Source organism: Paenibacillus sp. FSL R5-0923 (assembly GCF_038009145.1).
Classification (GTDB): domain Bacteria; phylum Bacillota; class Bacilli; order Paenibacillales; family Paenibacillaceae; genus Paenibacillus_AQ.
Map to the genome: position 1 here is coordinate 1 of NZ_JBBPAT010000002.1, position 115,343 is coordinate 115,343.

Consider the following 115,343-nt stretch of genomic DNA (forward strand, 5'->3'; position numbering starts at 1 on the left):
CGAATCAGTCGCATTGCTTCTGAGAACTGATACAGATGTTTAGATTCATGAATATATAAAGATTTATTTGCTAATACAGTCTATTCAGAATTGGTATAACAGAAGTGTTTTTGATAAGTTGCCGTAAAATTGCCGTAAAATTACATGCAAAGAAAAGATGACAAGGCATAAAGCAAAAGAAAAAGACGATGGAGGAAACATTATTCCAGCGTCTTTTTGTCTGTTTGTTTAGCATCTATAGTGAACAGATTCTCAAACTTATTGGCAGCGGCTTGATCGGCGGAACGCAGGGCATGTCCGTATATGTTCATAGTGGTTGTGATGCTGCCATGCCCAAGTCGTTCAGAAATGATTTTTGCATGGACACCTTGATTAATGAGCTGTGTTGCCGATGCATGACGAAGGTCATGAAAACGGGTATACCGGAAACTATTCTTTTTTACGAATTGCCGAAACCATAGGTAAGGGCGTTCGTGGTGAAAGGCTCTACCGTCCTCATGGGAGAATAGAAAAAAGTATTCATTGCCTTGCCAGGCGTCACCAATCATATTCCGCTCCTTAACCCTATAAGTGTAATAATCTCGCAATTCCTCCAGCACTGAGGGGGGAAGTGCAATCTTTCGTTTGGAGTTTTTGGTCTTAGGTTCCTTCACTATGACTTCACTTTTCAAAGATATAGAAACGCTTTGCTGTACGTCAATAACGCCTGTCTTCCAAACAATGTGCTTCCACTCCAACCCGAGTAATTCGCCACGCCGCATCCCTGTGGTTAAAGCCAGTGTTATCATCATCCGCCAGTGGTGCGGTTCCTTTTTTAGGGCTTGTAACATGGCTCTTAACTCTGCTTCATCGTAAGGAATGATTTCCTTATGCACTACTTTGGGCTTCTTCACTTCCGCCGCTGGATTGTCTTTGATGACTTTCCACTCTACTGCGCGGGAGAAGATGTTTTTTAAAACTCTGTGATTCATTTGGATTGTTCCCGACGATAAAACGCCTGCCTTATTGTCTTTTCGGCTTCCTTTTTTCCCTAAAGATTCGAGAAAATCAACAATGTGCAAAGGGTTTATTTGATCCAGTTGCAAATTTCCAAATGCTGGCAAGATGCGAGTATTTAGATTCACCATATACGTATAGATGGTTTTCCGTTCAAGATGCGTGTCCGCATATTTCTCTTTCCATAACCCTACAAATTGGCTAAACGTTAGCTTTGCGGGGGCTATGTAACTCCCCGCCTCGACTTCTTCTTTGAATTTAAGCCACTCTTGATCCAAAAACATTTCTAAACGCTTGGGTGCTCTTAAAATGCGCTCATCTTCTACCGTAACCGTTTTTGTGCGTCGGGTGTATTTTCCTTTTACACCGCGTCCAAGGCTGATAGTAAGTTCCCATGAGTTATTACCTCGTTGACGATAGTTTGCCATGGTGTTGACGCTCCTTTTTTAACTATTTATTTATGAAAGAACTTAATTTCTATGTAAAAATTAGAAACGGGTTTGACGATTACCCCATTTTATTTTCTATGCATGGTTCACTACCCGAAGAAATAACTCTATAAGCTGCACTATTCTCGCGTCGTTTAGAGCAATTCACCAGCAAACCATTTTTCGAGCGTTGGACGATAAAATAATATCCTACTTCTTGCTTTTGTATGTGGCAGTTGTCCAGAAGCACACATGTTGTAAATTGTCGAAGTAGATAAGCCAGTCATTTCTGCTGCCTCTTTTATCGTTAAAGTAACTTTATTAATTCGGATCGTTGCCATCTTGATTACCTCCCTGTTTTGTCTTGAATAGTTAAATACAATCTGTGAGTTGAGCTATGATCTAATCTGCTGGCTGATCTTTTTGAATAACTCCTGCCATTTCGGTCTTTTCGTTTCTATTATGATAGAACAGAAGAACGGTACAAGCAGGAGAATAGTGAAGCAAAGTGGCTATCAAGGGTAGCTGAAATCAAATCAATCAAAGAAAGCGATACTGTTAATGATTTGGTGTGGATGTTCTATGATTTCTACAGTGATTTTTGGATCAATCGTGTCCAATGCAGAAGCAGGTTTAATTTGGATGAGAAGCCGAAGTATTTGGACTATTTGGACTATATCTATTACCTAGATTGCCAATTGGAAAATGTAAAGGCGTACACGCTTCTCCTTCGTATTTTCAGTGAGCTTGACGAAGAAGAATATCAATTATCCGTTCAAATGGTAATATCACTGGAACAGAAAATTGAAAACTGCCGAGATTACCTTCATCGTAACGAGCTAGAGGATAGATTCGACCCGAAAAACGATGCCTTGCATGGCAAGACGATAAAGAAACTTCACAAACATATCAATATTCTTTTTAAACCGGGATATTTCGTTGATCCTCTGAAAGAGAAGCTATATCCGAATATTGGTCAGATATATGATCGCTTGCAGCTTAGTAGAATTTACAATAGCTTCGAAACGCTGCGCGAGAAACAGCAGAATATCATCATTAAGGCGAAGAGGGCTTTTGAAATTCAAGGCAAAACTACCTTGAATACATTAACTGACTATCCTGTGTATTTCGTCAATTGAACAAAAGGGTAACAATCCTTATCCAGAGTCCTATTATTAGGACTCTATTTCTTTCCATGTCTTCTGAACTAGATAGAGTTATGGTAAGATAACATTATTGTTAGAAATAGATAATATTTGTAATGGGGAATTTACCTATATGCTGCGATACGAAAAAGTTGACCATGGTATCCAAGTGAACTACATGCTTCATATTAATCACAACTATCGCTTATATATCGATATCATTGATGGAGAAGCTCGCTATGGTGTCTGGAGTGAAATAGGAGAAATGAACATTCCAATTTTATCTTGCTGGGGATGGAAAGTTTAAATGGGGTAGAGTGGCATTTGATATTCCAAAATTTGTAGAGAGGTCTGCATTAACTAGAATGAATAAGTTATATGCTTATTACTTAAGCGACCTACAAAAGTCTGATAAAAAATATCAGCCCAATAAGCAGTATATATATATTAGATTACATGTTGGATCGTTCAGAGCTTGTATGACGTAAAAAAGCCCTATCTCTTTAGGGCTTTTTTACGATAAGAGCAGGAAAGACAACTTTCGATAAGAAATAATGTAATCAGAATAGGTGTTTCCTAACAGAGGTTGCAGCACTTTATTACAAACAGGGAAATAGACAACGGAGGCATACACGAATGGCAAAAGAAAACTTAGTTACCAGCATGGAAGACAAATTATGGGCAGCTGCCGATAAGCTCAGAGGCAGTATTGCTGCTTCCAAATATAAAGATGTTGTACTCGGCATCATTTTTCTTAAATACATCTCCGACCGCTTTGACCAGCGCTACAACGAGCTGGTTGCGGAAGGTGACGGATTTGAAGATGACCGCGATGAATATGAACGCTTCAACGTATTTTTTGTACCTGAAAAAGCACGTTGGAAATTTATTATAGAGAATGCAACGAAGCCGAATATCGGTCAAGTCATAGATGAAGCTTTTATCGCGATTGAGAAAGAGAATAAAATACTGGCAGGTGTATTGCCGAAAATATATTCCGGTGCAGATATCGACCAACGTAGAGTTGGCGAAGTTGTGATGGTATTCGAAAACTCCAATACGCTTCTAATTGAAGAAGACGCACTGGGTCGCGTATATGAGTATTTTCTTGGGAAATTTGCTTTTATGCTCGGTCAAGGCGGCGGTGAATACTATACGCCGAGCAGTATTGTTAAATTGCTTGTCGAGATGATTGAACCATTCGAAGGTACGATCTACGACCCGTGCTGCGGTTCCGGAGGTATGTTCGTTCAAGCGCAAAAATTCGTAAAAGCACATGGTGGTAATGCATTTAACTTATCTGTATACGGTCAAGAATTGAATGCTGAGACTCGCAGACTTGCAACGATGAACCTTGCTATTCGCAGTATTGAGGCAAACCTGGGCAGCACTCACGATGATACATTCCATGGCGATCAATTCAAAGATGAGAAATTTGATTATATTCTTGCCAATCCTCCGTTTAACATCAGTGATTGGGGACAAGACAGCCTATTGACGGATGCGCGCTGGAAATGGGGCGTTCCGGCAAAAAATAATGCCAACTATGCCTGGTTATCTCATATCCTTACGAAGCTGAAACCGTCCAAAGGCGTTGCTGGAATCGTTTTGGCAAACGGTTCATTATCTTCCCAAACATCGGGTGAAGGGAATATCCGTGCGCAGTTTATTGAAGAAGATTTGGTAGATTGTATCGTTGCTTTACCTGATAAGCTGTTTTTCACTACGGGTATTCCAGTATGTTTGTGGTTTTTACGTCGCGGTAAGAAACGTAAAGGTGAAGTTCTCTTTATCGATGCGCGTGATAAAGGTACAATGATTAGCCGTAAGCTACGCGAGTTGGAGGATATGGATGTTTCGTTGATTGCGGAAACCTATCACAAGTGGCTCAAGAATGACGGCTATGAGGACGAAATCGGCTTCTGTAAGTCGGCTAGCCTTGAGGAAATACAAAAGCACGATAATATACTTACTCCTGGGCGATATGTGGGTGTGAAAGAGATCGAAGATACCGAACCGTTCGAGGAAAAGATGGAGAAGCTTGTAGCCGAACTTGCAGATTTGATGTCGGAGTCTTCAGTATTGGATGAGAAGATTAAGAAGAGTCTGGGGGCAATTGGGTATGAGTTTTAATATGGTAAGTATAGAACACCGACCATTAACGAGTTTATTGAAATTTATAGTGGATAATCGCGGGAAAACTGTACCGACATCTGATGAAGGCATTCCTTTAATTGCAACAAACTGCATCAAAGATAATGAACTTTATCCTGTGTTTGAGAGAGTACGTTATATATCTCAGGACACATATGATAATTGGTTTAGAGCACACCCCATACCAGGTGACATTATATTCGTAAATAAAGGAACTCCAGGAAGAGTATGCCTTGTTCCAGATCCCATAGACTTTTGCATAGCGCAAGATATGATGGCATTACGTGTTGATGAAGATGTTATTGATAACAGATACTTGTTTGCTGTTCTAAGAAGTCCTCTATTCCAAAATCAGATTAATAATTATCATGTAGGCACAATGATCCCACATTTTAAAAAGGGAGATTTAGATAAGTTATTGATTCCTATTCCTTCAATGCGTATACAAGAGATTATTGGGGATTATTACTTTACACTATCTCATAAAATTGAAACCAACAACCGTATGAACAAAGTGCTAGACCAAATGGCACAAGTAATATTTAAGCAATGGTTTGTTGATTTTGAGTATCCGAATGAAAACGGTGACCCTTATAAGTTAAGTGGGGGAGAGATGGAATGGTGCGAGGAAATGGGGAGAGAAATTCCAAAGGGATGGTTGATAGATACAATTGGAAATTCTACTAGCCTTGTAACAAGGGGGATTGCTCCTAAATATGCTGAGAACTCAGAAAAACGTGTTATAAATCAAAAATGTATTAGAGATGGTTCTATAAATCTAGAGCTCTCAAGACCGCACATTAGTAAGGTAAGTGAAGATAAACAGATCCAATTTGGTGATATTCTTGTTAATTCTACTGGTACTGGTACTTTAGGTAGGGTAGCTCAGGTGTATGAAGATCTAGAAGATTATACAGTTGATTCACATGTAACCATTATCCGTCCCAACCTGGAGAATGGCTTAGGGTATATGGGGTGCTTGATAAAAAATATGCAGCCTTTATTTGAAAATGCCGCGACAGGTAGTACGGGGCAAACAGAATTAGGGCGTGAAATAATCAAGAAAATGAAAATATTGCTTCCTGAATCGCATATAAACGAAAAGTTTTCCGGGATATATCATTCTATTTGTGAGAAAATGATTCGCTCTCAGAAGGAGAATATTGCTCTATCGAACCTTCGTGATACCCTCCTTCCAAAGCTCATTTCTGGGGAATTGGACGTGTCTGAAATCCAACTATAGATTGGAGGCGAAACCATGTTTACCGAAGATAGCTTAGAATCAGTCGTCCTTGAACTGCTACAGGACGAGCTTAACTATAAGGTTCAAAACGGCTATGACCTTGTTCGTGACTATCATACGGTTGTTCTAGAAGAGGAATTGCGTGAGGCGCTTTTTGTAATCAATCCAACATTGTCATCAGAAGTCATAGAAGCTGCGGTTCGTAAGCTTCTATATATTGACGATGCCAGCCTAGTATCAGCCAATCAACAGTTTCACCGTTATCTTATTGAAGGTGTTCGGATTGAAGTATATGGGGATGATGTCCCTGCACGTATCGTAAAGGTGATTGATTTCGACCATCCGAACAACAACAGTTTCATAGCGATTAATCAGTTCACTGTCATTCATAAGGCTGAGAAACGACCTGATGTTGTTTTGATCGTTAATGGCTTGCCTCTAGTCGTTATTGAATTGAAATCAGCGGTTCGAGAGGATGCAACAATTCAGGATGGCTATCTTCAAATCAAGACGTATCAAGATATGATTAAGCCGCTCTTCCACTATAACGCCTTTAACATTATAAGTGATGGTGTGAATGCACGATACGGCTCCATTACTGCTGATTATGATCGTTATATGCAATGGAAACAGGTAGATAGCCACTCTCCCATTGTGGATGAAGCGCACATCGCTCAAATTGGGACTTTGATGAAGGGGCTTTTGCATAAAGAACGTTTACTTGACGTTATACGTAACTTCAGCTTCTTTGCTGGAGGCAAAGCTAAAATTATATCTGGCTATCATCAATACTTTGGTATGAACAAAGCAATTAATAGTGTGGTTCGTGCGGTTGACGGGGATAAGCGTGGGGGTGTAGTTTGGCATACGCAGGGGTCAGGGAAATCATTCTCAATGGTGTTTCTATCTGCTGGTCTGATTACTCGCTTGAACAACCCAACCATCGTTGTAGTAACAGACCGCAACGATTTGGATGAACAAATACATGGGACATTTAGCAGCGCGGCAGAGTATCTCCGTCAAGCCCCTGTTCGCGCAGAGTCGCGTGAGAATTTAATCGAATTGCTGGAGAATCGCTCTAGTGGAGGTATCTTTTTTACCACAATTCAGAAATTCACCGAGGAAACAGGCTTGCTCTCGAATCGCCACGATATTATTGTTATTGCGGATGAGGCGCACCGTTCCCAATATGGTATAGACCCTGATATCAAAATTGATAAAAAGACGCTTGAAGCCGAGCTTGTTTATGGATACGCGAAATATTTACGAGATGCACTTCCGAACGCGACCTTTATTGGATTTACAGGTACCCCAGTAGACTCTAATGATAAATCGACCATAGGTGTATTTGGTGAACTTATTGATGTATATGATATGACGCAAGCAAAGCTAGATGGTGCGACTGTAGATTTGCATTATGAGAATCGTCTAGCGAAAGTGCATTTGGATGAAGGTATTCTCGACCAGATTGACAAAGAGGTTGCGAGTATTGAAGCGCAAGGTCTTACTCCCGAAAAGATTGAGAAACTGAAAAAAGACCTTGTCACGATGGAAGCGGTCATTGGTGATGAAGATCGGTTGAATTTAGTCGTAGACGATATTCTCGCCCATTATGCTATCCGTAAGGATATGCTAAAAGGTAAAGCGATGATTGTTGCTTATTCTCGCAAAATCGCCTACCGCATGTATCAACTCATTAAAGAAAAGTCTCCTGAAATTGGATCCCAGATCGGTCTCGTGTTGAGTGATAGCAACAAGGACACGAATCAGGAAATGAGAGATATTATCGGTAATAAACAACATCGCCAGACGCTAGCCAATCAGTTCAAAGATGATAATAGTGAGTTGAAAATTGCCATTGTCGTAGACATGTGGCTAACCGGATTTGATGTTCCAAGCCTAGACACCATGTACATAGATAAAATTATGAAAGAACATAATTTGATGCAAGCTATCGCAAGGGTTAATCGCGTTTATAAGGATAAACAAGCGGGACTGATTGTTGATTACATCGGGCTTAGCAAGTATTTGAAGGAAGCGCTTAACACTTATACAAGTCGTGATAAAAACGGTATTACAGAGATTGAAAAAGCTAAGGAAATCCTCATGACGGAAGTAGAAATTCTAGAGGGGATGTTCCATAGATTTGATTTCAGTATATATATGAACGCAACTCCAAAAGAACGATTCGAATTAATTCAAGACGGCGTAGAGCATGTGCTTAAGGAACGAGCGAAAGAAGTATTTCTCAAGCATGTAGCTAGGCTCCAAAGTGCCTATAATATTTGTGCTACTGCTTTAGATTTCACCGTTCGGGTGCAAGTCAGCTTTTTCACGGCGGTAAAATCATTTATCGTTAAGGTCGAACGTGATGGAATGCCGGATGTAGAGGCTTTCAAGCGGAAGATTACAGCGATGATTGAGCAAGCCATTATTAAAGATGGCGATGAGGTTGTTTCTATCTCGGCGAAGAAAGAGAAGAGTCTTCTGTCTGTCGAGAATCTGGAAAAAATCATGGCAATGAAGCGAAGAAATGTCGCAGCAATAATCTTAAAGAAGCTGATCGACGATAAAATAAAATGGTTCGAACAGACTAATATAGTTAGGTCTGGATTTTTTTCTGAGAAGCTTAAGAACATTGTGGAGCGGTACAATCAGGCTGAAGACATTGACGTGTTAATTACTCAGATGATTGATATCGCCAAAGAAATTGAGTCCGCAATCAACGATGGTATCGATATGCGGTTGTCGCCTGAAGAACAAGCTTTCTATGACGCTCTAGCAAGACCTGAATTGGTTAAGGAACATTATCAATCTGATGTGCTTCGGGAGATGGCGAAGAATCTTATTCAACTGATTACTGAGAATAAGACACCAGATTGGTACAAAAGAAATGATGCTAAAGCTAACATGCGCTCACTTATCAAACGCTTGCTTAAAAAATACAAGTACCCACCTGATGAAATTCCAGAAGCGACAGAGCTTGTAATTAAACAGGCGGAGTTGCAGATGAAGTATAATTTGTATGAAACAAGCTCGAATAAATATACTCATTCCATAGCTGCTGAAAGTAAGGGCACATATTAAATATAAAGGAACCAGTAAGCAGGGAATCTATTGATTCATCCGGCATACTGGTTCTTTGTCATACTGCCTTTGCTTCATTGTCGAGAATTTCTATGTATTCATAGATCTTCTTCACTAGTAGAGAATCAAATTCATACAATTCTTCCTCTTCGTGTGTTCCTTTATTTAGGTAGTTCCATGCAGTATTATTTGTTGTTTCAAGTCCGGTTAAGTAGTCATATGTTTCTATGATACGATCAAATTTCAAGATACCTTCCTTCTTTTTTAGGTCTTTCATTAATTTAGAGAGACCTTGTGCAGCTGACATAGTATCTGGCATACCTTTTGGATGACGGATTTGTACCGAAATCAAAGTGTTATATGATTTTCCTAGTCGTTTCCATAATGAGCTATTAATATTTTCCAATGCACTCCTACAATAACGTAAACAATCCCGTTTCTGTGATCTATCTAAGAAAGTTTTTGCATTGGTGAGATAATGGGAGGTAGAAACGGTATCTGTCCGGATAACTCTATTCTCTGGAGTGAGAAAAGTAACTCTACTAATTAATTTATTATGTTGCTTTTTCGCAACTTGATTTTCCAGGTCCTTAATGAATTCTTCAGCGTGCGAAGTGAGAATTATTTGTTTGTTGTTTAATAGCGGGCTATTAAATAGTAACTCTCTTATTCCTCCCCGATGGTCATCATCGATAGCATTGACAACATCATCAAAAATAATAATATTGATGTTGTCTCTTACGATTTTAGATAACAGTAAAGATAACCCAAGGCACCTTACATGCCCCTCACTTAATACGTGCAAAGCATCAACAGCTTTAGTTGGATTATCCTTGAAATAAGCATTAATTCTATCATCTGGTTTTACTGGTAATTCTATTTTTTCAAGTAATTCGAAATCTGCGTCGTGTTTATTAATTTCATTATAAAAGTCTCGTGTGAGATCATTCATATTGGATATCAACTTAACTGGTAACTCCGAGTTGTACGTCTTCAATTTTGCTAAAGTTGATTTATATGCAATAACAAACTGCTTATTTATCGCGATTTGTTTTTTTTCAGCTTCAACCTCACGTATTAACTCTTTATTTAATATATCAAAATTTGTAAGCCTCTCTTCAGCATCCCTTATTAAACTTTGATAGGTACTTTCTTTTGTTTTGATAGACTTTAACTTATCTGAAATTATTTGTAAGTTATTTTTTTCTTCTTGAAGAATAGTTTTCCTATGGATAGAATCCTCAAATTCTAAATTCTTGAATTGAAGCAATTTCTCAATTGCTTCGAGTGATTCCTTATTACGTTTGACCTCGTTTACGAGTTCTTCGACATTTACTAATTTATCATTTATATTGTAATGTTTTAGTTCTTTTGATAATAAATCTTGGGTAAAACTAAATTGTGCGGATAAACTAAGCTCTTTTGCGTATTTGATTTTAAGTTGTATATCAGCTAAAAGCTTTATGGTTTTGGAAATGATATCTTCAGAAATTAATTTTATTTTGTCCTCCATTTGTGATAACTTACTTAGTTCGGATAACTTTTCTACTGCATGGTCAAATGGATTTAATAGAGTAGTAGTAATAGGAGTATGGCAAGCAGGACATTTGTTTTCTGATATCTTTCTCAGTTCATTTACGGATGTGAAAAGTTGTTTAAAGCTAATTTGGTCTTTAGATTTATCTAAACTTTCTTTTAACTGCTTATATTCATTTAAAGATAAAAGTAATTTATCATTATCTCCAGTCATATTTATTAAGCTGTTACTTTCGTAACGGATAGAACTCATGTTTTGTATTTCATTATCAACATCGAATAGTCTGCCTTTTTTAGTTTCATCTCCATGAATATAGATATCCAATTCATGAAAAGTCATTTTTAATTTACTTTCTGTTATAAGACGTTCTTTTTCGCTGGAGAGTTTGGAGAGTTCATTCATATTTTTCTCGACATTTGTTCTATCTAATTCTGTTTCTCTTGTTTTTTGAGCTAATTCTTTGTGCTTTACGCCATCTTGTTCATTGATATTAATATAATTTTCTATGTTTTCTGTAAAGCCAGAAACGTACGAATTGAAGTCCTCTAATCCTAATAATACTGATAACAATTGCGTTTGGTTTGAAGGAGTGTTTGCTGATATCCTAGCAAACCCATCAATCCTGTTTTTTTCAATAAAACAAAAGTGATAAGAGTTGGGGGATGCTGTCACTAATAATTCCTTATCATTGTTATCAATTACAGTTAGTTTAGGAGTCTGACCTTTACCTGTAATAGAATTAATAATATATTTATTTGAATCGTACCGTTTTGATTCGGCTTCACTTAAATATCCTAGTAAAGAGTATTCGAGTGCTTCGCAAAAGCTTGTCTTACCTGTTCCGTTAGATCCAAAAATTAGTGTATAAGGTTTTGGAAATTCATGTGAAAAGACTTGAGAGAATCCTCTGAAATTTTCAATTTCAATTTTTTTTAGTTGCTTTATTGGAAATGAGGTAGTTTCACTATTGGAATTTACAATATTCAATTGATCTGAAACATTCAACCATTCTCGTATAAGTAAATCTTTTAGTAGTTTTGCACGCCTATTACCACCAGAAGTACCTACTTCTGCAATTTCATTAAATTTCTCGAAAACTAGGTTAATAAATTTAATCTCATCGGAAGAATACAGACTGGATTTATTACTAAGCACAAAGTTTTGAAAATCATTCTTTAATTTTGTATATTTACTCAAACAAGATCACACCTCGCTTCAAGAAATTTGTATTATTTTGTAACCTCCTCATTATACAAATAATAGGTAGAAACATCCATCACTTATCAAAGGACCATTTAAAGATAAAATTTTCCTCATCTAAATATGGTAACTTTACGGTAACAAAGCGGTAACAAAATACCGATAATGAGCCAGATTTAGTAGTAACCAGAAATAACACAAAACGTCAAAAATCGATACAATACAAGGCTTCTAAGACTTTTCAATAATCAGAAATAACTAACGGCGAACACTGGCAGTGTAGAAGTCAGAACATAAAAGCGGTGATTGATATTCGCATTATGCTACCGTTCGCCGCTCCGACTCGTTCATATCAAATTAGGTATGTTGCCGTAAATCTGCCGCAAAAATTCGTAATAAAGTATGATGATTTAAGAGAATACCGATTATAGAGAAGCTAAAAAGATGGATTTTACGCGGTTGTAGGCTATTATCACAGAAGGTATAATAACAGGGAAGGTTCCCGCATACGGTGCATGTGGAGTCGGTGGCGGTGCTGGTGAGGGACGTACCAGTGATTCAACCCCCTTTACTTACTTGAGTTTTCCAGTGTCTAGGAAATCTGAAGGAACGCTTGTCAAGTAGACACTAAATAATTGGGCAATTTTAATTCCACTAACGGAGAACGATAAAAGAGCAGCGAGTTAGACGAGCGTAGCCCGTAGGCTCCACCATAAAAAACCGCCCTGTTCGCAATGTTGCTTACAGGGCGGTTTGCTATGTCATAGAGGGCAGCTTGAAAGTTAGCAGTCAACCTGCACTTTACAAACTATCTTGCACGTTTTTAAGGCTAACTTATTAATAGAGCAGTTACACAAACATAAGATTACTCTGCTACAACTTGTTTGCCTGCAATCCGGCCGAATGTGAAGATATCAGCGATGGCATTACCGCCAAGACGGTTTGCACCATGAATGACCCCTGTTACTTCACCTGCAGCGAACAGCCCAGGGATGACTTCGCCTTTTTCATTCAATACGCGAGTCTTCTCGTCGATCACCAAGCCGCCCATTGTATGGTGAACGGAGGGTACAGCTTTTTCGATGTAGTAAGGGCCTTTTTCAAGAGATTTCAATCCACCGCGATGTTTGAAATCAAGGTCTTTACCTGTTTTCGCATAATCATTTACTTTATTAATCGTTTCTTTCAAAGTGTTCACGTCAATTTTAAAGAAATCAGCCGCCTCTTCAATCGTATCGGCTTTAAAGAGCAAGCCTTGTTTAACGAGTTGATCGTATTCGTCTTGATGAACTTCGATCGTTTTACCAATATCCTCAATGCCTTGATTCCATAATTGATACGTATATCCACCCGTTTGGGCAAGAATTGCTTTAGAAATAACGTCACGACGTTCTAATTCCTCAACGAAGCGCTTGCCTTCTTGGTTAATCAGGATCGCACCATCGAAGCGGGAGTCTGCAACCAGGGAAATAACACCTGTCTCAGGATTACAGATTGGATACGTTTGAATACTCTCCATATTTGTCAGTTTGGCGCCAATCGTTTCTGCCATAACGATACCGTCACCTGTAGTTCCTGGTGTATCGGTAGACATATATTTTTCATCCATTTTAGGGTTATACTTTTTACGCATCTCTACATTGGATCCAAAACCACCGGTAGCGATGATGACGCCTTTGTTCGCATGGAATGTGATCTTGTCGCCAGTACCCGAAGTCGCAGTTACACCTGTTACTTTGCCGCTTTCGTCCTTCAGCAAGGTTTCGGCTTTCATATTCGTTTTGATCGTGATTTGATCAGCGTCTGTTTTGGCTTTTAACTTAGTAATCAATTCAACACCTGTATGACCTACAGGAATCAACGCACGTTTTCTGGAATGGCCTCCAAATTGGAACAGATGATCAGGTAAGAACTCTACCTTGATCTCATCGCGCAGCCATTCGGCAGATGATAGAGCATTGTCGGCAAGAATACGAACCATCTTTGGATCCCCGAGGTTGTCTCCGCCTTTCATCGTATCATTATAGAATAATTCAGTCGTGTCATCTGTGATGCCTAGAGCACGTTCAACCCAGTTGTCAGGCGCATTCATCTCACCACCGGAGATCAATGTGTTGCCGCCAACAGCTGGCATTTTCTCGAGCAGAACTACACTTGCTCCAGCGCTCTTCGCTTCGATAGCCGCACTAAAGCCAGCACCCCCGGCACCGATGACGACAACATCATAGGTTTGCTCGGCTTCTTCTTTGTCTTTGCTTCCACTGACTGCAGCGCCAGCGACAAGGGTAAGTCCAGACTTCGTAATTGCATCTTGAATGGCTTCGAGATATCCTTTGCTTGTAACCGTAGATCCGCTAACGGCATCAACTTTTGCACTGTTAGTTGCCATGACATCTTGCTTGAGCTGCGTATAAACAGGTTCTGCAAGTACTTCATTTTCCTTATGCTCTGTTACTTTAATGTCAGTGATCTTGTTATCTAATAAGGAAACTTGTACTTTAATATCGCCATGTTTACCTTGCCCAACTCCTTCAAAGACTTGAACTCCGTTTGCATCTGCAGCGGGTGCTGCATCTTTACCGCCGCAGGCAGCAAGCGTGAACATAAGACTGAGGACTAGTAGAATAGATAACAGCTTTTTCGTGTGAGTTCGCATAATATCTCCTTCATTCTGTTGTGAATTGGTTACATACATTAGGGAGAGGAAGATTTGCTAGGCAAATCCTTTATCTCTAGCCTAGACATGAATGTTATTTCATGTGAAAATATGCACAATACCTATTATAGATTTAGTACAGCATTATGTATTTGCACAGATTAGCGTTTTTTTGTCTTTTTCGGGCATGTAAGAAACGGATATTGTGAAGGGCTATGATTACAATGAAAACAATTCACTTAAAAATTACGTTAATCGCAGGAAGCTGCTTCTTGCTGCTGTTCATTGCATTGCTTGTAACAATATATTTGGAGATGAACCATACGGTTGTCCCTTTGAATAAGAACTTAACGCAGCAAGTGGTTAATGCACGCAGCGACCAGATCGATTATTGGTTTAATCAGCGCATCGGTGAGATAGACATGCTTGCTTCTCTAGCTTCGGACCATCAGTGGACACGAGATGAATTGCTGCATGAGATTGATAAGTTCGAGGCGAAGAAGCAAGTAGAGTACGAATCCATACGCGTGGTGGATATTCACGGAAATTCCTGGTCAGCAAGGGACAAGCCTTTTTCGATACTAAACCGACCCTACTATCAAAAACTGCTGCTAAATTCAGATTCCAATTATGTGGTGAGCAATCCGATCGTATCAAAAGCGAATGCAGCTGAAATCGTCGTCATTCTCTATCGCGTGAATCCATCGGTGAATGATGAGGTAGCTTATATTGCCGCAGCCGTCTCCGTCAAGAAGATGAAGGAGATTGCTCAAGATGTAATGCTATATGACCAGTCAGGCCAGCTTATCATCGATTGCAGAGAGCTGGGTGAAGGAGATGGAGCGGAGGATGCAGCAGATAAGAAGAACATGAGTGTATTTGAGGCTCCAATTCAAAATGTGGAAGGCTGGAAGCTAGTACTCGAAGTACCGAATTCAAGTCTATCGCTAGCGGTGATCAAAACCCAGCGGACTGCATTGCTGGTAGGCGTTCTTATCGGTAGTGCGTTTATTGTCTTTCTGATGCTGCTTGCTTCTTCCATTATTCGTCCAATTCAGTCGCTTCGCCAGGTAATGGAAAATGTGCAGAACGGCAACCAAACCATACGAGCAGATGTTACGCGCTCGGATGAGATCGGCGATCTTGGGCGAAGCTTCAATGACATGCTTGTTCAATTATACGCTGTGGAGCAGGACCGAAAGGAGATGGAACTCAGACTGATTCATGAGCAGATCAAGCCGCACTTTTTATATAACACATTGGATACGATCCAGTGGATGGCAATGGAACATGGAGCAGACAATGTGGTGGAGATGGTGGAAGCGCTTAGCGCGTATTTCCGATTAGGGCTTGGCACAGGCAGTCCCTACATTCTGCTTGATCAAGAGTTGTACCATGTCGAGAGTTATCTTCATATTCAAGGCGTGCGATATGAGGAGATTCTGGACTACGAGCTTCGATATGATGAAAAGCTTGCTCAGTGCCAAGTCGTTCGCTTCATGCTGCAGCCGTTGGTGGAAAATGCGATTTATCACGGGATTAAGCCACTTGGGGATCAAAAATGCAAAATTTCGATTACAGCATATAAACAGGTCGATTATTTGGTCATTAAGGTTGAAAATAATGGGGTTATGATTCCTGAAGAGAAGCTTGAACAGATGAATCAAGCCCTTCTTGATGATAAATATGATCGTTCTGCCACAGGCTTTGGGCTATACAGTGTAAACCATCGCATTCGACTAGCTTACGGGGTGCCATATGGCCTTGCAGTGAAGAGCGAAGATGGAATTACCGTTATGGTCATTCGAATACCTTTGGACGGGGAGTGGAATGAAGATGTGGAAGATTGTCATCGTCGATGATGAAACGATCATTCGCAAAGGCTTACGACAATACATTGAGGAGAGTTCGTATCTTTTTGAAGTTGCAGGAGAAGCAAAAAGTGCAAACGAAGCATTGAATATGGTGGAGGAAGCCCCACCACATGTATGTCTTGTGGACATCAACATGCCGAATATGAATGGGCTCGATCTGATAAATATATTGCGCGAACGCTGTCCGTCGGTTCTGGTTGTCATCATCAGCGGCTACGATAACTTTGAATATGCGCGTCAAGCCGTGCAACTACAAGCATTCGATTATGTATTGAAACCTGTGCCGAAGAGTGATCTGAACAAGCTGCTTCATCGGATCGATGAGCATCTTCAGGCAAAATATCCTTTGCATTCACATGAAAGCAGGGTGGATAAGGAGCTGGGGCTTCCCGGGTATACAGGGGATGGAACAGTGCTTATCCAAAAAGTGACCGAGTATATTGACAGTCATTATCAGGATCCGGAGCTGTCTATTACTCGAGTAGCAGCGCTATTTCATATCAACCAAACCTATCTTAGCAAGCGTATGAAGCAAGAAATCGGTGCTTCATTCCTTGACTATGTCACCGAGCTTCGGATATCGAAGGCGAAGGAGATTCTGGATGACGTAATGCCGAATATCAAAATCGGGGATCTGGCCGTGAAGGTAGGGTATAAGAGCCAGTACTATTTTAGTCGTGTGTTCAAAAATAGAGTCGGTTCAAGCCCCTTAGAGTACAAAAAGCATCCGTTCGGTTATGGATAGGGCATCAAGTTAGTAGAACGCCGCAGCAATTAGGCGCCACCATATATAAACACGACGCAGCCTCGAGGGGGTTGCGTTTTTTATTTGGCGGATTGCTTAGAGGACATTGATAGAAAATAGGTAGGACCTAAGGAGGTAAGCGCTATCTTTATACCTATAAAGACGCGACGTGAAGGCCTTCATGTCAACAAGTGTATACCCAATGTCATTAATTATCTATTTGAAAGAAAGGCCACTTTTCATAATGTTACTATAAGGACATTGACATATGTTATAAGCTTCTATGACGTGTCGGAATCTCGGAAGGGAGGAAAGAGCATCGAGGTAAGCTGAAATGGAAGCGCATACCATTTAGGAGATTGATGTTTCTTGACTCAAGAATCAGAAGGGAGTTCGTACGATATGAAGAGGAGTAGACAATGGGTAGCTCTCGTCATGGTTGCGATCATGATCGTAACCATGATGCCGATCGCGCAAGCGGAAGAGGCGCTGCCGCCTACACAGACAGAGGAACAGACACCAGCGAACCCGCCGGGCGAAGCCTATCCGGTCGAGGTGACGATTCCATCAGACCTACCGGGAGCGGGTACGGAGGGTGTTATTGCGTCAGTGTATGGGGCGGTATATCACAATCTTGCAGCGGGCTTATCTTATGAGTGGTCGCAAGAGCCGGAAGCTTCCTATCCGGATGAAGGCAACAAACTTACGGATGGTATATATGGGGCAAGCAATAGATCCGACGTAGCATGGGTTGGACATCATTTGGGTAAGACACGCGAAGTTGTGTTTGATTTGGGGGCGAAGAAATCACTCACGGGTATTAAAGCCAATTTCCTCGAAGATTGGCCAACGAACAATGTACTCGTGCCACTCACGGTATCGATGTACGTCTCCGATGACAAGGTGAACTGGGGACTGCTCAAAGACAATGCCACGCAGAAGCTGTGGAATGACGGCAAATACACGGAGACCTATGTGTGGGATGGCAGCAAGGACGGTATTAAAGCGATCGGCCCAGATGCGAAAATCGCGTATGCTCGGTACGTGAAAGTAACATTCACAATGCATACGCGTGCAATGACCTTCGTGGATGAGATTGAAATCCTCGGTGAAGACGGCAAAGTTGCCGGAGCCGTAACTGTTCCAACGCATACGCCGAAATTCTTGGCGGCAGGCGAAGCGACAGCGGGTATAGAGCATCTTGGACTTTTGTATAACGGGCAATATGCGAATGACTTAGGCATCTGGACGAAAGAACGGATCATTCCGAACATTAGTTATGTCGATAAGGACGGCAAGATTAAGGATCGACTCTTCGACGGCGTCCTGTATCTTGGCATTAACTCTCCAAATCCAGGTCGTGATTTCGGCGGGCGGGCTTATCTGGAAGATTGGCAATGGTATCTGGATAAGACCTTTGCGGTAGGCGGTGATATGGATGCGTTAAACGCAGCGGCTAAGGAAGTATCCGATGCGCTGAACGAGTCTGGCGTGAAGGAAAAGGTTGTCCTCATGATTCCGGATCCAGGTGAATCGATCACTAATTTCGGAGCTATTGAACAAGGTGGAGAATCGCTGAACTTTAATGATTCCGTTGGCAAAGAGAAAGCCCTTGCGAACCGTGAAAAAGCAGTTCAATGGTGGCTGCAGCAAGTCAAATCGAGATGGGAAGCAAAAGGTTATGCTAACCTCGAGCTTGTAGGTATGTACTGGTTCGAAGAGCAAATCAGCACAAGCCAATCCGGACCGGATCTGATCCGTTCGGTGAGCAGCACCCTGCATGACATGCAAATTAGCGGCAAGGACCTGAAGTTCTTCTGGATTCCGCACTTCTTCGCTTATAAAGCGTTCATGTGGAAGGATGTCGGCTTCGATGCGGTGACGATCCAACCGAACTACTTCTTCGAGCCGACGGATATCGAGCGCTTGGAGGATTCTGCGAATCTGGCGAAGCAGTATGGCATGTCCAATGAACTCGAGTTCGATGATCGGATGCTGACGGACGGCGTGTTCCGCGAGCGGTATATCGATTACTTGAACAGCGGTGCGAAGACAGGACTCATGAAGGATGGCTTCAAATCGTATTACCAAGGCAACAATGCAGTCTATAACACCGCGGTAAGTAATGATCCAGCGACACGCGTTCTTTACGACTGGCTGTATCAATTTGTTAAAGGAACGTATCAGGTCAACGAGGCTCCGCCTTCCGAGGTAGACGTACAGATGAACGGCAAGCCGTTCCAGAGCGGGATGAAGCTGCCCGATTCAGAATCCGTATCCTTTACATGGAAGCTTAGAACGGATGATGGTCTGACGAAAGTGACGGCGACGTATGACGGCAAGCCTTATACAGCGGGTACCGTTATTCCGCTTGCAGGCAAGCTTGGCAAGCATGAGCTTAACATTACCGTTACGGCGGGGCATATGGTGACAAAGTCATATGTTATCGAAGCAACGACAAATGCATCTGGTATGAAAGCGTTAGTCGATCGCTTCGAACAAGCGAAGCAATTTACCAATTCTGCAACGGTGCGTTCTTTGAACAACTATTTGGAAATGATGAAGCGCTATGAAGGGAAAGATACAGCGCAAGTCACCAAGTATCTCCAAGGCTTTAACGCAAAGCTGGATGAATTCAAGAAGGCAGGTACGATAAAAGATGAGGCGTACAATACGCTGAAGGAAAGCGTCTATTACCTGATAGGCAATTTGGCGCAGAATAAAACGGTAGAAGCTTCATCGACCGAAGGCAATAATGCGAATTATGCACCCGCTAAAGCCGTCGATGGATTCCCTGCTTCAAGATGGGCGAGCGAATACGTGGACAATACTTGGTTCCTGGTCGATCTCGATGAAGTGAAGGAAATGGATACGGTTCGAATCGATTGGGAATATGCTCGCGCTGATAAATACAAACTTCTTGTGTCGAACGATAAGCAGAACTGGATCAATGTCATGCCAAATGACGGAATTATTACCGCGCATGATGGCAAAGAAACGATTCAGTTCAACCCGGTCAAGGCAAGATACATGAAGTTACAAGGCATAAAAAGAGCAACCGATTACGGATATTCCATCTACGAGTTTGGTGTCTATAACCTCTCGGGCGCTGTAGACGTGAAGGGCATTGAGGGCATACAAGTAAAGGTTGACGAGGAAACGAAAAAAGTAACGATTGATGGATTGCTGATGAATGGCGTCCTTACAAATGTGAAGTTGAAGGTGCTTGATCCGAAAGGCAAGGTTCAAATCGAAGATGAGACGAAGAGTACAGTCGCGGGAAGCTTCCAATTCACATTCAAACTTACGGGTAATTTAAAGGGAACCAATGAGGCGTATCTATCGACTGGCTATATGAGCGAGCCTGTAAAAGTGACCTTTGAATACTCAAAAGAAAACCCGGGTAAAGGTCACGATAAGTAATGGAGAAATAATCCATCCAAGCAGCAATAGGACCCGCGCTGAAACTTCCTGTACCGGTTATCGAATTATCTGTCCGAGTAAGACTAATAACCGAAGTGAAAACGTTTGAGGCGTAACATAACAAGCCGATTAGGTACCAGACCACGGGGTCTATACCTAATCGGCTTGTTTCTATGTAGACGTGACAAATAGAGGATTAGATTATATCAAGATATTATTCAGGTTTTAGTGGGATTGTATTATGTATTGTATAATAGAACGACTGCCTCAACAGGTATTTATAACATAAAACATAGGAGGATACATGTCCTGGAGCAAATTGAAGCAACAACTGGAGAGTTTTCTCTGTCCTGCGTTATACGGCAGGGTTGAATATCGCGCAAGTAGTTACCGTTATTTACCTGATAAATCAGGGAATTGTTATATTTCGGTAGATAAAAAGAACGTACTTAATATGAATGATAGAACTAGCTCAATTAGATGGTATCAGACGGAGCAGGAGATTAAGAATGATTCAGATCTTCAAATTCCTATCAACCATGAAGAAATTGAAGCGGTTAGAAAAGATAGCAAGGGGATCATCCCGGAGGATCGTTTAATAGTCATTGCAAGAAGCAGAAAAATATCAGAGGTTGCAAAGGAGCTTTTGTCAGCACAGGCATCATTAAGTAAATCGAATTTTATTGTTATAGCTACTAAGTATTTATCTATTTCCATTGAGGAGAGCTTAGAAAGCGACGATATCTTATTGAATATTCTAGCTTTAGTGGACAGACGAGTTGGGAAAAAGCGAATTTTAAACATGAGCGAGAAGATGAAGTTAAAGCATCCAAGTGTGCAATATTTTTATGAACTAAGGCGTAGTATATTATAAAAATAAATAACTTCATTGAATATTCAAGAAACACTCTCTACAAAAATCCCTAATTCTACGTGACTTCTTCCCACCATAACAATAGCCATGATAATGAGAGGGATGTTTGCATATGGTGCATATGGAATCGGAGAGTGTCGCTCTACTGGTAAGGAAGGATACAGTGTTATAAAATCCTTATATTTATTGGACTTTACGGACAAGTATGAGGAAAAATCTTTGTTTAAGAGATGGCATCATTGCCGTCTCTTTTTTGTTTCTTTTGTCACTTTTTTAGCATTGCTCTGACTCTGGTTCCCTCTACGGCATCCTACGATCACAAGCATGAAAGACTGCACGAAAATTAACGTTGATGCTTATGTTTAACCCCTCTCTGCTCTGCTAGGTGACGGGAATCATAGACGTACTTACGTGATGTTGCTACGATGTTTCATGGAAATTAAGTGAAAGTGATCACAAGAAATTACAGAAGGAGTTATTTATCGTGAAAAGAATCGTAACACTAAGCACCCGCAAACTGATGGATACCGCAAAACACGGCGGATGCGGCGCATGCCAGACATCTTGCCAGTCCGCTTGCAAAACTTCCTGCGGCGTTGCAAACCAGAAGTGTGAAAATGCAATGAACAGATAGGATTCGGAATTTTACCGCCCATTGCTCTGCTGATGGGCGGCTATTTTTAAGAAATGGATACTATCCCTAAAGGATGGCAAAGCCGTTTCTACTTGTGTGCAAAAGGAGCTTGATTAGTAAGTATGATTCATCAATATAAACTAAACGGATACAATATCGTGCTCGATACCTACAGTGGCTCGGTGCATGTTGTTGATGACCTAGCATATGAAATTATAGCGGATTATGAGAAAACTTCTGCCGAAAAAATCGTGACAACGCTGTTGGATAAATATAAAGATGATTCCAGCATTTCCGAGAGCGACATTCGAGAAACCATCGCGGATATCGAGGCGCTTAAAAATGATGGTCAGCTTTTTACAAAAGATGAGTATGAGAACCTCTCGCTCGATTTAAAAAAACGAAAAACTTATGTTAAGGCACTCTGCCTCAATGTTGCGCATACCTGTAATTTGTCATGCGACTATTGCTTCGCTAGCCAAGGGAAATACAACGGAGATCGGGCAATCATGAGCTATGAGGTTGGACAAAAAGCTATCGATTACCTGCTTGAAAATTCGGGTCATCATCGAAACCTGGACATCGACTTTTTCGGCGGGGAACCGCTTTTGGCCTGGAAAGTTGTTAAACAGATCGTAGCTTATGCAAGAAGCAAGGAACAAGAATACAAAAAAAAGTTCCGGTTCACCTTTACGACGAACGGAATGCTGCTGAACGATGAGGTCACTGAGTTTTTAAATCAGGAAATGTACAATGTCGTATTAAGCCTGGATGGAAGAAAAGAGGTTCATGACCGACTTCGCCAAACGGTTAACGGAAAAGGCAGCTACGATCATATTGTTCCGAAGTTCAAGGAATTCGTTCGTAAGCGCGGGGACCAAGAGTACTATGTTCGAGGAACTTACACTCGTAACAATGTCGATTTCACCAACGATATATTTCATATCGCAGACCTTGGTTTTGACAAGATCTCGATGGAACCAGTCATCTGTGATCCAAAGGAACCTTATGCACTTACCGAGGAGGACCTGCCGGAGATCTACAACCAGTACGAAATTCTCGCCAAGGAAATGATTGGACGTGATGAGCAGGGCAAGGGGTTTACCTTTTATCACTACATGCTTGACCTCTCGGAAGGACCTTGCATCCAGAAGAGAATTACTGGCTGTGGTTCAGGAACCGAATATCTTGCTGTCACCCCTTGGGGAGAGCTTTTTCCTTGTCACCAGTTCGTCGGGGATGAAGAATACAGCATGGGAAACCTCTGGGATGGCATCACAAAACCTGAGCTGCAATGTCAATTCCAAGAGAGCAACTGCTACTCGAAGCCGGAATGCAAGGACTGCTGGGCTAAACTCTACTGCAGCGGTGGTTGTCCTGCCAATGCACTGCACGCGACGGGTTCCCTCGTCGGAACCTATGACTTCAGCTGTGACGTCTTCCGCAAAAGAGTCGAATGTTCCATGATGGTAAAGGTTGATGAATCTATTAGAGCGATGGAAGGGCAATCTAGCTAGTTAACGTAACGGATGAAAAAACTCTAACCGAGAAATAGACACTTTTAAATAAAGTGCCTTTCTCGGTTTTTTTTGTATTAACTAGAACTATGATCATAGATCGTTTTTTCCATCGGCAATCAGGATGAGGAATTCAAAACGTGACGGCCTAATCTGTTTAATAGACAGAGAGGGCTTTTTTAATGTGCGAATCTATGATTTTTTCTTTGAACACAAATATATATGACTAAAGTCATATTAAATTCGTGATTTAGCGTATTTTTTTGTCGAAAAATAAACTATTTTCTAAGAAATGTCGATATAATAGGATAGAAATCTGCTTTTCTGTATTAACTGCAATTACGGAAGCGTTAACAATTATATGAATAGTCATTCGACAAGGAGGAAAGCAATGTTAAAAAAGTTAGGCAAGATTGGATTGGCTTTTATATTAGTCATTGGACTGCTACCGATGATTTCACTCCGGGCATACGCTGCCATCCCCTCATTCACCAAAACGGTGGACTTTCCCATTCAGACTCCAGTTACAAACGCCTCGGGTAAGAATGTTTCTGATGTTGATGTTCTTCCTGACGGAAGTACCGCAGTAGTGTTGAACACATTCGCTTATCAAGGAAATTCCTATGTTTATTCTTATTTTTTAAAGATTTTTGACCGCACGGGAGCACTTAGATCAGATGTTGATCTGAGTAGTCTAATGGATACCTATTACAAAATGATTGATGTGAATATGCTTGCGCTAAGTGATGGAAGGATTCTGATTACTTACCATAAAAGCGACAGCGGCGATAACAATTTGCAATTGGGAACCGTTAGGGAGAGTACTCCCAATGCCTATTTCATGGTGCTAAACCAGTCAGGACAAAAGGTGGTCGGTCAGACACAGATTAATACATACTCTGCCGCCAGTACCCCGGCACTCACGCGCTTTGTCTCTATAACGGAATTGTCTGACGGCAATATAGCTTTTTCCTGGCAACGGAACGACAATATTAGCACGGCTACGCGTGTGTTCACTGTTGAGGGTAACCCAGTTTCGGGAGAAATACTTCTGGTTTCCCATAATGCGAGCATGTCTAATGTATCCGCTGGAGACGGTGTATATATGGTTGCTTACAATTCAGGAGTAGGACCCCAGACGGATACTGTTTATCTGAAAATATTCAGTAATAGTGGGACTCTGTTAAATACGATTAATAAAGGAATAAGAACGGATGAAAAACAGCTGTTTCTATCCACGTTGAACAACGGGAATTTCATGTTCAGCCAATATAACTATAGAAACGACTCATCAACGGTTTCTTTATATGATAAGAACGGTACGAGTAAGGGTGATTTTACAGTAAGTGGCTCTCTAGGCGAATCTTCGGCTGCTATTTATAGGGATGGTGCAAATCCGGGCTTTGTAACCGTAAGTACGGACCCCACTTCTACCAATGCCATCAATGATGCGTACAACAACTTTAAAGAATGGTCGGGAACGCAGTATGCTTACCTGAATTATTATGACAATGACGGTAACTTAGTCTTTACATCGGATCAGCCGGTGGATTCCGCTCCGGTGGCTATGCAGGGTTTCAATGAAGCCACTTGGATGTACGCTGTGGAATATTATCCAAGCTTCAAATTGTATCCCACCTTTGGTGACAAGCTTGTCTTGGTGACAACCGATAATACGGATGCTGATCATTATAGAATAACCGCTAAAATATTTGAGACGGGAGCTCCGGCACCAGCGGCTATCATTGACTATGCGGCTGAGCAACTGACCGGACTGACGCCAAACAGCGCCTACTCGGTTAACAACGGTACAGCGGTAACGGTGACAGCGGATGGTAAGCTGGCTATAGACAGCAGCTGGTTGGGAACGTCAGTGAGCATCGTGAAGAAAGGCGATGGTTCGACGACAACGGATAGCCCAGCACAAACGCTGATTATTCCATCCCGTCCAGGCGCGCCGACTGGTGTAACGGCGACGAATGAAACGGCGATAAGTGCTAACGATGGTACATTGACTAACGTAACAACTGCGATGGAGTACAAGAAGGGTGTGGCGGGTACTTGGACGAATATTTCAGGTGCAACCGTAACGAGACTTGATCCGGACATCTACTATGTCCGGACAAAAGCGACGGTGACGGCGTTTGCGTCAGAAGCGAAGAGCGTGACGGTGGCTACGTTTGTGGCAACACCGGAAGCGACACCGGCAGCTATCATTGATTATACGGCAGAGCAGTTAACCGGTCTGGTGCCAAACGGCTCGTATACGGTGAACGGTACGGCAGTAACAGCGACAACAGATGGTAAGCTGGCCATTAACAGTGGTTGGTTGGATACGTCGCTGAGCATCGTGAAAAAAGGCAATGCCTCGACGACATTGGATAGCGCGGCGCAGACGCTAAGCATTCCGCCACGTGCAGAGGCGCCGGCTGGTGTGATAGCGACGGATGAAACGGAGATCAGTGCTAACAATGGTACATTGACGAACGTGACAACCGAGATGGAATTCAAGAAAGGTACAGCAGGTGTATGGACGAGTGTAGCAGGTGTAACCGTAACGGGACTTGTTCCGGACACGTATTATGTGCGGACGAAAGCGACGACGACGGCATTTGCTTCAGAAGCAAAGAGTGTTACGGTGGCTACGTTTGTGCCAACGCCGGAAGCGGCACCGGTAGCCACCATTGATTATGCGGCTGAACAGTTAACAGGTTTGACGGGAAGTGGCTCGTACACGGTAAACGGCGCTTTGGTAACAGCGTCAGTTGATGGCAAGCTAGCTATTGATAGCATTTGGTTGGGGACGTCATTGAGCATCGTGAAGAAGGGCAATAGTTCTACGACAACGGATAGCACAGCGCAGACGCTAAGCATTCCGATCCGTCCAGGGGCGCCGATAGGTGTGACGGCGACAGACGAAACGGCGATAAATGCTAACAATGGTACATTGACGAACGTGACAACGGAGATGGAATACAAGAAGGGTGCGGCAGGTGCATGGAAAGATGCGACGGGTGTAACCGTAACGGGACTGACTCCAGACATGTACCATGTGCGGACGAAAGCGACGGCGACGGAATTTGCGTCAGCTTCAGTGCAAGTGGCGGTGGTTGCTTTTGTAGCAACACCGGAAGTGGCGCCGACAGCTGTTATTGATTATTCGGCCGAACAAATGACAGGTCTCACGCCAAACAGCTCGTACACAGTAAACGGAGCTTTGGTAACAGCGACAGCAGATGGCAAATTAGCTATTGGTAACAGTTGGTTGGGAACGTCGCTGAGTATTGTGAAGAAAGGCAATGGCTCGACGACAACGGATAGTGCGGCGGAGACGTTAAGCATTCCGTCCCGTTCAGGGGTGCCGACTGGTGTAACGGCGACGGATGAAACAGCGATAAATGCCAACGATGGCAAATTGACGAACGTAACAACCGTGATGGAATACAAGAAGGGCACAGCAGGGGCATGGACGGATGTGTCAGGCACAACCGTGACAGGACTTATTCCGGACACATATTATGTGCGGACGAAAGCGACTTTGACAGCATTTGCCTCAGAAGCGAAGATCGTGACGGTGGCTACGTTCGTGCCAACGCTGGAAGCAACACCGACAGCCATCATTGACTATGCGGCAGAGCAGTTGACAGGCTTGACGCCAAGTGTCTTGTACACGGTAAATGGTTCAGCGGTTACGGCGACAGCAGATGGTAAGCTGGACATTAATAGTAGTTGGATAGGAACATCGCTAAGCATCGTGAAGAAAGGCAACAGCTCGACGACAACGGATAGTGCGGCGCAGACGCTAAGCATTCCGTCCCGTTCAGTGGCGCCGACTGGTGTAACAGCAACGGGTGAAACGGGATTGAACACAAACGATGGTACATTAACGAATGTTACTACTGAGATGGAATACAAAAAAGGTACAGCAGGTGCATGGACAGATGTACCTGGTACAAGCGTGACGGGGCTTACTCCAGAAACGTATTATGTGCGGACGAAAGCAACAGCGACGGCATTTACGTCGGCTTCGGTGCAAGTGACGGTATCGGCATTCACGAAAATGCCAGAAGCGACGCCAGCGGCCGTCATCGACTATGCTACTGAACAGTTGGCAGGCCTGACGCCAAGTGGCTCATACATGGTAAACGATACAGCGATTACGGTGCCAGTAGATGGCAAGCTGGAAATTGATAGCAGCTGGTTGGGAACGTCACTGAGCATCCTTAAGAAAGGTGACGGTTCAACAACTACGGATAGTGCGGTACAGACGTTAAGCATTCCATCTCGTGCAGCGGCTCCGGTAGGTGTGACTGTCACGGATGTGACGTACAATGGGGCTAATAATGGCACCATTCAGAATCTGACAGTCCAAATGGAATACAAAATAGGCAGCACTGGTCTTTGGACAGAAGCTACAGACACAATGATTACTGACCTTGCGCCGGACACGTATTATGTTCGGGAAAAGGCAACGGCAACAGCATTCGCTTCTATTGCTGCTCAGGTTATCGTTCATGACTCGAATGCGGTCATCCCGTCCGCGCCTGAAGTCACGGCTGATGATCTGAACAATACGATTGTTGGTCTGGACACAAGTATGGAATTTTCTGTGGACGACGGACCTTACGTACGGTACGACGGAACCAACTTGCCGGATTTGAGTGGTGAGCACATCGTTAAGGTACGTGTGGTAGCTAGCGGGTCCGTTCCGGCAGGACCGGCTACCACGCTGACCTTTACAATTAATATGCTTAACCCTGCGGGTGGCCTGAAGGTGAGCGCCATCGATCCAAGTGGCTCTGCAAATAACGGCTATACACAAATCACCGTTATACCTGCGCTGGCTGAAGGACATAAGCTCTTTTATAAGAACTTTGGCGCTGGTAGCATCGTCGTACCCAATGTGGGAGATGTCCTGACTGGATACACACTTGTAGGCAGTGAGGGATTGGTGCCTGCGGCCAATGGGGATACGATTGGGATTGCAGAGGTAGATGCTGACGGCAAAGTGGTGAAATACGGTAGGGCAACAGCAGCTGTGGCAGCTGATACCGTAACACCTGGTACTGATCCGGTCAGCCCAGGATCCGGAAGCAACTCGAATAGCGGAACAACCCCCGGTAACGCGAACACAGTCGTTACTAATGTGATCGTACTCGTTAACGGTAAAGAAGAGAACGCGGGCAAAGCAACAACAACGGCCTTAGGAAACGTGGCAACAACTATTATCGTCATCGACCCAGCTAAACTCCAAGCGAAGCTGGACGCGGAAGGTAATGGGGCGGTGGTGACCGTTCCTGTGACGCTGGATTCCAACATCATCGTCGCTGAGCTAAACGGTCAAATAATTAAGAACATGGAGAACGCATCGGCTACTCTAGTGTTTCAGACAAGCAAAGGTACTTATACTTTGCCAGCCGACGAAATCAACATCAGTGCGTTAGCTGAGAAACTTGGAAATGGCTTGAAGCTGGGAGATATCAAACTGAAGATTACAATCAGTGAGACCTCGCCATCCATGAACCAGGTAGTGGCAGGGGCTGCAAGTAAAGGTGGCTTTACAATCGTTGCACCGTCACTAGATTTCACTGTTACCGCTACTTACGGTACATCGACAGTTGAAGTGAGTCAGTTCAATGCTTACGTAGAGCGGATAGTGCCACTTCCAGGTGGTATTGATCCGAACCGGATTACGACTGGCGTCGTTGTGGAGCCAGATGGCACAGTGCGCCATGTGCCGACCAGATTCGTTCTGAAGGACGGCAAATACTACGCAGTTATTAAGAGTGTGACGAATAGTTCGTATTCGGTGATCTGGCATCCGCTGATGTTTGCGGATGTGGAGAATCATTGGGCGAAGGACGCAGTGAACGATATGGGATCTCGTCTGGTGATTAATGGAGTGAACAAAACGACCTTTAACCCGAATGCAGATATCACCCGGGCAGAGTTCGCGGCGATTATTGTACGCGGTTTGGGACTAAAGCTTGGGGAAGGGAAGACAGCATTTGCGGATGTACCAGCGAATAGCTGGTATGCAGGAGCAGTTGAAACGGCATCCGAGTACGGTCTGATCACCGGCTTTGAGGACGGGACATTCCAGCCGAATGCTCCAATCACTCGCGAGCAGGCCATGAACATTATCGCTAAAGCGATGAAGTTAACTGGCCTTGCGGACCAGACTGGCACAGTGGATGCGACAATCGTACTGGCTGCATTTACAGATGCAGGCAACATAGGTGTTTGGGCTAAGGACAGTCTGGCGCTTGCGGCCAAAGCTGGCTTGATTAGTGGCCGTGGTGACAATAAGCTGGAGGCAAAGGCTAATGTCACCCGCGCGGAAGTGGCAGTTCTGATTCAGCGGTTGCTGCAGAAGTCGGGGCTTATTGATTAAATTGTGAAGGGTAATGAAAAGCGGATTCAGCATAGGGCTGAATTCCGCTTTTTTTTCTTGATAGGGCTTCGTAAAGATCTGTTTGGAGAAGGATTGGTCAAGGCACGTTTGATTATTTGTGTAATTTCGGATTCTTCTGTCAACATAAGGAGGGATTACAAGGGGGGGGAAGCCCACAGCTTGTCCGATTAATTCATCATATGCAGGAGTTTGTCTTTATAGATGAACCCTATCAATTGATTCGTGCTGATTTGATAGAAATAGTAATTGGACAAATTCAAGCACTTAATACGGAATTAGTATCTGTGAAAATGCAGCTACAATACATAGAGAAGTATAAACATAATGCGGCTTTTGTCTGCTTGCTGGAGCAGGATCAATCCAATCTGATTAAATACCTTGCACCTATTGTATATATGGATGATATAGACGAGCATGCCAAACGCTTTGATAATTTAATATATAGTCTAATGCTTGCACAGGTTGAGGAATCTCCTCAAATGATGAGGGCTCATCGTATAAAGTTTGTTCACACTGTCTACCCCACTCATGTAGAATGCATAGTATTGATGGAAAGAAAGTCGCAACCCCAAAAACTCGTGAAAAAAACGGGGGAATCATCAAATTCAAGTGTGTCTTTATTTATGCGAACAATGGTGATTGCAGGTTGTGGCTGTTTTTAACAGGGGGTTATTCATATTGAACAAAGAGGTTAGCCAAATGGCTAAACCCCTTTTTAAGTTGCTTTTGTAAGTTGTAACTGATTTCTATTCAGTCGTCTTTGTGAACGTTTAAACAGTTAATTCATCTTGTGAATCAAAGCTCCTCTTTAGAGTTCTTCATTGGCTTTGAAGCATGGAGATGTTAGAAGGATCCTACCATGAAAAAACCAAACAAAATTACTGCTGATTTCTAAAAAGAGAAAATATAGGTATTTAGTGCTAATAAAATGGATACGAAATACCGATGTAATATTATGGGTGGTGACAATATGAGAATTGCGCATAACATCTCTGCATTAAATACATTAAATAAATTAAATAAAAATAACAAATCCATAGGAACTTCATTAGAAAAGTTGTCTTCAGGATTATTTATTAATAAAGCGGCAGATGATGCAGCGGGATTGGCAATATCGGAAAAAATGAGAGCGCAGATTCGTGGATTAGCTCAAGCTGGAAGAAATATTCAAGATGGTATTTCACTAATTCAAACCGCTGAAGGGGCATTAGGGATAATACAAGACCCTAATCTTTTAAGGTTAAGAGAACTTGCTGTACAGGCTTCTAATGGTACTTTAACTGATTCAGATAGAAGTCATATTCAAAAAGAAGTTCAACAAATTAAGCAAGGGATAAATGAAATTGCAAATAACACAAATTTTAACGGAATTAACTTATTGAATGCCAGTTCGAGCAATTCAGGAACCTATACAATATATACAGGTGAGAATATTTCTTCATTAACTAGTTCAACTTTAATTGGAAATAGTGACAATATTCATAATGCTGCAGGGGTTGAAATTATTGCCGGGGTGAATGATGAGCTGACGGTGAAAGTTGATGGGAATTCTTATTCTGTTACTATTGCCTCAGGGATGTATAACGGCTCTTCAACTGCTATATACAATGATATTAATTCCAAACTTGCAGCATTAGGGGCACCTGTAAAACTTACTGATGTGTATAGTAAGTGGGATGATACTCATATGAGAACATTACTTACGAGCACAATACCAGGCAATCATATGATCGAAATCGAGGGAACTGCATTTAATGAGATATTTGCTCAAGAAGATAACTTTTTGGGGAATTATCAAGTGTGGGGAAGAGAGGCGGATTTTTCAATAGGTTATACCGTGGTTTCAGGTGTAAACGATACGCTTGATTTTAAAGAAAATGGAGTATCCAAAACGATTGTGCTAACTGAGGGGGCCTATAGCAGAGATGAGTTTATTATTGAATTAAATAAACAACTCACGAATGTCGGAGCCCAAGTTACGGCGTCTTTTACTGGTCCAATTGGCGTAAACACGAGCGCAGGGCCGGGTAATACTCATTACATGCTCTCATTGAAGCATAATTCAAGCAATTCTAAGAATGCCATACAGTTGGTATCCGGCAATGCATTGAATCCATTATTTATACGTTTGGCTAATCCTGGTGATGTTTGGACTCCAAGTACAAAGAGTTACCTCTTAACCAATATTGATATTTCAAACGGAATATCAATAGAAAATAGTCAAGATTGGGAATTTACCGTTGATGGTTCAATCAAAAAACAAGTTACATTAGGCGCAGGTTCATATACTACTTCCGATTTCATTAATATCCTTAATAATCAATTTGACAAAATTAGTGCTGGTATAATTGCTAAAAATGATAACGGCATACTTAAGTTTGAGCGAGAAATGAATGGTAGTAGTTATACGGTATCTGATCTAACAATCATTGATGCTGCTAAAAATAGTAATACATTACATTTAGAAGTAGGTCCGAATGCAGGTAATATCTTTATAGTTAATTTATCAGACGCGAGGACAACTGCCCTAGGCATTAATGGGATTGACTTTTCAACAATACAGGGTGCAGAATCAGCAATATCCAAAATTGATAAAGCAATAAAAATAGTTTCAGCAGAGCGGTCTAAGTTCGGTGCTTATCAAAATGCATTAGAACACATACATAATAATGTTTCGAATTACGGAGTTAATTTAACGGCAGCGGAATCAAGGATAAGAGATGTGGATATGGCGAAAGAAATGATGAGAATGACTAAGAATAATATCATTGCTCAAGCATCTCAAGTGTTATTGGCTCAAGCCAATCAAAAACCACAAGATGTCTTAGAATTATTAAATATATAAGTTTAGTTCCTTCTTGCTTAAGAATCAACCAAGGCTAAGATGTATGGGCTATTATAACAATTAAGCGAATACTGCCACATCAGGACTGTCCAATAAGTGTGGAAAGTGTGGCGTTTCTTGTGCGAAAGTTGTAGCCCCACAATAAACTCGTGACTAAAATCGAATGAAGACGTGATAGACATCGGAGAAAAGCATGAGTGAAGAAGTGAAAATCTTATCCATCAAGCCTTTCCCCTGTCTTTCTATCAGGATATTATTCAGATTATTATAAAGTCGTGATATAAAAAAGGAAATAATTGGGGAAATTACGGTTTTTTAACAGGAGTTTATTAATACGAACAACGGAAATAACGAATGAGAAGTTATATGGGATTGGGGGATTGCCTTCTCTTCATTGAAAGGTATTATTTGATGTCTACCTAGCAATAGAAATCATCTGTAAGCGACTGAAGCATACAAAGTAAGAATCAGAAGTTGCTTCAGTTCTCCATCTTTTTGGACGTTATACGTACGTACTTACGCTTGATCGCCAAATCTTTTTTCAGCAGTAGAGTTCACCATCAACATCACTTCACTAACCCTCCCCCAACAGCTCCCCAACAGAAACATCCAGAGCTTTCGCAATGGCAACCACCTCATAATCCTGCACGAGTCTATATTGACCCTCCAAGCGCGATAAACTGGTTGGACTGATGTCTAAGCCGAAGGTTTGCAACCTGGCAAGGAAATCCTTTTGCTTCATTCGCTTAGCTTTTCGAATAGCTACAACTCGGGTTCCAATGATATTTTTGTCACCTGGGGGCTCTTTGCGATGCCTCATTTTGGTCTCACCTCACAATTTAACCAAATTGTATGCGAGGTAAGTGTTGTTTTAATGCGGATATCGAATTAAAATGAAATAAACCGATAAACGCATTAAAATTTCCATACATCGTCTACAGATATAGCTTTTCCGGAAGGTGGGGGTGCAATGCAACATCTGATGTGCAAATATGAGGAGGAAAAGCGTAAGCTGAATGAACTCGGACAGCAATCACTAGAGCAGGGAATTCCGTTAAGCAGCAATGAAGAGGTTCAGGCCCAGAGTCGTAAGGTTGACGAACTGATTAATCGGATGTACCAAGAAAAAAACGGACATGCAGCGTCGTTTCGTTTGAGTTTCTATCTTGGAGGGGATATGTTGAGCTTTCCTGCATGGTTTTTACAGACGATTCAAGGTCGATTGGATGAGGTGACCGCACAGATTGAACATCAATCCGAGCCTAGGCATGTTTTTGAAGAAGAGCGCAAAGCTTTTCAAGCGTTGTTTGACTCCATGGACATTGCACGTATGCCAGAGTTTGAGTACTGGGAGGATAGGCTTCAATCGAAGCAAGCCGTTCTTTATGAACGTCTATATCTACAAGGACTGAAGGATGGCATGCAGCTTGCAAATGCCTTTACTGCCCCTTCAGTTCCCTCAGACTAAGACATGTCCTGTGGCTGCCGGAAAAGCATATAAGGATCGGAACTAAAGGGGATAAACGCATACTTTATTTTCGGACTGTCCTTGCGACAGTCTTTTTGTGTATATATGTTTGGAATTTTTGTTTTTTTAGATGCTGTTCATCCAAAAAGAGGGCAGACCTCCATTCATGGTTTGAATAAAGGGATAACTTCCCATATTGTCGAATAACCATACATATTGTAAATCTATATCAGGCGAGGTTTTGCTATGTTTAAAGCGCTATTGTCTCTCTTTAAAATATCCGACACTAAGCCACCACAGGCAGTGCGTAAGGCACAAACTCCTAAGTCGAAACCGAAGGTTGCTTCCACACGAATTGGAGAGTTAGGTGAGCATAAAATCAATATTCAACTCGACCAGTTACCTAAGGAGTGTAAATCGTTAAGCGATCTATTACTCCCTAATCCCAAGTCTCGAACAGGGTATACCCAGATTGATCATATCGTTATTTCCCCGTATTGCTTATTTGTCATTGAGACGAAAAACTATAATGGAGAAATTAAAGGTGGGCGAACGGATCAACAATGGTCAGTGAGCAATCGTTACAAGATGTATAATCCGCTGAAGCAAAACTATGGACATATTAAGGCCATCGAGAGCCTGATACAAGGTATAGCTGCAGTGAAATTTATCTCTATGGTTTCATTCACGATGAGATGTCGGTTCATTATTGATCCGGAGCTTCGGAAAATCCACTCGGACGAACTGGTTGTCTATGATGTGGAACTAAGTGAGTTTATCTCTAGGAAGCTGATCAGTTTAAAAACAGTAACTCCTGAACCTTCTATCTCTCCGGCGCAAATACAAACGATTTATGAGCATTTGCTTCAGGCCAATATAACCGATGCGGAGATTCGCAAGCTTCACGTACAGAGAATAAAGCAAAAAAACTAGAAGTACCTATGAGTTACCTATCATTGTACTAAGGGAGTTAACATAAATGATCAAACAACTACGAAGCTGGTGGAAGGATACAGAGATCCCTAACCTAATCGGTCGGAAAAAGGTGGACTTTTCCATGTTTCGTGATGGCACTCATATTCCAGTTGAGTTTCATCCGGATTTTTTAGAAGCTAACCAAGGTCAACAGCCTAGTTTAGGTGAAGGGCGAAAAGTTAAGCTGGTGCATGAAGATCAGAACTATGAAGCCACATTATTTAAAATTGATCAAGTATCTGCTGGTCGGGAAGCCCTTCAACTCCGCTATAACGGAAATCAAACGTTGAAGAATTTGTTAATTGAAACCTTCTCGCATTCATATTCCTACATTATGCAAGAGAGAACGAACCAACAAGCAGATGATGCGAAGAGACCTCAGGTTGTCGTTCCTGAAGATCAAGCTGAATACATAGATTTCTTTGCCACAGGAGTTCCTTTCGAATACCGTTTAGAGTTTATAACGTTTAAGTCGAAGCCTAATGTATGGTGGGTGAATCAGGGAACGACTATTCAAGCGGAGAAGGAAGAGGGGATTCTGTGGGCGCCCCTACTGAATTCGCAAGGCCGAAAGCTATATCATTGGGAGATGATGAGGGAAGTTAAACAAGGAGATATCATCCTCCATTATTCAAATAAAGCTATTCGTTATGTAAGCCAGGTAACTGATGCTGCGGTGGAAGCACCCAAGCCAGGCTCTATGGCCAATACGAACTGGCAAGAGGATGGTCGTTTGGTTCGAACAGAGTATGTGGAACTCATTCCGCCCATTATGCTACAACAGTTTAATCAGCAAATTATGCAAGTAAACTTAACCCAAGGTCCGCTTCATTCTGGAGGCGGAGTTAATCAAGGATATTTGTTTCGCTTTTCAAGACAAGGACTTCAAGTGCTTCAATCGTTAACTGCTGAGGTCATTTGGCCTAATTTTACCATTCTAGATCAAGATGAGGCTGCCTCCAATACGGAGAACGCACATGAGGTGATCCCTATTTTACCACCGACAGATTCTACGATTATAACATTACTCCACCAAATCCAATCCCACATCCGCCGCAAAGGTTTCTTCTTCCCTGAGCACCTTATCGAGAATTTTTACCTCTCCCTAAAGACAAAGCCTTTTGTCATACTAGCGGGGATATCGGGTACAGGGAAGACTCGGTTGGTGAAGCTGTTTGCAGAGGCTTTTGGTGCAACGGGGAATAACGGCCAGTTTACCTTGATCCCAGTGCGGCCGGATTGGAGTGATCCTGCGGATCTGCTGGGATACAAGGATCTTTCGGGCAGGTTCAAACCGGGTCCGCTCACGGAAGTATTAGTAGAGGCGCGGAAGCCGGAGAATGGACATAAGCCATATTTTATCTGTATGGATGAGATGAATTTGGCGCGGGTAGAGCATTATTTCAGTGATCTGTTAAGTGTGCTGGAAACACAGGACTGGCAGGAGGGGAAGATACAGACACAGGATCTCATATCTTCTACCCTGCTGGATACACCTGAGGATCAAGTGAAGTTTGGCAGCCTGGGTATCCCGGAGAATGTGTTCTTAATCGGGACTGTGAACATGGACGAAACGACACATCCTTTTAGCAAAAAGGTACTGGATCGAGCCAATAAACTAGAATTCAATTATATTAATCTGCAGCAGTATCCGGATTTCAATGTGCAGGTAGAGACCAGTGATAGCTCTGACGTTGCCGAACTGAATCATCTTTTTCTGCGTTCCGATTATTTGCAGCTAGTGGATGCCTATGATACAAACAAAGAGCTTGTTGTACGGACGACAGAGAGATTGGTTAAGATCAATGCTTTGCTTGAGGATATCCACGCTCATGTAGGTTTTCGGGTACGGGATGCGATTTGCTTCTATATGATCTATAACGAACGGTACAAGCTGATGAGTGAGGAAGAAGCGTTTGACTGGCAACTGCTGCAAAAGATACTACCACGTATTCAAGGAAGTCATTCTTCGGTTCGCCGGGTATTATTGAAATTGATGAAAGAGGCTCTTGGTACCGGATCTGGTGTGACGGTAAATATTGAAGATCTTATGGACAATGATGCTTCTCCACTCTACCTGAAATGGGCTGCTGGCCAAACTCCACCTACGGCTAAACATCCACAAAGTGCGCGTAAATTGGCTTTTATGCTTAGGAGGTTAGAGGAAGATGGATTTACCTCTTACTGGCTCTCTTAATCAGACGGTAGAATTGCTCCGTGTAGAAACGGAGCTTTTTACGCTTTTTCTTCAAGGACGGCCTTATCATCCTACGGTGGAGACCTTGCAGCTTCATCGTTCTTCTGGTCAGGAATGGGTGAGTGCGCAGCTAGGGCTTGTTTGCTCCGAACGGCTTGGTAATGTTCAGATTAAAGTCTTTTCTCCTGAAGCCCAAGGGATGGTGGACTGGCAGCCGGGGGAGTCAGTTTTTCCTTGTTTTTATGAGACACAGTCGTATGAGCTGGTGATTCAGAAGAAGACCGCTGCTAACCTATCTTTTTATCATGAAAATGTGCTGCTTCGGCAGGCGATTAAGCCCCTAGGTGAGTCTATTCTTGCGGGTGTGCTGAACTTTGGGAATGAGGTAGGTTTGACGGAGTGGGAGATCCGTAGTTCAGGACAGGCTTTGCTGCGGGTAGAGATGGAGATCTTTCCCTCTAAAATGGATTACAAGCTGGATTACCAGAATATTTTAAATGAAGTGAATGAGCAGATTTATAATTTGGCCTTTGATTTTTTGCGTAAAACCTACCAATTAACAGGCCTGCGGGAAACGCAGCATCAGAGCTTGACGGAGTTTTTCACTATACTTCAGCATGTATTTAGACAGCTTCTGGATGCCGTTGAGCGGATTAACAAGAATCCTAATTATGCTCTGCTCCAGGATCGCCGACTAGTGGACGCCAATCGGGTCAAAAAGGCAGGAAGAGAGAACATCCGCGAGCTCGCGAAGCATCCCGAACGATTAAGAGAAGACATGGACCATGGATTCCTGACCATCGGCAGCCGAAATTACACAGCTACACATTTAATCGAGACACGAAGACGCCTCGCCTATGATACTAATGAGAATCGGTTCATCCGCTGGATGCTGGAACGTATTCATGGAAAGTTGAAAGAGCTCAAGAGTCGCTGGAAGATTAAAAACCGAACCCCAGATCCATTACTAATAAAAAGGATAGACACCATGCTCACTCAACTAGAGCGGGTGCTCAAGATGGATTTTTTGCGTGAGGTTGGAGTACTGAGGCAGATGTCCGTTACACTGGTGCTGCAGATGGCCCCTGGATACCGCGAAGTCTATCGCTGTTATCTCATGCTGCTCAAAGGCTTGTCGATCCAAGGCGATCTGCTGCGCCTGTCTATGAAGGATGTCGCGCAGCTCTATGAATACTGGTGTTTCCTCAAGTTGAATCAGCTTCTGGGGCAGAAGTATAAGCTGGTGAAGCAGGATATTATTAAGGTGAATCGAAATGGTATTTTTGTTACGCTTGACCGCTCGCAGAGCGCTAAGATGGTGTACGAGAATCCAGTTAACGGAGAGCAGTTCATCCTGTATTATAATGCGATTCCTAGCTCGGATAGGACCCCGACGCTCAGTCAGCGTCCGGATAATGTACTGACACTGAAGAAGAAGGATGCTGGCAAAATCAAAGAGTATAAGTATGTCTTCGATGCAAAGTACCGGTTAAATCCTGCTTATGAGGGGACTTCCTATCATCAGAAATATGGACAACCTGGACCGGAAGAGGATGACATCAACACGATGCACCGCTATCGGGACGCCATAGTGTATCAGGAGAAAGATTCGGGGGAATACGAACGAAGCATGTTCGGTGCCTATGTGTTATTTCCCTACCCGGATGAGGAGCGGTATAAGACCCACCAATTCTACAAAAGCATCGAGCTATTGAATATTGGCGCTTTGCCATTCCTACCGAATTCTACAAGCTTGGTGGAGCAATTCTTAGATGAGATTATTCAGGATAGTCCGGAAAAAGCTTACGAGCGTTCCACCCGTCCACGCGGTACGAAAGAATACTATGCCAACCAACTCGCGGGTAAAAATGTTCTTGTCGGCTCTGTTCGTGGCCCCAAACAAGTGGAGGTGGCCAGGAAGCATTCTTTTTACCATGTACCTGTGGAGAACCTTGCAAGCCAGAAGATAATAACCCAAATCGAATATGTAGCGATGTGCCAATCCAGAAGGAAATTCATCGATCCTGCAAAGACAGGGATTCATTGGGTGGGTAAAGTGGTAGATTGGGAAGTGGTGAAACGGAAGGAAATAAAGGAGATCGTCCCTGAGCCTCATAAGGAAGAGAAAGATTATGTTAGATTTACAGTCGAGGAATGGATACCTTTAAAGCCTCACATTGCTTTAGGGGGACAGGGAATAAATACGGTCCTTTACACAAGCAAATATGTCCTAGACCGAGCGCTGGAAATCGCGGAGCTTCGCTTAGAAACGGAGGAAGATCTTCGTGAATGGCGTGAGAAACGCCGAAAGGGCAGAGTGAAGGTGAAGGTCGATCATGAGCAGTTTGTGGATTTAGGAAAGGTTGTGGAAGTTCGGAATATTTAAAGTTAGTGAAAATGAAGTAAGGTTATTGTCCTGCCGTTTATCAAGCATCCCGCTGGATAATGGCAGGATTTTTAAATTGGGCAAATACAAAACATCCTGTTAATAGACGGTACTTGGAATGAACATGTTATGATAACAGTTATATAGAAAGAGATCACATGGAAAAGCTTATAGATGCACTGGATGTACAAGTGTTTTGTATAGATTCTAAAAGTCTTGAAGTACATAATTTGAAATTATTGAATTGTAGCGCTGAGCTTCTTCCCTTCTCTCCCTCACATATATCCACCCCGCAACTCAAGTATCGCCGCTTTTACGGATTGTGATCTTTCACCCTTTTCCCACCATCCCACAATTATCAAAACATTTGTTAATGGTTTGGGCTTTTCTACGTATTAACTTATGTAAGTTTCTTCACAACAAATTGCGCAATTTGTTTAGCTTTTCGATGAAGGTGAGGTGGAAGGAGGGTGAAGATGGAAGTTATCCAGGGTACTGCGGACCGTTACAAGAATATCGAAAGATCACGTGGTGCCATGATGTCAAAAGAGGAATTTACCCGGATGTACGATACGTACTACAAACGTGTTTACAAATATATTAGTTATCGTATTAATAACCATCACGTGTCAGAGGACATTTGCAGTCAGGTATTTGAGACGGTGATGTGCAAGTATTACAGCTTTTCAGAAGAAAAATCGAATTTTGAGGTTTGGCTGTTTGCCATTGTAAGGAACGCTGTGACGGATTACTTCCGGGGGCAGAAGAAAAGAAGCTACACCTCACTAGATTCTTTGCTGGAGCTCATATTTCCCAAGCCGTCTCCGGAGGAACTGGCGATTCGTGAGGATAATAATCAAGCACTGTTCAAGGCGCTCTCCAAGCTACGTGAGAAGGAACGTAATATCATTGCAATGAAATATGGGGCTGGACTGAAAAATTCCGAAGTCGCACAGATCATGGGCGTCAGTGAGTCCAATATTGGTGTCGTATTGCATAGAAGTCTGAAGAAACTGCATATTTCCTTAAAAGCAGGAGGATTCAACCATGAATAAGAAAAATGATGATCTCACAAAATTCAGCAAAACTATAGAACTGCTTGAGAATGTTGAACAGGATAACACTGCCGCCAAAGAAAGAATTTATAACCGTTTAGTATACAAGTTGGACCATGGAGCTCTTGAACTCAAATCAGAGAAAAAGGACGGGATAACGATGAAAAAAAGTAGCTGGAGAAATGTAATAGTGATTGGTAGTGCAGTAATTTGTCTAGGTGGCGCATTCTCTGCAACCTCCTATGCACAGGATATGTTCCAATCGATCATGGCAAAGTTTGAAGTAGGAAATCTCGAAATCACGCAATACGATAAGGAAATCCCTTCAGCTGCACAGTCAATGACTCCATCTGAAGAGGGGAAAGGCGGGGAGAATGTTGCCATTGAATTGCCGGTTGCGGCCAAGTTGACCCTGGATGAAGCACGTGCGGAGCTTGGAATGAACTTCCCGGCACCAACCTGGATGGCAGACTATGAGTTTGTGAATGTTGTTCTTCAGGGGACCAGCATGGTTGAAGTGCAGTATAACTCCGGGGATAAAGCTGTTAATTTCCTAATCTCCAAGGGCGGCGACAATGGGATCAGCACTACAGAAGAAGTGAAGACAGAAGTAATTAACGGGACTAAAGTTTATTTTGCAAATGGAATTGTGATTTGGGAAAAAGATGGCTTTACCATTGAACTTTACGCTCAAGAAGACTTTGACAAAGCTACACTTGGGAAGATCATCGACAGTTTCAGCATCGGTGCTCCTGTGCAGTCCTTAGGGACTGAAGAAGTGAAAGAGAATTTACAGAAGAATGAAGGAGTAGTTGCAGCTCCAGCTTCCGTTCCGGTTGTAGATTCAAAATAAGATGGTCTACTTAGGGTAGAAATGCCCATAGATACACACAAAGAAGACGCGAGGGGATTTCCCTGAGCGTCTTTTTTATATCGTTTTCGTTTTCAGCTTTTCTAAAAGAACCTTCCACCAGTGAATAGATTGCTCTAGTTGAGAAACGTAGTAGCTTTCCATGAAATCTACGACTTCACGAGTGGAGCTAACTATATCTATTTGATGGTAAATTTGATTTAAATGATCTTTTTTTATCAGTGACTGTTCAATTTTCTTCTCGATAATCGGGATCACTTTGTCAGTCTCTACAAAACGAAGATTCACAAGAGCGACAATCATATCTGAAATCGATTCTGCATTTTCTATTACCTGATAAATTTTGAGCGGGAGTTGCTTGCGCCCTTCATCAGTAATAGAAAACACCTGTTTGTCTGGGCGATGTTCTTCTTTGATAATCTCTACCTGTTCAACTAAGCCCTGTTTCGAAAGAGATTCAAAGTGATAATATAGCTTGCTTTCAGATAGATTGAGCAATTTATCAAAAGGAATAGGGGTGGATAGTTCTTTTTTTAATTTATAAGGATAATTATTTTCATCCATTAACTTACTTAAGATATAAATTTGAATTGACATCACAGAACCCACTCCTAATTGTTGGCTAAACTCTATCTTACCAAACCTAGGCGGTTATTTCAGCTGTATTTTTAATTTCAACGGGCAGTATAGTTTCTTTAGTCAGAGGTACAGGTTTATGAACAAACCGGACGATTACAATGTTAATCATCATAGCCCCGGCAAATACGCCTGCTAATCCCCATAAGAAGGGTGCTGGACTGATGGAACCAAACATTTGTGCCAAATAAGCTTGTACAGAATAATACATCGGTGTGATGCGGCCGAACCAATCGTATGGTGTATACATCATATCACGAGGCATGGTAGCACCATTGGCGATGGTTTGCATGAGCAGGATTGGAATATTTAAGACCATACCGCCTTCGCCAACTAGGAAGACCATAATCGCACATACGTTAAATGCAGCCATATACATTAGAATTTGCTGAGCAGCAACTGGTAACAGTAAGGATAGGTCTACATCTGCAATAGAGAATGCAATGGCTAAAGCAACGACTGTTGATAATATAGCGATTAATAAAGCTGTTAATTGAACGAACATAAACAGTTTTGTCTTGCTTGCTTTCCCGCGGTTCGCTTTAAAAGAAGCAACTAATTGCATGGAGGCAATCATTGCCCCAACATAACCAGCCATAGTTAAGAACATAGGTAGCATGTTGTTATGCATGCCGTCTGGAACATCATTGATGACAACATAATTCCCGACATAACTATTTTCAATTTGTGTAGCCATTGCGGTAGCTTGTTCTTCTGGTACGTTAAAGTTCATTAACACACCTTTTGCGGTTTGCTCTGAGAAGTTCGCGCTTAATTGTTTGTTAATCTCTCCTACAACGGAAGACATGGCTGAAGATACCATGGTGGCAGAGGCTTCGTTGACTGTGAAATCAATACTTGCGGATACCTTACCGCTTTGAACGTTGGCGGAAAATTCTTCTGGAATATGGACAACTAGAGCTAACTTATTATGCTCTAATTCATCCATCGCCTTTTTATTCGATACATCGGTTTTTATCGTTTTGAATGGTAAGCTCTCCGAGAACTGACTTGAAATCTGAGCCCCATATTTACCTGCATCATCGTTGACAATAGCAATTTTTAAATCATCCATGTTCCCTGGAAGTGCTGTATACCCTGGTAAGAAAATACCTAGCATAGCAATGGCATAGAACACACCCATAAAAATAGAACCAATGGCCCCTTTGGACTTCAAAAACTGTGAAAACTTCAACTGTATACCTTCTTTCTTCTCAATAACACTTTTATTTTAGTACTCTAATTAAAGTACTTTTAACTGAGTGGTGTTTATAGTACGATAATTCATTATAAATGTCAAATTTAAGATACAATGGATAAGTAGTGAATGAATCATCATTCGGGTTGTTACATTGATATATAGTGGATGTGTTAATGTATTGATTAAAAGTGAATAACTGAAGGGACTTCGGACATGAACAAGGTTATTGTAATTGGTGCAGGGATATTAGGGGCTTCAGCAGCTTATCAGTTAAGCAAGTTAGGTGCTGAAGTCATCATTATAGATCGTAAAGATGTTGGACAAGCAACAGATGCAGCAGCAGGGATTATTTGTCCATGGTTGTCTCAACGCAGAAACAAAGCATGGTATCGTCTTGCTAAGGCGGGAGCAAGCTTTTATCCGGCACTTATTCAAGAGTTGGAAGAGGCTGGAGAAACCGAGACTGGATACGCAAAAGTTGGAGCGATATGTATTCATGAGGATTTGAAAAAGTTACTCGCGATGAAAGAAAGAGCGGAGCTTCGTAGAGAGGACGCCCCTGAAATTGGTGAGCTTACGATGCTGACGGATCTTGAAGCACAAGAGAAGTTTCCATTATTATCGGAAGGTTATCATGCGCTTCATGTATGGGGTGCAGCAAGAGTGGACGGACGTGAATTACGTGATGCTTTGCTAAGGGCGGCACAGCGTAACGGTGCGCAAATGATTGAGGGAGATGCTATTCTTGAGCATGATGATCATGAAATTAAAGGGGTTAGCGTAGGAGAACAGACATTCACAGCAGATGAAGTGATTGTGTGTGCAGGGGCCTGGTCTAACGCTTTGCTTCATCCGCTCGGGATCATGCTCCAGGTGCGTTATCAGAAGGCTCAAATTATGCACTTGAAGCTTGCTCAACAAGCGAGTACAGAGCAATGGCCTGTGGTAATGCCGCCTACAGATCAATATATACTCGCATTTGCGGATCAAAATATCGTGGTAGGTGCTACTCACGAAAATGATGTCGTAGGTTATGATACTGCTGTAACCGCAGGTGGAATGCAAGAAATTTTAAATAAAGGTCTTCAAATGGCTTCCGGTCTTGCAGATTGTAGCCTAAATGAAATAAGAGTAGGGTTCCGTCCATTTACAGCAGATTTTCTGCCCGTGTTGGGCAGGGTTCAAGGATGGAATAAACTAATTGTTGCTAATGGACTAGGGTCATCCGGATTAACGATGGGACCCTTTCTTGGTGAGCAGTTAGCCAAGCTAGCCATGGATCAACAGGTAGATATTCCGCTTGAAGACTATGCATTAGAGCATGCGATTAATTGATTAGAAGCAACACGTAAAAAACCTTCTATATAAGTTGAACTAAAAGTATTCTGAAAAGGAAAAGTGATGGAGGGGAAGTTTGGAACTGTAGGAACGTAGTGACCGCCTTTGTCACCGGATTTCAACCATGAAACATGGTAATAATCAAGAAATCTGGTGACAACAGCGGCCGGAAGTCCAAACATTCACCGCAGTCACGCACTTACCTTAATAGAAAAATTTTAAGTTCAACTAATATAGCGAAGGTTTTTTTTATCCTTTATACTGAAAAGACCAATTTATCTTCCTAGGAGTTGTCTAACGAATCATGATAAAGAAAGAAGTCGCGCATATACGCAAGCAATTTAAGCTGGATCACGATTTAATGAATATTTACGATATTCTCAACGTGTATATTATGAAGGAAAGTAACGAGATCTATCATTGGGAGCGCCTGCCGTTTGGAATGGTGGATAGAGAGAAGCAGGAGCTGTATATGGGCAATTTCAAAAAGCTCTTGACCGGCGAACTGGATCAGAAATTGTTCGAGTTGAAGTTTCAGGCGGAAGCGGAGGAACCAGCGCAGGTGATGCTTCACCAAGCTTTGGTGACAGGGGATCCAGATGAATGGCAGGACCTGATGCTGCTGTTGGTGGACAGAATGATGGCGGATACTCATTATGAACGCGATACGGTGATTACTTTCGTTCGCGGACAGTATTACCGCCCGACCAAAGATAGAAACGATGAAGCCGAGGAAAGTGAGAAAAATGAAATGTTCGCGCATCCGTTTATTCTATGCAGCGTGAATTCCACGGAGAAACAACGGAAAGCTCTCTTATTTGATTATGTGGAAAGGGAATTCAAGTACAACGTCATTGTAGATCCGATTGTTAAGTTAAGTACACCGGAGCAGGGCTTCTTTTACCCGAGCGTGACGGATAATTATTCCGATGTGAACCGCATTCTGTATTGTACGGGAAAATCCAACTTTCCAGATCCGCATTTCATCGAGCAGGTCTTGAACGCCGAAAGATCCGTGACGGCACTGGAAGAGAGAGCTATTTTCGAAGACATCGTGAAGGAAGTGGCGGGCGAACAACTTGACGCGACCACCATTGCTCAGCTGTACGAGGAAATCCACCAGGTCATTGAAACCAACCAAGATGAAGAAGAACCTCCTAAGCTCGACTATAGAGATGTAGAACGTGTGCTGAAGGTAAGTGGCGTTGAAGACGTGACGATGGAAAAAGTGGAACGTGCGTTTGAAACCATCGTAGACGACAAGCACTATGAAATGAAGGCAAGTAGTGTGATGCCGAAATTCACTACAAAATCGATAAAGATCGAAACAAAGGTAGCTACGATTTCGGTCAGTCCGCAGGATTTGAAATATGTGAAGCAAGTGAATTATCAAGGTAGACGTTGTATCTTGATTGAGGTTGACGAAGATGCCGTGATCGAAGGATTTACACTCACTACAGAAACGCTTTAGATTTTTTAATAGCGGGCTATCCTTAAAGTCTTTTATCAAGACTTGGGATAGCCCTTTTTGTATCAAATATGGTACTTAAAGATATAGTTGATATATTCTTTTGCACTAGTATTAATTTCTTCATCGCTGGCTTGAAATGAAGCTCCAAAAACAGCAAAGTACGGTAATGCTTCTGCACCTACATGTTTGGCACTGGCTTTAAAGGGTGCAATTACTTCGTCTACGGTAAAAGAAACAGAGCCCTCAGGTTGATAATTTTCTTTTTTATCGCCTATGGATATAGCAAGCCCTAACTTTTTCCCGTTAAGCTTGTCACCGTTTGATCCATAAGCCCATCCGTAAGCGAACACATCGTCAAACCATTTTTTTAATAGAGGCGGATAACTATACCAATACAAAGGGAATTGAAAGATCACATAGTCATAGGCTTCCATTAGATTTTGCTCTCTAGGAACATCAATATTCCAGTCAGGATACTCTTTATAAATCTCATGAATGGTAATATCATTTGGATATTGTAGTAGCTCTTCTTTCCAGCGTTGATTGACCCTCGAATTCTCAAGGTTGGGATGTGCCACAATCACCAGTGTTTTCATAATGAATCTCCATTCCAGGCCTATATTAAGCGTATTTCTTCAAAATGCTGTGCCTTATTTTTATGAATATCATCATTATCTTGCAGGTTTTAAAAAAAGAAAATACACACAATAAAGTAAGATGGTTACTTTGAAGTACGTACTAGACTCACGAAAAAATATATGCAAAAATGAAGTTTTGGGTAAGTTTAATTAGATCCGTATGAACGAGGTGTTATTCTATGAAACAATATAATCTAGGAATAGAGGCAACACTAGAAATCATCGGCGGAAAGTGGAAAGCTTTGATCATTTGCTTATTGATGTCCGGTGCCAAAAGAACAAGTGAATTACAGCGTAATATACAGGGTATTTCACAAAAGGTTCTGATCCAGCAGCTTCGTGAACTTGAGAGAGATGGACTTGTCAAAAGATTCGTTTACCAGCAGATGCCGCCAAAAGTCGAATATAGCCTCACGGAATATGGCGTTACAGCCAATAAGATCGTTGACGTTATGTGTTCTTGGGGAAAAGAAAATATTAGAATCAGACAAGAACAAGGAGAAGAGGTCGTCTTGTTGGAGGAGTTCCAAGAGTTGTAGCCTTTGAATAGGTTTGCGCGTCATTTGAATCAAACTGATTTTACAGAATTGTTATCAAACTATTAAAAAAAAGTAGGGTTGTTCAAATCCCATGGTATAGCCAATGAAAGCGTTTCTATTAATTTTGCGACCGCTATCCCCGAAAGAAATTGGCATTATTTAGTGCTTGAAGTTCCTCTGATTTGGATATTTTATTTAGTTATTGTTTTATTTCAATAGGATAATGTTACCTTACCGTCACTCTGTCCTATGTTTCTAGGAATATAATGAGATTGTATTCGACACCAACCTTTATAAACCATCGGAGGAAACACAATGAAAATTAAGAAAACATTATCCGTTGCATTATGTGTAGCAGCAGTCGCATCTTTCTCATCTCAAGCAATGGCCAATCCTGTGACAACGCCAACCAGTTCAACCGTAGCATCATCCACTAATCAAGTTGGACAAAAATTTACACTAGCTGGTGTTAAAACGAACGCCAATACAGTATTGATAGCAACGAGCACGGTTGATCTTGATTTGGATGGCGTGAAGGACACTTTATATCTCATTGGCGACAAAAATGAATCTCCTGACTTCGACAACATTAATCTCATCGTTGTAAACGGCAAAACAAACAAAGTGTTAAACGCAGGGATTAAAGACTTTGGTGGTTTGAACGCGAAAATCAGCTATGTGAGTGATTTCAATAATGACCATGCACTTGATGTGATGATTACCGCTTACTCAGGTGGTAACAAAGGGTCTACCAATGCTAGAATCGTAACCTTCAAGAACGAAACACCTTCCATTATTCTGGGCGGGGACTTGAAGATCAAAGGTGAGCGGGCATTGTTCAAAACATTAGAAGCGGTTGACGTAGAGAATGATGGTGTAAGTGACCTACTTGGAATCAGAACCCTCTATGGTGATACTAATGCCGAGGTAAAAGGCTATGAAAAAGTATGGTTTGCGTACAAAAACGGCGAATTCCAAGTTAGCAAAACAGAAACTACTAAAGAAGACCCATTTAAACAACCTGCACTTGGTGAACTGACTGTTGGCCAACCTTTCGCATTGCAAGGTGTTAACACAACAGATAAGACTGTTCTTATCAGAAAACAAGTTAACGATGTTAATAAAGACGGTGTCCAAGATAAAATCTATCTGATCGGTGACAAAGCAGATGAGCTTGGTTATGTAAGCAACATCAACCTGGTTGTTGTAGATGGCAAAACAAATACATTAAAAGATGCAAAAATCAGCGGTTTCGATGGCTTTAAACCAGAAATTCAATGGATTGGTGATTTCAACGGGGACAAAGCAAATGATGTAATGTTTACAGCATTCTCTGGTGGTAACAATGGTACGACAGATGCCTACATATTGTCTTTCACAGGTGATAAGGTACAACCACTTTTGAGTGTAAAACCTGTTGTGGATGGTAAACCAGCATTTTTCAACACTTTAGAGCAAGTAGATCTTAATAAAGATGGTGTATATGATCTGGTGGGGACTAGAAAAATTCGCGGTGACGCTGAAGCTATAGTTCTAGGTGAGGAAAAAACAACATTCACATTCAAAGACGGTGCCTTCAAGGTTGTAGGTACAGAAACCATTAAGTCCGATAGCAAGCCAGCGACTACTCCAACAACTACAACAAGTGATTACACCGTTGGCAAACGTTTTGAGCTTAAGGGAATTACAACAACAGCAAAAACAATCCTGCTTGCGAAACAACAAGTGGATGTAACTGGTAATGGTGTTGCGGATAATGTTTTACTGATTGGTAACAAGGATGCCGCTAATGGTGGATTGGTTACAGATATCAACATCGTCGTTCTAGAAGGAAAAACTAAAAAAGTGATTAACAGTAATATCAAAAACTTCTCGGGTTACCAACCAAAGATCAACTTCGTTGGCGATTTTAACGGAGATAAATCTAAAGATGTGATGATTACTGTATACTCTGGCGGTAACAACGGCAGCACTAATGCTTACGTAGTATCCTTCAAAGATAGTGGTGTGAAAGTTCTTCTTAATGAGTACGTGAAAGTGAATGGCAAACGCTCGCTCTACAACTCAATGAAAGTCACTGATGTAGATAAAAACGGAGTCTATGAGATTGTAGCAAAAAGAACGATTCATGGTGAAGCTACTTCCGTAATTAAAGGCGAAGAAACCGCTGTTCTTGCTTACAAAAATGGAGCATTTCAAGTTAAATCGACGACTGTAAAGAAATTTAAATAATCTTATAACAGATACTTCATTGAGGGAGTCTCCCGATAGTCATAAAAAGTGGCTACCGGAGGACTCCCTTTTGATTTTTTTTGAGTAAGATTGACTATGCTCTTGGTGAGAACACCTAAAACTAAACTCTCCCTTGCTCAATAAGTCTTGCGGATCCATTATTAAATTACAAAATGACCCGTTATTCTAAAGGAGAGAAAACAATCTTATGGAACTGAAAAAAATAAATGAATCTATTTATTACTTAGAAAATGTTAGGGAAACAGACAGACCTATTTTGGGATATGTTGTAGGTGAGAACTTTTCAATTATGATTGATTGTGGGAATTCAAAATCGCATTTTGATGCCTTTATAAAGGGTTTGGATGATCACAATCTACCACGTCCCAAATATGCTTTGATTACGCACTGGCATTGGGATCATACCTTTGGTATACATGCTTTTGAGGGGGAAACCGTAGTATCATCAGCAACGAATGAGGTACTAAAGCGATTGAAAGCGTGGAAATGGGATGAAGAGTCCGTTATAAAACGTCTAGAGACAAAAGAAGAAATAGAATTCGCCTATAACTGTATGAAAAAAGAATATGATACGTTCGATAAGATTTCGGTCAGCACAGGATCGATTATTTTCAAGGATTCTTTAACATTGGATTTAGGGGGCATCACTTGCCAAATTCTCAAGGTAGGAGGGCCACATGAAGCAGACTCTTGTGTTGTATATGTTAAAGAAACGGAGGTTTTATTTGCAGGTGATGCACATAGTGGAGATTATTATCATGGAGAAGGTAAGATTGATCCCATAAAAATGAAGGAATATGTTGAGTTTTTAAAAAATCTTTCATTCACTACGTATATCCCAGGGCACGATGCCCCTATGAGCAAGGAGCAAATCATTCATGTGTTAAGTAGATTTTGTGAAGTGAGGTAAACAGGGACTCCCTTTCCCTATACCCACCCCGTAAACTCCAATATAGATGCTTTTGCAGATTGGGCTTCGGAATGTACGGCTTTACGCCATTGTTTGGGAGATTCGCCCATAAGCTTAGAGAAGCATCGATTGAAGCTGGAAATGGATTGAAAGCCGACTCGTTCAGAGATGGAGAGGATGGAAGCATCCGTGCTTTTTAACTGCTTGCAGGCCTCTTCAATGCGGGTGCTGTTTAGGAAATCTAGAGGTGCGGTCCCCATGATCTCATGGAATTTTCTGCGAAAATGAGTGGTGCTTAGATGGCACAGATCAGCTAGGTCATTGATGGTAATAGGTATCATATAGTTTTTGGTGATGTATTCCAGAACTGGAGAGATGACAAAATCACCTTTCAGGTTATGGTCTGTTTCTTGCTCTACTAAGGGTTTATTCCGGGAATGAATTCTAAGCAGTTCTATATAAAGGGATAACAATAAGCCGTAGGCACTTTCCTGATAGAAATTATTTTTTTGCTTCAATTCCTCTACGACCGATGTCGCAAGTGTATAAACCTTGGGATGTTCCTCCTTGTTCAAAATACAATTCATTCCCTTGATCGCCCATAAATTTGGCTCGAAGTCACTATAAGCGCTTTTGAATGAATGCTGAAAGAGCTCCTCAGGTGAAAAAAAGATATAAGACCAAAGACTAGCTTCATTTGGCGAACTATACGTGGTATGAGGCAGATACCTAGGGATGAAGGTCACATCTCCGGCTTTAAAGGGTACGGATTCACCTTTGATCTCCATGATGCCGCTATCCGAATGACAAATGCCAATCTCTAAATGGTTATGGAAATGGAGATGTTCACTTTTGATATCGGAAATCTTCCAACGTTCACCGCTTAGCAGTAAAATAGGAAAGTTTATCGGCAAGCTGTAGTGGCGGTATTCAATGACGGGCTTCTTTTTTCTGGGCATATTCTCAATACTCCCATTCTTATTACGTAGGTTGAGTAGATTATAGGTTAACGTTATATCAAATTCAACTATATAAAGAGAACTTGATATTATACAATTTGGGATAAAAGTGGCGGAGGAGAAGTTTGGAACTGTAGGAGCGTTAGCGTCCGCCTTTGTCTGCAGATTTCCACCGCGAAGAGCGGTATAAAATCAAGAAATCTGCAGACAACAGCGGCCGGAAGTCCAAACATTCTCTGTAGTCACGGCCAATCCCGAAATATAAGAACCACTAGTTTATGGTTGAAATTGCACAGTTTAGTTATGAATATGCTTAGAATCAGACCATTTTACTCCTTACAATAGAGTTAGTAAAGCGTTTACATAGGACGGACAGCTCTCAGCGCCAATGGGGGCGTGTGCGAAAGAGAGGAGAATCAAGATGCTTCAATTAACTTATGACAGAGAAGAGATTCTAAGCGTCATCGACAAAGTCGTTAGAAAAACAATGACGATGGATTTAACATGGGACTGGCCTTGTGGTGTGGCTTATTATGGGCTAACAAGAGCTTATAAAACGACAGGCAATAAAGAGTATTTGGATATGCTTGTCCAGTGGGCAGATGAATATATTGAGCTGGGCCTGCCGGACTGGACGGTAAATACCTGTGCCATGGGGCATATGCTGATTACCTTGTATGAAGAAACAGGCAATCAGAAATATTGGGATATTGTAATGAGCAAGGTGGATTATCTGCAGAACCATGCGCTCAGATTCGGAGATCATGTGCTGCAGCATACCGTATCCGTCTCTAATGATTTTCCAGAGCAGGCATGGGCAGATACGTTGTTTATGGCGGCATTTTTTCTGCTCCGTGTTGGAAGTAAATTAAACGATCAGGAAATGATCCAGGATGCCCTGAATCAATATTACTGGCATATCAAATACCTGCAAGACCCTAGCAGCGGCCTCTGGTACCATGGCTACAATAATGTGAAGCAGGATCATATGTCCGGACTATATTGGGGCAGAGCAAATGCTTGGGGCGCATATACCATGTCGCAAGTCAAAAAGCTTTTGAAAGAATGGTATTTGTATCCGGCGTGTATGGACGTGGAGTGTTCGCTGCGCGATCAATTGGCGGCACTCAAGCTTGTGCAAACGGAGAACGGCTTGTGGCGGACAGTGCTTGATGACGAAGAATCTTATGAAGAAGTATCTGCCTCTTGCGGGATAGCGGCTGCAATGATCAATAACGGCAATCCGCTGCATACCAAATATGTGCAAAAGGCGCTGAAGGGTATCCTAAGCAATATCAGCGAGGATGGACGTGTACTGGGAGTATCGGGCGGAACAGCGGTTATGAAGGACCGGGAAGGCTATCGCAATATTCCAAAAGACTGGATTCAAGGCTGGGGTCAAGGCTTAGCACTCTCTTTTCTGTCCGATATGCTCAAATAGGAGGGATCCAAGTTGTCCAAGCAAACAACGGGGGCCTTTACACTACCGGGCGAATCCGGTTATGAGGCACTGACCTTAGAGTTAGCTGAACGGTGGGGTGCCGATGTCATCCGTGACAGTGACGGTACACAGTTGTCCGATGAGATTATCAACGCAGGATACGGCATTTATTCTACAATCTGTATCATCAGAGATCATAACGAATGGGCATCCCAGAACCCTGATAAGCTACAGCAGAGCTTTTTAATTACTAATCCGAAGGTAGCGGTCGAAGATTATTTATCCATCTATTTGATGGAAGACTTTTTCGCTGAGCAATTCCGAGTAAATGATTCCAAAGAGGCGTTTAAGTACTGGCAGGTTTTTGACCGAACTACTGGTGAAGAGGTTCCAAAAGAACAGTGGAATTATGAGCGGGAATCAGGAAATGTAGTCATTACTGGAATTGCGCCTTGGCATAAATACACAGTCAGCTTCATGGTTTACCGGATTTGGGAAGAGATCTCCATGTACAATCACACCACGAATCACTGGGAAAAAGAACATCTAATGCAGATTGATCCCATCTATGTTGAAACGCAAAAGTATTTGCTCCATTGGATTGAAGATTGGTGCCGTAAGCATAAGGAAACAACGGTGGTTCGGTTTACGTCCCTATTTTATAATTTCGCCTGGATCTGGGGCAGCAATGAGCGCAATCGCCATTTGTTCTCGGACTGGGGTTCATATGATTTTACGGTAAGCTCAAGAGCGCTTGATCTGTTTGCTCAAAAATATGGGTATTCGCTCACGGCCGAGGATTTTGTGAATGGTGGAAAATATCGTGTCAGTCATATCCCGGCGCAGCAGCGCAAACTGGACTGGATGGCATTTATCAATGATTTTGTCATCGAATTTAGTAAGAAATTAATTGATATTGTGCATGGGCACGACAAGCTGGCATATGTCTTCTATGATGACAGTTGGGTTGGCATGGAGCCTTACAATGATCGTTTCGAGGAGTTTGGCTTCGACGGGATGATTAAATGTGTGTTCTCAGGGTTCGAGGCAAGAATGTGTTCAGGTGTAAAAGTAGATACCCATGAGATTCGGCTGCATCCCTACTTGTTTCCGGTTGGTTTAGGTGGTCTGCCTACCTTTATGGAGGGAGGGAACCCTACACTAGATGCCAAAAAATATTGGATCAATATTCGGCGTGCTCTACTCAGAGAGCCTATAGATCGAATTGGATTGGGTGGATATTTGCATCTTGTAGAGCCTTATCCGGATTTTTGTGATTATATCGAAAAGATTGCGGATGAGTTCAGAGTAATTAAAGAGCTGCATCATAAAGGCAAACCGTATCATATTAAGACGAAGGTAGCCATTCTGCACGCTTGGGGCAAATTGAGATCGTGGACCTTGTCTGGGCATTTCCACGAAACGTATATGCATGATTTGATTCATATCAACGAGGCTTTATCCGGATTGCCGATTGAAGTACAGTTCATTGATTTTGAGGATATCCGTCAGGGAATATTAAAAGATTGTGATGTAGTGATCAATGCCGGATCTGCTGGCTCAGCATGGAGTGGTGGAGAACGCTGGAGGGACAACAAGTGTGTGGACTTACTGACAAAGTGGGTGTATGAAGGTGGTACTTTTATAGGCGTGAATCAACCTTCAGCGCTTGAAGGGTATGACAGCTTTTTCAGAATGGCACATGTGCTCGGTGTAGATGAGGATACAGGCTCCAGAGTAGCGCATGGAAAATGGACATATGAAGTGAAGGATGAGCTTGGTGTAGTACCTATTGGGGCTAGCATAACACCCAAAAATAACATTTATCTTACTGATGGAGCAGCAGCGGTTGTGACTGAAACGGATGGTCTAATAACACTGTCCACCCATGCTTTCGGTAAAGGAAAGGGGATCTACCTTCCATCTTTCCAATTCAGCTTTGAGAATACAAGATTGCTGCTGAATTTGATTCGTTTGGCGGGTAATGAGTTCACGGAGATCAAGTACATTACGGACAACTTATATACAGAGTGTGCTTATTATCCAGAAAGCAAAATACTCGTGGTCATTAACAATAGCGATCAGCTTCAAAAAACTACGATTCATACGGAATATGGACAGCAAACCTTGGAATTAGATCCGTATGACACGATTATTAGAACTATTGGGGACTAGTAAGATTGAATAAAAAGCTCAAGCTGTGGCTATCCTGCCGACGCTTATGTTCACAATATCCCTCGCAACAATGACTATAACTAAACTCTCCCTTGCTGAGCATGGCCTGCCTCATCCATTATTTAACTAAGAAATGATTTGCAGCGCCATAAAAGATTGGAGACGATGTTTATTCATGAGGGACTTTGTAATCCGAAATCCGAAGGATGAAGATGCGGAGCAAATTGAAAGCATGGACTTTGTTCTAAAAATGCTATATCTGTACCATGGAGATCTAGATAAGCGAAATATGTTCTGTGCAGTGAGTGGCGACGGAGAGGTTCTGGCCGTTGCTCATCTGATGGAGCATGATACTTTTCATGCGGTTGGACATGATGAAGACCCAAAATTCAACAGATATCTTAATTACGAAATTATATTTGCAGAGAACGCCGAGGATGAAGGTATCAAAGCCGCACTGATTGAAGCATTAATCGGACGGGCCAGAGAAATTAAAGCTGGGTATCAAGAGAAGCGCATTATCATGGCTCAATATCTCGACACAGATGATCTCGAAGAGTTGAGCTTCTGTCTAGCGCGTGGATTTACGATTTGCGATACGATTGTCGTGTATAAATTTGACTTGAGTAGGGAGATTCCTAAGTATCCTTTATCAAAAGGGGTTCTGGTGAAGCCAACTGCACTGAACAATAGTGAAGCTCAGGAACAATATCGTCATGCTGAACTCGCAGCCTTTGACGGTGTGGCGTGGAGTCTGAACCATTTGGGGTGGATGCAGGGATCTCCCGAAATCGTTAATTTCTGCGCGTTTCATGGCGATCAATTGATCGGCAACACCTCAACCTGGAGAATCACGGACGAGAGGAGTGCAACGGAGAATGTATTCGTCATTCCTGAATGGCAGAAAAAAGGTGTCGCTCGTAACATCATCTGCACCGCTCTGAACTATCTAAAACAGCAGGGAAAAACAACCGCCACTTTGGGCACGCATGGTGATAATAAGAAAGCTATTAGGCTATACACTCAGATCGGGTATGAGTTGTGCGGTTCAAGATTTACCGTTGGCTATGAAATCGATTAATAAGCATTTACTAGACGACTTCGGTCGTCTTTTTTATTTACAAGGACTACTGATCTTCTTTATTGAATTATTACTAATAAGGTATTATTTTCAAAATAATATGTTTATTTAAAAAGGGAGTTTAGAGGAATGATTAGAATCTGCATTTGTGATGACGAGCAATTACATAGTTCCAAGTTAGAGAAGATTATTATGGATAGTGCAGGTTTGTATCAAAACATAGAGCTAGATATAGACATTTATGAATCCGGAAAATCATTGTTGAATGCTTTAAAAGCTAGAAACGAAGAGTATCAAATATTATTCTTAGATATTGAAATGGGGATTTTAAATGGAATCGAGGTCGCTAGGGAAATTAGAAAAATAGATAAAAATATGATTATCATTTACGTTACCAGCTATGACAATTACACCATGGAAAGCTTTGAAGTTTCTCCTTTTCGATACATACTAAAACCAATACAAGAAGAGCAAATAAGTAAAGTATTACTCCACGCAATTGATGAGGTTAGAAGGAATAACCAGTATTTATTCTTCAAAACTCAAAATCTTAACTATCAAATCAAAAGTGAGACGATTCTATCCATTTCATCTGAGAAAGGTAGGATTATACATGTTGTAACCGTTGATGACGAGTTTTCATTTTATGGCACGATAAAAGAGATTGAAGAAATGCTTGATCCCTTGTCCTTTATAAAAGTAAATCAAGGCACCATTTTAAATCTAAATTATGTACATATTGTTTCGGGAACCGATATTATTCTCACCAATAAAGAAAATTTCACAATTAGTAGAGGTCAGAGAAAGGTAGTTAAAGATGCTTATAACAACTTCATAAAAAGGAGGATTGGCTTTTGAGAAATTTTGAGTTTATGAGCATTGCGGTGCTAGCTATTCTTTATACGCTAGTTCAGGTAACATCTATTTCTATTTATTTCAATGGATTCCTTAACCTCAGAATTTCAAAGTATAAATTTTATTCCTTAACATTTCTTGCTATGGGAGTAATAAAATTATTGTCTAGTGATACAAACTCTATGGTTAAGTTGTTTTTATTTGTTGTTCTTTTGAGTATCTGTATACTGTATTCGTTCTACGGATCAATGGCTCAAAGGATCTACCACATTATCTTTTTTACGCTGATCACTACACTTGCAGACTTGGCGTTGTCTATTATTACATATAATTATGATCAAAAATTTGAAGGTCAGTTATTCATTATGCTAGTCGTATATTTTAGTGCAAACTTTTTATCGTTGTTAATTGTGATGTTGTCGGCAAAGCTGTTACTCTATTTTAGATCTGATAATGAGATCGGATTAAGTAATAAGGAATGTTTGTTATTAAGTATTGTGCCTTGTCTATCATTAATGAGTATATATTGGATTTTTCAGTATAAAGATATCAATCAATTCGTTCCATGTGTTTTTTTGTTAATTGTGAATGTGTGCATTATGCTGATTTACAATAGTTTAGAAGGGAAAAATTTTCTTATACATAAGTACTCCATAATGGAGACACAAAATAAATATTACGAAGAGAGCTTAGAGAATCAAAGAGAAATGTCTAAGCTAAAACATGATCTGAAAAATATTTTATTAAATATAGCCTATGGATTGGAGAGGAAAAAAACAGACGAGGTAAAAGAGGAGCTACAGGAGTTATTGAAAACCAATGTATTCTCATATAGATTATTAACCGGGTGTATACCCATCGATGCCATTCTTAATAGTAAGCTAGAACAAACCAAAAAGTATAATATAGAATGCACTTTAGACCTCCAAGTTCCTCATGACTTATTTATAGAACATACCATTGACCTAGCGGCCATATTAGGGAATCTTTTAGATAATGCCGTTGAAGCAGTACTTAGATTAACAGAAGAAATAAAAAAGGAAATTGAAATCAAAATAAAGTTTAGTGAGGGTAAATTATTCATAATCATTGTAAATTCGTCGAATCATGTGAATGTGGATTTCTCCTATGGGCGATTAATCTCTGAAAAAGGGAAAAATAGGTACGGCATTGGAATCAGCAGTATCAATGAACGAGTCAAAAAGTTAAAAGGATACTCAGACTTTTCGTACGATGAGGGCTATTTTAATTCAATCGTGGTCTTACCAATTCCATAAAATAAAAAAAAGGCGACTTTCCATTCAAAAGAATGAGAAATCGCTTTTTTATTTTGCAGATTACAACGAGTATTGTGCGGATTACAACGAGCATCAAAAAACAAAAAAAATATTGGTTTATGATTTCAATGTAGGTTATCAAGGGCATGAATATTCCAAAGTACAAAAAAAGTGAAATAGGGGGGAGCAAAGAGTCGCCATTGTGCGGGCTTTCATTATGCAAACTGTATCCATTTCTTTTTTGGACATGTGAATTCTAAATCAAATAGGAAAGGAGGGAGAACGTTATGATTCCATTAGTTGTATTAGTTGTTGTATTTGCTTTATTGACTATAACGCTATCATGTCTATGGCTCTACAACGATTGTATGTACCGAGGGATAAATCCTTGGATTTGGGTATTCTTAATGATTGCGACCACTCCCATATTGGGATTCATTTTATATTCTCTTATTGGAAAAAGAGGAATATCAATTACGGGTAAGTCTAGAAAGAATAAGTATATAGGATCTGCGGTTTTTATTACTATACTGTTGCTTATCTTTTCAAGTATCGGATTAGCATTTTATTCAGTGACATAGGTAGAAAAGTTAGATTCAAGCTGACAGTGCTCTGTAGAGTTTCTACAGAGCTTTTTATTATTGTTATAATTCATTTCAATATTTTACCGCCTATGCTACTATATCTACGATCATAAAAGGAATAATTTAGAAGATTGGGTGGATTTCATGGAAATCGGTGCTGTAACTTTGATTGTAAAAGACATGGAAAAGATGGCCACATTCTATCGGGACGTCATGAACATGGCTATAGAATGGGATGGTGGCGTATTTACCGGGGTTCAGCTAAAGAGTGGTGTATTTTTTAATTTGTGTCAGCGGGATGCGCTGAGTATTTCAGGACTAGGTTATCCCAATGGGTTGAATGGGACAATGGAAGTCTCATTTGGCGTTCTCTCACCTGAAGAAGTCGACAAGGAATTTGAGCGTCTGGTGAAGGCAGGTGCAACTCCTATAAAAGAACCTATTTCACAGCCCTATGGGTTGCGTGAAGCTGTTGTGGCTGACCCAGAAGGCAATTTGCTTGAGATCGTAGCTGGCATTCCACAAGAATAACTGGATATATACAATCACCCGAAAGGAAGAATTGCTCTTGAGAACCCCTATAACTAATGTAAACTGGCTTGAACACCATGAAATCATGGATGAGCTACTCTATCATGAAGCCAGCTTAACCACGCATCCGATGGATGATGGCTTTGAAGCAGAGGTTCTAAAGATCAATCTAGATCAGGAAAGCTATGTCTTGAAAACATGGAGTAAGAGCTCCAAACCAGATGTTCAGTTTCAATACCGTTTATTAGATGTCCTGTCCGAACGAGGGGTAGCTGTCTCTAAACCAGTGGGTTGGGGAATCAATCCGGACGGAAATAAGGTGTTGTTAACAAGCTTTGACGGAACGCCAATTCATAAAGTGAATAATAAGACAATGAAGGAGCTCGCGAGCATTTTAGCCAGAATTCATCAAATAGATATCGCTGAGCTGGAACATATACAACTACCTAAGTACGATTTCATCGACTACTTTTTTCCTGAAGTGAGAGAGCATACAGACCTTAATCAAGCTCTGATTTCTCTAGTGGAGCAAACTCCAATGAGACAAGATCGTATCATTCATGGAGATTTTCATTTAGGAAATATAGTAGAGGAACAACAGCGATTTACCGTCATCGATTGGACGAACGGCCAGTTGGGAGATCCTAGATATGATTTTGCATGGTCATTTATTCTGCTGAAAATCCACATCTCTGAGCGTTACGCTGATATGTTCCGTTCTGCTTATCTATTGGAGAATTTTATGAAACAGGAAGAGCTTGAGGTGTTCGAAGCTTGGGCTTGTCTAAGATGGATCTTACTGAATAGACGGGGCAGTACACCTAAAGGACCTAATGTATCGAAGAGGGTAAAGAGCATACTAGGAAGTAATCGATTCCTGAAAGATTTGGATTTCCAAGGGTTTAAATGAACTTCATCTTAAAAAAAATTACAATACAGACCGCAACCCTTTGCGAGGGAGGTGGTCTATTTACGTTTATTCGCTGCTTTCAATCAATATTCAGTTTGGGTGTTTATAATGCTTTTTATGAATCGGGGGATGTGCTTGTATAGACTTCGACTGTGAAAAGGAGGTTTTCCATGGTAAGGGCAATTCAAAAAACATTGTATCTCATACTGGCATGCTTCATAGGACTGTTTATCGCTTCCTCCTTTTTTATCCGGGCGAAATATAATTATTTCGTATATGGGGACACGCCAGTTTTGGAGAAGCAACAGCTCGGCCTTTTTATTCTAGGGATTGTGGTGGTGCTGGCGTTAAGCGTTATTTTGTATAAAATATGCCTGAAGCTTAATCAGTACAGTTGGAAAATCGTCATTCCAGCCATATTGCTATGTTCTTTTGCCATTCAGATCGTGATCATTTTTCTATTTCCTCGCTTGCCGACGGATGATTCGCAGACGGTGCTTTCACTGGCACTCGATATGCTGTACAGAAATGATTATTCATCTTTTGACACGACAGGTTATCTGCATATGTTCCCGTTTAACTTCTCGATTGTTGTGTACTTAAAGACGTTGCTACAGTTATTTCTGGATAATTATCTGGTAATCAAAATATTCAATATTCTATTTACACTCTTAACCTCGTTAATGATTTACCTGCTGTATAAAGAGCTCAAGGGTAAGTCTGAGGATCATGATTATGGCATTCTCGTGTTTGCCGCTACCTATATCCCTTCTTTGTTTATGAGTAATTTAATTTATAACGATGTGATCGCGACTGCCTTTTTGACAAGTGCTTTATATTTTGCTGTGAAATTTATAAAAAGAAAGTCCTTAAAGGATATTGTTTTCGCAGCCATCTTCCTGGCAGTCGGCAACTATTTCCGAAGTATTGGTGTTATTTTTCTGATTGCTGTGGTAGTCAGTCTATTGTTTAACATGCGTGCGATCGGGGTGAAAAAGGCTCTAAGCGCGTTGTTTATTACGGCTTTATTGTTTAATGTTCCAGGTTGGGCGCAAAATGCTGTGCTGCAGGCGACGAATGTCGTAGATGAACCGATTAACGAAAATTCCGCACCGGTCTATATGTGGCTGAATATGGGGATCAATCTGGAGACGTTTGGATTCTGGGATAACTGGCAGAGCTATACGATCTACCAGCAGGATGCCAATTATAATAAGGAAGAAAGTACGCAGCTATTTAAAGAGGAAATCAGCCATAAACTCTCCGAGGCGAGCCTAAGCGACGTAGTGAAAATGTATTATAAAAAAATCGTTTGGACCTGGACAGAAGGAACATACCAGATGGAACGATATGGACTTGGGAATGATGGATCATCCAGTAATGGTGGAAGAATGGGCTTTGTCATGGACCGTTATAGCTACACTAATGCTGCTACGGATCTATTTAAGGGGGATTCGAGCTACCGCAGCGGGCTACTGTGGTTGCTGTATGTCCTGAATTTTCTGATGTATGTTTTTATACTCGTTCGCTTAATCGGTGGAATAAGAGCCAAAAGATTTGAAGAGACCTCTTTGATTCTTGTGGTGCTGGGCTTTATCGGATTTTATCTACTATGGGAGATTAAGTCTCGATATATTTACCCGGTATATCCGCTGCTGATCGTGTTATCCTACATGGGTTTTAACGATGTATATGATTATATGTTAAAAAGATATTTTCCACGTTGACCATGTTTGCTCGGAAAGAGGGGGTTCAAAGATGCGGATCAAGCGATATCTCACTTTGCTCATAGTAGTGCTTAGTTGTTCCATGGTGCTCATCTCCTGTGACGCCATCACCGCTCAGAAGATATCAAGTACAGATTCTGGTTCAAGGGCGAACGGGGGACAGGGCTTTAACGGTGGTCGGGGTAAAGATGGAGGTAGCTCTCCCGGCATGAATGGTGGGACAAGAAGAAACGGCAGCCAAGGTACAGATGGAGGAGTTAGCGGGCAAAGTGGGCGACAGAGAACAAATTTCATGAACTTGCCCCAAGCTTACGAAGATTAAGTGTGATAGGATAAGATTACATTTAAATTCCCCGCGGGGGTAAGAAAAGAGAAAAGGGAGCAACATGAGAATCATTATATCGCCTGCCAAGAAGATGAAGATGGATACGGATTTTATGGATTGCCGCCAGATGCCGCAATTCATAAGCGAGTCGCAGACTCTTCTGGCCTTATTACAAAAGTTGAATTATGAAGAAGCCAAATCGCTATGGAAATGCAATGATGCCATCGCCACGCTAAATGTGGAACGGATTCGGGATATGGATGTAACACAGAATCTTACACCGGCTATCTTTTCCTATGAAGGTATCCAGTACCAGTACATGGCACCCGGGGTACTTCAAATGGAGGAGCTGGAATATCTTCAGCAGCATTTGCGGATATTGTCCGGGTTCTATGGAATCGTCCGGCCGTTTGACGGCGTTGTTCCGTACAGGCTGGAGATGCAGGCTAAGCTTAGCGGACCAGGTTTCAAGTCTATCTATGAGTTCTGGAACAGGAAGCTTGCAGATCAGCTATTTTCGGAGAGTGACATCATTCTGAATCTGGCCTCCAAGGAATATAGCAAGTGCATCTCCCCGTATATTGGCGGAAACGTTCGAATGATTAGCTGTGTATTCGGGCAGGAAATCGGCGGTAAGATCGTTGAGAGAGCGACCCTAGTCAAGATGGCCAGAGGTGAAATGGTACGTTTCATGGCTGAGCGGCAAATCACCTGTGTGGAGGATATCAAAGGCTTCGACGGGTTTGATTTCAGCTTTGCTGATGAGCTGTCGGATGAGAGTACGTATGTGTTTATACAAAAAAAGAATGAATAGAGTTAGTAGTACTACGGGTAATCTTGGAGGTGGTTGAACAACCAGCTTCAGGGTTACCTTTATTTTTGATTAGCGAAACTATATGGGAAATTCTAGTTTTTTAAAGGGGATAGATTGCAGTATAGAGAATAAAGTTCGGATGGAATAAGAACAGGTGAAAGAGGAGGGCTTATGATTTTTAAAAGAGATCCATTGGACAAACAGAGCTTACTTAAAGAATTGGATTCACTAGGCTATTCCGACAGAGTCAAAAAAGTAGCGATATTAGGCCGTGATCATCTTGGATCTGTCCAGTACTCCCAATTACTAGCCTCCTTGCTGGAGGATGGCGTTTATGAAGCACGACTTGCCTTAATTGGTGCCATTGCAACACATGATGCCCCTATTATTCTGTCAGCCCTGCGGCATCCCATGGCAAGTATCAGAAATACGGCTGCGGGTCTTTTGGCAAAGGTGGCTTCAGATGCTGATATTGAACGTGAGCTCCCCGATTTATCATATGATTGCCGCCGTAAGCTGCTGCACAGTATTTCACAGATTAACCGTCAGGAATTGGCGGAACGTTTATTACCTGTGGTGTACGACCGATGGGGAGCGGAGGAGGCAGCAATTGTACTGCAGGCCTGTTACTCGGAAACAGTTAGTAAGTGGCTTGCTGATATAGGATATGTCATAAAAGACTGGAAGAAACTAGCCAGCAGGCATCTTGACGTAGTAGCGGAATACTTTGAAACAACGCTAGAAAGCACACCACTCAGGGAAAAGGGATATGTCTGGTGGAGGTTCTCATCAGCTATGGAGATTCTATGCAATCTGAAGGCAGATCTGGTACTTGCGTGTGCGATGAATCATGGACCCGAGGGTATCATACATCCTGCGTTAAAGGAACAACTTGGCACGCTAGTACGCCAAAATCCGAATATGGTGTATCAGCTGCTGACACGAACGGAGTCGCGGAGCGATCTGATTTCTTATGGTGTGCCTGAAGGGGTTCTAAAAAGAAAAAAATATTTATCCATGGAGCAATGGATTGAGATAGCGAAATTACTCGCAGATCACCCGATGCATTTAGCGAAGTTGCTGCATAATATTGCACCTTCCAACCGCCAAGTGATTTTTGATGCCGTGTATGAAGAAGATAAACGCCAAGACCGTGTTTTTCCGGAAAGATTACTTTATGTATTACCGCATGCCTTGCGTGACAAGGAAGCCACCCGGATGCTTGGCCTTCGTGAAATCAATGATGACCGGGAGAGAACAATCAGACTCACCGCTTGCCGTTCGATTCTTCATTCAAGAGCGGGGCTTGAACAAGCAACAAAGGTATCCAGTTCAGAAGAACGTTCCACGGCGCTTATGCAACTGATCAGAAGTACGGTTCTGTCGAGACAGGGTATGCATGAGACTTTGGTATTTTTGGGTCGGATTAGAAATGAGCAAGATCCTGTTCGAGGTTTTGTGTTTAAGGAGCTTTCAGAAAGTCCTGCATCTGTGTTCACCGATGCCCATATACAAGAACTTACTATGCTTGTTGATAGTGTTATAGATGCCAGAGATACTTCATATGGTACGAAGTTTTCCGTTCAACAACTGGCATTTGCTATTCTCCGGCATAACGCACTAAATCCTCACAGTGAGTTGTTCAAGTTCTCTTTAAATACGATCCGGAAACTGGCCCAGCAGAACGGACAGCTTTCACTTCCATCGCTGGAGAAGAATTTACCACAGGGAGTAGAAGAGGTCATCTTTGATGAAATCTATACATTAGCTGTACAGGGCAACAAAAGAGAAGACTACAATCTGGTGCTTAGCCTGGCTAGCTCATTTGGTAAAAGAGGTTACGGCATCATAAAACTTCAGAATCTGTTAAAGGAAGCAACGAGGGCAAAGGCAGATTCTACAGCCATACAAGCGGCCAGATACTGGCTTGCGCCTCGTACAACACGTGATGCCAGAGTTAAGGAATTATTAGCTTTAGATAAATCGTATATTACGATCCATGAAGTATTCCAGCATCTGCATCTGAAGCGTCAAGAATGGCTCGATCCTTTTATTTCAGGGGCTGTCATTAAGGGCAAGTTCCTATCAGGCAAAACTATCTATCTTGTGCCGGCCGCGGATGGATTCCACAGATGGCTGCCACGTCAGCAACAAGCATTAAGTGCCTTATTAGAAAAAATTGCATACGATGCCAAACGTAATCTTTGGGAGCGTGCAAGAGTTATTAAGATCATGGCAAGCATGCCTGATCTCGGTTCGGATAGGTTACTTGGGCTTATGCAGGATAAGGAAGTAACTGTAGTAGAAGCTGCACTTCATGCCTTTTCACTTATGGAAGAACCGGAGAAGGCACTTCCCATTCTGCTGGAGAATCTGGATGGGGACCGGGCACGTGTAGCCATGTACTCGATACCCAGATGCATCCGCAGGGTGAATCCGGTGTTACTGGTTACCATGCTGAAAGAGCTTCTGAATCGGGATAAGCTGAAGATCACTGTCAGAAAAGAGGCCATCCGCTTACTGGGTGCTTATAGAAGCGATGACAGCATTCCGCTATTGATGAACGAGTTCGAGAAACCAAATGCACACAAGGATGTAATCATTGCCATAGGGCATGCTGCAAAACAGCTTTTAGATGATGAGCGCGCTTGGGAGATTTTAAGTGCAATGGCTGCTTCATCAGAAAGTGATATCGCAAGAAGCTTGTTATCCCAACGGCCTAATGATCTTCCGCTAGACTATAGACTTCGCTATTTAAAATTAATCATTGAAATCGGAAATCATCCGGATGGGTTTGTCGGCAAGTATGCTTTCAGTTCTATGATGTGGTGGACCAATGGAAATGAAGGCATTGTTGCAGCCGCCACCTCTCAGGCTATTACGGATTTGAAAGACAGCACTAGATGGGAATTTGCCATGAACACGCTGATACAAACCTGCCGCGATGGTAAGATCAATGAGGTTGTAATCGGCGTTTGTCAGAAATTAGCTAGTGCGACGATAAGGGATGAATGGAATGCAACTACCAGTAGAGATTTGCCTCATCGGCAACGTCTCCTGAAACTTATCAACCAGCTGAACGCTTTGCCAACAATCACCCGGGTGCACCTTAAACCTTTGTATACGGGATTGATTGAGTGTCTAACATCGGATGAGACTTTACAGCAAGTTGTGATGAAGCTGTATATAGCAGTAATAGACTGGAATAATGTGAAGGAATCCGCCGCTTATCTGAATCAGATGGTTAACTGTATTTCAAATCAGCCGCAGCTGTTGAGCGACGGCTATAAGCAGGTTGCTTATAATTTAAAAGACAGCACAGGCTACTGGAGTCCGGAGACTTTATTGGAAATTGTAGATGTGCTAGGGTCTGAGGGGAGTTACGAATCTCAGTATATTGGACTTTCGTTGCTTGAGGTTGCCGGAAGTGCTCTACTCTGGAGTCCAGAGCCTGCGGAGCGTTTGAGGGTGTACAGAAATCACACGAATATTGCGATTCGCTCACTTGCGCTAAATATTTGGACGGTGATAGATTAGTTTTCATATTTTTAATAAAATATAAACACCAAAAAAGCTCAGGCTACAATTCGGCCTGAGCTTTTTTGGTGTTTATTCAATTAAGCTTCCATCTTCTGCGCCGTATAAAGGCGGTGGTAAAGCCCCTTTTGTGCGATAAGCTCATCATGTGAGCCGCTTTCTGCGATGCCTTTGTTAGACACATACATAATGCGGTCGCAGTTTTTTACGGTGGACAGGCGGTGCGCGATAATGAACGAGGTACGTCCTTTAAGGAGCTCATTCAGACCTTTTTGCAGCAAACGCTCAGTCTTCGCATCGATCGATGAAGTGGCTTCATCTAATATGAGAATTCTCGGATCAGCCAAAAGCGTTCTTGCGAACGAGATGAGCTGCCGCTGTCCCTGAGACAGCTTGGAGCCACGCTCGTTGACCTCCGTCATGTAGCCTTGATCGAATTCACGGATGAATTCGTCGGCGCACACGGCTTTCGCCGCAGCAATCACTTCTTCCTCGGTGGCATCGAGTTTACCGTAACGAATATTGTCCAAGATCGTACCGGAGAAGATGAAGCTGTCTTGAAGCATAATCCCCATCTGGCTGCGCAGGGACTTCAGCGTAACCTGCGAGATATCCTGATCGTCGATAAGAATCTTACCGCTAGAAATATTATAGAAGCGCGAGATCAGATTGACGACTGTAGTTTTGCCTGCACCTGTTGGTCCCACTAGAGCGATGCTTTCTCCCGCTTTGATCTTAAAGGAGATATTCTCCAGAATATTGAGTCCTGGGTCATAGGCAAAGGTCACATCGTCGAAAGTGACATGGCCCTCTACAGGCCGCAGTGTCTTCGCATCCGGAATATCACTGACGGTAACGGGCTCATCCAGCGTCTCGAAGATACGCTCGAGATAGGCAACGGCGTTGATGAAGTTATTGTACAGGTTCGAAAGATTCAGAATCGGCTGCCAGAAGCGGGCAGCGTAGCTGCTCATCGCCAGAATGACGCCGAGGGTCATATCTTGTGGACTCAGTGTTAGTAGGCCTACAAGGAAAATCAATGATGTAACGATCGTAGACAAGTTGTCTACGGAGAACGGAATAAGTAAGTTGTAACGTTGAGCCTTCATCCATTCTGTACGGAAATTACCCGCGAGACGTGTGAAGATTCCTTCGTTGCGTTGTTCCCGGGAGAACATTTGCGTCACACCAATACCGCTGATACTTTCTTGCAAATAGGCGTTTAGGTTGGAGCTTTTATTGGATACTGCTTGCCAAGCCCGACGTTGCCGAGTTTTGATCAGCATCATGATGACAAAGAATACTGGCAGCCCTGCAAGGATGACAAATGATAGACGTACGTCAACAGCGAACATGAAGGCTGCGATAAAGAGCAAATTCACGATTTCTAGAATAAAGTTGATAATACCGTTGGATAACACATCTGAAACGGCATTAACGTAGTTTACGACCCGGATGAGAATCTTGCCTTGCGGACGGTCGTCATAATACTTAAAGGGCAACTCTTGCAGATGCTTAAACAAATCTGTACGGATGTCAAAGATAATATCCTGCCCAACACTCGTCATGATACGTGAACGAATAGTAGCCAGATAAACGCTGACCACAATGGTCAGAAGCATCAGTCCAGCCCAGCCCAGTAGCGCAAGCTTCGCTTTTGCCGGAATGGTCACGTCGATCACATGCTGCATGATCAGTGGAGCTGATAGTGAAATGGCCGCTGAAAGTGCACTGAGGATAAATGCAACAATCATTGGCGTTTTCTTTCGTTTGATGTATACCATCGCACGCCGGAAGTGTTTTATATTAAACGGCGATTCCAGATTCTCATCGACGTCGAATTTATTCCTTGCCACTTGCGGTCACCTGCCTTCCAATACCCTCGTTCTGCAGTTTAAACACATCGTAGTAGTAGCCTCGTTTCGCTAGCAGTTCGGCGTGGGTGCCTTCCTCAACCAGCTTCCCGTTATCCAGAATGAGAATACGGTCAGCCTGCGCGGTCGTAGATACACGCTGCGCGATAATAATCTTCGTGCAAGGATAATCCAGCTCGCGTAGACTTTTCTGAATATGCTCCTCCGTCTCAAGATCGACAGCAGAGGTCGTATCATCCAGAATGAGGATCGGACGGCGAACTGCCAAAGCACGTGCTAAAGCGATACGCTGTTTTTGACCTCCAGATAAGCCGACTCCTCGTTCTCCGACAACGGTATCATAACCTTCAGGCATTTTGGTAATGAAGTCATGTGCGGCTGCGAGCTCGGCAAAGCTTATCGCATCTTCTTCCGGAAGATCAGGATCACCATAGGCGATGTTTCCATCGATAGTATCAGAGAACAAGAGCACATCTTGGGTCGCCATGCCGATATTATCGCGCAGCTCATCGAGCTCCAGCTTTCGGACATCAACGCCGTCGACGAGTACACGTCCCTCGGCTACGTCATAGAAGCGAGGAATCAGGTTGATGATTGTTGTTTTGCCTGATCCGGTCGAGCCCATGATTGCTATGGTTTCACCAGGTTCAACGCTAAAGCTAACATCATCAAGTACGATAGCGCTGTCATATTTGAAGCGGACATGATCGAATTCAATACGGCCTTCGTAACGGCGTTTGTTAGTAGACGTATGCTCGTTTACGATATTAGGCTTTGCGTAATAGATATCAATGATTTTGGACAAGCTCGCAAAAAAGCGCTGAATGTCGTTGATAATAATACCAATGTTGCGCATAGGGTTGGATATAGCCCAGATCAGTGAAGAGAAAGCTGTAAATTCACCGAAGGTGATCCGGCCGTTCATCAGGAACAAACCACCTGCCAGCATTAGAATGACGTTGAAGCCCTGAGCGAAGGATTCCAGAAAAGGAAAGTAATCAAGCCATACAAGGGCGGCCTTTTTGTTCGCTGTAGAGTAATTGACATTCTTCTCCGTAAATTTTTGAACTTCGAACTCTTCGCGGGCAAAAGCCTTAACCACACGGTTGCCTGAAATATTCTCCTGAGTAGTCGTGTTAAGCTGGGACAGCCGCTCACGCAGGTCAATATACATAGGACGGACGCGTTTAGCGAATATGTAAGCCACGATAAAAATGGGCGGTGACAGGATTAGCATCCACAGCGTTAGCTGAGCATCTATGGTGAAAAAATAGATAACAGCAGCAATGAAGATCGTTAGCGATTCAATGATCGTTTTGAAAATCCATGCCATCGAGTGCCGAACCATGTCCAGATCCCCGGTCATCTTGGTCATGAGATCACCGGTACGGTTACGGTCGTAATATTCTCTGTCCTGTCCTTGAATCTTGTTGTACAAAAAAATACGGATATTGTACATCATGTTTTGCGAGGATCTTTCGTACTGCATGGTTGTAATATAAGCAAGTCCTGTGCGCAGTAGAGAAAATCCAATCATGCCCAGACAGAGCATAATCAATAATTGCCGTTCTTGTGTAAGATTCTGCAGCGCATTGTCACCTGCTATAAACGTATCGACAATGCGCTGACTGATGTAAGGGTTTACAATCGTAAGACTTGAACCCACTACTGAGAGGCAGAGCGCTAGAATGTACCGTGTCCGGTTGCCCTCTAAGTTCTGCCATAGCCATTTCAGTTCGAACATCTGATCACCTGTTTCTGATTGTTCTTGTTCTTTCACTCTTGCCTGAAAAGAGTGAATAAAACAAAGTGATTATAACATTATCAATTGACTAAGTATCGTTTACGGTAAAATTTCCTTGTTACATTATTGTTACAAAAAAATGAACTTATTAATGATGTGAATTTATCCTTGAGTAATGAGGGTTTGCCATTCGGGCTTGGGCGTTCTAATTATGATAAACTGAAACAATGTAAAGTGATTAGGCTTGGTTTGGATAGAGACAGGAGGATGGAAAATGAGCTTTGTTGCTGTCAAAAATGAGTACAAGCGTTACAAAATGGGTGAAAGTGTGATCGTTGCCAACGACGGAATTGATTTTGAGATAAATAAAGGTGAGTTTGCAGTGATTGTCGGCCCCAGCGGTGCGGGCAAATCGACGGTGCTTAATATTCTTGGCGGGATGGATTCTGCTGACGAAGGCCAGGTCATTGTGGACGGTACGGACATTGCCAAGTTCAGTGCCAAGGAGTTGACGGGCTACCGCCGCAATGACGTGGGTTTTGTGTTCCAGTTCTATAACTTAGTGCCGAATCTTACCACACTGGAGAATGTTGAGCTTGCTTCTCAGATTTCCCCGCGTGCACTAGATGCGCGTAAGGTGTTGGAGGATGTGGGATTAGGTGCACGGCTGGATAATTTTCCGGCTCAGCTGTCTGGTGGCGAGCAGCAACGTGTCGCTATCGCTAGAGCGCTAGCTAAACAGCCGAAGCTGCTCCTCTGCGATGAGCCAACTGGTGCGCTAGACTACAATACTGGTAAGCAAGTGCTTAAGCTGCTTCAGGATACCTGCCGTAACACAGGCACTACGGTCATCGTAATCACGCATAATTTGGCGATTGCGCCAATGGCAGACCGGGTTATTGAGATTAACAATGCTAAGGTACGGAAGATGGTAACCAATCCTTCGCCAGTATCCGTTGAAGATATCGAATGGTAAGGAGAAGGCATCTATGAAAAAGCGTGCGTTATGGAAAGATATTTTTCGTGAAATTAGGCACACTAAGGCCCGATTTATTTCGATTTTTGCAATCATTATGCTGGGCGTTAGTTTCTTTTCTGGCATCAAGTCAGCCGGTCCAGATATGCTGGATACAGCCGGAACCTTTTACCAAGAGACGAGACTAATGGATCTGAAGGTGCAGACCAACTATGGTCTGACCGAAGATAACATCGAACTGCTGAGCGATGTACCGGGGATCGATGAAGTCCAGCCGGGTTACAGCGCAGATGTGTTCAGCGGCGATAATGCTTTGATACTCAAAGTCCATTCTTACAATTCAGATAAACCTCTTAACCAGTACAGTATGATTGAAGGACGTCTTCCAGAAGATTCCGGAGAAATCGTATTGGATGACAAGCTGGCTGGAAAGTATGCGCTGGGCGACAAAATAACGTTCAGCGGAGCTGGAACGGATGCGGAGTTGTCGAACAACTTTGAAACTTTGAATTATACTGTTGTGGGCTTTGTGCGAAGTCCTCAATTTATAGAGAAGAGTACCCGGGGTACCAGCGGAATTGGTAAAGGGACGGCGGATGCATTCGCAGCGATCCCAGAGTCAGATTTTAAGCTCCCGGTCTATACGGAAGCCTATCTATCCTTCAAGGATACAACCGGAGTGAAGGCTTATTCACCAGAGTATGAGGGATTGATCGAACAGCATACCAAGTCAGTAGAGCAGGCGATGTCCAGTGTGCCGGAAGCTCGGCTTGCGGAGATGCGCGCGGAAGGTGAGAAAGAGCTGTCCAGTGGACGAGGCAAGGTGGCCGCCGCCGAGAAGCAGCTCACCGATTTAAAGCGCCAGCCAGAAGTGGTGCAGCAGGGACAAGCTGCAAACATGAAAGCCATTGCTGATGGGCTGGTCTCTGCCAAGGCGGAACTGGCTGCAGGGGAGCAAAAGCTTGCAGAACTAGGGCTCCCGAAGGTCTATGTCACTGACCGCAGTGCCAATCCGGGATATGCCGAATATAAAGACAACGCTGATCGATTATCGGCAATTGCGAGTGCTTTCCCGGTATTCTTTTTCCTGATTGCTGCGCTGGTCAGCTTGACGACTATGACTCGAATGGTCGAGGAGCATCGTTTGCAGATCGGGACACTTAAAGCGCTTGGGTATGGCAACCGTGACATTATGGCCAAATTCTTGGTTTATGGTACACTTGCCAGCTTGACGGCTTCGGTTGCGGGACTTGCGCTCGGTTTTACCATGTTTCCAACCATTATATATAATGCGTACAGTTCGCTTTATAATCTGCCGGATCTTATCAAAAGCTTCTATCCGTCGTATTCCATCATTTCCATTATAGTGGCGCTTATCTGCACTACATTGACGGCTTGGATTGCCGCACGTGTAGAGCTGCGTAGCAATGCTTCTGTGTTAATGCGTCCGAAGGCGCCAAAGAGCGGGCAGCGGATTCTACTGGAGAGAGTTACGTTTGTATGGAAACGGCTGAGCTTTGTTCAGAAAGTTACCGCACGGAATTTATTCCGCTACAAGCAGCGGATGTTCATGACTGTGTTCGGCGTGGCCGGCTGTACGGCGCTGATTCTGACCGGGTTTGGTCTTAAAGACTCGATCGGCAGCATTGCCCCTCAGCAGTTCGGCACGATTATGAAATATGATGCACTTGTAGCGCTGCATGAAGATGTGTCTGCTGATGCGCGGGATGCCTACGAGCAATTGATCACTGGCGAGTCCACTATAACTGGATCACTAAGTGTGGCACAGGAAACGATGAAAGCGCACAGCAGTGGTGTAAATGATCAGGATGTGCATATGTTCATCCCTGCATCTGTTGATGCGATATCCGATTATGTGGAGCTGCGGGATCGAGTGAGTGGAGAAAAACGCACGCTTTCGGACGAGGGCGCTATAATCTCGGAGAAGCTGGCTAAATTATACGGGCTTGAGCCCGGCGACCAGTTGAATGTGGTGGACAAGGATAACGAGACATTCAAGATTAAGGTCATAGGGATTACAGAGAACTATGTAATGCACTATGTTTATATGACACCTGCGTATTATTCTTCCGTATTTGGACAAGAACCGGTGTTCAACACAGAGCTGCTGAACTATACCACGCACGATAAATCATGGGAGGACAAGTTCGGCGAGAAGCTAACGGACAATGAGGGAGTGGCCGCGGTCAGCTTTTCCAGCAACGTAGGTACTGCCTTTGATGACACCATGAAGAGTATGGATGTTGTAACCTTGGTACTCATTGTATCAGCTGCTGCTTTGGCTTTTGTCGTCCTCTACAATTTGACCAATATTAATGTCTCTGAGCGGATCAGGGAACTATCAACCATCAAGGTATTGGGATTTTATGATAAGGAAGTAACGTTGTATATTTACCGCGAGAATATGCTGCTAAGCCTACTTGGTATTGTAGCCGGATCGGGTCTTGGCATTATATTGCACAGCTTCGTCTTAAATACAGCTGAGCTGGATGCGACGATGTTCGCGCCGATTATTAAGTGGCCAAGCTATGTGTATGCCGCGCTATTAACACTGCTGTTCTCAGGCATAGTCATGGCTTTCATGCATATTAAGCTCAAACGGATTCATATGATTGAGGCGTTGAAGTCGGTAGAATAAGCGGAGCTTCCACACCAAAAACAAAAGTTGATCCTACTTAAACACAAAGGACCGCTTCGAACAGCCATTGTTATGGCTACTCGAAGCGGTCTCTTTTGCTTTGAGAGGCGATGGAATCTTTTAACGTGAGCCGATCGATAACTTCATATGCAGGATAGGAAAAGGATTCCCCTGTTCATCCAGTGCAGAACGCTCAAAAACTTGAAAACCCATATGCTCATAGAAACCTAAGGCCTGCGGATTTTGTTCATTTACATCAACGTAGCGTACGTTCAGTGTCTGTATAGCATAAGCAACGAGCGATTTACCAATTCCTTTTCCCATTGCAGCAGGTTCTACGAATAGCATTTCAATCTTGTTATCCTGAATCCCTATGAATCCAAGCGATTGGTCATGGTCATCTATAAAAGCAAGCAGATGACTTATATGCTCCATCCCTTGTATAACCAGTGGCCGCAACGTATCAATGTCCTGTTCAGACAGGAATAGATGGGTATGCCGCACAGATAATTCCCAAATATTCAGTAGACGGTATAAACATTCTTCATTTCTAGCGGTGATTGGTTGTATCGAGTCCATGTCTTCCCTCGCATTTCCACTTAATTTGAAGAAGATGAAGCTGCAGCCGCAGCCGACGCAGCCGCAGCCCCAGCAAGAGCAGCCTGCTGTGCGATCACAATATTAGTGATGCTGGTGGAAAGCATCGAGGTTACAATGCCGCTTTGTACATCCTCTACATATTTGAAGGCTACCAGCGCAGCTGACAGCAGTAGCAATTCCTGCTTTACAATGGACCAGCTGCCAAAGCCTTTTTTGGTACGCAGTAATTCGAAGGTCTCTGAGACTTCCGTAACCATGTCCTTATTGTTGGAGGAGAGCAAAGTTAGCACGCCCAGCGAAGAAAGGGTATATTCCTTATCTAACCGGATGCCATGTGCACGGAACGCATCTCGTAATGCCAGTACACGATCCGCTGCTTCTGAAGCTTCTTTTCCAAGAACCAGTACCTGTGTCAGAGCTTGCACACTGTTCCCCGACATAAATTCAGGCTTTAGTGTAGTGTAAAGCTGCTCCATCCGGTCGATGCCGCTGTCCACGTCGATATCGGAAAGGCCGAGCATGGCAGAGAAGATATAATCATCATGTCCGGTAAGGAAACGGTGCTTCGCTTTCATACTATCGTAAAACATCTTTGCGCGTTCTACCGTACGCTGATACTGATCTGTTGTCGTATTAGCGGCGATTTGATAAGCGGCAACGACGAGATAATCAGAGGCTCTAAATTTGACGTCCTTCAATAAGTCATACACGGTCAGTGTGTTTGCAAGCTGTTGTTCCTTGTCAGCAGAAAGAGAGAGCATAGTAGCAATACTGATTGCCGAGTTCCCCCTAAACGAAGAAAACATTCCGGTATTTTCTTTAATAAGCTCGTGGCTCGCACGAATCGCATCCTCATCTGCACTTTTATTCTCTGCTGTGTACAGTAACCCCGCCAAACGGCTAACCATTGCATTATGCCAAGGAAAAGCCTTTTTGATCCTCTGCGCGTTCTCTGCGAACAATTCAACCCTTGCAGCATACTGCTCATTCATTGGATACACCCCTCAGTTATCTATAATTCATAATATTACGAAAATTTTCTGAGTTGGATTCATTTGTTTGGGGTGTTTATTGTTTTTAGATCGTAACCAGCTCTTTAGCATACCGTTTGCCTGACGAAAGAAGGCTGTCGCTCAGTTCAGGGTCATTTACAGTCCTTGCAAGAACTAGAGAGCCAACCATGGTGCTGAACAGTGCGCTACCTTTGGAGGGTTCAATTCCCGCCAGATCGGAGATAAAAGCAATCATCCGCTCCAGTTCCAACGTGAATACTTGCCGAACTTCTTCGGAAGAATGAGATATTTCGGCAGAAAGGGCAGGGATAATGCAGCCCATCTCCGTTTTGTCGCGGTGATACGGACTTAAATAATAGTCAATGACCGCATTGATTTTGGGGTTCTGCTCTTCCTGGTCCGCGACCTTCTGCAAAAGTGCGATGGTATCGCTGATGGCATACCGGCAGGCTTCGGCGACGAGTTGTTCTTTGTTGTCAAAATGTGAATAAAACCCGCCGTGAGTCAATCCGGCTCCCTTCATAATGAATGGAACACTTACATCATGAATGCCATGGGTGCGAAAAGCCTGGGCAGCACTTTCAACAATCGTATTCCGTACTTTTATTTTATGGCCTTTGGGATAGGGCATCATAATCACTCCATAGCTTCATAATTCTACTTTTAAAATATTATATGCATCATAATAAAGCCTGTCAATTTAACGATTCTGGGCACTGTCTGCTTATGAAAGGATAAACACGGTTGTTGACGGTTTTAAAATATGATGGTAATAATATATTATGATCATCATATTTTAAAATAGCAGGTACAGGAGGTATCAGGAGATGGGGAATCTTGAGTTCGTAGAAACGTTGGTCATTGGATCAGGTCCGGGTGGGTATGTGGCGGCGCTGCGATCTTCACAACTTGGAATGAGAACGGCGATTGTTGAACGTAATCAGCTAGGTGGGGTCTGCACTAATGTTGGGTGTATTCCCTCCAAAGCATTAATTGCTGAATCCCATCGTTACGAGTTGCTTAGACCGTTCAGCTCTGCGGATGCGGCAGTGTCATTTAAGAATGCTCAGGATTTCAAGCAAGGAATTGTGAAAAAGCAGGCAGGTGGAGTTGGCTATCTATTAAAGACTGCAGGTGTGAGCATTTTGGAAGGGGAGGCCAGATTGGTCGATGAGCATACCGCTATTATCAGTCAGTCCGGACAAGAGCAAAGCATTTCTTTTAAAAATGCCATCTTAGCCACAGGATCACGTCCGATTGAGCTGCAAGCCTTTCCAGTTGGCGGACGTGTTTTGTCTTCGACAGAAGCTTTGTCGCTCCGTGAAGTTCCAACTAGCCTAGTAGTTATTGGCGGTGGATATATAGGCGTTGAGCTAGGGCAAATGTATGCCAAATTTGGAACAACGGTAACGATTCTGGAGGGAGGAGATCAAGTGCTGCCTGGATTTGAGGCGGAGCTTGTGAGCCCTGTTGGAAGGCAGTTGAAAGCTGATGGGATTAAGATAATTACCGGAGCGACAGCTGTGAACGCAGTGCAGAGTGCAGACGCCATCACACTGCATTATTTGAAAAATCAGGAGCAGCTGCATGTGACAGCGGAATATGTGTTAGTCACTGTCGGCAGAAAACCAAATACAGACGGCGATTTAGGGCTGCACCGTATAGGTTTGCCAGTGACGAGCAGGGGGTTCCTTGAGACAGATGAACAGTGCAGAACGGCTATTCCGAATATTTTTGCAATTGGGGATATTACGTCGGGTCCAGCCCTTGCTCATAAGGCGTCCTATGAAGCTAAAATTGCGGCAGAAGCCATTGCAGGTCTTTCCTCCGAGGTTGATTATAGAGCCATTCCGCTTGTTGTTTTTTCTGATCCAGAGCTGGCCAGTGTTGGCTTAAGTGAAACAGAAGCAAAGGCAAAAGGCATCCCGCTGGTTATTGGCAAATCTTCTTTTGGGATTAACGGGAGAGCATTGGCCTTGAGGGAAACGGAAGGGTTCATCAAAATTGTAGCGGACCCGACCTCGGGAATCGTTATGGGTGCCCAAATTGTTGGAGTAGAAGCATCTACACTGGTGTCGGAGCTTGCCCTTGCCATTGAGATGGGAGCAACCGTAGAGGACTTGGCGATGACCATTCACCCTCATCCCACATTGGGAGAAGTGATTATGGAGGCTGCCGAAAATGCGGCTAAAAAAATGGTAAGGGGAGAGAGTGGGAAATGAAGATAAAAGCAGGTTTATATATTGGAATTGCGATTGCGTTAATCGTTGGAGGTTCGCTACTTGCTATAAAAGGAAAGGATGCTGTCAGTCAAGCTGAGAGCAGGAAACAAGGGATTCTTGATGCAGAGCAAAAGACTATATTTTATCAGAACAGTCCAGGGTCAATTGTAGAGGTCAGTGTGGCTGTAGGTGATTCTATAAAACAGGGAGAGGTATTGTTCAAGGTTAAATCCGCTGAAGAAGGAGAAACAGATGTACTCGCGCCGGAGGACGGATCGGTCAACAGGATTGTTGTAAAGCCGGGAGATCAAATACAGCTAGGAATGCCAATGGCGGTTTTGCAAAAAAACAACTTTTATACAGACCTTTACATACAGGAGAGCGAAATCCAAAAGCTAAAGGTGAATCAAAGTATCGACGTTCATTTTCCGTATTTGGACCATAAAGCCGAGGTGACGGGTGTGGTTACTTCCATCGCAGCCGCCCCTCAATTTGCGAGCTTACGCATGTCACGTGAAAAAGGGCAAGCCGATTTAAGCATGTTTCTTGTCCGTATAGCTATGGATGCGAATGCTGATTTGCTTCCGGGGATGACAGCGGAGGTGAAGCTCGATGAAATCACTGATTGACGAGTGGAAGTACGTGGCGGGCAGTAAGTATTTACGCCTGATTTTTATTGGTCCGCTTATCGCGGCTATATTTTTTGGCTTGATGTTCTCGAAGAATCAAATCAGCGAATCGCATGTTGTAGTCATTGATGAGGATCACAGCTCGTATTCACGACAGCTGATCTCTAAAATAAATGCTTCTCCATATATGAAGGTAACTAATGTGTATGCCAGCCCCTTAGATCCAGAAACATTATTGGCAAATGAGCAGGCTGTCGCGGTCATCACCCTTCCCAAAGCGTTAGGGCTGCATCAGCAGCAGGGGATATCAACGAATCTCGGCATCTTAATGGATAACACCATGCCATCAGGTCTAACCGGCATCCGAACTGCGATTCAGGAAGTCATCCAGACGGAAAATATGACTCTTTCTATGACCCGTTTGATTCAGAAAGGTTTGGATGCCGAAACCTCTAAAGGACTTGCTTCTCCGTTGTCCCTGCAGCAGCGGATGTTGTTTAATCCGACCACAAGTTATGTGAGCTTTATGGTCATTGGATTTGTGAATATTGTGGTGCTGATGATTACAACAAGCGCAGCAGGTTCAATTGTCCCTCGCTTGCGGCAGGAGGGGAAACTTTTTGCAAACGGGAAGTCTCCTTGGCAGATTTGGGTTCGTAGTGTACCATACGCTGTTTTATCAACGATCTCGCTGCTCCTGTGTTATGGCTTATTAAAGCAGGTAGGGGGAATGCGCTTTGAAGCAGAGCCTTATCTTTTTATTATTCCGCTGTTTGTGTATGCCTTTGCTCTGTCACTTATGGGCCTGTTGATTGGTTATACTGCCAAAGACGTATCCAAAGTTAATTTACGAACTAATTTCGTATTGTATCCGTCGTTTCTTGCCACTGGAATCCAATTGAGCCCATTAGCGTTTCCGGAGTTTTTTCAAATTTGCGCTTGGGCATTGCCGATGAACTGGCTTAATCGTCTTATACGCGGGATGGCTTTTCGGGATGTGGCGTTAACAGCCTACAGCCAGGAGCTGGGAGCACTGCTGATCATTATTGGTGTTGTATCCTTATTCATCGGATTGCTGGTGCTCAGAGAGGCGAACAAACCCGAGGTTCAGCTCTCGAAATCAGTCCCAGCTTGAGTAATCTAATCTACTCTAGTCGTGCAAAACGTTGTTCTGTTTTATTAAGATGCTTCACCCGTTCTTCTAAGCTGCGATCTGACATCCCGGCATAATTATACCAACGGAGGTTCTTCCGTATTCCCATTTTGCGGAAGGTCCCTCTGAACAGAATTTTGGTGATGGGGTTGCCAAAAATCCAGCGATAAAAGAAGTCGGGCGTGTTCATTACGGTCAGCAGTGACACTCCTTTAAGATTCGTGAGCAAGCATTTGAAGGGCCTTCCAGGTTTAATTTCCTCGTAGACAATACCTTTTGCGAATACCTTATCAAGAAAGCCTTTGGTGAGAGCGGGCATGGCCTCCCACCAAATGGGGAATAGGAAGACGATATGATCTGCTGCCATAAGCCGTTGCTGATAATTGGCGACTAGGGGGTCGGTGGTTTTCTTTTGTCGCCAAGCAGCAAGTTCTTCGCGCGACATGACTGGATCAAATCCATCGGCATGCAGATCGATAAGATCAATCGTATGACCTTTGGTGGTAAGACCTCGCATTACGGAGGCTAATAAGGCTGCGGAATAGCTTCGCTGATGTGGGATATTCTCGGACGCTGATGCTCCGTATGGATGATCAAAAATAACTATGACATTCATATAAATACCTTCTCTTCGTTTTATTGTTTCCTAGAAATAAAATATTAACTATGGAAACAATAATACGTTTTAAGTTTCCTTGTTGTCAATATTATTTCTAGGAAACTTTATTTATGAGCAGTGTCTTGTTAAAATGAGCATAAGATGAATTTACGAGGAGACTTAACAGTGACGCATTCTTTCGAGAACTTACCTAATAAGGATATTTTGATAAAAAAACTGATAGAGATGATTCCCCAATTACAAAAGCGATTTCAATCGGAGGATGATGAAGAGAAGGCGTGGTTGATTCAGAACTGTAGTAATCCTCTTATCATTGATTTCCTCCAAGACTCCACAGTCATGATGCTGCATGTAATCGATGCAATTGGACAGCTTGAGCCGGTGAATGGCACTACCATTTCGAAGCATTTTGGAATTCCGAAAGGTAGCGTGTCCAAAATCACTAGAAAATTAGTTCTGCAGCAAATTATTCGCACGGAATTTCTCCCCGATAATAAAAAAGAAGTGCTGTTTCTTACAACACCTCTTGGAAAAGAAATATTCGATTTACATCAAGCACTACATAAGGAGATGAATAAAGGGATAAATCGGTTTCTACAGAGATATAACACAGATGAATTGTTATTTCTGATCCAAACGTTCGAGGATACTTTAGAAGCATCATGGGTTCATCCGGAATCGGTTGCTGAAGAAGAACCATTAAATGCTGGAGAATCTCTTGAGGCAATGGAAATCGATGAAATGAGTCAAATCGTAGACATGCTTAACCAACTTGATACACGCAATCTTAAGAAAGCTAAGGCCATTCTTCAAGATGTGTTTTTTACCACTTTTGAGTAGCTTTATAATTTCTGATAGTGGCTTATTTTCTTTTCACCTTTCCAAATTTGCTCTAAAAGCATGGCCAGTATAGTGCCGACAAGCAGACCATTACTGCAAATATATCGAAGTGTGGAAGGAAGACTCTGAAATACCGCTGGAGGCAAAAACATAAGTCCAATGCTTACCAACAACGTTATTCCTAGTATCGTTAATCGGCGATGATCAAGCTGTTCCTGTAGCAAGGAGTGGAATGCAATCCCTACGATTTGTACAAAAGTAGCTAGAAGTGCTGCACTGGCTACAGGAGCTGGAAGTAACGCTAGCATATTGACAACGGATGGCATAAGGGCGATAAAGGTTAATAACATACAGGCCATAAGAAATGGCCGAATTCGCTTCTGCCCTGTTAATTTCATAAAGCCCGCCGAGGCTGGCAATGGAACAACGCCTATCGTTGAGAATAGGGCGGCTAGTATATGAGAGATCCCTCCCGTCCAAATCCCTCGACTTAATGCTGTTTTTTCATCTTTCGGTAAAACCGGAACTACTTGTTTTACAGCGGAAATAGAAGAAATTGTATTGGATACTAACAAAAACGTAAACAACAGTGAGGTAATCATGATCCCTAGATCGAATTGAGGTACTCCCCAAGCAAAAATATGAGGGAACTTCAAGACGGAAGTTGAATCTGTAAATGTTGGCCCCACTTTCCCGAATGCTGCAAATAATGCCGAACCCAAGCCGATTCCAATCAGTACGGCGTAACTACTAATCCATCCTCTCCCTTTAATAGAGAGAAAAATAACAAGTCCAAAAATAAAAAAGGATATGAGTGCTGCCATAACATCTGGTTCGGCGCTTGTTCCCTGTAACCCAAGCATGCCCTTGACTAATACACCGCTTAATTGCAAGGCGAGAATGAATAAAAATGAACCCGAAACTAAGGGTGTAAATAAAAATTGAAGCCTATAAACTAGCCCTGTAGTTCCTAATACGAAGAGAACAAGCCCGGCTACGATTAATCCTCCTTCTAGAATTTGTAATGCATACATTTGATCTTGCCCTTGAATTAAGGCTAAGTTGCCTAATATGACAAAGATACTTACCCATGATCCCGCAGGACCATCTGCAATAAGGTATTTATGTCCTAACCATCCCTGAATAAATGAACTGATTCCTACAACGAAAAATGTCCGCTGCATTAAGGTTGAAATTTGTTCAAACGACAATTGAAAAATACCTCCAATGACAATGGGCAGAGCCACTGCATTGGCTAGCAAAAAAATGAACCATTGTACAGTGCTGAGACTATCAGTAACACGTTTGTTCTCCATATCAACTCACCTTTACTATTGTTAACTATACAATCTATACGGAAAATGAAAGCCACCTTTCGATGTGAAATCGTTAAAAGGTGGCTGGCTCGCTTCTTAATCTATTACCATTTGCGATATGGCAAAAACTTTCCGTTCATCGTCAGAATGATGCGGTCACCGTTTGGATCTTCTTGCTTTTGTACGTCGAATTGGAAATCGATCGCGCTCATGATACCTTCGCCAAGCTTCTCCAAAACAAGTTCTCTAATCGTTGGACCGTATACAAGCAGCATTTCGTATAGGCGATACAGTCCTGGATCTGTAGGCGGCATATCGATGACATCGCCACGGTGTGGGATTTGTGTGAGTGCTTGAACCACTTGTTCGTCGAGTTCAAGAAATTTCCCCATTTTATCTGCTTCATTACGCGTCATTGTCGCTTGGCCCAACAGTGCAGTTACAACCCAGCTTTCTGAATGCTCGCTTTCCTTTGCGATTTCACCCCAAGTTAATCCTTTTGCAAATTTAGCGTCCAATATCTGTTGTGTCGCTTCTTTTCTATTCATTTTCATTGCTCCCTTTAGTTTAGTATAATGAGTATCGCTTAGTGCTTGTCATGGCCTGTTAATTGTTCATATCCATTTACAATCAGATCGAGTTTACCAGTGTCTGGTGCTATCACCAGACCATGAACAGCTACCTCTTTCGGAATGAGCGGATGATTACGCACCAGATCTATGTTTCCTTTAATCGAATCTACGACATTCGTAAAGCCGAACAACCATTTATGAAGATCGATACCTGCATATTCAAGTGAAGAAAGAATTTCTGGTGTCGCGACTCCGCGGTCCATTATTTTTTGAAGTGTTCCTTCAGGGTTACTTTGACTCATGCCACAATTGTGGTGACCGATGATATAAATTTCTTCCGCATTCAGTTCGTAGACAGCCGTTACGATACTGCGCATGATGCTTCCAAATGCATGGGTAATCGTTCCACCTGCTGTTTTGATGACTTTGGCATCCCCATTGTGTATATTTAGGGCTTTAGGCAGCAGTTCAATCAGTCGCGCATCCATGCACGTTACGACAATCATGCGTTTTTTAGGGAATTTCGTTCCCTCATAAGGTAGATACTCCTTGTCTTCTACGAACTGATCGTTATACTCCAAAATTTCTTGTAATAGCATTCTTGGGCCTCCTTTGAAGTGTTTTAGTTATCACTGTTTCAATGGCTACTAACTAGTGAATCAGGATATAACTAAGTATAGATATTCATGCTTAAATGCTGAATAAGTTGGCGAAACGCTATATATCCATTTGCTTTCATGACGAAAGGATTGATTTTTATTTTTGATCATATCGATTTTGCGATACTAGCATTACTAAAAGAAAACTCCAGAATTCAGTGGAAGGACATTGGCCAAAAGATACATATGACCGGCCAAGCGGTCGGAAATCGCATTAGGCGTTTAGAAGATTTAGGGGTTATCGAACAATATACGATCGTTACTAATAAAGCAAAGCTAGGTCTTTCTATCACGGCCTTTATTACATTTTTTGTGGAATCAACCAATCATCCTTTATTCCAGAAGTTCGTGATGGAGGAGGAAGCTATTTCCGAAGTGCATCGAATTAGCGGAGAAGGATGTTATGTGTTAACTGGACATTTTGCTACGAATGAGGAGCTGGAGGCATTTCTGGCACAACTTTTGAAGCATGGCAATTATCGAGTGAGTCTATCCATTGGAAAAATAAAATCATAATTCATACAAAAAAGAGGGGCGTAGGCCCCTCTTTTCTTTTTCCAATTTATAGTTTTTGATAGTGATTTAAGAGATTCTCAACTTTATCCTGAATCATTTGTTTCAAGGCTTCAGGCTTCACCGCTCTAACATACTGACCATAACGCATGAAATAATTAGCTAGAAATTCTTCTTCGCCTGGATTATAGAATCCCTTTATGACTGTTTTCGGGCCAGCTTCTATTTTCATAGAGGGATAATGCTCTTTATAAAAAATATCCTTAGCTTGCTCCGCAATCTCAACTTCAAAGTGAATGCTGTTCTCGGATTGATAAAATTCTAAGGAACGACTAAGAAGTTCTTCTATAGAATAGCGGGCTGTGCGTTCCTCTTCTTCAATGAAGGTTATTCGATCACATCTAAACACCCTATATGTATTCGTATTTAACTCTATTCCAGTAGCATACCATTGACCAAACTTCGCGGAAATTCTGAAGAATTGTACAGGGTAGCTTTTTGTCTGGTTATTTTTTGTGTATTCAATGTTACAGGCACATTCATTTAGAATACTTGCCAGGATTTTATCTAAAAAACGACTGACATGCTTATGCTGATACATTTCGAATTGTAGAACTTTTTTCATTTTATGAATCTGGATGATTTGTGTACTCGATAGACAGTGCTCGAACTTTTCGTTTAGCTTGTTAACACTTAAATGAAAAGGTGTAGATTGATAAGATTCTAGCGTCAGCATAGCAAAGTACAGTGCATAGACTTCATCTATCGTGAAAATAATAGGGGATAACAATCTATTTTTTAAAAGTCCATAACGTCCGTGTCTGCCATGCTCTGAATAAATAGGCATTCCTAATTGTTCTAATGAACTAATATCACGTAGCGCTGTGCTTTTTGAAATATTGTATTTCTCCATAAGGTCACTTAGATTAAAAAACTCTCGCCCGTTTAAGTATCTCATCATGTCATTTAATCGTTCTGATTTCTTCATATAAAGCTCCTTATTAAGGTGTCATGTTTTGATACCTTTATATATGATAATAAGTTTAAGATCACATATCAAATATACGAAGGAGATTTACACTATGAGTACAACACTAGAAGTAGCTATTTTCTTATCAATGAAGGGAAGAGCCAAGGAAGCTATAGAATTTTACAAAAAGCATTTTAATGCAGAGGAATTGTTACGTGTTACCTATCAACAACTAGCAGAACGTGACAGCTCCATACAGCTTACGGATGAAAATAAGGATTATATTACTCACTCTGTCCTGTTAATCGGAAAAACAAAAATAATGATAGCAGAAGATACAATGAATACGAATGAGAAATATACAGTGGGTAATAACACTTCATTATGTATTCAAAGTGCTGACCTAGAGGAAATTGAACACTTCTATAGTAGCTTAATCATGGATGAGCGCGTGAAAATTATTGCTCCTTTATCTAGTAATGTGTTTAGTAAAGCCTACGGTATCATTGAAGATCCCTTTGGTATTCAAATTCAACTCATGTTTGATGAAAGATTACATTAACAACTTTGCTTCTAAAGTAAACCCAGTTCACCGTTCAGCTGATCATAATTCAGGGATTATCCTGATGTTGGTCGGCTTTTTTGTATGTATTGATGGCTATTTTTTATGAAAAACATTGAATTATTATGCATAAAGATGTATAGTGTTTTTTAATTAACGTTAATTAAGTAAGTAAGGGATGTGGAATGTCTTGACCAAAAACAAGTTGAAAGAAGTAGCGATGCGACTATTCGGAGAGAAGGGTTACGAGGGTACGGCTCTCTCTGAAATTGCGAAGGAAGTTGGCGTGAAGACTCCGGCGATCTATGCCTTTTTTGAGAATAAAGAGGATTTGTTTATGACGGTCTTTCGTGAGGCTATGCAGTCCTATAACACTTATATTCAAGAGCTATCGGAAGAGCAGAAAGTACTGAGTGCGCAGGAAAGTCTACGAGGCATATTGTCTAGACAGTATGAGTTCTATCAGAAGAGTCCTGAAGCAAGCAAAATTGTACTGAGGTATGTGGTCTTCCCACCGGCATTCTTAAAGGAAACGATTGAGGAAGCATTTCTAGAGTCCGACGCGATGCTGACGAAGAGCATTGAACAATTCATCTCGAAAGGGATGGAAGAGGGAGTAATTCGCGATCAATCCGTTCAGCTTCTCGCAGATGCTTTTCTCAACTTGATGGATGGATTAAGCATGCAGTATTTCTATTACACTTCTAAGGGAATTTATGAGCGTAAGCTGAACCATGCGTTTGAAATGTATTGGAAGGGTGCGTCCTCATAGCGCTACGGAAGAAGATAACAACAAGGGGATGGGGAGAATGGCAGAAGTAAGTGAAGTAAAGGGGAACGAGCTTAGCTCGGGGGATTTTGAGAGAGAGCCGGTTCCAGCGCATTTGCGTAAAAAATGGCTATCTATGTCGCTCGTCTGGATCGCCATCGGGATTGACCTATCAGCGATGTTCTTGGGTGCTCAGCTTGGCAATGGAATGAATCTGACGGATTCACTCACAGCAACAATAATCGGTTCGTTAATCCTAGGGGTGATCGGAGCGTTATGTGCGTATGTAGGGGCGAAAACAGGGTTATCGACATCGATGATCTCTCGGTTTCTATTCGGAAATATGGGTGCACGTGTCGTAGCGGTTATCCTCGGTATTTTTTCACTCGGTTGGTTTGGGGTGCAGGTCGGGTTCTTCGCTTCGAATATGCAGACTGCTTTTAGTCAATTATGGGATATTCATCTGTCCTTAGGGGTGCTTTCATTCATAGGTGGGCTTTTGATGATGTCGACAGCTATTTGGGGATATCAATCTATTGAACGACTAAGCACCTGGTCCGTACCATTGCTTATTTTGTTTATCGGAGTGGCTATTTATTCCGCGTTCCACACCAAAGGAGCTTCAGCCGTGTGGGAACCGATTAGCGGAGCAGCGATCCCGATGGGGACAGCGATCTCGCTTGTTATTGGTATCTTTATTGTCGGCACGGTGCTTTCACCGGATATCGCTCGTTGGGCGCGCACACCTAAGCATGCTATAACCGCGGCCTTTATTGGCTTCTTTGTGGGTAACAGCTTCATGACGATTGTAGCTATTTTCCTATCTCGAATTATGGACACAGATGATCTGACGAATATTTTCATTGCGCTAGGACTTGGGCTTCCAGCCATTATCGTCTTAACCCTTGCCCAATGGACGACAAACACGAACAATTTATATTCTGCTTCGCTAGGGTTCTCTGTCGTGTTCCAAAAGGTTCCGAAAAAGCTAATTACTATTGTGGCAGGTATCTTTGCTACGTTGCTTGCCGTATTTGGCATCTATGATAAGTTTTTATCTTTCCTAAATATTATTACGGTGTTTGTCTCTCCAATCGGGGGGATATACACGTCCGAATTTTTGCTTGTAGATCGAAAGAAATTCACTTTTGAAGGTCTGGATCGCAATAAGAACTGGGTGATTCGCTCCTTAGCGGTGTGGGTTGCAGCTACGTTGTTCGCTTTTATGACAACCGCAGCGCCAGATGGATTTGGATGGTTCCAAATCACGAGCGTACCGGCATTAGATGCGTTTATGTTCGCCTTTATCGTGCAGTGGATTGTCGGCAAAATCATGACAAAGAAGGGATAACAACATGAGAAATCACAAACTAACAGAATTAAATGAACAAGCGGTGCAATACATTGCTGTTGGTGCAGCCGTTCTTGGAACAGGCGGGGGCGGTGACCCGCATATTGGTAAATTGATGGCGATGGAAGCCATTCGCAAATATGGTCCTGTTCGTTTATTAAGTCCTGAGGATCTGGAGGACGATGCATTGGTTGTTCCTATATCCATGATTGGCGCACCTACGGTTATGAATGAGAAGATTCCTTCGATTCAGCAAATGATCAAGCCTTTGGATATGATTGAGAAAGAGCTTGGACGCAAGGTGAGCGCCATTATGCCGATTGAGGTCGGTGGCGGTAACTCTCTGGTTCCCGTAATTACGGCTGCGGAACGCAATATTCCTATCGTAGATGCGGATGCCATGGGACGGGCTTTTCCAGAATCGCAAATGGTGACATTCTACTTGGACGGTATTGACTGCAGTCCGATTACGATGGCAGATGAACGCGGCAACGGTGTGCTTATGCATGCAATCGACGGTGTTTGGGAAGAGCGGATGGCGCGTGCGGTTACGATTCAAATGGGCGGATCAGCTTCGATTTGTGATTATCCGGTAACTGGAGCGCAGGTAAAGCAAAGTGCAATTCCACATACCTTGACGCTTGCGTATGAAATCGGAAAAACATTGTTCGAGTCCAAGGAATTGAAGCAGAATCCAATTGAAATGCTGCTGAAGCAGCTGAATGGATATGCGTTGTTCCAGGGGAAGGCAGTAGACATTCGCCGTCGTACAGAAGGCGGATTTACACGCGGTGAAGCGATCTTCGAAGGTACAGATGCTAAAAAGGGACGTACGATGACTTTGTTCTTCCAGAATGAGTTCCTTCTTGCCACAGAAGATGGACATTCAATTGCTATTACTCCTGACCTGATCTCTGTGCTTGACCAGGATACCGGTATGCCAATCACGACTGAAAATTTGAAATACGGTGCCCGGGTGAGTGTGGTTGGTTTCCCTTGTGATCCGAAATGGCGTTCACCAAAGGGCCTCGAGACGGTAGGTCCACAATATTTTGGCTATGATGCACCTTATGTTCCAATTGAACAATTGGCAGCAGAGAAAGGGGGAGCAGAGTAATGTCTCATACGAATGTAGACAACATGGAAGAAATATACCGCATTGGGATTGATGTCGGCGGGACCAATACAGATGCAGCCTTGCTCGACTCCAAGTTAAACACCATTCATACGATAAAAGTGCATACCACACGTGATGTGAATGAAGGCATTACTGAATCCATCCGTCGTTTGTTAGCAGAGAGTAGTGTGAATCCGGCGCAGATTCGTTATGCAATGCTCGGAACTACGCACTGTACGAATGCTATTGTAGAGCGCAAGCACTTGGGGAAAGTCGGCTTGATTCGAATCGGGGCACCGGCAACAACTGCGGTTCCTCCACTTGCGGATTGGGACGATACACTTAAGGCAACGGTTTGCCCACATGCTTATGTTGTTCATGGTGGATATGAGTATGATGGCCGCACGATTGTTGAAATGGATGAAGAAGAGATTCTAGACTGCTTTTTGAAAATGAAGGGTGAAGTCGAAGCGGTTGCGATCTGTGGTGTGTTCTCCCCAGTGAATACCTCGCAGGAGAAACGTGTCGAAGAACTAGCAAAGCAAGTACTTGGCGCAGATATGCCTGTGACGTTATCTCATGAGATTGGAAGTATTGGATTGCTCGAGCGTGAGAACGCGTCGTTGCTGAACGGCGCATTACTTAACGTCATTGCTGGAGTCGTAAAGGGCTTCGAAGAGGCGCTTCACACTTATGGAATTGACGCGAGCCTATACATCTGTCAGAACGATGGAACACTGATGTACAGTGAATATGCGCTTCGTTACCCGATTCTGACGATTGCTTGCGGTCCGACGAATTCCATTCGGGGCGCGGCACACTTGTCAGGTCTGAATGATGCACTTGTTGTTGATATCGGTGGCACCACGACAGATATCGGCGTCCTGATGCAAGGCTTCCCGCGTCAATCCTCCGCTGCGGTTGAGATTGGCGGGATTCGCACGAACTTCCGCATGCCGGATATCTTATCGATCGGGATCGGCGGCGGTACAATCGTTCGCTTGGATGAAACGCAGGATCAGGTAACAGTGGGTCCGGACAGCGTGGGGTACGAGCTATTGAAGCGCGGCCTCATCTTTGGTGGTGATACGCTCACAGCAACCGATGTGGCGGTGAAGCTTAATCGATACGAGTGGAAAGATGCGCAGACTGAGGCACTTGATGAATCGATCTGCAAAAGAGCAGATGAGATCATTACGCGGGATATCGAGGAAGCGATTGATCGGATGAAGACAAGCTCAGATCCTGTTGACGTCATTTTGGTCGGTGGCGGAAGTATTCTTGTGGCAGACAAGCTTGAAGGTGTATCACGGATTGTAAGACCGGATCACTATGATGCTGCGAATGCGATTGGCGCTGCGTTAGGTGAGGTGAGCGGGGAGACAGAGCGGATTTATTCCCTGGACGAAATGTCTTATGATGAAGCTAAGGAAGATGCCCGCAGCCATGCAATAGAGCAAGCTGTTCTAGCCGGTGCAGATCGCGATACCGTTCAGATTGTATTGTCTGAGGATATTCCGATTGCATACTTGCCGGGCAATGCCTTGCTGGTAAAAGTAAAAGCGGCTGGACGTTTATAAGATGATTATGGATCTGCCTTGAGGAGTGAACTCTTCGAGGCGGATCTTTTTGTCTTTATAATTGTATTACCAAGAAAGAAAGGGGATTAAGAATAGCTGTCGAAGTGGGTTATGTACATATTTTAACGATGGGAGAGAGGACAATGAAAGTGATTAGCACATTAGAAATCGTAGATGTACATACTGGGGAACGTACTGCGCTCCGCTCATTTGATTATTTAATCGAGGCACCCAATTGGACTAGCGATGGTAAGCGTCTTATTTATAATAGTCGAGGTTGTCTCTATTCGTTCGACATCGCAACCTGTGAGCTTGTTCAAATTGACTCGGGGTTTGCTGCGGAATGTAATAACGATCATGTTCTGTCTTTTGACAACACTAAGATTGCAATTAGTCACCATACGAAAGAAGATGGTAAATCTCGTATATATATTCTTCCCATGGAGGGTGGCGAACCGGTTCTAGTTACACCGAATGCTCCAAGTTATTTACATGGTTGGTCTCCAAACGGTGCTGAGTTAGCTTACTGTGCAGAGCGCAATGGTCAGTATGATATTTATACCATTCCAGTAGACGGGGGAGTAGAGATACAACTGACGGATTCGCCTGGGCTGGATGATGGGCCTGAATATTCACCAGATGGGGGACATATATGGTTCAACTCGGTGCGTACAGGGCTGATGCAGATATGGCGAATGAATGCCGATGGCGCTGAGCAAACACAGATGACTTTTGATGAGAGCAATAACTGGTTCCCGCATGTATCGCCAGATGGTCAGACGATTGCCTACCTGAGTTACCGTAAAGGAGATGTAGATCCTGGCGATCACCCTGCGAATAAGGATGTTGAGATTCGATTGATGGCAAGCACGGGAGGAGATTATCGCACACTAGTACAATTGTTTGGAGGACAAGGTACGATTAACGTGAATTCGTGGTCTCCGGATAGTAAGCGCTTGGCGTTTGTAAGTTATGTGGTGGAGGAATAGGAATAAAATACCGATAAAAATTATAGTGTTTTTATTTATATATAAATGGGGGAAAAGTTGGATGAAGAGGATTTTTAGTGTTTTGCTAATTGTATTACTGGTTATACCAGCGCTCGGCACTACAACCTTTGCGAGCAGTACGGTGAAGGCTAAGGTAACCGAGAGCAGTACATATTTTGACGGAGAACAAAGGGATCTGAACGGATTCAATATCTCGAACAACAATTATTTCCGGCTGCGCGATGTAGCGGAGTATTTCTCGGGAACAGCCAGTCAATTTGATATCACTTGGAATAAAGCAAACAATGCGATAGAGATTATAACCGGGCAAGCCTATACTCCCGAAAAGAAAGCTAGCAGCAACTACTATAGTCGCAATAGAAATTATTCAGCTACGCTGTCGACCTCTAAAGTGCTAGTGAACGGACAGCTACAGTCGATTACGGCGTACAATATTGACGAGAATAACTATGTTCAGTTGCGAGATTTGGCGGGGAAAATTCCATTTGATATCGAATATGACGTTCAGTCTGATCGAATATCCTTGTTCTCAAAAGTTCCAGATCATGCTTACCGGGTAAAGACGGCGGTGAAAACCGAAAGTAACGCTGTATCTTCTTATTTTCCCAGATGGAAAAGTACGGCCACTTCCTATCTCGTGAATAATAATGACGGGACTGTAAGTGTCCTTGAGGCGAATAAGGAAGTTACGATTGAATCATATAATGAGAAGTTTGAACTAACTGGAAATAAGAGTATCCCTTTTGAGCTTCCGATATTTGGTGGTTTCTATAGTGGGGAGAAGTATAACTATATTGCTTTTGGACAAGAGAATCGCGAAGAGAATGATAGCAAAGAAGTGATTCGTATTGTCCGTTATGATAAAAGCTTTAATAGAGTAGATAGTGTCTCCATTAAGGGTGGCGAGAGTTATACGGTTAGCCCTTTTGATTCTGGCTCTGGTAGTATGGCCGAGGCTGGTGATACGCTTGTATTCCACACTTCACGTACAAGATACACGACAGAAGATAAACTAAATCATCAATCCCAGCTGACCATTATCGTGAATACCCAAACAATGACCGTGACGAATGATCTGGGAAGATTCCAGAAGAATCATGTCAGCCACTCTTTTGATCAATATGTATTGTTTGATGGTGCTACGCATGTTCTAGTGGATCATGGTGATGCCTATCCTCGTTCGATTGTGCTGAATAAAGGAAATGGAACCAGCTATAACGAGGTAGACCTGTTTAATATTCCCGGCAAAATCGGAGCGAACACCACAGGCGTTTCTATAGGCGGATTTGAGATGTCTTCGGCGAACTATATTGTCGCTATGAATACGATTGACCATTCGCTTGTCAAAGAATATACGTCTTATGAGATGGTGGGACTGGAGAAGGATCAGAGAGATATCGTTCTTAGTGTTCTACCAAAAGCCAACCTGTCTAGCACAGCAGTGAACCACATCACCTTGGCTAAATATGTTGGTACGAACCAGATCGCTTCCATTCCTAAATTGGTGAAAATAACAGACGACAAAATGATGGTGCTGTGGCAGGAGTTTGATAAAGAGAATCATCCGGGTGACCTGAAATATGTTCTTATAAATGGAGAGGGTGCAACCACTGGCGGTATCCAAACGATTAAGAACTTTGTACTATCAGAAAGCAGCCCTATTGTTAGCGGCGACAAAATTGTATGGTATACCAACAACAAAGGATCCCGACTGTTTTATTCTATTCCATTAAATTAAATTACCAGCAAAAGGTTATCCCGTTAATGCCTACATGAGGTATTACGGATAACCTTTTTTTCTGCCAAACTCATATGCCGTTTCCCTATCGATATGCTCGTTTACAAAGAGGTGCTAACATTTGTACCCCTGATCATCTAACAAAAAGACACCCGTGTACGCCTCAGACTTCTCACTCCAACAATATGACGCCCCATCGCTAACACCTGTCTGTTTCGTAATTCTGACGCCTTGGATAAACTGAAAGCGCATACTTCCTTTGGAAAGGAGTCCAACGATATGAACTTTAATCTTAACACGGTACCCTTCAGCCGAAGAGGCACCTTTCTGGTTATTTCTGAACTACCTGAATCGGATGTCAGGGCGGAGGGACTTTACTTACGGACCGTGCGTGGTGGGGATGATAAATTTGGTGAAGCTTTTCAAATTGAACTGCTGGATGAGAGTAATCAGTATATTCCGTACGAGGCTAAGGCAGAGCCTGCACTGCTTCGATTGAATACGGATACCGACAATATCTATGCGGAGATCTGTATCACAGATGCCCGTACGGTCCGTTTCAAGAGCAGAGGATGTGGCATCCGCCTAACCTTCCGTACCTCAGCCTACGATTATGCTTATGAACATAGCGCAGGCAGTTGGGAAGTAAACAGCTTCACCCATGAATGCCGGTTCATGCTCACCCGGTTAACCGGGGCTCTCCGGATGGAGGTACCTTGGGACAAAATCAAAAGTTCCCGCATTGTGGCGGAGTTCATCCCTGAAGCGGGTACGGAAATTGCCGAGTTCGCGGTGGAAGAATTCCGCACGGTATGGGAACGGCGTGATGCCTGGACACCATGGGAGGAAGCGGTACTAGCGGTGCAACAGGAATATGACCAGTGGCTGGGTGCCAGCTTGACCGTTCCCGAACGCTGGCAAGACGGCCGTGAACTGGCGGCTTATATTACCTGGTCCTGTCTGGTTCCCGCGGAAGGATGTTTGACCCGGCCAGCAATGTATATGTCGAAGAACTGGATGACGAATATTTGGAGCTGGGATCACTGCTTCAATGCGATGGCTCTGGTCAGACATCACCCGGAGCTGGCCTGGGACCAGTTTATGATTTTCTTCGATCGCCAGGATGAGAGTGGCCTGATTCCGGACTTTATTAACGACAAGTACGAGCTTTGGAACTGCAACAAACCGCCTATTCATGGCTGGACGCTGGCCTGGATGATGCAGCGGACGGATTATATTAAGGAATCCCATCTTCGTGAAGTGTATGGGCCCTTGAGCAAGTGGACGAACTGGTGGTTCCATTACCGGGATAACGACAAGGACGGTATACCACAGTACAATCATGGAAACGATTCGGGTTGGGACAACAGTACTGCCTTTAATAACGGGATTCCGGTGGAGAGTCCGGATCTGGCAGCATTTTTAATCTTGCAGATTGAACTGCTTGCCGAAATTGCCGGGCTTCTGGGGCTTACCGACGAAAGCACCGCATGGAGACGATTAGGCGAGGAGACCCTGGAGAAAATGCTGCGTCATTTCTGGAAGGATGGAAGGTTCACCGCTTGCCGTTCTGGAACTCACGAAGCATCCGACGGCGACAGCCTGCTGCTCTTCGTGCCCATTCTGCTTGGCAAGCGGCTGCCGGAGCCAATCTTGCGCGCACTGCTGGATGGCCTGCGGGATGAGAGCCGTTTCTTGACGCCGAACGGCTGGGCTACAGAGAGTGTGAAGAGCCCTTACTACACGCCGGATGGCTATTGGCGGGGCCCGATTTGGGCGCCATCAACCATGTTGCTCGTGGAAGGTGTGGCCGCGGCGGGGGATGTTGAACTGGCAAGCGAGGTAGCCCGCCGATTCTGCAATATGCTGAACAAGAGTGGCATGGCTGAGAACTTCGATGCCCTGACGGGTCAAGGGCTTCGCGACAGGGCGTTTACTTGGACCTCAAGTGTCTTCTTAATCCTAGGGCACGAGTATACAACTTAAAAACATACGGGCACTTCCTCCTGGTCAAGACCGGCGTGAGGGGAAGTGCTTTCCCATTTTCCGAGATATTCCCGAGCGTGCCAGTCCGTGCTACACTTCAACTATAAAAATGAAATATATAAGGCGGGGATGAGAAGTCATGTGGAGTCATTTCTTTAAGAAGTTATATCATCGCTTCTCTATTCGCTCTTATTTCAGCATCCGGACTAAGCTGCTCTTTTGCTTTCTTATAGTCGCGATTATTCCGCTACTGTCACTAGGAGCCTTGAACTATTATCAATCCGCTATAGTCATCAACTCTCAATTCGGGAAATACGGGGAGAACACCGTGGCACAACTTGATCAGCAGATCAGCTCCGCTTTGAACCGGATGAATCAGACGACAGGAACAATTTATTCGTATCTCCTTGATCCTGCACGGGTGGGACTAGGTGATCACGTTCCAACTACGTATCAGGAGATTATGGATAAAGATGACTTCGAGGCGCTGCTTAAATCACTTAAGACGGATCTGACAAGAGGTATTTATCTGATTACCCGTTCTGGTTATTACTATGGAGAGAATAATCTGAATGTCAGTAAGCTTAATGATATCCCCGCCTGGCGGGCCCTTACTTATTCATCCAAAGGGCCCTATTGGCTGGGCTTCTATCCTATGAATCATGGCATGGAAGCTTCGGATACCGGAGAACCTATACTGGGGCTCGCTGTACGGATTAATAATCCGGCTGGAAACCAGCATGGAAGCACGATCTTAATTGAAGAGAATGCGCAGGTTCTTCTAAATATGTTCCATATGTTTGAAGAAGATACCAAAGCGCATTTGACGATAACTGATTCTGAAGGGCAACCCGTTTACCATTCAGATTCTCCATTCACTCCAGACGGTAGCGACGTGGTGTGGAATAGGACACTGGCAGCCAACGGATGGAAGATTGAAGCAAGATTGCCGGCCAAAGCATTTTATTTTTCCTCGAACCTGATCCGCTCCAACACAGTACTTGTAGCCATTGTTTCTTGTCTGCTTGCCTTTGGGCTAGCTTATATATTCTCATCGAAATTCACAGCTCGAATTCGCAGGCTGAAAGACTCGATGCAGAAGGTCAGCTTTGGCAAGCTACACACGAGGACCTTGGTGGAAGGCAAGGATGAACTCGGAAGTCTGGACACCAGTTTCAATCGTATGGTAGGGGGAATTCAATCCCTTGTCCAGGAAGTGGAGCAGAGTGAGCGGCTGAAGAAGGAGGCCGAGCTTAAGGCATTCCACTACCAAATTAATCCACATTTGCTCTTCAATACGCTGAATTCTATCCAGTGGAAAGCAAGGCTCCAAGGGGCAGAGGATATCCGCCAGATGCTCTATCATCTGACGATGGTGCTCGAAGGTAATCTGGATATCTCTCAGGAGTTGATCACACTAGGACGTGAACTCCGTATGATTGAGCATTTTCTGAAAATACAAGAGATCCGTTACGGGTCCGCATTCAGTTATGAACAGACCTGTGAAGAAGAGCTTAAGCCGTATCTGATTCCCCGTATGACCCTTCAGCCGCTCTTCGAGAATATCTTTTTTCATGGATTTGAAGATGGGAAGGGAAACATTTCGTTAAGTGTACTGGAGGAAGGCGAGCATCTGTTGTTAACATTGTCTGATGACGGTGCAGGGATCACTGAAGAGAAGCTGAAGGCGCTTATGCGTGCAAAGCCGGAAAGCAAACCGCAGGGACGCGGAGGACTCGGTGTTCAGAACGCGAATCAGAAGTTCAAGCTTCATTTCGGACAGCAGTATGGCTTGACGGTGCATTCTACGAAAGGTGAAGGCACTACTATCGTAATTCGGTGGCCCAAGAAGGAGGAGAGTCCGCATGGAGACAACCAAGACCATTAAAGTGTTAATTGCAGATGATGAGAGTATCGTGCGAAAAGGACTTCGCTCTACAATTCCTTGGCATAAGTATGGGATGGAAGTGGTGGCGGATGCGCCGAACGGCCTTAAAGCCTGGGAGGCCTATCAGATTCACCTGCCTCAAATAGTGATTACCGATATCGTCATGCCGGAGATGAATGGGATTGAACTGTTACGCAAAGTTAAAGAGGTCGATAAGGACACCCGGATTATTCTGCTGAGCTGTCACCGTGACTTCGAATTTGCTCAGCAGGGAATTAAGCTTGGGGCTTCAGGATATCTGCTTAAGACGGCCTTTGAAGATGAAGAGCTGGAAGGAATGCTGGAGAAGTTCCAGAGGGAGCTGACATCGTCTGCTCCCGTAGCGGATGCTGAAACAAGCGAAATCTATGGAGAACGTCTAGGCTCTCTCTTGTTTGCCTGGCAGAGTGGACACAGCAGCAAATTTGTTGACGAAATAGATAAGCTCATTAGGGAGAAGCTGCCGCTGAATAGGGAACCCTTGTACATTTATCTGATCAAGACCTGTGGATGCGATTGTACTTACCTGGATCTCGTCAAGCTTAATGAGGATGAGAATAGCCGGATGCCCCACAGTGCACCTGTTATCATCCCTTACGGTGAGGACCTTTGCTACTGGATTGTACCTGGTGACGAGCAGGAAATTGCGGACAGTCTGCTCGTTCAGATGAAAAGCCAAATCGAGAAGCTGAAATGGGCTAAGAGAGGACCGCTGGGCAACGCTGAAGATTTAAGCAAGGCCTTCATGGCGCTTCACAAGGAAGCGGAAGTCGAGAAGCTGCATGGTATTTCGTCTCAGGACTGGCCTGAACCGATCTGGAAGGCCGTGAAGCTTCTGCATGAGAACCCTGGAGCGGATTGGTCGGTTAGCGATTTGGCGAGCCAGGTGGGACTTAGCCGAAGCCATTTCTCGATCTTATTTAAGAAGACGGTTGGCGACAGCTTTGTGGCTTTTCAATATAAAAGGAAGCTTAAGCTTGCCAAGGTATTGCTGCGGGATACGCAGTTGACGATGCAGGATATTGCGGAGCGGACAGGGCTGGGCGACAGTAAATATTTCAGCAAATGGTTCAAGCGGTGCACGGGTCAGACGCCTAGTTATTACCGCATACAACAAAAAGACGCCGTGATTCGAACAGATGGACACCCCGATCTGTAAATCGAACAAAAGTACGCAAACATTCGAATAGATATCGGTTTTGAACCGCTTTCATAAAAGTTAAGATGAAAGCGGTTCAATTATTATTACCTCATTCAAAGGGGAGGCTGCCACAGTGAAAAAGAAAATTTCTCTTATTGTACTTGCCACTACGTTAATGGCAACTATGGTCACAGCTTGCGGGGGGAACAGTGAGCCTTCATCATCCACAGGTGCTGCAGGCTCAGGGGAGACGAAGACGCTTCGTTTTGCAACATGGGATACCGGAGACGCGCTCAAGATTGAGCAAGACATCGCCAAGAAATTCGAAGCAGCCCATCCGGGCACGAAGGTTCAGGTAGAGGCTTATGCAGACGGTTTTGACCAGAAGCTTGCCGCCGGATTCGGGGCAACCAATCCGCCAGATGTGATGTATATGTGGGATTTCCCGACCTATCATCAATCCCTGGAACCACTGGACAGCTATTCGAGCAAAGATAAAGAATTGAACATCGAGGATTTCTATCCGGGATTGTTCAACTATGGCAAAATTGACGGCAAGCTATATGGCATTCCGGCAGGGTTCACCACACGTGTGGTCTATTACAACAAGAAGTTGTTCGATGATGCCAAGATCCCTTATCCGAAGGATGGATGGACATGGACGGAGTTCCAGGACATCGCGGCCAAGCTCAGCGATAAGTCGAAGAAGCAGTACGGGTTCGGGGTTCGCGCAGAGAACGATACGTATGACCTTCAGAGCTTCGTATGGAGCAACGGAAGCTCGTTCATCTCTGATGACGGCAAAACGATTGAAGGATTTATGAACAGCAAAGAGACAGCTGAGTCTATCCAGATGCTCGGCGACATGGTTAAGAACGGCTCGGCTGTGCTGACCGGAGGCAAAGGCCAGCAGAGCGGAGATGACATTTTTAAAGCAGGTAAAATCGCTATGTGGGAGAGCGGTATCTGGCCGCTGGAATCGTTCAAGACGGCAGGCATAAATGTAGGTACGGTCGAAATCCCTGCGTTCCCGGGCAAACCGGTCAAAGGCGTGCTCGCGGAGTCCGCTTTGTCCATCGCCAAGGATTCGAAGCAGAAAGATCTGGCCTGGGAATTCGTGAAATTCTATGTGTCTAATGATTCGATCAAGATGCGTGTGGCAGATCTGCCTGTAAGGGTCAGTGTCGTAAACGAGCTGAAGAAAGATCAGGACCCGCTCTATAAACCGTATTACACAATGCTGGAACGTTCCAGCAATACACCTGCGTTCCTGCTCAATCCGAAATGGAATGAAGTGAACCGTCAGCTCTCTGCTGCGGTGGAAGCGGTTATGCACGGCAGCAATGCCCAGGAAGTGTTGAATCAGGCTGTTAAAGATAGTCAACGTTATTTGAAATAACACATTTACAGAAAGAAGGTTAAGAGATGGCTCAGACCTTTCTGCATCAAGCAGGGGAGCCTATGGCCCAGCTCAAGCCTACACGAAAACGTAGTTGGGGTAGGGCTGTTCCCTACCTCTTCATTTTTCCTTGGATCTTCGGATTCCTCGTGTTCACCTTGGGGCCATTGTTATTTTCCCTTATCATCTCTTTTTTTGATTGGCCGATTGTCGGCGAAGTACACTTTATCGGGTTTGGCAATTATGCGGAAATGTTTACGGATGACCCGTTATTCTGGACCTCACTCGGGGTCACCCTCAAATTTGCAGCTCTGTTCGTTCCATTGAACATCATTGTGGCGCTTGGGCTTGCGATTCTCTTGAATCAGAAGACACGGGGCAGTGCTATATTCCGAACCGCCTTTTATATTCCCTCCGTTATATCCGGTGTCGCTCTGGCTATGATCTGGTCTTGGGTGTACAGCGGTGATTACGGGATTCTGAATTACTTTCTGTCCCTGATCGGTATTCAGGGCCCTGATTGGCTCAATGATAAGCAATGGTCATTAGTAGCGATGGTGGTCGCAAGTCTCTGGGGACAAGGATCGATGATGCTGATCTTTCTGGCTGGCCTCAAAGGGATTCCGAGAGATCTTTATGAATCCGCTTCCATTGATGGGGCAGGTAAGCTCAGACAATTCTTCAGTGTGACGATTCCGATGATCACTCCGACGATTTTATTCAACTTAATTACATCCATCATTGCAGCCTTCCAGCAGCTGACCCTGGCTTTATTGCTGACCGGAGGCGGTCCAATGAAAGCAACCTATTTTTATGCCATGTACATGTATGAGAATGCGTTTAAGTATTTCAAAATGGGATATTCGGCAGCTAACGCCTGGTTCATGTTCCTGATCGTGCTCAGCTTGACCTTTCTTGTGTTCAAATCCTCGGAAGCCTGGGTGTTCTACGAAGGTGAAATGAAGAAGAATCCTCAGGAGAAACTGAAGGCTCAAGGAAGGAGACGTTCTTTGTGAAGAAAATACTCGTATACGTCCTGCTGCTCTTTTTTTCACTGTTGTTCATAGCCCCGCTGTTCTGGGCGGTTACGACTGCGCTCAAGTCACAGTCCGAGCTGTATCTTTTTCCACCTAAATGGATTCCTTCTGTATGGAAGTTCAGCAATTTTGCAGAGGCGTGGAACATTCAACCTTTCAATATGTTTCTGAAAAACACACTGATTATTACCATCCTATCGACGTTTGGTCAACTGATTTCATGCACGCTCGTAGCCTATGGATTCGCCAGATTTCAGTTCAAGGGCAGGGATTTTCTGTTCCTGGTTGTGTTGGCAACCATGATGATTCCCTGGGAAGTCACTATGATCCCGCAGTATATGCTGTTCAACGTTCTGGGATGGATTAATACGCTCAAAGCTCTTATTGTACCGTCTTTCTTCGGGTCCGCCTATTTCATTTTCCTGCTGCGGCAGTTCATTCTCACCATCCCGCGGGAGCTAGACGAAGCAGCTACAATCGACGGAGCCAATAAGCTGACCGTATTAACACGGATTATTGTCCCGCTGATGGGGCCTTCGCTGATCCTGGTCGCTGTGTTCCAGGTTATGGGATGTTGGAATGATTATCTGGGTCCGCTCATTTTCCTTAACGACCAGACGAAATACACATTGACCCTAGGGCTCTCACAGTTCAAAGGGATGTACGGTGTGGATATGCAGTCCATTATGGCGATTACAGTTCTGATCTCGATTCCGCCGCTGGCAATCTTCTTTTTCGCTCAACGCTACATCGTTGGCGGCATTGCGACTACGGGCATTAAAGGTTAATTCGCCGCAGCGGGTTCGGAAAATCTAATAACAGCACACAGCGCAGAGTAGAGAAAAGAGAGGAGAAATGAACCATGTCACAGCAAACTATCGGGAGGGATTGGGATGATCTTGGCATCCTTCAGCGAGGGCGGGCCAAAAGCCGGGCCTACTTCATCCCCTATTCTGACTGGTCAGGGGCACTAACTTACAATAGGGGAAGCTCCCCCTGGTTCAAATCCTTGAATGGCATATGGAAGTTCAATTATGCAAAGGGGCCAAAGTGGGCTCCGGATTATTTCTACGAGGAGGCGTATGATACTTCCGGCTGGGATGAGATTCAGGTACCAGGGCACTGGCAGCTACAGGGATACGGAACTCCACATTATACGGACCTATATTATCCGTTTCCAGCAGACCCCCCGCATGTGCCTGACGAGAATCCGACAGGCAGTTATGTTAGAGAGTTCATGCTGCCTGAATCCTGGAACGGACGGAATGTCGCCATTAAGTTCGACGGGGTGGATAGCGCGTTTCATATCTGGGTAAACGGCAAACCGGTCGGATACAGTCAGGGCAGCCGCCTAACCTCAGAATTCGATCTCACTCCTTATGTGAAACCGGGCCACAATACCTTAGCCGTTAGAGTGTACCAATGGTCGGACGGCAGTTATCTGGAAGATCAGGATATGTGGTGGATGAGCGGAATTTTTAGAGATGTGTATCTGCTCTCCGAGCCGTCTTCGCTCCGCATTGCCGATTATCGGATTATAACGGAACTGGATGAATCAAGCCGTGATGGGATCTTGTCTGTTCATGTGAACATACAAGGGGAAGCTGCTGAACAGGGCAGTCTGCGGCTTGAACTGCTTAAACGAAGTGGTGAATCTGTTGCATGGGCTGAGGATCGGGTTACTGCAGGAAAGAATGTGCAGCTTATAATGCCGGTAGGACAGCCGGAACTGTGGAGTGCGGAATCCCCCAATTTGTACCATCTGAAGATCACTTTGTTGGATGAAAGTGGAGATACGGTAGAGATGACGGCACAGCGGGTTGGATTCCGCACAGTTGAGGTGCGCGGCGGACAATTCTTGGTGAATGGAAAGGCGATTCAACTCAAAGGAGTCAACCGTCACGATCATCACCCGGATACAGGTCGCACAGTCACCGTCTCCACCATGCTACAGGACATCAAGATGATGAAGCAGCACAATATTAACGCTGTAAGAACCGCGCACTACCCGAATGATCCCCGGTTCTATGATCTGTGTGATGAGTACGGCTTATATGTTATGGAAGAGACCGATCTGGAGACACACGGATTCGAACTGCTAGGCAATATTTCCAGACTCAGCGATGATCCTGCCTGGCAGGAAGCCTACGTGGAGCGCGTTCAGCGAATGGTTGAGCGCGACAAGAATCATCCTTCCGTGATCTTCTGGTCGCTTGGGAATGAGTCCGGCTTCGGCTGCAATTTCCGTGCGATGGCGCAGTGGTGCAGAGAAGCTGACCCAACACGGCTTATTCATTACGAAGAAGATCGCGAAGCTGAGGTCTGTGATGTGGTAAGCACGATGTACTCCTCCGTTGAGAAGATGGAAGGATTCGGTCAGTTAACTGATCATCCAAAGCCGCATATTCTGTGTGAATTCGCGCATGCCATGGGCAACGGCCCCGGTGGATTAAGACCTTATTTTGATACTTTTGACAAGTACGATAGACTGCAGGGCGGCTTTGTGTGGGAATGGATTGACCACGGGCTGAGCTGGAAGACGGCGGATGGGAAGGCTGATTATGCTTATGGCGGGGACTTCGGGGATGTGCCCAATAACAGCAACTTCGTCATAGATGGTCTAGTCCGGCCGGACCGAACGCCATCACCGGGCCTGCTTGAATATAAGAAAATTATCGAGCCGGTTCGCGTCGAGTATATAAGCAGGAACAAGGTTAATGTGATTAACCGCTATGATTTCCTGACACTGGATCACCTATATGCTGATTGGAGCATTACCATGGATGGACGTACCGTTCAAAGCGGGGTTCTTGCACTGCCAGAGATTGAAGCGGGCGGACAGGCAGAAGTGGAGATTCCTTATGACCACAGTCTTGATGCTCTCCTTCGCAGTGAGGGTGCGGAACAGTGGCTGAACATCAGCTTTTCGATCGCCGCTGACTGTCTTTGGGCGGAGCAGGGGCATGAAGTGGCTTGGGCTCAGTTTCTAATGCAGGATGAGTTGGGAAATCGTGTTGGCGATAATCATACAGGGCATTCAGATGACCATTCCAATGCTGCTATCGGGATGAGAAGTCAGCAGATCAGGCGGAATCTTCACTGCACAGAAGCTGCTGGACAGATCATTCTCACAAATGAGGACTTCCGGATGATCTTTGACACGCGGAGCGGGCGAATCGATTCGCTTCGTCTGAATGGCAAGGAACTAATGAAAGCCGGACCGCGGCTGAATTTCTGGCGTGCACCGATCGACAATGACATGTATGTGCTACCGGACTGGCGCAAAGCACACCTGGACCGGCTAACAGAACGTGTTGATGAGGTTAGCTGGGCCTGGCTTGATGAAGGGAACATCCGCATCACTGTGAGTTCAAGGATTGCTCCGCCAGTTTTTGATTGGGGTTTCCGGTGTGTAATCACCTATACCGTAAACAGTATAGGGCAAATCACTATGGATGTGCAGGGCACACCGGAGGGCAAGCCGCCAGAAATGCTGCCTAAGATTGGACTCCAGATGGAGATTCCGGGCGACATGGATCGGGTGAAATGGTATGGCCGGGGGCCTGGTGAGAATTATTCGGACAGCAAAGAGGCAGGCCGTGTTGGAGTGTACACAGCTTCAATTGATGGACTATTCACTCCATATATATATCCGCAGGAGAATGGGAACCGGATGGATGTCAGATGGATATCCGTCACAGACGCATCCGGACTTGGTCTACTTGCTGCGGGTATTCCGACACTTGAATTCAGCGCGCGCCGTTATACGGATAAGGATCTTGAAGAGGCACAACATGCAAGCGAGCTTGTTCCGCGTGACTTTGTCACACTGAATCTGGATTACCGGCAGAATGGGCTGGGCAGCAACAGTTGTGGACCTGCCCAGATGCCGGATCATAAGGTAACATCGGAAGCTTTTACATTCCGTATTCTGCTCATTCCGTTTTTATCAGAAGATACCACGCCAGAGTGGCTTGCTAGACAAATGCTGTACGGGTTACCACAATCGCATCAATGAGAGGAGGGGTCAGAATGCTCCACACACAGGATGTACTCAATTTAAGCGGAAAGATAGCTGTTGTTACCGGAGGTGCTTCAGGTATTGGCCTTGCTACGGCCGGACTGCTTGCGGATTTCGGAGCACATGTGGTTGTGCTGGACATCAATGTAAGGCAAGGGGAGCAGGCTGTTCATGAGATGAAAGAGCGGGGAAGGAAAGGAAGCTTCCACCGCTGCGATGTCTCCTCTTCGGAGGACTGTAAGCGTGCTGCCTCAGAGATTGAGAACGCGTACGGCAAGGTCGATATTCTGTTCAATAATGCGGGGATTATCCGCCGTAAGACCGTTGTCGAGCTTGAGGAAGCCGACTGGGATCTGGTAATGGATGTATCACTTAAGGGAGTTTATCTACTCTCCAAATATTTAATCCCGGTGATGGAGCGCGGCGGCGGTGGCAGTATCATTAATACCGGCTCCGGCTGGGGCCTTAAAGGCGGGGACCGTGCCGCTTCCTACTGTGCAGCCAAGGCTGGAGTGGTCAATCTCACCCGAGCCATGGCTATTGACCACGGTTCCGCGAACATTCGCGTGAACTGCGTGTCTCCAGGCGACACGGATACGCCGCTTTTACGCGATGAAGCCAAGCAGCTTCAACAGGACGAAGCTACCTTCCTCGTAGCCTCTGCTGGGGGACGTCCATTGGAGCGATTGGGTACACCACGTGATATCGCAAATGCGGTATTGTTCCTAGCTAGCGATCTGTCTTCCTGGGTCACCGGAAGCGTACTCGTTGTGGATGGCGGCGGCATTGCCTAACGGTTAAAGAAATAAATACTTTAAATCAACCATTTAAGGACGGAGGCGTTAACCTTGTCTGAACATAGAACCTATGCCCATCCCTATATCCCGAATACAGCACCGGAAGTCCGTGAGGCAATGCTGAAGGAAATCGGCCTGAGCTCCGTCGACCAGCTGCATGATGCTATTCCAGACAGTCTGAAGCTTAAGCGGGAGATGAATCTTCCTCCAGCTATGAATGAATATGAGCTTCGTCGACATATCGAGGCTCTGCTTGCGAAGAACAAGCATGGCGCCGATTATATCAACTTTCTCGGGGCTGGCTGCTGGCAGCATTTCGTTCCGGCTGTATGCGACGAAATTAATCAGCGCTCGGAGTTCGTGACGGCTTATGCAGGAGAGCCTTACGAAGACCACGGCCGATTTCAGTCCTTGTTCGAGTATCAGAGCCTGATGGCCGAACTCGTCGATATGGACGTAGTTAATGTCCCTACCTTCGACTGGGCACAGGCAGCCTCCACGGCCATCCGAATGGCGGGCCGGATTACAGGCCGCAGGATTGCGCTACTATCCAGATCCGTCGATCCGGATAAAGCCAAGATCATTACCAATTACTGTACACCTGTAATGGAGATTAGGTACGTGGAAATTGATCCGGTGACAGGAAAAATAGATTTGGATGATCTGCAGGGCAAGCTTGAGGAAGGAACGGCGGCGTTCTACTTCGAGAATCCAGGTTATCTCGGAATTATTGAGGATCAGGGTGCTGAAATATCTGAGCTTGTGCACGCGGTAAATGCTATCTCTATTGTGGGCGTTGATCCAATCTCCCTTGGCGTACTGGAACCTCCAAGCCGTTATGGCGCTGATATTGTCTGTGGGGATTTGCAGCCGCTGGGCATGCATATGAACTATGGTGGGGGTCAAGCCGGATTCATCGCTACCCGGGATGAAGAGACTTATGTGATGGAATATCCGTCCCGCTTGTTCGGTATTGTTCCTACTGAAGTGGAAGGTGAATATGGCTTCGGTGATGTAGCCTATGAGCGTACATCCTTTGCCCAACGGGAGAAGGGGAAGGAGTCGGTGGGAACACAGACTGCCCTGTGGGGAATTACCGCCGGAGTCTATCTATCCCTGCTTGGACCAGTGGGGATGCAGGAAGTAGGAGAGACCATTATAAAGAAATCTCAATATGCGGCGAATAAGCTGTGTGCCATTTCTGGGGTCTCTTTGCGCTTTAAAGATACAGCCTTTTTCAAAGAATTTGTCTTAGATTTCAACGAGACTGGAATATCTGTTGCTGAGATTAACAAGCGTCTTTTGGAAGTAGGGATTTTCGGAGGAAAAGATCTATCCTCCGCATATCCCCAGTGGGGACAATGTGCTCTATACTGCGTAACTGAAATTCATATGCAGGCAGATCTGGACCGGCTTGCCTCAGCTATCGAGAACATTGTCTGCAAGAATTAATAGTACAGAAGAGTAGGAGGAAAGCCATGAAACGGATTCGTAGAGATCATAAGGTGCGCCGCTTTCACCAGGCCAAATGGGATGAACCGGTGATCTTCGAGCTTCACCGATCGGGTGAGCGCGGAGTGATCCCGCCGGGCACCGAGGCTGGGATTGCCGAGGTTGTCGGTCAAGGCTCCGCCCGAATTCCATCAGCGATGCGGCGAAAAGAAGCACCGGCGCTGCCCGAGATCGGTCAGGCCAAAGTTCTTAGGCATTATTTAAGACTCTCTCAAGAGACTTTGGGTTCCGACCTTAATGTAGAGATCGGACAGGGGACATGTACGATGAAATATATTCCCCGTATCAATGAAATGCTTATACGTACCCCAAATCTGATGGAACTGCATCCTCTGCAGGATGCTGGATCCGTTCAAGGAATTCTGGAAATCTACTATAGGCTGGACCAGGCGATGCGTGAAATATCAGGGATGAATGCGTTCTCGTTCCAGCCAAGCAGTGGCACCCAGGCCTTGCTGGCCATGGCTTCCATTGTACGCGCATATCATGATTCACGTGGCGAGGGAGACCAGCGGGATGAGATCATTACGACGATCTTTTCACATCCGTCCCAAGCGGCGACCGCAGCTGTTAAAGGATATAAGATTATTACACTGCATCCTGACGAAGACGGATTCCCGGATCTGGAGAAGCTGAAGAATGCCATTTCTGAACGCACGGCGGGTTTCGTCGTGGCCAATCCGGAAGACACAGGTATATACAATCATCGTATCCGTGAGTTCACGGACGTGGTTCATGAAGCAGGAGGAATCTGCTTCTACGATCAGGCGAACGCGAATGGGCTGCTGGGTATCACCCGGGCCAAGGAAGCCGGGTTTGACATGTGTTTCTTCAACCTGCATAAGACCTTTGCGGCACCTCACATGTGTGGAGGGCCGGCTACAGGCGCTCTTGGGGTAACCGATTCCCTTAAGCGTTTCCTGCCCGGTCCGCTTGTTGACTGGGACGGTAGTCGTTATGTCCTTGTAGAGCAAAGCGGTGATAGCATCGGCAAAGTCCGCAGCTTCCACGGCGTGGCCCAGACTGTACTTCGTTCCTACGCTTGGATTATGAGCCTGGGGCCAGACGGTCTTAAGAATGTGGCCCAAATCGCTGTACTGAATAATAACTACCTGTATCACAAAATTCTGCAAATCCGCGGAGCCAGCGCTCCTTACATCAAAGGTCGACGTCTTGAACAGGTAAGGTACAGTTGGAAGCAGCTTACGGATGAGACTGGGGTAACGACAGAAGACATCACCCGCCGGATGTGTGATTTCGGCCTGCATTATTGGACTTCCCATCATCCGTACATCGTTCCGCAGCCGTTCACCCTGGAGCCGACTGAATCTTATTCGAAGGAAGATCTTGATGAATATATCGAGGCGCTGTCCCATATTTCGAATGAAGCTTACACGCAGCCGCATATCGTCAAATTAGCTCCGCACAACAGCACCGTTCACCGGAATGTGGAATCTTCTCTTGATGATCCTGCAAAGTGGTGTATTACGTGGCGGGCTTATCTAAAGAAGACACAGCCGGAATAGGGCTTGGTCCCTACAATTAAAATATACATTTGAAAGTAGAGGGGCTCCGTTTGGAGCCCTTCCTATTTGACTGTATCACCAAAGAAAGGGGTTATGGGTATGTCTGGGTATATGAGGAACTTGCTGCGCCTGTCTGTCGGCGTCCGCCGGTTTCTTATGACCGAAGCCATGTATGGCATCGGCATCGGTATGTATTCGCTAGTTCTTAATTTGCATTTGCTGTCCAAAGGAATGAAGGAGGATGAAATCGGGCTGCTCATGTCCATAGGTATACTGATCATGGGTGCATTGGCTATTCCTGTATCCATATCGGCAAACCGTATAGGTCGTAAAAAGCTGCTAGTATCCGGCATCATGTTTATAGCGGCAGGAAGTGCACTTTATGCGATTGGCAATCATTCCGGCATATTCTATTTGGCTCAAACTTTGGTCTCGATTGGCCTTACTCTTGTGGAGACGACTGAGGTGCAGTTGCTATTTCACTATTGTGCCTCGCGCAAGGAAGAAGCAAGTGCCTTCTCCCTGATGTTTGCCGTGTTTACTGCATTTACAGGGGCAGGAACCCTGGTTGCCGGATACTTGCCGAATTCGGCTGATAGCGGGGATGGATATGGGCTTACGCTGCTGCTTGCTGCACTGGTTTTCGTTGTTCACAGTATGATTAGAGGACTCTGGCTTCCCTCTGAGGGGAAGGAAAGCGAAACGGTTAGAACCTCTGAAGTTCTGGAAGTGAACCGTGAAGTCTCTAGTTTGAGGAAAAAGCTGCCTTCCGGCACACTCTGGCTGTTCTCGGTATTCATGGCCCTGCTCGGAGGAGCGATAGCCATCACTGGGTCATTTCTTAATGTAATTGTGAAGTATAGACTGAACTGGATGGATGACAAAGTGTCCATTCTCCTGGCGGTAAGCGGAGTTGTTTTGTTTGCAGCTTCTTTAATGACGCCTTACGTATTAGAGCGTTTTGGCCACAATGTGGCGATCGTATCTGTCTTTTTGGTTAACATACTCGTGTTCGCCTCATTATCCTGGGCTATGCCAGTCTGGATGTTCACAATCGTGTTTCTGGTTCGCGGGGGAGGGCTTACGATGCTGTCTAATCTGCTGGATAGTCAGTTGATGTCTGCCTTTAAGGAGCGGGAGAGGAATCTCTACGCAGGGATGAGATCCGTATTTCGGAGCCTCGGATCATCCGGCGCCGCTCTGCTTACGGGATGGATTTTGATTGGACAGGATTATGAAATCCCCTTTTTTCTGACATCTGTAGTACTGCTTCTCTGTCTGGTTTATTATATCTGGTTCATCCGCCCAATTCTGGATAAAAGGCTGAAAGAATGAATGGCTGAATACAATGTTTAAGCTTGCAGCGTACCGCTTCTATTTGAATAAAAAAGCTATGCAAGTTATACTTTGATGAGAAATACGGACCCGCTTATCCTTTAACAGATCCGTCCTTAATAGGGTAGGGATCTTATTTTTCGTAGGTATAATTTCATTCAGATATGGAGGCGTAACCTTGCAGCTAATTAATCAATCCGAAATACAAGAGAGGATCGACCTGCTTAAAGATCAGGATCTATATATCCATCTTGAGATGACGACGGGAGCATACGCTGCCCATTTCGATAGTTCTAAGCACCCAGCGGCTACTTTCATTACTAATGCTGTGATCAAATATTCTCATGGTTCGATTTCCGGTCATGGACCTTATCGCGTAGGCCTAAAAATGTCACAAGGCTGGGTGTACTCGGAAGGACTAACTCACTATGAAGAGAGTGAGACCGAAAGATTAATTCTGGCCGGTCATGACAGCCAAGGCAAACTGGTCGTATCCTTGCAATTAAGCCGGGAGCCGTTCTAATGGTAGAGGAGATGAGGAGTTCAGTGGAAAGACATATTCTAGTTATATTACCGCATCCGGATGACGAGGCCTTCGGTATATCTGGAACACTAGCTAAAAATGTGCAAAACGGCACCCAAGTCACCTACGCTTGTCTGACACTTGGAGAGATGGGCCGGAATATGGGCGTGCCGCCATTTGCGAATCGGGTAACCCTCCCAGAGATCCGTAAAAAGGAGCTGGAAGAATCCTGCCGAGCGATTGGAATACAGGATTTGAGAATGCTTGGTTTCCACGATAAGACGATTGAATTTGAGGATCAAGCTCTGCTTGAGGGCCATATTGATGCGCTTCTGAAGGAACTTAACCCCTCACTGATCATTACGTTCTATCCGGGGTACAGCGTTCATCCCGATCATGATGCTACCGGAGCTGCAGTGGTTCGAACGGTTGGAAGAATGCCCAAGGCAGAGAGACCTCCTGTTCACTGTATAGCTTTCGCCAATAATATTGAAGAGATTGGAAAGCCTCAGGTTATCATTGAAGTGAAAGATTTCCTGAAGCAAAAGATGGCATCCATTCAGGCGCATAAATCCCAATTCCAAGCCGCTGAACTGTTAGGCAGCAAAACGCTAGAGGATAAAGAAATCCAAGATCGTTTTGGAACAGAGCATTTCTGGATCTATCCATTTGAATGATATTAAGTCCGAGCATAAACGCTCGGGCTTTTTCTTTGGGGCCCACTGCCGTGGTCAGGCTTCATTTTTCTAATATAAGGCATGAATATCTGTGTCTTTTTTCAAATATATGGTAAGGTTTAGGAGGGATCAACCAAACCGGTTTCGTCAGGCCAGGAGGTGTATTCGTTTGAAAAAATCATATTTCAATCTCATTTGTGGAATAGTCATTCTTTTGCTGGTATTCACTGCATGCAGTAAGGAAAGACCCAAGTATGCTGAGCTTTTCACACATGTGGAAGAGCATCGGGCTGTGTTCATGCAGCCGCGTGAAGAAGGGCTTGCTGCTTTGCAAATTGCGGATGCAGTGGGTGAATACGATACAACCTTGGGTACAATTATGCAGGATGATATCTTATCCGTGAATCAAAAGGAGTTTATACAGCAGATTGTGGTAGATGTTAAGACCAATAAAATCATTGGTTACCGGGTAGGAACGGTCTTTCCCAGATCGGAAAGCGGTTATCAAGATGCGAGAGAACTGGTACGTGCTTTTATGAACCAATACAAACCTGCGGATGAGGAGGCGGCTGAAAAAGTCGAAAAATCTATCCTAACGATTGACAGGATGACTCTTCCGCTAAAGCCATTAACTGGCTCTATCGAAGAATCATGGTCATACGGCAAGGGCGAGGATAAATTGTATATAACCTACAGGATGTCGAACAGTTTTCAAAGTGATGATGAATTGCCTTTGAACTTTTATTTCAGCTATGAGGGGGAGTAAGGAACGAAGAGATAAGATGTGATTTACAAAAAAATACACAAAGACTATTATATTTCTATAGGTAATTATATCCTTTTTTTCCTAAACAATTGTTCGGACTAAATAACTGGAGGATCAAATGAAAAAGCACGACAAAATCATTTCCTTCATCTTCATACTTGTTATGATGGTGACGGCTATTTACTGGGCCATTTCGACTCAGAGCTGGACCATGTTGGGCACCCTCGCTTCTGTGGTCTGTTTCGGGCTTTTTGTGCTATTGGGGCTCCGCACTATACCTGTATTGACGGATTTTGTTTTGACGAATCCAGCACCTGAAGTGACTTGGAAGAGTAAGGAGCAGGATAGAAGACAGGCTTGGCTTTATATTATTGGATGGATATTGGCGAGTCGTATCCTGCTTATGCTCATCGGGTATTCATTTTTGATCATACAGAATGGCTATTCAGGTGGTCTGCTTAGCAAAATGGCAGAGACTTGGCATATCTCTGGAATCGATGCTTCTAGTTATCTGGGGATTGCCGAGAACTGGTACGTAACGGAGGGAGATCCAAAGTTCCATATTGTATTTTTTCCCTTTTTCCCAAATCTAATTAAAGTAGTTCAAGTATTCGTAGGCAATTATCTTGTCGCTGGATTCATCGTTTCCAATATCTCATCGATTGTCGCTGCATTGGTTGCTTATGAACTGGCAGCATTAGACATGCATCGAAAGAATGCCATGCGGGTCGTGAAATACATTTTCATATTCCCTGCCGCGTTCTTTTTCTTCATTCCGATGACCGAGGCTCTATTTCTGGCATTATCTTTGATGTGTTTATATTTTGTGAGAAAAAAGGAATGGCTGATCGGATGCTTATGCGGTGCACTTGCAGCTTATACACGTTCTCCCGGAGTGCTTCTGATTGTACCGGTTGCGATTGAATTTGGACGGGATCTGATAGGCAACTATAAGCTATTAAGTAAAAAAGTCTTTATACATAGAATCATCAGCGCTGTATGTTTTCTCGCTATCATATCAACGGGCTTGCTGGCCTATCTGTTTATTAATTATCACGTGACGGGAAATGCGTTTCAGTTCAGTATTTACCAGAGAGAGCATTGGTCTCAGCGGTTTTATCTCTTTTTTGATACGGTAAGATATCAGATGGAATACGCTGTGGGCACCTTTAAGAGTGGAGATAGTCGTTCTTTTCTCGGCTTATGGCTGCCTAATTTAATCGCTATATTCTCAGCACTAATTATCATGTTTATGGGTGCAAAAAAGATACGACCTTCATACACCGCCTATTTCATCGTGTATTTTGCGTTCGTAGTCGGAGCTACCTGGCTGCTGTCAGCCCCGCGGTACTTGCTTGTTGCATTTCCACTAGCTTTTGCTGCTGTCGCGCTCACTGAAGAGAAATCAAAGGATGCTATCCTTACTGTAGTTTCTGTTGCGGGGAGTCTTTTGTATTTAGCGATGTTTGTGGCAGGATATCCAGTGTATTGAGGAATCATGTTAAAATAGGGGGGGACGCTTAAACGCGTTCTCCTTTTTTTTGCGAATAACCTTATAGAAACGATGGTGGGTATGAAGATTGAGTACGACAATCAGGTGATCGAGTTTAATGTTCAATATGGAAACGGCAAGAAAATCTCCATTCACATAGATTCTTCAGGGCGTATAACGCTCAAAGCTCCCAAGAAAACAAGTGAAGAGACGATTAAAAGCGTGGTTGAGCGTAATGGGAAATTAATAGTGGAGAAGCTGCAAAGTATTGAAGCGAACCGAGAAACACCAAAGCTCAAAGAGTATGAAGACGAGGGTAAGTTCCTGTATCTAGGCAAATATTATTCGCTGCAAGAGCTAATAGAGACAGGGGATTTAAATGAGGAAGAGCTTAAACTTAAGCTGAAGAAATTCTATTTCGCTAGCTGTAAGAAGGTTGTAGGTGAACGGATCAATAAATATCAGACACAGCTTAGAGTAAAGCCTAAGACGATTGACATTGTTGAGTCTAGAACCAAGTGGGGAAGCTGTAGCTCGGATAAAAAGCTAACCTTTAACTATCGCCTAGCGATGGCTCCAGTGGAAGTTATCGATTATGTAATCATCCATGAACTGTGTCATTTACTTCATATGAATCATGACCGCTCTTTTTGGCGAAAGGTTGGAAGCCTCATGCCGGATTATAAGGAGAAGGAGGAGTATTTAGCTAGATATGGGCGTGCTATGACGCTGTGATAATCAGAGAGTAATTCAGATGGTCCATTTTCTGGTGAATAAAAGGAAGGGAAGAGGTAAAACTATGTTCACAAAATAGAACTGGAAGAAATTTAAATGCGGAGGTAAATGATGATACAGAATAAAGGAAATTCACAACGCCAGATTCGAACTTCAATTCTTTGTTTGATCTGTGCCTGCACCGTCCTATTAAGTGGCTGCTCTAAAGCTGCCAATGAAACCACACAAGTAACTCCAACGCCTATAACAGAAGCCACTGCACCTGCGGCTACGAACAATGCAACAGAACAACCCAATGCATCATCCGGTACAAATACAGAGGGACTTCCGGCGGATGTTAGCGTTCAGAGAGTCATTAAGGAAGTCACTTTAAAGGACGGCTATCATAAAAAGATTGAGCTGCTGACAGACGGCGGCAAGCGGGTTACCATTACGGATCCGAGCCAAAAGATTGTTTTGCAGCAGATTGAATATGATGGGAAGATTACTACGTCTAATGGTAAACAGGTTACCGTTAAAGTCGAAGGTGGGGGAGAGCAGACCCTAACCATCCCCGATCATGTAGTGATCGAAGATGAGGACAAGCTTGGACTGATGCCAGGTGTTGATATCGAGTGGACAGTGAATGCCGAGGGGCAAATCGAAAGTGTTGAACTGGAGGATTAAAGAGATACAGAGGTGGCTGGCTAAATGAAATTTCTAATCGTATTTGGCAGTATAGTGGTTCCCGTCGCCATGCTAATGATACAACGGAAATGGATAAAGTGGCGTATTGTTTTTAATGTAACTTCTGTGTTGTCTACGCTTATTTTAGGTAATATTTCTGCCCTAGCTATATATGAAATATTAAGAGATAACACGGTATTTATGACCTCGATCCATGCGATTTTTTTGAATCCAATGTTTCTTTTAACGGGAGCATATCTTGGAGTATATCTGGTCTATCGCTTGATGTTGATGACGTATGAAGAAGTATATGTATGATGTAGTTAAAAAAGGAGTGTCCCCGTGAAGGGACACTCCTTTTTTATATTATACAGCGAAAGCTAAGAAGAC

General features: G+C 43.6%; 88 protein-coding genes (1 of these 88 running past the window's edge). 68 read left to right on the forward strand and 20 right to left on the reverse strand.

What is annotated here, in order from left to right:
- Positions 1-200: 200 nt before the first annotated feature.
- Positions 201-1,424 (reverse strand): tyrosine-type recombinase/integrase, encoded by a 1,224-nt coding sequence (locus tag MKX35_RS25150; RefSeq protein ID WP_076300240.1) that lies wholly within the window; start codon positions 1,422-1,424, stop codon positions 201-203.
- Between the two features lie 155 nt (positions 1,425-1,579).
- Positions 1,580-1,765: a helix-turn-helix domain-containing protein gene (locus MKX35_RS25155; protein WP_256716365.1), complete on the reverse strand. Its 186-nt coding sequence runs from the start codon at positions 1,763-1,765 to the stop codon at positions 1,580-1,582.
- 297 nt (positions 1,766-2,062) lie between these two features.
- Here MKX35_RS25155 and MKX35_RS25160 point away from each other — a divergent pair, with 297 nt between their 5' ends.
- The 5 genes from MKX35_RS25160 to MKX35_RS25180 all read left to right on the forward strand — a co-directional run bounded on the left by MKX35_RS25160 (position 2,063) and on the right by MKX35_RS25180 (position 9,053).
- Positions 2,063-2,563, forward strand: a complete 501-nt coding sequence (locus tag MKX35_RS25160) for a hypothetical protein (RefSeq protein ID WP_076300241.1) — start codon at positions 2,063-2,065, stop codon at positions 2,561-2,563.
- Between the two features lie 139 nt (positions 2,564-2,702).
- Complete coding sequence (locus tag MKX35_RS25165; protein WP_179086727.1) at positions 2,703-2,876, forward strand: hypothetical protein; 174 nt, start codon at positions 2,703-2,705, stop codon at positions 2,874-2,876.
- Between the two features lie 329 nt (positions 2,877-3,205).
- Positions 3,206-4,702 carry a type I restriction-modification system subunit M gene (locus MKX35_RS25170; protein WP_076300242.1) on the forward strand — a complete coding sequence of 499 codons (1,497 nt, stop codon included), beginning with the start codon at positions 3,206-3,208 and terminating at the stop codon, positions 4,700-4,702.
- Positions 4,692-5,966, forward strand: coding sequence for a restriction endonuclease subunit S (locus MKX35_RS25175; protein ID WP_076300243.1), 1,275 nt, complete (start codon positions 4,692-4,694; stop codon positions 5,964-5,966). The genes MKX35_RS25170 and MKX35_RS25175 overlap by 11 nt, the downstream gene beginning before the upstream one ends.
- A gap of 15 nt (positions 5,967-5,981) precedes the next feature.
- A complete protein-coding gene (locus tag MKX35_RS25180; RefSeq protein ID WP_076300244.1) occupies positions 5,982-9,053 on the forward strand; it encodes a type I restriction endonuclease subunit R in 3,072 nt (1,023 codons plus the stop codon).
- A gap of 58 nt (positions 9,054-9,111) precedes the next feature.
- On the opposite strand, the gene MKX35_RS25185 is transcribed toward MKX35_RS25180, so the two are convergent.
- Positions 9,112-11,787 carry an AAA family ATPase gene (locus MKX35_RS25185; RefSeq protein WP_076300245.1) on the reverse strand — a complete coding sequence of 892 codons (2,676 nt, stop codon included), beginning with the start codon at positions 11,785-11,787 and terminating at the stop codon, positions 9,112-9,114.
- Between the two features lie 868 nt (positions 11,788-12,655).
- Positions 12,656-14,446 carry a flavocytochrome c gene (locus tag MKX35_RS25190; RefSeq protein WP_076300246.1) on the reverse strand — a complete coding sequence of 597 codons (1,791 nt, stop codon included), beginning with the start codon at positions 14,444-14,446 and terminating at the stop codon, positions 12,656-12,658.
- Positions 14,447-14,670: 224 nt separating this feature from the next.
- On the opposite strand from MKX35_RS25190, the gene MKX35_RS25195 reads away from it, so the two are divergent.
- From MKX35_RS25195 to MKX35_RS25235, 9 genes are all read left to right on the forward strand, one after another.
- Positions 14,671-16,308: a cache domain-containing sensor histidine kinase gene (locus MKX35_RS25195; protein ID WP_179086728.1), complete on the forward strand. Its 1,638-nt coding sequence runs from the start codon at positions 14,671-14,673 to the stop codon at positions 16,306-16,308.
- Positions 16,283-17,065, forward strand: a complete 783-nt coding sequence (locus MKX35_RS25200) for a response regulator transcription factor (RefSeq protein ID WP_042124076.1) — start codon at positions 16,283-16,285, stop codon at positions 17,063-17,065. Before MKX35_RS25195 ends, MKX35_RS25200 begins: the two co-directional genes overlap by 26 nt.
- Positions 17,066-17,467: 402 nt before the next feature.
- Complete coding sequence (locus MKX35_RS25205) at positions 17,468-20,488, forward strand: DUF4855 domain-containing protein (RefSeq protein WP_143759533.1); 3,021 nt, start codon at positions 17,468-17,470, stop codon at positions 20,486-20,488.
- 304 nt (positions 20,489-20,792) lie between these two features.
- Complete coding sequence (locus tag MKX35_RS25210) at positions 20,793-21,362, forward strand: SF0329 family protein (protein WP_076300249.1); 570 nt, start codon at positions 20,793-20,795, stop codon at positions 21,360-21,362.
- Between the two features lie 484 nt (positions 21,363-21,846).
- Positions 21,847-21,996 carry a six-cysteine ranthipeptide SCIFF gene (gene scfA / locus MKX35_RS25215; RefSeq protein WP_076098734.1) on the forward strand — a complete coding sequence of 50 codons (150 nt, stop codon included), beginning with the start codon at positions 21,847-21,849 and terminating at the stop codon, positions 21,994-21,996.
- A gap of 122 nt (positions 21,997-22,118) precedes the next feature.
- Positions 22,119-23,513: a thioether cross-link-forming SCIFF peptide maturase gene (gene scfB / locus MKX35_RS25220; protein ID WP_076300250.1), complete on the forward strand. Its 1,395-nt coding sequence runs from the start codon at positions 22,119-22,121 to the stop codon at positions 23,511-23,513.
- Positions 23,514-23,904: 391 nt separating this feature from the next.
- Positions 23,905-29,907 carry an S-layer homology domain-containing protein gene (locus MKX35_RS25225; protein ID WP_076300251.1) on the forward strand — a complete coding sequence of 2,001 codons (6,003 nt, stop codon included), beginning with the start codon at positions 23,905-23,907 and terminating at the stop codon, positions 29,905-29,907.
- Between the two features lie 200 nt (positions 29,908-30,107).
- Complete coding sequence (locus tag MKX35_RS25230; protein WP_076300252.1) at positions 30,108-30,590, forward strand: hypothetical protein; 483 nt, start codon at positions 30,108-30,110, stop codon at positions 30,588-30,590.
- 308 nt (positions 30,591-30,898) lie between these two features.
- Positions 30,899-32,773 carry a flagellin N-terminal helical domain-containing protein gene (locus tag MKX35_RS25235; RefSeq protein WP_076300253.1) on the forward strand — a complete coding sequence of 625 codons (1,875 nt, stop codon included), beginning with the start codon at positions 30,899-30,901 and terminating at the stop codon, positions 32,771-32,773.
- 574 nt (positions 32,774-33,347) lie between these two features.
- Here the strand turns inward: MKX35_RS25235 and MKX35_RS25240 are convergent.
- Positions 33,348-33,593 (reverse strand): helix-turn-helix domain-containing protein, encoded by a 246-nt coding sequence (locus MKX35_RS25240; protein ID WP_076185152.1) that lies wholly within the window; start codon positions 33,591-33,593, stop codon positions 33,348-33,350.
- Between the two features lie 150 nt (positions 33,594-33,743).
- Here MKX35_RS25240 and MKX35_RS25245 point away from each other — a divergent pair, with 150 nt between their 5' ends.
- From MKX35_RS25245 to MKX35_RS25270, 6 genes are all read left to right on the forward strand, one after another.
- A complete protein-coding gene (locus tag MKX35_RS25245) occupies positions 33,744-34,241 on the forward strand; it encodes a hypothetical protein (RefSeq protein ID WP_076300254.1) in 498 nt (165 codons plus the stop codon).
- A gap of 246 nt (positions 34,242-34,487) precedes the next feature.
- On the forward strand, positions 34,488-35,174 hold the full coding sequence (locus MKX35_RS25250) for a nuclease-related domain-containing protein (protein ID WP_076300255.1): 687 nt from the start codon (positions 34,488-34,490) through the stop codon (positions 35,172-35,174).
- 46 nt (positions 35,175-35,220) lie between these two features.
- The gene (locus MKX35_RS25255) at positions 35,221-37,413 is read left to right on the forward strand and encodes an McrB family protein (RefSeq protein WP_076300256.1); all 2,193 of its coding nucleotides are present in this window, start codon (positions 35,221-35,223) and stop codon (positions 37,411-37,413) included.
- On the forward strand, positions 37,385-39,799 hold the full coding sequence (locus MKX35_RS25260; protein ID WP_076300257.1) for a restriction endonuclease-like protein: 2,415 nt from the start codon (positions 37,385-37,387) through the stop codon (positions 39,797-39,799). The genes MKX35_RS25255 and MKX35_RS25260 overlap by 29 nt, the downstream gene beginning before the upstream one ends.
- A 476-nt stretch (positions 39,800-40,275) precedes the next feature.
- Positions 40,276-40,854: a sigma-70 family RNA polymerase sigma factor gene (locus MKX35_RS25265; protein WP_052404147.1), complete on the forward strand. Its 579-nt coding sequence runs from the start codon at positions 40,276-40,278 to the stop codon at positions 40,852-40,854.
- Entirely contained in the window at positions 40,847-41,707 is an 861-nt protein-coding gene (locus MKX35_RS25270; protein ID WP_076300258.1) for a hypothetical protein, read from the forward strand. Before MKX35_RS25265 ends, MKX35_RS25270 begins: the two co-directional genes overlap by 8 nt.
- Positions 41,708-41,782: 75 nt before the next feature.
- Here MKX35_RS25270 and MKX35_RS25275 read toward each other — a convergent pair whose 3' ends face one another.
- Both MKX35_RS25275 and MKX35_RS25280 read right to left on the reverse strand, forming a co-directional pair.
- Positions 41,783-42,322: a PadR family transcriptional regulator gene (locus tag MKX35_RS25275; RefSeq protein WP_076300259.1), complete on the reverse strand. Its 540-nt coding sequence runs from the start codon at positions 42,320-42,322 to the stop codon at positions 41,783-41,785.
- A gap of 46 nt (positions 42,323-42,368) precedes the next feature.
- Entirely contained in the window at positions 42,369-43,538 is a 1,170-nt protein-coding gene (locus MKX35_RS25280) for a YhgE/Pip domain-containing protein (RefSeq protein ID WP_445671590.1), read from the reverse strand.
- Positions 43,539-43,775: 237 nt separating this feature from the next.
- Here MKX35_RS25280 and MKX35_RS25285 point away from each other — a divergent pair, with 237 nt between their 5' ends.
- Positions 43,776-44,897: an NAD(P)/FAD-dependent oxidoreductase gene (locus MKX35_RS25285; RefSeq protein WP_076300261.1), complete on the forward strand. Its 1,122-nt coding sequence runs from the start codon at positions 43,776-43,778 to the stop codon at positions 44,895-44,897.
- 307 nt (positions 44,898-45,204) lie between these two features.
- Positions 45,205-46,371 (forward strand): DUF4317 domain-containing protein, encoded by a 1,167-nt coding sequence (locus MKX35_RS25290; protein ID WP_076300262.1) that lies wholly within the window; start codon positions 45,205-45,207, stop codon positions 46,369-46,371.
- A 62-nt stretch (positions 46,372-46,433) separates the two neighbouring features.
- Here MKX35_RS25290 and MKX35_RS25295 read toward each other — a convergent pair whose 3' ends face one another.
- Positions 46,434-46,967, reverse strand: coding sequence for an NAD(P)H-dependent oxidoreductase (locus MKX35_RS25295; RefSeq protein ID WP_076300263.1), 534 nt, complete (start codon positions 46,965-46,967; stop codon positions 46,434-46,436).
- 221 nt (positions 46,968-47,188) lie between these two features.
- On the opposite strand from MKX35_RS25295, the gene MKX35_RS25300 reads away from it, so the two are divergent.
- The 3 genes from MKX35_RS25300 to MKX35_RS25310 all read left to right on the forward strand — a co-directional run bounded on the left by MKX35_RS25300 (position 47,189) and on the right by MKX35_RS25310 (position 50,711).
- Positions 47,189-47,548 (forward strand): winged helix-turn-helix transcriptional regulator, encoded by a 360-nt coding sequence (locus MKX35_RS25300; protein WP_076300264.1) that lies wholly within the window; start codon positions 47,189-47,191, stop codon positions 47,546-47,548.
- A gap of 315 nt (positions 47,549-47,863) precedes the next feature.
- Entirely contained in the window at positions 47,864-49,780 is a 1,917-nt protein-coding gene (locus MKX35_RS25305; RefSeq protein WP_076300265.1) for a hypothetical protein, read from the forward strand.
- A gap of 208 nt (positions 49,781-49,988) precedes the next feature.
- Positions 49,989-50,711, forward strand: coding sequence for an MBL fold metallo-hydrolase (locus tag MKX35_RS25310; RefSeq protein ID WP_076300266.1), 723 nt, complete (start codon positions 49,989-49,991; stop codon positions 50,709-50,711).
- 17 nt (positions 50,712-50,728) lie between these two features.
- Here MKX35_RS25310 and MKX35_RS25315 read toward each other — a convergent pair whose 3' ends face one another.
- Positions 50,729-51,670 (reverse strand): AraC family transcriptional regulator, encoded by a 942-nt coding sequence (locus tag MKX35_RS25315; protein WP_076300267.1) that lies wholly within the window; start codon positions 51,668-51,670, stop codon positions 50,729-50,731.
- A 421-nt stretch (positions 51,671-52,091) separates the two neighbouring features.
- Here MKX35_RS25315 and MKX35_RS25320 point away from each other — a divergent pair, with 421 nt between their 5' ends.
- From MKX35_RS25320 to MKX35_RS25370, 11 genes are all read left to right on the forward strand, one after another.
- Positions 52,092-53,111, forward strand: coding sequence for a glycoside hydrolase family 88/105 protein (locus MKX35_RS25320; RefSeq protein ID WP_076300268.1), 1,020 nt, complete (start codon positions 52,092-52,094; stop codon positions 53,109-53,111).
- Between the two features lie 12 nt (positions 53,112-53,123).
- Entirely contained in the window at positions 53,124-55,286 is a 2,163-nt protein-coding gene (gene gnpA, locus MKX35_RS25325) for a 1,3-beta-galactosyl-N-acetylhexosamine phosphorylase (protein ID WP_076300269.1), read from the forward strand.
- 175 nt (positions 55,287-55,461) lie between these two features.
- Positions 55,462-56,367, forward strand: coding sequence for a GNAT family N-acetyltransferase (locus tag MKX35_RS25330; RefSeq protein ID WP_076286113.1), 906 nt, complete (start codon positions 55,462-55,464; stop codon positions 56,365-56,367).
- Positions 56,368-56,496: 129 nt separating this feature from the next.
- Positions 56,497-57,225 (forward strand): LytR/AlgR family response regulator transcription factor, encoded by a 729-nt coding sequence (locus MKX35_RS25335; RefSeq protein WP_076300270.1) that lies wholly within the window; start codon positions 56,497-56,499, stop codon positions 57,223-57,225.
- A gap of 653 nt (positions 57,226-57,878) precedes the next feature.
- Positions 57,879-58,499 (forward strand): ATP-binding protein, encoded by a 621-nt coding sequence (locus MKX35_RS25340; RefSeq protein WP_339302271.1) that lies wholly within the window; start codon positions 57,879-57,881, stop codon positions 58,497-58,499.
- Between the two features lie 728 nt (positions 58,500-59,227).
- Positions 59,228-59,614, forward strand: a complete 387-nt coding sequence (locus MKX35_RS25345) for a VOC family protein (protein ID WP_076300273.1) — start codon at positions 59,228-59,230, stop codon at positions 59,612-59,614.
- A 37-nt stretch (positions 59,615-59,651) separates the two neighbouring features.
- The gene (locus MKX35_RS25350) at positions 59,652-60,524 is read left to right on the forward strand and encodes an aminoglycoside phosphotransferase family protein (protein ID WP_143759535.1); all 873 of its coding nucleotides are present in this window, start codon (positions 59,652-59,654) and stop codon (positions 60,522-60,524) included.
- Between the two features lie 170 nt (positions 60,525-60,694).
- Complete coding sequence (locus MKX35_RS25355; protein WP_076300275.1) at positions 60,695-62,251, forward strand: glycosyltransferase family 39 protein; 1,557 nt, start codon at positions 60,695-60,697, stop codon at positions 62,249-62,251.
- A 31-nt stretch (positions 62,252-62,282) separates the two neighbouring features.
- Entirely contained in the window at positions 62,283-62,573 is a 291-nt protein-coding gene (locus tag MKX35_RS25360) for a hypothetical protein (RefSeq protein ID WP_076300276.1), read from the forward strand.
- A 64-nt stretch (positions 62,574-62,637) separates the two neighbouring features.
- A complete protein-coding gene (gene yaaA / locus MKX35_RS25365) occupies positions 62,638-63,390 on the forward strand; it encodes a peroxide stress protein YaaA (RefSeq protein ID WP_076300277.1) in 753 nt (250 codons plus the stop codon).
- A gap of 171 nt (positions 63,391-63,561) precedes the next feature.
- Entirely contained in the window at positions 63,562-66,927 is a 3,366-nt protein-coding gene (locus MKX35_RS25370) for a HEAT repeat domain-containing protein (protein ID WP_076300278.1), read from the forward strand.
- A gap of 80 nt (positions 66,928-67,007) precedes the next feature.
- Here the strand turns inward: MKX35_RS25370 and MKX35_RS25375 are convergent, their stop codons facing one another.
- Positions 67,008-68,783: an ABC transporter ATP-binding protein gene (locus MKX35_RS25375; protein WP_042184891.1), complete on the reverse strand. Its 1,776-nt coding sequence runs from the start codon at positions 68,781-68,783 to the stop codon at positions 67,008-67,010.
- Positions 68,770-70,545, reverse strand: coding sequence for an ABC transporter ATP-binding protein (locus MKX35_RS25380; protein WP_076286122.1), 1,776 nt, complete (start codon positions 70,543-70,545; stop codon positions 68,770-68,772). Before MKX35_RS25380 ends, MKX35_RS25375 begins: the two co-directional genes overlap by 14 nt.
- A gap of 274 nt (positions 70,546-70,819) precedes the next feature.
- On the opposite strand from MKX35_RS25380, the gene MKX35_RS25385 reads away from it, so the two are divergent.
- A complete protein-coding gene (locus MKX35_RS25385) occupies positions 70,820-71,521 on the forward strand; it encodes an ABC transporter ATP-binding protein (protein WP_042184895.1) in 702 nt (233 codons plus the stop codon).
- 13 nt (positions 71,522-71,534) lie between these two features.
- Positions 71,535-74,180 carry an FtsX-like permease family protein gene (locus MKX35_RS25390; protein ID WP_076300279.1) on the forward strand — a complete coding sequence of 882 codons (2,646 nt, stop codon included), beginning with the start codon at positions 71,535-71,537 and terminating at the stop codon, positions 74,178-74,180.
- Positions 74,181-74,300: 120 nt separating this feature from the next.
- On the opposite strand, the gene MKX35_RS25395 is transcribed toward MKX35_RS25390, so the two are convergent.
- From MKX35_RS25395 to MKX35_RS25405, 3 genes are all read right to left on the reverse strand, one after another.
- On the reverse strand, positions 74,301-74,759 hold the full coding sequence (locus MKX35_RS25395; protein ID WP_076300280.1) for a GNAT family N-acetyltransferase: 459 nt from the start codon (positions 74,757-74,759) through the stop codon (positions 74,301-74,303).
- 20 nt (positions 74,760-74,779) lie between these two features.
- Positions 74,780-75,772 (reverse strand): DUF4003 family protein, encoded by a 993-nt coding sequence (locus MKX35_RS25400; protein WP_076300281.1) that lies wholly within the window; start codon positions 75,770-75,772, stop codon positions 74,780-74,782.
- An 85-nt stretch (positions 75,773-75,857) separates the two neighbouring features.
- Positions 75,858-76,424 (reverse strand): TetR/AcrR family transcriptional regulator, encoded by a 567-nt coding sequence (locus MKX35_RS25405; RefSeq protein ID WP_076300282.1) that lies wholly within the window; start codon positions 76,422-76,424, stop codon positions 75,858-75,860.
- Between the two features lie 196 nt (positions 76,425-76,620).
- Between MKX35_RS25405 and lpdA the strand changes: the two genes are divergently transcribed.
- The 3 genes from lpdA to MKX35_RS25420 are packed head-to-tail and all read left to right on the forward strand — an operon-like array spanning position 76,621 to position 79,779.
- Positions 76,621-78,015: a dihydrolipoyl dehydrogenase gene (gene lpdA, locus MKX35_RS25410; protein ID WP_076300283.1), complete on the forward strand. Its 1,395-nt coding sequence runs from the start codon at positions 76,621-76,623 to the stop codon at positions 78,013-78,015.
- On the forward strand, positions 78,012-78,644 hold the full coding sequence (locus MKX35_RS25415) for an HlyD family efflux transporter periplasmic adaptor subunit (protein WP_076300284.1): 633 nt from the start codon (positions 78,012-78,014) through the stop codon (positions 78,642-78,644). The genes lpdA and MKX35_RS25415 overlap by 4 nt, the downstream gene beginning before the upstream one ends.
- A complete protein-coding gene (locus MKX35_RS25420) occupies positions 78,628-79,779 on the forward strand; it encodes an ABC transporter permease (RefSeq protein ID WP_076300285.1) in 1,152 nt (383 codons plus the stop codon). The genes MKX35_RS25415 and MKX35_RS25420 overlap by 17 nt, the downstream gene beginning before the upstream one ends.
- 10 nt (positions 79,780-79,789) lie before the next feature.
- Here MKX35_RS25420 and MKX35_RS25425 read toward each other — a convergent pair whose 3' ends face one another.
- The gene (locus MKX35_RS25425) at positions 79,790-80,413 is read right to left on the reverse strand and encodes an NAD(P)H-dependent oxidoreductase (RefSeq protein WP_076300286.1); all 624 of its coding nucleotides are present in this window, start codon (positions 80,411-80,413) and stop codon (positions 79,790-79,792) included.
- 168 nt (positions 80,414-80,581) lie between these two features.
- Here MKX35_RS25425 and MKX35_RS25430 point away from each other — a divergent pair, with 168 nt between their 5' ends.
- Positions 80,582-81,256 carry a MarR family transcriptional regulator gene (locus tag MKX35_RS25430; protein WP_256716367.1) on the forward strand — a complete coding sequence of 225 codons (675 nt, stop codon included), beginning with the start codon at positions 80,582-80,584 and terminating at the stop codon, positions 81,254-81,256.
- A gap of 2 nt (positions 81,257-81,258) precedes the next feature.
- On the opposite strand, the gene MKX35_RS25435 is transcribed toward MKX35_RS25430, so the two are convergent.
- The 3 genes from MKX35_RS25435 to MKX35_RS25445 all read right to left on the reverse strand — a co-directional run bounded on the left by MKX35_RS25435 (position 81,259) and on the right by MKX35_RS25445 (position 83,743).
- On the reverse strand, positions 81,259-82,572 hold the full coding sequence (locus tag MKX35_RS25435) for a purine/pyrimidine permease (protein ID WP_076300288.1): 1,314 nt from the start codon (positions 82,570-82,572) through the stop codon (positions 81,259-81,261).
- A gap of 104 nt (positions 82,573-82,676) precedes the next feature.
- Positions 82,677-83,120: a cyanase gene (cynS, locus tag MKX35_RS25440; protein ID WP_076300289.1), complete on the reverse strand. Its 444-nt coding sequence runs from the start codon at positions 83,118-83,120 to the stop codon at positions 82,677-82,679.
- Between the two features lie 38 nt (positions 83,121-83,158).
- Positions 83,159-83,743 (reverse strand): beta-class carbonic anhydrase, encoded by a 585-nt coding sequence (locus tag MKX35_RS25445; protein WP_076300290.1) that lies wholly within the window; start codon positions 83,741-83,743, stop codon positions 83,159-83,161.
- 138 nt (positions 83,744-83,881) lie between these two features.
- On the opposite strand from MKX35_RS25445, the gene MKX35_RS25450 reads away from it, so the two are divergent.
- On the forward strand, positions 83,882-84,319 hold the full coding sequence (locus tag MKX35_RS25450; RefSeq protein WP_076300291.1) for an Lrp/AsnC family transcriptional regulator: 438 nt from the start codon (positions 83,882-83,884) through the stop codon (positions 84,317-84,319).
- 46 nt (positions 84,320-84,365) lie between these two features.
- On the opposite strand, the gene MKX35_RS25455 is transcribed toward MKX35_RS25450, so the two are convergent.
- Positions 84,366-85,304, reverse strand: coding sequence for a helix-turn-helix transcriptional regulator (locus MKX35_RS25455; protein WP_076300292.1), 939 nt, complete (start codon positions 85,302-85,304; stop codon positions 84,366-84,368).
- A 94-nt stretch (positions 85,305-85,398) separates the two neighbouring features.
- Between MKX35_RS25455 and MKX35_RS25460 the strand changes: the two genes are divergently transcribed.
- The 25 genes from MKX35_RS25460 to MKX35_RS25580 all read left to right on the forward strand — a co-directional run bounded on the left by MKX35_RS25460 (position 85,399) and on the right by MKX35_RS25580 (position 115,271).
- Complete coding sequence (locus tag MKX35_RS25460; RefSeq protein WP_076300293.1) at positions 85,399-85,848, forward strand: VOC family protein; 450 nt, start codon at positions 85,399-85,401, stop codon at positions 85,846-85,848.
- Between the two features lie 190 nt (positions 85,849-86,038).
- Positions 86,039-86,620, forward strand: a complete 582-nt coding sequence (locus MKX35_RS25465) for a TetR/AcrR family transcriptional regulator (protein WP_076300294.1) — start codon at positions 86,039-86,041, stop codon at positions 86,618-86,620.
- A gap of 37 nt (positions 86,621-86,657) precedes the next feature.
- Positions 86,658-87,968 (forward strand): cytosine permease, encoded by a 1,311-nt coding sequence (locus MKX35_RS25470; RefSeq protein WP_076300295.1) that lies wholly within the window; start codon positions 86,658-86,660, stop codon positions 87,966-87,968.
- Positions 87,969-87,972: 4 nt separating this feature from the next.
- A complete protein-coding gene (locus MKX35_RS25475) occupies positions 87,973-89,085 on the forward strand; it encodes a DUF917 domain-containing protein (RefSeq protein WP_076300296.1) in 1,113 nt (370 codons plus the stop codon).
- Complete coding sequence (locus MKX35_RS25480; protein WP_076296206.1) at positions 89,085-90,665, forward strand: hydantoinase/oxoprolinase N-terminal domain-containing protein; 1,581 nt, start codon at positions 89,085-89,087, stop codon at positions 90,663-90,665. Before MKX35_RS25475 ends, MKX35_RS25480 begins: the two co-directional genes overlap by 1 nt.
- A gap of 143 nt (positions 90,666-90,808) precedes the next feature.
- Positions 90,809-91,654 carry a TolB family protein gene (locus MKX35_RS25485; RefSeq protein ID WP_256716368.1) on the forward strand — a complete coding sequence of 282 codons (846 nt, stop codon included), beginning with the start codon at positions 90,809-90,811 and terminating at the stop codon, positions 91,652-91,654.
- A 61-nt stretch (positions 91,655-91,715) separates the two neighbouring features.
- Positions 91,716-93,413 carry a hypothetical protein gene (locus tag MKX35_RS25490; protein ID WP_076300297.1) on the forward strand — a complete coding sequence of 566 codons (1,698 nt, stop codon included), beginning with the start codon at positions 91,716-91,718 and terminating at the stop codon, positions 93,411-93,413.
- A 279-nt stretch (positions 93,414-93,692) separates the two neighbouring features.
- Positions 93,693-95,399, forward strand: a complete 1,707-nt coding sequence (locus MKX35_RS25495) for an amylo-alpha-1,6-glucosidase (RefSeq protein ID WP_076300298.1) — start codon at positions 93,693-93,695, stop codon at positions 95,397-95,399.
- A gap of 139 nt (positions 95,400-95,538) precedes the next feature.
- Positions 95,539-97,287: a sensor histidine kinase gene (locus MKX35_RS25500; RefSeq protein WP_076300299.1), complete on the forward strand. Its 1,749-nt coding sequence runs from the start codon at positions 95,539-95,541 to the stop codon at positions 97,285-97,287.
- The gene (locus tag MKX35_RS25505) at positions 97,265-98,485 is read left to right on the forward strand and encodes a response regulator transcription factor (protein WP_076300300.1); all 1,221 of its coding nucleotides are present in this window, start codon (positions 97,265-97,267) and stop codon (positions 98,483-98,485) included. The genes MKX35_RS25500 and MKX35_RS25505 overlap by 23 nt, the downstream gene beginning before the upstream one ends.
- A gap of 157 nt (positions 98,486-98,642) precedes the next feature.
- Positions 98,643-99,866, forward strand: a complete 1,224-nt coding sequence (locus MKX35_RS25510; protein ID WP_179085840.1) for an ABC transporter substrate-binding protein — start codon at positions 98,643-98,645, stop codon at positions 99,864-99,866.
- A 62-nt stretch (positions 99,867-99,928) separates the two neighbouring features.
- Positions 99,929-100,882 carry a carbohydrate ABC transporter permease gene (locus tag MKX35_RS25515; protein ID WP_076300324.1) on the forward strand — a complete coding sequence of 318 codons (954 nt, stop codon included), beginning with the start codon at positions 99,929-99,931 and terminating at the stop codon, positions 100,880-100,882.
- Positions 100,879-101,691 carry a carbohydrate ABC transporter permease gene (locus tag MKX35_RS25520; protein WP_076286144.1) on the forward strand — a complete coding sequence of 271 codons (813 nt, stop codon included), beginning with the start codon at positions 100,879-100,881 and terminating at the stop codon, positions 101,689-101,691. The genes MKX35_RS25515 and MKX35_RS25520 overlap by 4 nt, the downstream gene beginning before the upstream one ends.
- A 74-nt stretch (positions 101,692-101,765) precedes the next feature.
- Positions 101,766-104,921, forward strand: coding sequence for a glycoside hydrolase family 2 TIM barrel-domain containing protein (locus MKX35_RS25525; protein ID WP_076300301.1), 3,156 nt, complete (start codon positions 101,766-101,768; stop codon positions 104,919-104,921).
- A gap of 14 nt (positions 104,922-104,935) precedes the next feature.
- Entirely contained in the window at positions 104,936-105,718 is a 783-nt protein-coding gene (locus MKX35_RS25530) for an SDR family NAD(P)-dependent oxidoreductase (protein WP_076300302.1), read from the forward strand.
- Between the two features lie 54 nt (positions 105,719-105,772).
- Positions 105,773-107,173, forward strand: coding sequence for an aminomethyl-transferring glycine dehydrogenase subunit GcvPA (gene gcvPA / locus MKX35_RS25535; RefSeq protein WP_076300303.1), 1,401 nt, complete (start codon positions 105,773-105,775; stop codon positions 107,171-107,173).
- Positions 107,174-107,199: 26 nt separating this feature from the next.
- Entirely contained in the window at positions 107,200-108,759 is a 1,560-nt protein-coding gene (gcvPB, locus tag MKX35_RS25540) for an aminomethyl-transferring glycine dehydrogenase subunit GcvPB (RefSeq protein ID WP_076300304.1), read from the forward strand.
- A gap of 99 nt (positions 108,760-108,858) precedes the next feature.
- A complete protein-coding gene (locus MKX35_RS25545) occupies positions 108,859-110,094 on the forward strand; it encodes an MFS transporter (RefSeq protein ID WP_076286149.1) in 1,236 nt (411 codons plus the stop codon).
- 178 nt (positions 110,095-110,272) lie between these two features.
- The gene (locus MKX35_RS25550; RefSeq protein ID WP_076286150.1) at positions 110,273-110,617 is read left to right on the forward strand and encodes a YojF family protein; all 345 of its coding nucleotides are present in this window, start codon (positions 110,273-110,275) and stop codon (positions 110,615-110,617) included.
- A gap of 23 nt (positions 110,618-110,640) precedes the next feature.
- Entirely contained in the window at positions 110,641-111,294 is a 654-nt protein-coding gene (gene bshB2, locus MKX35_RS25555) for a bacillithiol biosynthesis deacetylase BshB2 (RefSeq protein WP_076286179.1), read from the forward strand.
- Positions 111,295-111,463: 169 nt separating this feature from the next.
- A complete protein-coding gene (locus tag MKX35_RS25560) occupies positions 111,464-112,060 on the forward strand; it encodes a hypothetical protein (protein ID WP_076286151.1) in 597 nt (198 codons plus the stop codon).
- A gap of 118 nt (positions 112,061-112,178) precedes the next feature.
- Complete coding sequence (locus MKX35_RS25565) at positions 112,179-113,552, forward strand: hypothetical protein (RefSeq protein WP_076286152.1); 1,374 nt, start codon at positions 112,179-112,181, stop codon at positions 113,550-113,552.
- Positions 113,553-113,633: 81 nt separating this feature from the next.
- The gene (locus tag MKX35_RS25570; protein ID WP_076286153.1) at positions 113,634-114,287 is read left to right on the forward strand and encodes a M48 family metallopeptidase; all 654 of its coding nucleotides are present in this window, start codon (positions 113,634-113,636) and stop codon (positions 114,285-114,287) included.
- 108 nt (positions 114,288-114,395) lie between these two features.
- A complete protein-coding gene (locus MKX35_RS25575) occupies positions 114,396-114,953 on the forward strand; it encodes a hypothetical protein (protein ID WP_143759536.1) in 558 nt (185 codons plus the stop codon).
- A gap of 24 nt (positions 114,954-114,977) precedes the next feature.
- Positions 114,978-115,271 (forward strand): transposase, encoded by a 294-nt coding sequence (locus MKX35_RS25580; RefSeq protein WP_076286155.1) that lies wholly within the window; start codon positions 114,978-114,980, stop codon positions 115,269-115,271.
- Positions 115,272-115,333: 62 nt separating this feature from the next.
- On the opposite strand, the gene MKX35_RS25585 is transcribed toward MKX35_RS25580, so the two are convergent.
- Positions 115,334-115,343 carry the end of a cellulase family glycosylhydrolase gene (locus MKX35_RS25585; protein ID WP_076286156.1) on the reverse strand. 1,712 nt of this gene lie beyond the right edge of the window, so 10 of the gene's 1,722 nt are visible here — the last part of the coding sequence; the start codon falls outside the window, past its right edge; the stop codon is at positions 115,334-115,336.

Coding starts and splice junctions, on each gene's coding strand:
- MKX35_RS25170 (WP_076300242.1), top strand. CDS start 3,206: ATGGCAAAAGAAAACTTAGTTACCAGCATGGAAGACAAATTATGGGCA.
- MKX35_RS25210 (WP_076300249.1), top strand. CDS start 20,793: ATGTCCTGGAGCAAATTGAAGCAACAACTGGAGAGTTTTCTCTGTCCT.
- MKX35_RS25155 (WP_256716365.1), bottom strand. CDS start 1,765: ATGGCAACGATCCGAATTAATAAAGTTACTTTAACGATAAAAGAGGCA.
- gcvPB (WP_076300304.1), top strand. CDS start 107,200: ATGAAACGGATTCGTAGAGATCATAAGGTGCGCCGCTTTCACCAGGCC.
- MKX35_RS25320 (WP_076300268.1), top strand. CDS start 52,092: ATGCTTCAATTAACTTATGACAGAGAAGAGATTCTAAGCGTCATCGAC.
- MKX35_RS25525 (WP_076300301.1), top strand. CDS start 101,766: ATGTCACAGCAAACTATCGGGAGGGATTGGGATGATCTTGGCATCCTT.
- MKX35_RS25300 (WP_076300264.1), top strand. CDS start 47,189: ATGAAACAATATAATCTAGGAATAGAGGCAACACTAGAAATCATCGGC.
- MKX35_RS25265 (WP_052404147.1), top strand. CDS start 40,276: ATGGAAGTTATCCAGGGTACTGCGGACCGTTACAAGAATATCGAAAGA.
- MKX35_RS25405 (WP_076300282.1), bottom strand. CDS start 76,424: ATGCCCTATCCCAAAGGCCATAAAATAAAAGTACGGAATACGATTGTT.
- MKX35_RS25355 (WP_076300275.1), top strand. CDS start 60,695: ATGGTAAGGGCAATTCAAAAAACATTGTATCTCATACTGGCATGCTTC.
- MKX35_RS25490 (WP_076300297.1), top strand. CDS start 91,716: ATGAAGAGGATTTTTAGTGTTTTGCTAATTGTATTACTGGTTATACCA.
- MKX35_RS25450 (WP_076300291.1), top strand. CDS start 83,882: ATGACGAAAGGATTGATTTTTATTTTTGATCATATCGATTTTGCGATA.
- MKX35_RS25480 (WP_076296206.1), top strand. CDS start 89,085: ATGTCTCATACGAATGTAGACAACATGGAAGAAATATACCGCATTGGG.
- MKX35_RS25290 (WP_076300262.1), top strand. CDS start 45,205: ATGATAAAGAAAGAAGTCGCGCATATACGCAAGCAATTTAAGCTGGAT.
- MKX35_RS25475 (WP_076300296.1), top strand. CDS start 87,973: ATGAGAAATCACAAACTAACAGAATTAAATGAACAAGCGGTGCAATAC.
- MKX35_RS25565 (WP_076286152.1), top strand. CDS start 112,179: ATGAAAAAGCACGACAAAATCATTTCCTTCATCTTCATACTTGTTATG.
- MKX35_RS25380 (WP_076286122.1), bottom strand. CDS start 70,545: ATGTTCGAACTGAAATGGCTATGGCAGAACTTAGAGGGCAACCGGACA.
- MKX35_RS25545 (WP_076286149.1), top strand. CDS start 108,859: ATGTCTGGGTATATGAGGAACTTGCTGCGCCTGTCTGTCGGCGTCCGC.
- MKX35_RS25225 (WP_076300251.1), top strand. CDS start 23,905: ATGTTAAAAAAGTTAGGCAAGATTGGATTGGCTTTTATATTAGTCATT.
- MKX35_RS25255 (WP_076300256.1), top strand. CDS start 35,221: ATGATCAAACAACTACGAAGCTGGTGGAAGGATACAGAGATCCCTAAC.
- MKX35_RS25275 (WP_076300259.1), bottom strand. CDS start 42,322: ATGTCAATTCAAATTTATATCTTAAGTAAGTTAATGGATGAAAATAAT.
- MKX35_RS25390 (WP_076300279.1), top strand. CDS start 71,535: ATGAAAAAGCGTGCGTTATGGAAAGATATTTTTCGTGAAATTAGGCAC.
- MKX35_RS25205 (WP_143759533.1), top strand. CDS start 17,468: ATGAAGAGGAGTAGACAATGGGTAGCTCTCGTCATGGTTGCGATCATG.
- MKX35_RS25340 (WP_339302271.1), top strand. CDS start 57,879: ATGGAGACACAAAATAAATATTACGAAGAGAGCTTAGAGAATCAAAGA.
- MKX35_RS25250 (WP_076300255.1), top strand. CDS start 34,488: ATGTTTAAAGCGCTATTGTCTCTCTTTAAAATATCCGACACTAAGCCA.
- MKX35_RS25455 (WP_076300292.1), bottom strand. CDS start 85,304: ATGAAGAAATCAGAACGATTAAATGACATGATGAGATACTTAAACGGG.
- MKX35_RS25385 (WP_042184895.1), top strand. CDS start 70,820: ATGAGCTTTGTTGCTGTCAAAAATGAGTACAAGCGTTACAAAATGGGT.
- MKX35_RS25460 (WP_076300293.1), top strand. CDS start 85,399: ATGAGTACAACACTAGAAGTAGCTATTTTCTTATCAATGAAGGGAAGA.
- MKX35_RS25315 (WP_076300267.1), bottom strand. CDS start 51,670: ATGCCCAGAAAAAAGAAGCCCGTCATTGAATACCGCCACTACAGCTTG.
- MKX35_RS25270 (WP_076300258.1), top strand. CDS start 40,847: ATGAATAAGAAAAATGATGATCTCACAAAATTCAGCAAAACTATAGAA.
- MKX35_RS25240 (WP_076185152.1), bottom strand. CDS start 33,593: ATGAGGCATCGCAAAGAGCCCCCAGGTGACAAAAATATCATTGGAACC.
- lpdA (WP_076300283.1), top strand. CDS start 76,621: ATGGGGAATCTTGAGTTCGTAGAAACGTTGGTCATTGGATCAGGTCCG.
- MKX35_RS25420 (WP_076300285.1), top strand. CDS start 78,628: ATGAAATCACTGATTGACGAGTGGAAGTACGTGGCGGGCAGTAAGTAT.
- MKX35_RS25360 (WP_076300276.1), top strand. CDS start 62,283: ATGCGGATCAAGCGATATCTCACTTTGCTCATAGTAGTGCTTAGTTGT.
- MKX35_RS25175 (WP_076300243.1), top strand. CDS start 4,692: ATGAGTTTTAATATGGTAAGTATAGAACACCGACCATTAACGAGTTTA.
- MKX35_RS25295 (WP_076300263.1), bottom strand. CDS start 46,967: ATGAAAACACTGGTGATTGTGGCACATCCCAACCTTGAGAATTCGAGG.
- MKX35_RS25515 (WP_076300324.1), top strand. CDS start 99,929: ATGGCCCAGCTCAAGCCTACACGAAAACGTAGTTGGGGTAGGGCTGTT.
- MKX35_RS25395 (WP_076300280.1), bottom strand. CDS start 74,759: ATGGACTCGATACAACCAATCACCGCTAGAAATGAAGAATGTTTATAC.
- MKX35_RS25235 (WP_076300253.1), top strand. CDS start 30,899: ATGAGAATTGCGCATAACATCTCTGCATTAAATACATTAAATAAATTA.
- MKX35_RS25485 (WP_256716368.1), top strand. CDS start 90,809: ATGAAAGTGATTAGCACATTAGAAATCGTAGATGTACATACTGGGGAA.
- MKX35_RS25190 (WP_076300246.1), bottom strand. CDS start 14,446: ATGCGAACTCACACGAAAAAGCTGTTATCTATTCTACTAGTCCTCAGT.
- MKX35_RS25150 (WP_076300240.1), bottom strand. CDS start 1,424: ATGGCAAACTATCGTCAACGAGGTAATAACTCATGGGAACTTACTATC.
- MKX35_RS25285 (WP_076300261.1), top strand. CDS start 43,776: ATGAACAAGGTTATTGTAATTGGTGCAGGGATATTAGGGGCTTCAGCA.
- MKX35_RS25180 (WP_076300244.1), top strand. CDS start 5,982: ATGTTTACCGAAGATAGCTTAGAATCAGTCGTCCTTGAACTGCTACAG.
- MKX35_RS25570 (WP_076286153.1), top strand. CDS start 113,634: ATGAAGATTGAGTACGACAATCAGGTGATCGAGTTTAATGTTCAATAT.
- MKX35_RS25195 (WP_179086728.1), top strand. CDS start 14,671: ATGAAAACAATTCACTTAAAAATTACGTTAATCGCAGGAAGCTGCTTC.
- MKX35_RS25345 (WP_076300273.1), top strand. CDS start 59,228: ATGGAAATCGGTGCTGTAACTTTGATTGTAAAAGACATGGAAAAGATG.
- MKX35_RS25470 (WP_076300295.1), top strand. CDS start 86,658: ATGGCAGAAGTAAGTGAAGTAAAGGGGAACGAGCTTAGCTCGGGGGAT.
- MKX35_RS25505 (WP_076300300.1), top strand. CDS start 97,265: ATGGAGACAACCAAGACCATTAAAGTGTTAATTGCAGATGATGAGAGT.
- MKX35_RS25330 (WP_076286113.1), top strand. CDS start 55,462: ATGAGGGACTTTGTAATCCGAAATCCGAAGGATGAAGATGCGGAGCAA.
- MKX35_RS25400 (WP_076300281.1), bottom strand. CDS start 75,772: ATGAATGAGCAGTATGCTGCAAGGGTTGAATTGTTCGCAGAGAACGCG.
- MKX35_RS25200 (WP_042124076.1), top strand. CDS start 16,283: ATGTGGAAGATTGTCATCGTCGATGATGAAACGATCATTCGCAAAGGC.
- MKX35_RS25425 (WP_076300286.1), bottom strand. CDS start 80,413: ATGAATGTCATAGTTATTTTTGATCATCCATACGGAGCATCAGCGTCC.
- yaaA (WP_076300277.1), top strand. CDS start 62,638: ATGAGAATCATTATATCGCCTGCCAAGAAGATGAAGATGGATACGGAT.
- MKX35_RS25445 (WP_076300290.1), bottom strand. CDS start 83,743: ATGCTATTACAAGAAATTTTGGAGTATAACGATCAGTTCGTAGAAGAC.
- MKX35_RS25310 (WP_076300266.1), top strand. CDS start 49,989: ATGGAACTGAAAAAAATAAATGAATCTATTTATTACTTAGAAAATGTT.
- MKX35_RS25435 (WP_076300288.1), bottom strand. CDS start 82,572: ATGGAGAACAAACGTGTTACTGATAGTCTCAGCACTGTACAATGGTTC.
- scfB (WP_076300250.1), top strand. CDS start 22,119: ATGATTCATCAATATAAACTAAACGGATACAATATCGTGCTCGATACC.
- MKX35_RS25245 (WP_076300254.1), top strand. CDS start 33,744: ATGCAACATCTGATGTGCAAATATGAGGAGGAAAAGCGTAAGCTGAAT.
- MKX35_RS25370 (WP_076300278.1), top strand. CDS start 63,562: ATGATTTTTAAAAGAGATCCATTGGACAAACAGAGCTTACTTAAAGAA.
- MKX35_RS25500 (WP_076300299.1), top strand. CDS start 95,539: ATGTGGAGTCATTTCTTTAAGAAGTTATATCATCGCTTCTCTATTCGC.
- MKX35_RS25510 (WP_179085840.1), top strand. CDS start 98,643: ATGGCAACTATGGTCACAGCTTGCGGGGGGAACAGTGAGCCTTCATCA.
- MKX35_RS25575 (WP_143759536.1), top strand. CDS start 114,396: ATGATGATACAGAATAAAGGAAATTCACAACGCCAGATTCGAACTTCA.
- MKX35_RS25260 (WP_076300257.1), top strand. CDS start 37,385: ATGGATTTACCTCTTACTGGCTCTCTTAATCAGACGGTAGAATTGCTC.
- MKX35_RS25580 (WP_076286155.1), top strand. CDS start 114,978: ATGAAATTTCTAATCGTATTTGGCAGTATAGTGGTTCCCGTCGCCATG.
- MKX35_RS25230 (WP_076300252.1), top strand. CDS start 30,108: ATGCAGGAGTTTGTCTTTATAGATGAACCCTATCAATTGATTCGTGCT.
- MKX35_RS25305 (WP_076300265.1), top strand. CDS start 47,864: ATGAAAATTAAGAAAACATTATCCGTTGCATTATGTGTAGCAGCAGTC.
- MKX35_RS25415 (WP_076300284.1), top strand. CDS start 78,012: ATGAAGATAAAAGCAGGTTTATATATTGGAATTGCGATTGCGTTAATC.
- MKX35_RS25335 (WP_076300270.1), top strand. CDS start 56,497: ATGATTAGAATCTGCATTTGTGATGACGAGCAATTACATAGTTCCAAG.
- MKX35_RS25495 (WP_076300298.1), top strand. CDS start 93,693: ATGAACTTTAATCTTAACACGGTACCCTTCAGCCGAAGAGGCACCTTT.
- MKX35_RS25165 (WP_179086727.1), top strand. CDS start 2,703: ATGCTGCGATACGAAAAAGTTGACCATGGTATCCAAGTGAACTACATG.
- MKX35_RS25530 (WP_076300302.1), top strand. CDS start 104,936: ATGCTCCACACACAGGATGTACTCAATTTAAGCGGAAAGATAGCTGTT.
- cynS (WP_076300289.1), bottom strand. CDS start 83,120: ATGAATAGAAAAGAAGCGACACAACAGATATTGGACGCTAAATTTGCA.